The sequence below is a fragment of the Paraburkholderia sp. LEh10 genome (assembly GCF_017814945.1).
Lineage (GTDB): Bacteria > Pseudomonadota > Gammaproteobacteria > Burkholderiales > Burkholderiaceae > Paraburkholderia.
Genome location: NZ_JAGIPX010000008.1, coordinates 114,163 through 215,903, shown reverse-complemented (window position 1 = coordinate 215,903; position 101,741 = coordinate 114,163). Strand labels below are relative to the sequence as shown.

At 64.2% G+C, this 101,741-nt stretch carries 85 protein-coding genes, 3 pseudogenes and 1 riboswitch (1 of these 89 running past the window's edge); of the genes and pseudogenes, 57 read left to right on the top strand and 31 right to left on the bottom strand.

All coding sequences use genetic code 11. The features are described from left to right. Positions 1–82 precede the first annotated feature (82 nt). The 4 genes from J8I87_RS09640 to J8I87_RS09625 form a co-directional block, all read right to left on the bottom strand. The gene (locus J8I87_RS09640; protein ID WP_209931217.1) at positions 83–3,391 is read right to left on the bottom strand and encodes an efflux RND transporter permease subunit; all 3,309 of its coding nucleotides are present in this window, start codon (positions 3,389–3,391) and stop codon (positions 83–85) included. Between the two features lie 17 nt (positions 3,392–3,408). Continuing rightward, positions 3,409–6,534, bottom strand: a complete 3,126-nt coding sequence (locus tag J8I87_RS09635; protein ID WP_209931216.1) for an MdtB/MuxB family multidrug efflux RND transporter permease subunit — start codon at positions 6,532–6,534, stop codon at positions 3,409–3,411. Between the two features lie 15 nt (positions 6,535–6,549). Next, complete coding sequence (locus tag J8I87_RS09630; RefSeq protein WP_209931215.1) at positions 6,550–7,998, bottom strand: MdtA/MuxA family multidrug efflux RND transporter periplasmic adaptor subunit; 1,449 nt, start codon at positions 7,996–7,998, stop codon at positions 6,550–6,552. 589 nt (positions 7,999–8,587) lie between these two features. Then, the gene (locus J8I87_RS09625) at positions 8,588–9,424 is read right to left on the bottom strand and encodes an IclR family transcriptional regulator (RefSeq protein ID WP_209931214.1); all 837 of its coding nucleotides are present in this window, start codon (positions 9,422–9,424) and stop codon (positions 8,588–8,590) included. Between the two features lie 1,230 nt (positions 9,425–10,654). Here J8I87_RS09625 and J8I87_RS09620 point away from each other — a divergent pair. The 6 genes and pseudogenes from J8I87_RS09620 (at position 10,655) to J8I87_RS09590 (ending at position 17,866) form a co-directional block, all read left to right on the top strand. Next, on the top strand, positions 10,655–12,775 hold the full coding sequence (locus J8I87_RS09620) for a 4-hydroxyphenylacetate 3-hydroxylase N-terminal domain-containing protein (RefSeq protein ID WP_245253814.1): 2,121 nt from the start codon (positions 10,655–10,657) through the stop codon (positions 12,773–12,775). Between the two features lie 97 nt (positions 12,776–12,872). Then, positions 12,873–13,805 (top strand): VOC family protein, encoded by a 933-nt coding sequence (locus J8I87_RS09610; RefSeq protein WP_209931213.1) that lies wholly within the window; start codon positions 12,873–12,875, stop codon positions 13,803–13,805. 179 nt (positions 13,806–13,984) lie between these two features. Next, positions 13,985–14,593, top strand: a pseudogene (locus J8I87_RS09605) (porin); the annotation flags it as partial. Positions 14,594–14,706: 113 nt separating this feature from the next. Further along, on the top strand, positions 14,707–15,150 hold the full coding sequence (locus J8I87_RS09600; RefSeq protein ID WP_209931211.1) for a bacteriohemerythrin: 444 nt from the start codon (positions 14,707–14,709) through the stop codon (positions 15,148–15,150). Positions 15,151–15,802: 652 nt separating this feature from the next. Continuing rightward, positions 15,803–16,753 (top strand): LysR substrate-binding domain-containing protein, encoded by a 951-nt coding sequence (locus tag J8I87_RS09595; protein ID WP_209931210.1) that lies wholly within the window; start codon positions 15,803–15,805, stop codon positions 16,751–16,753. A gap of 486 nt (positions 16,754–17,239) precedes the next feature. After that, on the top strand, positions 17,240–17,866 hold the full coding sequence (locus J8I87_RS09590; RefSeq protein WP_313064372.1) for a cysteine hydrolase family protein: 627 nt from the start codon (positions 17,240–17,242) through the stop codon (positions 17,864–17,866). 211 nt (positions 17,867–18,077) lie between these two features. Here the strand turns inward: J8I87_RS09590 and J8I87_RS09585 are convergent, their stop codons facing one another. Then, positions 18,078–18,545, bottom strand: a complete 468-nt coding sequence (locus J8I87_RS09585; protein WP_209931209.1) for a PRC-barrel domain-containing protein — start codon at positions 18,543–18,545, stop codon at positions 18,078–18,080. A gap of 217 nt (positions 18,546–18,762) precedes the next feature. Between J8I87_RS09585 and J8I87_RS09580 the strand changes: the two genes are divergently transcribed. The 3 genes from J8I87_RS09580 (at position 18,763) to J8I87_RS09570 (ending at position 21,172) form a co-directional block, all read left to right on the top strand. After that, on the top strand, positions 18,763–19,560 hold the full coding sequence (locus J8I87_RS09580; protein ID WP_245253813.1) for a hypothetical protein: 798 nt from the start codon (positions 18,763–18,765) through the stop codon (positions 19,558–19,560). A 111-nt stretch (positions 19,561–19,671) separates the two neighbouring features. Further along, entirely contained in the window at positions 19,672–20,529 is an 858-nt protein-coding gene (locus tag J8I87_RS09575; protein ID WP_209931207.1) for a CHAD domain-containing protein, read from the top strand. 100 nt (positions 20,530–20,629) lie between these two features. Beyond that, entirely contained in the window at positions 20,630–21,172 is a 543-nt protein-coding gene (locus J8I87_RS09570) for a hypothetical protein (RefSeq protein WP_209931206.1), read from the top strand. 92 nt (positions 21,173–21,264) lie between these two features. On the opposite strand, the gene J8I87_RS09565 is transcribed toward J8I87_RS09570, so the two are convergent. The 4 genes from J8I87_RS09565 to J8I87_RS09545 all read right to left on the bottom strand — a co-directional run bounded on the left by J8I87_RS09565 (position 21,265) and on the right by J8I87_RS09545 (position 24,034). Next, complete coding sequence (locus J8I87_RS09565) at positions 21,265–21,438, bottom strand: hypothetical protein (RefSeq protein ID WP_245253812.1); 174 nt, start codon at positions 21,436–21,438, stop codon at positions 21,265–21,267. A 106-nt stretch (positions 21,439–21,544) separates the two neighbouring features. Continuing rightward, complete coding sequence (locus tag J8I87_RS09560) at positions 21,545–21,796, bottom strand: hypothetical protein (protein ID WP_209931205.1); 252 nt, start codon at positions 21,794–21,796, stop codon at positions 21,545–21,547. A 312-nt stretch (positions 21,797–22,108) separates the two neighbouring features. Further along, positions 22,109–22,489 (bottom strand): fluoride efflux transporter CrcB, encoded by a 381-nt coding sequence (gene crcB / locus J8I87_RS09555; RefSeq protein WP_209931204.1) that lies wholly within the window; start codon positions 22,487–22,489, stop codon positions 22,109–22,111. Positions 22,490–22,565: 76 nt separating this feature from the next. Beyond that, positions 22,566–22,626, bottom strand: a riboswitch (Fluoride riboswitch). A gap of 205 nt (positions 22,627–22,831) precedes the next feature. After that, complete coding sequence (locus J8I87_RS09545; RefSeq protein WP_209931202.1) at positions 22,832–24,034, bottom strand: ammonium transporter; 1,203 nt, start codon at positions 24,032–24,034, stop codon at positions 22,832–22,834. A gap of 440 nt (positions 24,035–24,474) precedes the next feature. On the opposite strand from J8I87_RS09545, the gene J8I87_RS09540 reads away from it, so the two are divergent. Continuing rightward, complete coding sequence (locus tag J8I87_RS09540) at positions 24,475–26,130, top strand: sensor histidine kinase (protein WP_209931201.1); 1,656 nt, start codon at positions 24,475–24,477, stop codon at positions 26,128–26,130. Between the two features lie 33 nt (positions 26,131–26,163). Here J8I87_RS09540 and J8I87_RS09535 read toward each other — a convergent pair whose 3' ends face one another. Beyond that, entirely contained in the window at positions 26,164–26,487 is a 324-nt protein-coding gene (locus J8I87_RS09535) for a hypothetical protein (protein ID WP_209931200.1), read from the bottom strand. Between the two features lie 144 nt (positions 26,488–26,631). After that, complete coding sequence (locus tag J8I87_RS09530; protein WP_209931199.1) at positions 26,632–27,213, bottom strand: DJ-1/PfpI family protein; 582 nt, start codon at positions 27,211–27,213, stop codon at positions 26,632–26,634. Between the two features lie 86 nt (positions 27,214–27,299). Here J8I87_RS09530 and J8I87_RS09525 point away from each other — a divergent pair, with 86 nt between their 5' ends. The 5 genes from J8I87_RS09525 (at position 27,300) to J8I87_RS09505 (ending at position 32,401) form a co-directional block, all read left to right on the top strand. Then, positions 27,300–27,803, top strand: coding sequence for a GNAT family N-acetyltransferase (locus J8I87_RS09525; RefSeq protein WP_209931198.1), 504 nt, complete (start codon positions 27,300–27,302; stop codon positions 27,801–27,803). Beyond that, positions 27,800–28,261 carry a hypothetical protein gene (locus J8I87_RS09520; RefSeq protein WP_245253811.1) on the top strand — a complete coding sequence of 154 codons (462 nt, stop codon included), beginning with the start codon at positions 27,800–27,802 and terminating at the stop codon, positions 28,259–28,261. Before J8I87_RS09525 ends, J8I87_RS09520 begins: the two co-directional genes overlap by 4 nt. A 107-nt stretch (positions 28,262–28,368) precedes the next feature. Next, positions 28,369–28,827: an Rrf2 family transcriptional regulator gene (locus tag J8I87_RS09515; RefSeq protein WP_209931197.1), complete on the top strand. Its 459-nt coding sequence runs from the start codon at positions 28,369–28,371 to the stop codon at positions 28,825–28,827. A 94-nt stretch (positions 28,828–28,921) separates the two neighbouring features. Beyond that, positions 28,922–29,569, top strand: coding sequence for an NAD(P)-dependent oxidoreductase (locus J8I87_RS09510; protein ID WP_209931196.1), 648 nt, complete (start codon positions 28,922–28,924; stop codon positions 29,567–29,569). 210 nt (positions 29,570–29,779) lie between these two features. Continuing rightward, the gene (locus tag J8I87_RS09505) at positions 29,780–32,401 is read left to right on the top strand and encodes a mechanosensitive ion channel family protein (RefSeq protein WP_209931195.1); all 2,622 of its coding nucleotides are present in this window, start codon (positions 29,780–29,782) and stop codon (positions 32,399–32,401) included. A gap of 98 nt (positions 32,402–32,499) precedes the next feature. Here the strand turns inward: J8I87_RS09505 and J8I87_RS09500 are convergent, their stop codons facing one another. Next, positions 32,500–33,132 (bottom strand): cysteine dioxygenase family protein, encoded by a 633-nt coding sequence (locus J8I87_RS09500; protein WP_209931194.1) that lies wholly within the window; start codon positions 33,130–33,132, stop codon positions 32,500–32,502. A gap of 130 nt (positions 33,133–33,262) precedes the next feature. Between J8I87_RS09500 and J8I87_RS09490 the strand changes: the two genes are divergently transcribed. Continuing rightward, the gene (locus J8I87_RS09490; protein ID WP_209931193.1) at positions 33,263–33,745 is read left to right on the top strand and encodes an Lrp/AsnC family transcriptional regulator; all 483 of its coding nucleotides are present in this window, start codon (positions 33,263–33,265) and stop codon (positions 33,743–33,745) included. Between the two features lie 150 nt (positions 33,746–33,895). After that, on the top strand, positions 33,896–34,096 hold the full coding sequence (locus J8I87_RS09485; protein ID WP_209931192.1) for a hypothetical protein: 201 nt from the start codon (positions 33,896–33,898) through the stop codon (positions 34,094–34,096). 61 nt (positions 34,097–34,157) lie between these two features. On the opposite strand, the gene J8I87_RS09480 is transcribed toward J8I87_RS09485, so the two are convergent. Then, positions 34,158–36,725 (bottom strand): FUSC family protein, encoded by a 2,568-nt coding sequence (locus J8I87_RS09480; protein WP_209931191.1) that lies wholly within the window; start codon positions 36,723–36,725, stop codon positions 34,158–34,160. Positions 36,726–36,937: 212 nt separating this feature from the next. Between J8I87_RS09480 and recC the strand changes: the two genes are divergently transcribed. From recC to recD, 3 genes are read left to right on the top strand one after another with little or no spacing between them, the layout of a single operon-like run. Beyond that, entirely contained in the window at positions 36,938–40,321 is a 3,384-nt protein-coding gene (recC, locus tag J8I87_RS09475; RefSeq protein WP_209931190.1) for an exodeoxyribonuclease V subunit gamma, read from the top strand. Continuing rightward, positions 40,318–44,034 (top strand): exodeoxyribonuclease V subunit beta, encoded by a 3,717-nt coding sequence (recB, locus tag J8I87_RS09470; RefSeq protein ID WP_209931189.1) that lies wholly within the window; start codon positions 40,318–40,320, stop codon positions 44,032–44,034. Before recC ends, recB begins: the two co-directional genes overlap by 4 nt. Beyond that, on the top strand, positions 44,031–46,058 hold the full coding sequence (gene recD / locus J8I87_RS09465; protein ID WP_209931188.1) for an exodeoxyribonuclease V subunit alpha: 2,028 nt from the start codon (positions 44,031–44,033) through the stop codon (positions 46,056–46,058). The genes recB and recD overlap by 4 nt, the downstream gene beginning before the upstream one ends. 7 nt (positions 46,059–46,065) lie before the next feature. Here the strand turns inward: recD and J8I87_RS09460 are convergent, their stop codons facing one another. Next, positions 46,066–46,728, bottom strand: coding sequence for a VC0807 family protein (locus tag J8I87_RS09460; RefSeq protein WP_209931187.1), 663 nt, complete (start codon positions 46,726–46,728; stop codon positions 46,066–46,068). A 173-nt stretch (positions 46,729–46,901) separates the two neighbouring features. Between J8I87_RS09460 and arfB the strand changes: the two genes are divergently transcribed. Beyond that, positions 46,902–47,309 carry an alternative ribosome rescue aminoacyl-tRNA hydrolase ArfB gene (arfB, locus tag J8I87_RS09455; protein ID WP_209931186.1) on the top strand — a complete coding sequence of 136 codons (408 nt, stop codon included), beginning with the start codon at positions 46,902–46,904 and terminating at the stop codon, positions 47,307–47,309. A gap of 129 nt (positions 47,310–47,438) precedes the next feature. Here the strand turns inward: arfB and J8I87_RS09450 are convergent, their stop codons facing one another. Next, on the bottom strand, positions 47,439–48,713 hold the full coding sequence (locus J8I87_RS09450) for an EAL domain-containing protein (protein ID WP_209931185.1): 1,275 nt from the start codon (positions 48,711–48,713) through the stop codon (positions 47,439–47,441). 315 nt (positions 48,714–49,028) lie between these two features. Here J8I87_RS09450 and J8I87_RS09445 point away from each other — a divergent pair, with 315 nt between their 5' ends. Continuing rightward, entirely contained in the window at positions 49,029–49,319 is a 291-nt protein-coding gene (locus J8I87_RS09445; RefSeq protein WP_209931184.1) for a putative quinol monooxygenase, read from the top strand. 232 nt (positions 49,320–49,551) lie between these two features. Here the strand turns inward: J8I87_RS09445 and J8I87_RS09440 are convergent, their stop codons facing one another. The 3 genes from J8I87_RS09440 to J8I87_RS09430 all read right to left on the bottom strand — a co-directional run bounded on the left by J8I87_RS09440 (position 49,552) and on the right by J8I87_RS09430 (position 51,381). Then, positions 49,552–49,809 (bottom strand): DNA-binding protein, encoded by a 258-nt coding sequence (locus J8I87_RS09440; RefSeq protein WP_209931183.1) that lies wholly within the window; start codon positions 49,807–49,809, stop codon positions 49,552–49,554. Between the two features lie 286 nt (positions 49,810–50,095). Next, the gene (locus J8I87_RS09435) at positions 50,096–50,332 is read right to left on the bottom strand and encodes a hypothetical protein (protein ID WP_209931182.1); all 237 of its coding nucleotides are present in this window, start codon (positions 50,330–50,332) and stop codon (positions 50,096–50,098) included. A 317-nt stretch (positions 50,333–50,649) separates the two neighbouring features. Then, positions 50,650–51,381, bottom strand: coding sequence for a YdcF family protein (locus J8I87_RS09430; RefSeq protein ID WP_409518736.1), 732 nt, complete (start codon positions 51,379–51,381; stop codon positions 50,650–50,652). Between the two features lie 251 nt (positions 51,382–51,632). Here J8I87_RS09430 and J8I87_RS09425 point away from each other — a divergent pair, with 251 nt between their 5' ends. After that, positions 51,633–51,947: a hypothetical protein gene (locus J8I87_RS09425; RefSeq protein ID WP_209931180.1), complete on the top strand. Its 315-nt coding sequence runs from the start codon at positions 51,633–51,635 to the stop codon at positions 51,945–51,947. Between the two features lie 376 nt (positions 51,948–52,323). On the opposite strand, the gene J8I87_RS09420 is transcribed toward J8I87_RS09425, so the two are convergent. Continuing rightward, entirely contained in the window at positions 52,324–52,593 is a 270-nt protein-coding gene (locus tag J8I87_RS09420; protein ID WP_209931179.1) for a hypothetical protein, read from the bottom strand. A gap of 475 nt (positions 52,594–53,068) precedes the next feature. Beyond that, positions 53,069–53,464: pseudogene (locus tag J8I87_RS09415) on the bottom strand (transposase); the annotation flags it as partial. Between the two features lie 418 nt (positions 53,465–53,882). On the opposite strand from J8I87_RS09415, the gene J8I87_RS09410 reads away from it, so the two are divergent. The 9 genes from J8I87_RS09410 (at position 53,883) to truB (ending at position 66,259) form a co-directional block, all read left to right on the top strand. Continuing rightward, a complete protein-coding gene (locus J8I87_RS09410; RefSeq protein ID WP_209931177.1) occupies positions 53,883–54,785 on the top strand; it encodes a LysR family transcriptional regulator in 903 nt (300 codons plus the stop codon). Positions 54,786–54,926: 141 nt separating this feature from the next. Next, positions 54,927–56,177 carry a pyridoxal phosphate-dependent aminotransferase gene (locus J8I87_RS09405; RefSeq protein WP_409518738.1) on the top strand — a complete coding sequence of 417 codons (1,251 nt, stop codon included), beginning with the start codon at positions 54,927–54,929 and terminating at the stop codon, positions 56,175–56,177. Positions 56,178–56,497: 320 nt separating this feature from the next. Next, complete coding sequence (gene scpB / locus J8I87_RS09400; protein ID WP_209931175.1) at positions 56,498–57,577, top strand: SMC-Scp complex subunit ScpB; 1,080 nt, start codon at positions 56,498–56,500, stop codon at positions 57,575–57,577. Between the two features lie 60 nt (positions 57,578–57,637). After that, positions 57,638–59,401, top strand: a complete 1,764-nt coding sequence (rluB, locus tag J8I87_RS09395) for a 23S rRNA pseudouridine(2605) synthase RluB (protein WP_209931174.1) — start codon at positions 57,638–57,640, stop codon at positions 59,399–59,401. Between the two features lie 446 nt (positions 59,402–59,847). Next, a complete protein-coding gene (rimP, locus tag J8I87_RS09390) occupies positions 59,848–60,306 on the top strand; it encodes a ribosome maturation factor RimP (protein ID WP_054926524.1) in 459 nt (152 codons plus the stop codon). Next, positions 60,303–61,778: a transcription termination factor NusA gene (gene nusA, locus J8I87_RS09385; protein ID WP_209931173.1), complete on the top strand. Its 1,476-nt coding sequence runs from the start codon at positions 60,303–60,305 to the stop codon at positions 61,776–61,778. The genes rimP and nusA overlap by 4 nt, the downstream gene beginning before the upstream one ends. 96 nt (positions 61,779–61,874) lie before the next feature. Further along, the gene (gene infB / locus J8I87_RS09380) at positions 61,875–64,769 is read left to right on the top strand and encodes a translation initiation factor IF-2 (RefSeq protein ID WP_209931172.1); all 2,895 of its coding nucleotides are present in this window, start codon (positions 61,875–61,877) and stop codon (positions 64,767–64,769) included. Positions 64,770–64,933: 164 nt separating this feature from the next. Then, on the top strand, positions 64,934–65,299 hold the full coding sequence (gene rbfA, locus J8I87_RS09375; protein WP_209931171.1) for a 30S ribosome-binding factor RbfA: 366 nt from the start codon (positions 64,934–64,936) through the stop codon (positions 65,297–65,299). A 24-nt stretch (positions 65,300–65,323) separates the two neighbouring features. Next, positions 65,324–66,259, top strand: coding sequence for a tRNA pseudouridine(55) synthase TruB (truB, locus tag J8I87_RS09370; protein WP_209931170.1), 936 nt, complete (start codon positions 65,324–65,326; stop codon positions 66,257–66,259). Between the two features lie 179 nt (positions 66,260–66,438). Here truB and smpB read toward each other — a convergent pair whose 3' ends face one another. Then, positions 66,439–66,885: an SsrA-binding protein SmpB gene (gene smpB, locus J8I87_RS09365; protein ID WP_209931169.1), complete on the bottom strand. Its 447-nt coding sequence runs from the start codon at positions 66,883–66,885 to the stop codon at positions 66,439–66,441. Between the two features lie 131 nt (positions 66,886–67,016). Here smpB and J8I87_RS09360 point away from each other — a divergent pair, with 131 nt between their 5' ends. Beyond that, complete coding sequence (locus J8I87_RS09360; protein WP_209931168.1) at positions 67,017–67,454, top strand: type II toxin-antitoxin system RatA family toxin; 438 nt, start codon at positions 67,017–67,019, stop codon at positions 67,452–67,454. Continuing rightward, positions 67,451–67,783: an RnfH family protein gene (locus J8I87_RS09355; RefSeq protein ID WP_209931167.1), complete on the top strand. Its 333-nt coding sequence runs from the start codon at positions 67,451–67,453 to the stop codon at positions 67,781–67,783. Before J8I87_RS09360 ends, J8I87_RS09355 begins: the two co-directional genes overlap by 4 nt. Positions 67,784–68,051: 268 nt before the next feature. On the opposite strand, the gene J8I87_RS09350 is transcribed toward J8I87_RS09355, so the two are convergent. Next, positions 68,052–69,026, bottom strand: coding sequence for a DMT family transporter (locus J8I87_RS09350; RefSeq protein ID WP_209931225.1), 975 nt, complete (start codon positions 69,024–69,026; stop codon positions 68,052–68,054). A gap of 285 nt (positions 69,027–69,311) precedes the next feature. On the opposite strand from J8I87_RS09350, the gene guaB reads away from it, so the two are divergent. The 6 genes from guaB to J8I87_RS09320 all read left to right on the top strand — a co-directional run bounded on the left by guaB (position 69,312) and on the right by J8I87_RS09320 (position 75,287). Next, positions 69,312–70,772, top strand: coding sequence for an IMP dehydrogenase (guaB, locus tag J8I87_RS09345; RefSeq protein WP_209931166.1), 1,461 nt, complete (start codon positions 69,312–69,314; stop codon positions 70,770–70,772). Between the two features lie 6 nt (positions 70,773–70,778). Further along, positions 70,779–71,579 carry a hypothetical protein gene (locus J8I87_RS09340; RefSeq protein ID WP_209931165.1) on the top strand — a complete coding sequence of 267 codons (801 nt, stop codon included), beginning with the start codon at positions 70,779–70,781 and terminating at the stop codon, positions 71,577–71,579. Beyond that, positions 71,572–71,805 (top strand): hypothetical protein, encoded by a 234-nt coding sequence (locus tag J8I87_RS09335; protein ID WP_209931164.1) that lies wholly within the window; start codon positions 71,572–71,574, stop codon positions 71,803–71,805. The genes J8I87_RS09340 and J8I87_RS09335 overlap by 8 nt, the downstream gene beginning before the upstream one ends. Further along, complete coding sequence (guaA, locus tag J8I87_RS09330) at positions 71,798–73,381, top strand: glutamine-hydrolyzing GMP synthase (protein WP_209931163.1); 1,584 nt, start codon at positions 71,798–71,800, stop codon at positions 73,379–73,381. The genes J8I87_RS09335 and guaA overlap by 8 nt, the downstream gene beginning before the upstream one ends. 509 nt (positions 73,382–73,890) lie before the next feature. After that, the gene (locus J8I87_RS09325; protein WP_209931162.1) at positions 73,891–74,493 is read left to right on the top strand and encodes a DUF1326 domain-containing protein; all 603 of its coding nucleotides are present in this window, start codon (positions 73,891–73,893) and stop codon (positions 74,491–74,493) included. 2 nt (positions 74,494–74,495) lie between these two features. After that, complete coding sequence (locus J8I87_RS09320; protein WP_209931161.1) at positions 74,496–75,287, top strand: DUF2182 domain-containing protein; 792 nt, start codon at positions 74,496–74,498, stop codon at positions 75,285–75,287. Positions 75,288–75,625: 338 nt separating this feature from the next. Here the strand turns inward: J8I87_RS09320 and J8I87_RS09315 are convergent, their stop codons facing one another. The 3 genes and pseudogenes from J8I87_RS09315 to J8I87_RS46280 form a co-directional block, all read right to left on the bottom strand. Next, a complete protein-coding gene (locus tag J8I87_RS09315; RefSeq protein WP_209931160.1) occupies positions 75,626–76,024 on the bottom strand; it encodes a GFA family protein in 399 nt (132 codons plus the stop codon). A 584-nt stretch (positions 76,025–76,608) separates the two neighbouring features. Next, complete coding sequence (locus tag J8I87_RS09310; protein WP_209931159.1) at positions 76,609–76,872, bottom strand: hypothetical protein; 264 nt, start codon at positions 76,870–76,872, stop codon at positions 76,609–76,611. A 257-nt stretch (positions 76,873–77,129) separates the two neighbouring features. Then, positions 77,130–77,330: pseudogene (locus tag J8I87_RS46280) on the bottom strand (transglutaminase domain-containing protein); the annotation flags it as partial. A 270-nt stretch (positions 77,331–77,600) separates the two neighbouring features. Between J8I87_RS46280 and J8I87_RS09300 the strand changes: the two are divergent. Next, complete coding sequence (locus J8I87_RS09300; protein WP_209931157.1) at positions 77,601–77,906, top strand: hypothetical protein; 306 nt, start codon at positions 77,601–77,603, stop codon at positions 77,904–77,906. A gap of 294 nt (positions 77,907–78,200) precedes the next feature. Here the strand turns inward: J8I87_RS09300 and J8I87_RS09295 are convergent, their stop codons facing one another. After that, entirely contained in the window at positions 78,201–78,812 is a 612-nt protein-coding gene (locus tag J8I87_RS09295; protein ID WP_209931156.1) for an HPP family protein, read from the bottom strand. Between the two features lie 157 nt (positions 78,813–78,969). On the opposite strand from J8I87_RS09295, the gene J8I87_RS09290 reads away from it, so the two are divergent. From J8I87_RS09290 to J8I87_RS09270, 5 genes are all read left to right on the top strand, one after another. Next, positions 78,970–79,140 carry a hypothetical protein gene (locus J8I87_RS09290; protein ID WP_209931155.1) on the top strand — a complete coding sequence of 57 codons (171 nt, stop codon included), beginning with the start codon at positions 78,970–78,972 and terminating at the stop codon, positions 79,138–79,140. A 391-nt stretch (positions 79,141–79,531) separates the two neighbouring features. After that, the gene (locus J8I87_RS09285; RefSeq protein WP_209931154.1) at positions 79,532–81,676 is read left to right on the top strand and encodes a hydantoinase/oxoprolinase family protein; all 2,145 of its coding nucleotides are present in this window, start codon (positions 79,532–79,534) and stop codon (positions 81,674–81,676) included. Between the two features lie 19 nt (positions 81,677–81,695). Continuing rightward, entirely contained in the window at positions 81,696–84,020 is a 2,325-nt protein-coding gene (locus J8I87_RS09280) for a hydantoinase B/oxoprolinase family protein (protein ID WP_209931153.1), read from the top strand. A 38-nt stretch (positions 84,021–84,058) separates the two neighbouring features. Continuing rightward, positions 84,059–84,565, top strand: a complete 507-nt coding sequence (locus tag J8I87_RS09275; RefSeq protein ID WP_209931152.1) for an acetone carboxylase subunit gamma — start codon at positions 84,059–84,061, stop codon at positions 84,563–84,565. 345 nt (positions 84,566–84,910) lie between these two features. After that, on the top strand, positions 84,911–86,962 hold the full coding sequence (locus J8I87_RS09270; RefSeq protein WP_245253809.1) for a sigma-54-dependent Fis family transcriptional regulator: 2,052 nt from the start codon (positions 84,911–84,913) through the stop codon (positions 86,960–86,962). Here the strand turns inward: J8I87_RS09270 and J8I87_RS09265 are convergent. Beyond that, positions 86,951–87,112: a hypothetical protein gene (locus J8I87_RS09265; protein ID WP_209931151.1), complete on the bottom strand. Its 162-nt coding sequence runs from the start codon at positions 87,110–87,112 to the stop codon at positions 86,951–86,953. The genes J8I87_RS09270 and J8I87_RS09265 overlap by 12 nt on opposite strands. Before the next feature lie 625 nt (positions 87,113–87,737). On the opposite strand from J8I87_RS09265, the gene J8I87_RS09260 reads away from it, so the two are divergent. Next, complete coding sequence (locus J8I87_RS09260; protein WP_209931150.1) at positions 87,738–89,285, top strand: tetratricopeptide repeat protein; 1,548 nt, start codon at positions 87,738–87,740, stop codon at positions 89,283–89,285. Positions 89,286–89,383: 98 nt separating this feature from the next. Here the strand turns inward: J8I87_RS09260 and J8I87_RS09255 are convergent, their stop codons facing one another. Continuing rightward, entirely contained in the window at positions 89,384–90,724 is a 1,341-nt protein-coding gene (locus J8I87_RS09255; protein WP_209931149.1) for an APC family permease, read from the bottom strand. A gap of 148 nt (positions 90,725–90,872) precedes the next feature. Further along, positions 90,873–91,718 (bottom strand): carbon-nitrogen hydrolase family protein, encoded by an 846-nt coding sequence (locus tag J8I87_RS09250; RefSeq protein WP_209931148.1) that lies wholly within the window; start codon positions 91,716–91,718, stop codon positions 90,873–90,875. A gap of 183 nt (positions 91,719–91,901) precedes the next feature. On the opposite strand from J8I87_RS09250, the gene J8I87_RS09245 reads away from it, so the two are divergent. Continuing rightward, positions 91,902–92,720, top strand: coding sequence for a response regulator transcription factor (locus J8I87_RS09245; protein WP_209931147.1), 819 nt, complete (start codon positions 91,902–91,904; stop codon positions 92,718–92,720). 125 nt (positions 92,721–92,845) lie between these two features. On the opposite strand, the gene J8I87_RS09240 is transcribed toward J8I87_RS09245, so the two are convergent. Both J8I87_RS09240 and J8I87_RS09235 read right to left on the bottom strand, forming a co-directional pair. Continuing rightward, complete coding sequence (locus J8I87_RS09240) at positions 92,846–93,517, bottom strand: glycine zipper 2TM domain-containing protein (RefSeq protein ID WP_209931146.1); 672 nt, start codon at positions 93,515–93,517, stop codon at positions 92,846–92,848. A gap of 152 nt (positions 93,518–93,669) precedes the next feature. Further along, positions 93,670–93,912, bottom strand: a complete 243-nt coding sequence (locus J8I87_RS09235; protein ID WP_209931145.1) for a hypothetical protein — start codon at positions 93,910–93,912, stop codon at positions 93,670–93,672. 185 nt (positions 93,913–94,097) lie between these two features. On the opposite strand from J8I87_RS09235, the gene J8I87_RS09230 reads away from it, so the two are divergent. The 9 genes from J8I87_RS09230 to alc all read left to right on the top strand — a co-directional run. Beyond that, complete coding sequence (locus tag J8I87_RS09230; RefSeq protein ID WP_209931223.1) at positions 94,098–94,499, top strand: DnaJ family domain-containing protein; 402 nt, start codon at positions 94,098–94,100, stop codon at positions 94,497–94,499. Continuing rightward, positions 94,496–95,203: a tRNA adenosine(34) deaminase TadA gene (tadA, locus tag J8I87_RS09225; protein WP_209931144.1), complete on the top strand. Its 708-nt coding sequence runs from the start codon at positions 94,496–94,498 to the stop codon at positions 95,201–95,203. The genes J8I87_RS09230 and tadA overlap by 4 nt, the downstream gene beginning before the upstream one ends. A gap of 35 nt (positions 95,204–95,238) precedes the next feature. Next, positions 95,239–96,165, top strand: a complete 927-nt coding sequence (gene ldcA / locus J8I87_RS09220) for a muramoyltetrapeptide carboxypeptidase (protein ID WP_209931143.1) — start codon at positions 95,239–95,241, stop codon at positions 96,163–96,165. A 338-nt stretch (positions 96,166–96,503) separates the two neighbouring features. Then, complete coding sequence (locus J8I87_RS09215; RefSeq protein ID WP_209931142.1) at positions 96,504–97,220, top strand: GntR family transcriptional regulator; 717 nt, start codon at positions 96,504–96,506, stop codon at positions 97,218–97,220. A 395-nt stretch (positions 97,221–97,615) separates the two neighbouring features. Continuing rightward, positions 97,616–99,112 (top strand): NCS1 family nucleobase:cation symporter-1, encoded by a 1,497-nt coding sequence (locus tag J8I87_RS09210; RefSeq protein ID WP_209931141.1) that lies wholly within the window; start codon positions 97,616–97,618, stop codon positions 99,110–99,112. A 31-nt stretch (positions 99,113–99,143) separates the two neighbouring features. Continuing rightward, on the top strand, positions 99,144–99,995 hold the full coding sequence (locus tag J8I87_RS09205) for an aspartate/glutamate racemase family protein (protein WP_209931140.1): 852 nt from the start codon (positions 99,144–99,146) through the stop codon (positions 99,993–99,995). Positions 99,996–100,151: 156 nt separating this feature from the next. Then, positions 100,152–101,105 (top strand): allantoinase PuuE, encoded by a 954-nt coding sequence (gene puuE, locus J8I87_RS09200; RefSeq protein ID WP_209931139.1) that lies wholly within the window; start codon positions 100,152–100,154, stop codon positions 101,103–101,105. Continuing rightward, the gene (gene uraD, locus J8I87_RS09195) at positions 101,102–101,623 is read left to right on the top strand and encodes a 2-oxo-4-hydroxy-4-carboxy-5-ureidoimidazoline decarboxylase (protein ID WP_209931138.1); all 522 of its coding nucleotides are present in this window, start codon (positions 101,102–101,104) and stop codon (positions 101,621–101,623) included. The genes puuE and uraD overlap by 4 nt, the downstream gene beginning before the upstream one ends. A gap of 81 nt (positions 101,624–101,704) precedes the next feature. Next, on the top strand, positions 101,705–101,741 hold the start of the coding sequence (gene alc / locus J8I87_RS09190; protein WP_209931137.1) for an allantoicase. The gene runs 977 nt beyond the window's last position; only the first 37 of its 1,014 coding nucleotides appear in the window; its start codon is at positions 101,705–101,707; the stop codon falls past the right edge of the window.

Here is a 101,741-nt window from a genome sequence, read left to right as displayed (position 1 = left end):
TAAGTGCCGCCCCGCACAGGGGCGACGCCCGCGCCGCGAGGCGCATCGCGGATGCCAGCGATAGCGGCAAAACAAAAAAACCTCAAGAAGCCGCCCGCCGCACGCCCTTGTTCCGCCGCGCCTCCCACCTCACGCGAATCCGATCCATATACAGATACACGACAGGTGTCGTATACAACGTGAGCATCTGACTCACAATCAACCCACCCACGATCGCGAGTCCCAAAGGCGCGCGCAGCTCCGCGCCTTCACCTCGCCCAAACGCCAAAGGCAAGGCCCCCAGCAATGCCGCGCAGGTCGTCATCATGATCGGGCGGAACCGCAACAGACACGCCTGCTCGATCGCATCATGCGACGACAACCCCTGCCGCGACGCATCGATTGCAAAGTCCACCATCATGATCGCGTTCTTCTTCACGATGCCGATCAGCAAAATCACCGCGATCAGCGCAATGATGCTGAACTCCGTATTGAACAGCAGCAGCGCGAGCAGCGCGCCAACACCCGCTGACGGCAGCGTCGACAGAATGGTCAGCGGGTGGATATAGCTCTCGTACAAAATGCCGAGCACGATATACACGGCTGCAAGCGCCGCGAGAATCAATATCGGCTGATCGGACATCGACTGCTGGAACGCCTGCGCCGTGCCCTGGAAGCTTCCGTGGATGGTCGCGGGCATGCCGATCTCGGCCATCGTCTGGTAGATGATCCCGGTCGCCTCCGACAGCGACTTGCCCGGCGGCAGGTTGAACGAGATCGTCGACGCGACGAACTGGCTCTGGTGGTTCACGGCAAGGGGCGTATTGCCCGGACCGAAGCTCGCGATCGCGGAAAGCGGAATCATCGTTTCCTTCGACGTCGACACGGCCGCGCCCGTCGATGCACTCGACTTGCCGCTCGCCGCAATCGAATTGTTCGCGAGGTTGCGCGCGGAGTCCGCCGCGATGGCGGCCGCGCTCGATGCCGTCGTGCCCGCCGTGCCGCCCGACGACGAACCTGTCGCCGTCGCGGCGGCCGAGGTGACCGTGCCCGCTGTCGCGTTGGTGGACTGCGAGCCGCTCGCGCTGCCGCCCGATGTGCTGATCCACACCTGCTTGAGCATGTCGGGGCTCTGCCAGTATTTCGGCGCGACTTCCATGACGACGTGATACTGGTTCAACGGGTTGTAGATCGTCGAGACCTGGCGCTGGCCGAACGCGTCATACAGCGTGTTGTCGATCTGCGCGGGCTTGATGTTCAGTCGCGCCGCCGTCGCGCGGTCGATCGTCACCATCGCTTCGAGACCGGCCTGTTGCTGGTCCGAATTGACGTCGGCGAGTTCGGGGCGCTTTTGCAGCGCTTCCGTCAGGCGCGGCGCCCATTTGTAGAGATCGGCCGTGGTGTCGGAGAGCAATGTGAACTGGTACTGCGCATTCGACTGCCGGCCGCCGACACGAATATCCTGCACCGCCTGCAAGAACGTACGCGCGCCGGCGACGCCCGACAGCGGGCCGCGCAACTGCTGGATCACCTGATCGGCGGATATCTTGCGCTCGGTCTTCGGCTTGAGCGACACGAACATGAAACCCGAGTTGGATTGCCGTCCGCCCGTGAAGCCGACCACGCTGTCGACGGCCGGGTTCGCCTGGACGATGCGCATCATCTCGGAGAACTTCACCTTCATCGCCTGAAACGACGTCGCCTGGTCGGCCTGGATGCCGCCGACGAGCCGCCCCGTGTCCTGCTGCGGGAAAAAGCCCTTTGGCACGATGATGTACAGCCAGACGTTCAGCCCGATCGTCGCGAGCAGCACGAGGAGGATCAGGCGCGGATGGCGCAGCGACCAGCCGAGCGTGCGCGCGTAGCCGCGCTGCATCCCGTTGAAGCCGCGTTCGAGCCAGCGCGCGAAGCGGCCTTCGTCCTTCTTTTCGTGCGGCTCGAACAGCAGCCGCGAGCACATCATCGGCGTCAGCGTGAGCGACACCATCAGCGATACGCCGATCGCGAGCGACAGCGTCAGCGCGAACTCGCGGAACAGCCGGCCGACGATGCCGCCCATCAGCAGAATCGGCAGGAACACCGCGACGAGCGAGATGCTGATCGACATCACCGTGAAGCCGACCTCGCGCGCGCCGACGAAGGCCGCCTTCATGCGCGGCATGCCGTTCTCGACATGCCGCGCGATGTTCTCCAGCACGACGATCGCATCGTCGACGACGAAGCCCGTTGCGATGGTCAGCGCCATCAGCGACAGGTTGTCGATCGAAAACCCGAGCAGGTACATCGCCGCGAACGTGCCGATGATCGAGATCGGCACGGCGACGCTCGGAATCAGCGTCGCGCGCCAGTTGCGCAGAAACAGGAACACGACCATCACGACGAGCGCGACGGCGATCATCAGCGTGTGCTCCGTGTCCATCAGCGATGCGCGGATGGTGGTCGAACGGTCGGCTGTCGGCGTGACTTCGACGGCGGCGGGCAGCGACGCCTTCAGCTGCGGAATCATCGCTTTCACGCGATCGATCGTCTCGATGATGTTCGCGCCCGGCTGCCGGTACAGAATGACGAGCACCGAGCGCTCGTTGTTCATCAGGCCGAGGTTGCGCAGGTCTTCGACGGAATCGACCACCTCCGCGACGTCCGACAGATGCACGGCCGCGCCGTCGCGATAGGCGATCACAAGGTCCTTGTACTGCGACGCCTGCTTGGCCTGGTCGTTGGTGTAGAGCTGCACGCGGTTCGGGCCGAATTCGATCGAGCCTTTCGGGCTGTTCGCATTCGCCGACGCGAGCGCCGCGCGCACGTCTTCGAGACCGATGCCGTAGTGAAAGAGCGCCTGCGGCTCCAGTTCGACGCGCACGGCCGGGTTCGCCGAGCCGCTCACATCGACTTCGCCGACGCCGTCCACCTGTGACAGCGACTGTTGCAGCACGGTCGCGGCGGAGTCGTACAACTGGCCCGCCGTCATCGTCTTCGACGTCAGCGCGAGAATCAGAATGGGCGCGTCGGCGGGATTGACCTTGTGATAGGTCGGGTTCTGCCGCAGGCTCGCGGGCAGATCCGCGCGCGCCGCGTTGATGGCCGCCTGCACGTCGCGCGCGGCGCCGTCGATGTTGCGGTTCAGGCCGAACTGCATCGTGATGCGCGCCGAGCCGACAGCGCTCGTCGACGTCATTTCGGTGACGTCGGCGATCGACCCGAGATGCCGTTCGAGGGGACTCGCCACGCTGGTCGCGACGGTTTCCGGGCTTGCGCCCGGCAGGCTCGCCTGAATCGAAATGGTCGGGAAATCGACCTGCGGCAACGGAGCGACGGGCAGCTTCGCGAACGCGAAGAGGCCCGATAGCGCAATGCCGACCGCGAGCAGCGTGGTGGCGACAGGGCGCTGAATGAAAGGACGCGACAGGTTCATCGTTTGTGCCTCTTCATTCAGACGTCGCTGCCCGTGACGGGCGGCGTCGGGTGCCCGTCGCGATGAAAGCGCTCGCGCAGGCGCCGCGCAATCGAATCGAAGCCGAGATAAATGACAGGCGTCGTAAACAGCGTCAGCAACTGGCTGACGATCAGGCCGCCCGCGATCGCGATACCGAGGGGACGGCGCAGCTCGGAGCCCGCGCCCGTGCCGAGCATCAGCGGCAGCGCGCCGAGCAGCGCCGCCATCGTCGTCATCAGGATCGGGCGGAAGCGCAGCAGACACGCCTGGTAGATCGCCTCGCGCGGCGGCTTGCCATGCTCGCGCTCGGCTTCGAGCGCGAAATCGATCATCATGATCGCGTTCTTCTTCACGATACCGATCAGCAGCACGATGCCGATGATGCCGATGATGTCGAGATCATGGCCCGTGAGCAGCAGCGCGAGCAGCGCGCCGACGCCCGCCGACGGCAGCGTCGACAGGATCGTGATGGGGTGCACGAAGCTCTCGTACAGCACGCCGAGCACGATATACATCGTGACGATGGCCGCGAGGATCAGGAACAGCTCGTTCGCAAGCGACGCCTGGAACGCGAGCGCCGCGCCCTGGAAGCGCGTCTGGAACGACGCGGGCAAGCCGATGTCCTTTTCAGCCTGCTGGATCGCCTTCACCGCCGCGCCGAGCGACGCGCCCGGCGCGAGGTTGAACGACACGGTCGTGGCGGGGAACTGGCTCAGGTGCGTGACGAGTAGCGGCGCGGGCCGCTCATGGAAGCTCGCGATCGACGTGAGGGGCACCTGGCCGCCCGCCGATGTCGACGACGGCAGGTAGATCGAATTGAGCGAGTCCGTGTAGTGCTGCATCCGCGGCTGCGCTTCGAGAATCACGCGGTACTGGTTCGACTGCGTGAAGATCGTCGAGATGATGCGCTGGCCGAACGCGTCGTACAGCGCGTTGTCGACGGTTGCGGGCGTGATGCCGTAGCGCGCTGCCGAAGCGCGGTCGATTTCCACATAGACCGACTGCCCGTTGTTCTGCAGATCGGTGGCGACGTCGACGAGTTCGGGCGACTGCTGCAGGCGCTCCATCAGCTTCGGCACCCAGGTCGCGAATTCGCCGATGTTCGGATCGGTCAGCATGAACTGATACTGCGTCGGACTCACCGTCGAATCGATGGTCAGATCCTGCACCGGCTGCATGTAGAGCGTCGCGCCTGGAATGTGCGACGTGTCGCGCTGCAACTGGCGGATCACGTCGCTCGCGCTCGCGTTGCGGTCGTCGCGCGGCTTCAGGTTGATCAGCATGCGGCCGCTGTTCAGCGTGATGTTGCTGCCGTCCACGCCGATGAACGACGTGAGGCTATCGACATTCGGGTTTTTCAGGATCTCGGCGGCGAGCGCCTGCTGGCGCTGCGCCATCGATGCGTACGACACCGACTGCGGCGCCTGGGTGATCGCCTGGATCACACCCGTGTCCTGCACGGGGAAGAAGCCCTTTGGGATGAACACGTACAGCACGCCCGTCAGCACGAGCGTGAGCACGGCGACGAACAGCGTTGCGCGCTGGCGGTCGAGCACCCATTCGAGCGCGACGGCATAGCGCGCGATGATCCAGTCGATGGCGGCGTGCGCGCGCGCTTCGAAGCGATGGCTGTCCTTCGGCGGCGTGTGGCGCAGGAGCTTCGCGCACATCATCGGGACGAGCGTGAGCGAGACCACGGCCGAAATCACGATGGTCACGGCAAGCGTGATCGCGAATTCATGGAACAGCCGCCCGACCACGTCGCCCATGAAGAGCAGCGGGATCAGCACGGCGATCAGCGAGACCGTCAGCGAAATGATCGTGAAGCCGATCTGCTTCGAGCCTTTCAGCGCGGCTTCCAGCGGCGTGTCGCCTTCCTCGACGTAGCGCGCAATGTTCTCGATCATCACGATCGCGTCGTCGACCACGAAGCCCGTCGCGATCGTCAACGCCATCAGCGACAGGTTGTCGAGCGAAAAGCCGCACAGGTACATCACGGCGAGCGTGCCGATCAGCGAGAGCGGCACGGAAAGGCTCGGAATGATCGTCGCGTAGACGTTCGCGAGGAACAGATACATCACCAGCACGACCAGCACGACCGACATCAGCAACTCGAACTGCACGTCGCGCACCGACGCGCGGATCGTCGTCGTGCGGTCGGTGACGATCTGCACTTCGAGCGCGGCGGGCAGCGACTGCTGAAGCGTGGGCAGCAGCTTCTTGATGCTGTCGACCACCTGGATCACGTTCGCGCCAGGCTGGCGCTGCACGTTCAGGATGATCGCGGGCGTGTCGTTGACCCACGCGCCGAGCTTCGTGTTCTCCGCGCCGGAGACGATGGTCGCGACATCCGTCAGCATCACCGGGCGGCCGTTCCTGTACGCGACGACGGCGCTCTTGTATGCGTCGGCATCCGTCAGCTGGTCGTTCGCGTTGATCGTGTATGAGCGTGATGGGCCGTCGAAGCTGCCTTTTGGCGTGTTGACGTTGAGGTTCGAGATGGTCGTGCGCAAGTCGTCGAGATTCAGCCCATACGACGCGAGCGCGCGCGGGTTGGCCTGGATGCGCACGGCGGGGCGCTGGCCGCCCGACAGGCTCACGAGGCCGACGCCCGCCACCTGCGAGATCTTCTGCGCGAGACGCGTGTCGGCGATGTCCTGCACGTCGGTGAGCGGCATCGACTTCGACGTGATCGCCAGCGTGAGGATGGGCGCGTCGGCCGGGTTGACCTTCGCGTAGATGGGGGGCGCGGGCAGGTCGGACGGCAGCAGGTTGCCTGCTGCATTGATCGCGGCCTGGACTTCCTGCTCGGCGACGTCGAGCGGCAGGTCGAGGCTGAACTGCAGCGTGATGATCGACGAGCCCGCCGAGCTTTGCGACGACATCTGGTTCAGCGACGGCATCTGCCCGAACTGCCGCTCGAGCGGCGCCGTCACCGACGACGTCATCACGTCGGGGCTCGCGCCCGGATAGAACGTCTGCACCTGGATGGTCGGGTAATCGACCTCGGGCAGCGCGGAAAGGGGCAAAAATCGCAGGGCGACGAGCCCGACCAGCATGATCGCCGCCATCAGCAGGGCGGTGCCGACGGGGCGCAGGATAAAGGCGCGGGATGGATTCATGCGAAGCGCCGTACCTTATTCCGCCGACGTCTGCGACGCATGACGATGACGGTGCGCGCCCGCTGCGCCTGATGCAGCGCGCGTGCCCGAAGCACCCCACGCGCCCGATGCACCCGATGCACCCGAAGCACCCGAAGCACCCGAAGCACCCGAAGCACCCGAAGCACCCGATGCGCCACGCGGGCGGTCCTCTGGAATGGTGATTTTCGCGCCTTCCTTCAGGCGGTCCGAGCCGTCGATCACGACGCGCTCGCCGACCTGCAGCCCCGATGCGATGCTGGTGCGCTCGCCGTCGACGGGGCCGACCTTGACGGGGCGCACGCTCACCGTGTTGTCCGGCTTCACGACATACACGAACGCGCCCACCGAGCCGTTGAGCACCGCCGAAGTCGGCACGATGACGGCGTCCTTGATGACGTTCACGAGCAGCCGCGTGTTGACGAACTGGTTCGGGAACAGCAGGCCCTCGTTGTTCTGGAACGTCGCGCGCAGCTTCACGGTGCCCGTCGTGGTGTCGATCTGGTTATCGATGGTTTCCAGATAGCCGGTTTCGAGCGACGTCGTGTTGCTGCGGTCATACGCCGTCACCGACATCTTCGAGTTCGAACGCATGCCCTTCAGAATGGCGGGCAGGTTGTCCTCGGACGTCGTGAAGATCACGCTGATCGGCTGCAACTGCGTGATGACGACCACGCCGTTCGTGTCGCCGGGCGTCACGTAGTTGCCGGCGTCGACCTGGCGCAGACCGACCCGGCCCGACACGGGCGCCGTAATGCGCGCGTAGGTGAGATCGAGCTTGAAGGTGTCGATGTTCGCCTGGTCGGCCTTGACCTGGCCTTCGTACTGCTTGACGAGCGATGCCTGCGTATCAACCTGCTGGCTCGCGATCGAGTCTTGCGCGAGCAGCGTCTGATAGCGCTTCAGATCGAGGCGGGCAGTTTGCAGAAGCGCCTGATCTTTTGCGAGCGTGCCTTCAGCATTGGCAAGGCTGATCTGATACGGGCGCGGATCGACCTGCGCAAGCAGATCGCCTTTCTTGACCATCTGGCCTTCCTCGAACGCGACCGTCTGCAGCGTGCCCGACAGTTGCGTGCGCACTGTGACGTTCGCGAGCGGCGTGACGGTGCCGAGCGCGTTCAGCACGACGGGCATGTCGCCTTGCCTCGCGGCGGCGACGTGAACGGGCTGCGGCTGGTTCATCCCGGCCGGGCCGCCGCCGTGGCGGCCGGCGCGGCCTGCCTGCGCGCCGCTCGCGCCCGTTGCCGCGCTCGCGCCGTCGGCGCTCCTGTTCCATGGATGCCAGCGCACCAGCACGATGCCCGCGATGAGCGCGACGGCGACGATCAACGCGATCGTGCGGCCGCGATGCCGCTTGACGGCGCCCGGCCCCGGTCCGGCCGCGAGAGGCAGGCTGGCGGGAGCGGCGTTGCGTGAAGGTTCAGGCTGCTTTTTTTGTTCGTCCATCGGTTTCTGGCGTGAATTGAAGCAAACGTGCAATGCGCGGCCGGCGGTCGCCTGCCGGGCGCTGGTTGTTGTCGGCCGCGCGTGCCCCCGCGATGCTACGCGATGCGTGGCTCACCGAGACGACCGTGACGTGACGGCGGCCGCGAAGGCGGGCCGGACGCGTTGTCGGCATGATTGACGGCTCCTCCCAGATGGCCGTGTTTGCGCCCGCTGCGCATGCGGGCCTCCGTGCGGCCGTCGCGCTGCGTGCGCCTGACGAAGTGCGATCGCCCGCGGCTGGCTTGCGGGCGCAAGCCGCTGCGGCCGTGGCGGGCGATGGTTCCGTGCAAGCCCTCCGGCTGGTCATGCCCGGGACGGCCGCACGCTGCGTGGGCGCGCGGGAAAGCATGATGCTACGTCCCGGGCCGACTTACAGTCCAGCGGCGTATTTTTCGGCGGATTACGACGGTTACATGCCCGTCGCGCGATCGGAAGCGGTGCGTCGGCGATGCGTCGGCGATGCGTCGGCGGCGTGTCGGATGTCGCCCGTCCGCATGCGTCAAACGACAGCCGATGCGCACGGCGATAAGCGCGCGCAAGCATGCGCGCGTCAGTCGTCGAGTCTGCGTCCGGGCGCGCCGCCGATCTCATGGACGATCTTGTCGATCGTTTCGAGCAGCGCGGGGGCTGCGCGCGACACCAGCCAGTCGCGCGGGCACTGATGAGCGGAGCCGCCGCAGTTGACGGCGTAGCGTTCGCCCGAAGGGCCGATGAAGCCGGCCGCGATGGCATTGAGCCCTTCGTGCCACTCGCCCGTCGCAATCGCGAAGCCTTGCGCCGTCGTCTCGCGCAGTGCGGCGTCGAGGCGGTTGCTGATGTGGCCCCAGTCGTCGCCCGTCGCGGCCTGCAAGCCTGTCAACAGGTTTTGACGGTCCGTCGCGGACAGCGCGGCCAGATACGCGCGGCCCACGGCCGTGCGCGGCAGGTCCATCCGCGAGCCGACGTCCAGACGCGACACCAGCACGGCCGAGCGCGGCTTGATGGCATCGATGACGACCATATCGAGCCGGTCGCGCACGGCCAGATGCACCGACAGCGACGTGCGCTCGGCCAGCTCGATCAGGAACGGCCGCGAGCGCGCGCGAATGTCGAAGTTGCGCAGAAAGCTGTTGCTCAGCTCCAGCACCGACGAGGTCAGCACGAAGCGCTCGCTGTCCGGCAAGCGGAACAGAAAGCCCGCGCTGACCAGGGTCGCGGTGATCCGCGACACGGTCGGTTTTGGAATGCCCGTCAGCTCCGTCAGTTCGCGGTTTGACAGGGGCGCGTCGGCGGCGGCGACTCGCCGCAGCACCGTCAGGCCGCGCGCGAGCGCGGTGACCTCGTCGCCGGTGCCGTCCTTTTCCTTCGGGGAATCGATGGCGGGCGGGCGCGTCGATGAGTGGTTCATGTGGTTTTTATGAAACGTTATTTCAAGATAGTGGGACGCGCTCGGGGGAGGGGAATCCTCTGAAGCGCGCTTAGGCATTCTCTCAGCAACGCCTAAGTTCTTTTTCCTGCGGCGATTCATTGTATCGGAAGGTAATTTTCGGGCCAGCCGGCGCGATTAAATTTTGCTTGACTTAGTCAGCATTACCGTAAAAAATGGAACTAGATTTCGAAAGTGTAGGGCCATTGCACGCAAAATCGGTAACAAGCTGGCGACAAGTGCCGGCGCCGTGGCGGTTATGGCAGCACTTCGAGCGCAGGATTTCAGCACCGTCTCTCAGGTTCTAGCACGGCCCTCGGAATGGCTAGAACTTTTTGAAGGCGCCATGGTCACATGGCGCCTTTTTTTTCGCCCTTTTTTCGCCCCATTCCTGCCGCATGGCAGGCGCGAATCGGGCGTGAGCAGTGTATGCGGTTCACGCCACTGTTTTGGCGATTCGGGCAACTCCGCTGCAGCCCGACCTCAGCGCCGCCACACTCGCTGCTTCTGCGCACCGACGGGGAGCTTTAGAGAGGGCTACCAAGCTCGCACCAGTAGACGCCCGCGTCGACGCCCACGAACGCTCGCCTGCCAGTGACGAACTTATTGTCGTAACACATGGTTGCGGCACGACTGCTCCGGCGCACCTAAGCAACGGTGTTCGCGTCAACACGCGTCAAACCTGGAAAACTAGTTATCCTAATCATTCACCTTCGCGGGCCGCGACGGGACATTGAAGCCAAGCCATTTAGCGAGGCGTTCGTCGAGAATGGCGCGATGAGATGCCGCATTCATTCGGTGTCGGGGAAACGCGCAGTACGGCCGGATCGGACCAACGATCTGCCGCGGCACCGGACGTGAGCGCAGCATCCGCCGCAACAAAACGCATGGCCGCGGCCTTGTCGCGCGCGTTCACCAACACGCCGGGTTCGGCAAGATACCCGTCATGACAGTGCCTTTCTCGCAGTCAAGCGCGCCAGCGCGCGTACGGCCCACATGTCTGCTGTGTGTGGCGAGCACTCCATACGCACGTTCCCTCCGACATAACTTTCGCGTTATGGAGAAGCCAAACTTTTTCATTCGACTGCAGTGGATCCAGTGGCCAATATGACGCTCAGAGCGTTCCCGGACGACCGGCACCAACGACTCAGAATAAACCATTGGACGGACGGCCCGCGCGACGAGCAGGCTGAACTGAAGGAGACTCAAGTGATGTCCGAACCCTTAGCGAGCACCGACAACCGGGCGTATGTCCCGTTTACTGGTCAGGAATACCTGAAGAGCCTCGACGATGGCCGCGAGGTGTGGATCTATGGCGAGCGCGTAAAGAACGTGGCGGAACATCCCGCGTTCCGCAACTCGGCGCGCATGATCGCACGCATGTACGACGCGCTGCACGACCCCGATCGCCAGCCTGTCCTCACCATCCCGACAGAGTGGGGCGGATTCACGCAGCGCTTTTTCCGCGCGCCCCGCACCGTGCAGGAGCAAGTCGCGCAACGCGACGCGATCGCCGAGTGGCAGCGCTGCGCGTGGGGCTGGATGGGCCGTTCGCCTGACTATAAAGGTTCGTTCCTCGGCACACTGGGCGCAAACGCGGGTTTCTACAAAGGATATGAAGAGAACGCCCGCCGCTGGTATCGCAAGGCGCAGGAGCGCACCTGGTACGTCAACCACGCGATCATGAACCCGCCCGTCGATCGCGAGCTTCCCGCCAACGAAAGCTCCGACGTGTTTGTCCGGGTCGTCAAGGAGACGGATGCAGGCATCCATGTCAGCGGCGCAAAAGTGGTCGCCACCGGCTCGGCCCTGACGCACTACACGTTCATTGCGCACATCGGACAGGTGCCCATTCAGGACCAAAAGTTCTCGCCCGTATTCATCGTGCCGACGGGCGCGCCCGGCGTGAAGCTATTGTGCCGTGTTTCAAATGAATATCGCGCCGCCGTGCTGGGCAGCCCATTCGACTATCCGCTGTCGAGCCGGCTCGACGAGAACGACGCGATCCTCGTGCTCGATAACGTATTCATCCCTTGGGAAGACGTCTTCATGCATGGCGATGTCGCGCAGGCCAACAAGTTCAACGTCGGCTCTGGCTTCCTCGAGCGTGCGTCCATGCACGGGTGCACCCGCTTCGCGGTGAAGATGGATTTCATTGTCGGTCTGCTCACGCGTGCGCTGGAAATTACGGGCGCAAAAACGTTTCATGGCGTTCAGGCACAACTCGGCGAGGTCATCGCCTGGCGTAACGCGTTCTGGGCATTGTCCGATGCGATGGCCAAGAGCCAGGTGCAGTGGAACGACATGGTGCGCCCGGATCCGCACTTCGCGGGCGCCTATCGCGTGCTGAACCAGGAAGCGATGCCTCGCGTGAAAAACATCATCGAGCAGATCGTCGCGAGCGGCCTCATTTATCTGAACTCGCACACGAGCGATTTCAAGGTGCCGCAAATCAGGGACTATCTCGACAAATACGTGCGAGGCTCGGCAGGCACCGACGCCGTCGAACGCGTGAAGGTGATGAAGATGCTGTGGGACGCGATCGGCACCGAATTCGGCGCGCGGCACGAGTTATACGAGATCAACTACATCGGCAGTAACGACGTCACGCGGCTGACCAATCTGTACGCGGCGCAGGGCAGCGGCAACCTCGATCGCTTCAAGGCATTCGCCCAGTCGGCCATGGACGAGTACGACCTCGACGGCTGGACAGTGCCAGACCTCGTCAATCCCGATGACGTCAGCGTGCTGGCGCGCCCGTTGAGCACGTGCATCGTAGTGGAGAGTTCTGTCATGCCACCCATCACACCCGTGAGTCCGGCCGCCTGTGCTGCTGCGTTGCCTGCGGAAAAGGCACAGGCTGCTTTCAGTCCGCGTGAGTTTCGTAATGCCCTCGGGCAGTTCGCCAGCGGCGTCGTCATCATCAGTACCGCTCATTGCGGCGACGCGCACGCGATGACGGCGAATGCCTTCATGTCCGGCTCGCTCGAGCCGCCGCTCATCCTCGTTTGCGTGGCTCGCTCCGCGCGGATGCACGAGAAGATCGAGCGCGCAGGTTCGTTCGGCATCAGCGTGCTGAACCAGGCGCAGATCGACGCGAGCGACCATTTTGCGGGCCGGTCCCCACCGGACTTCGTCCCGAGCTTCACGCACATAGGCGATCTGCCCGTGGTGGCGGGCGCCAACATTCAGCTTGCCGCCGAACTGCGCCATGTGTATCCGTGCGGCGATCACACGTTGTTCGTCGGCGAGGTGAGCGCACTGCTCGTACGGGATGCCGTCGAACCGCCGCTGCTGTTCTATGGCGGCCGTTACACCCAGATCGCGTCGTGATCCGGCGTCGCGTGGAATGCGCCCGTGCACTGACGGCGCATCGGTGCGCGCGGCTTTATCCGTTACTGCCAATACCGCTATTCAACGAGTTCCTGCCATGACCCGAGCCATCGACATCGCGCAAGTCAGCTACGAGGCGCCTGACCTCGCGCTGATGGAGCGCTTTTTGACCGACTTCGGATTGTCCCGCATCGCACACGAGAAAGACGCGCTCTATATGCGCGGCGCGGGTCGACAGCATCACCTGCACGTTACGCGCCGCGCCGCTCAGGCGCGCTTCGTCGGCGCGAGCTTCGAAATGTCGGACGAGGCGGACCTGGACGCGCTGGCAGCGCTGCCGGGGTCGTCACCCGTCATGGAGAGCGATGAGCCGGGCGGCGGCCTTGTCGTGCGCATGACCATGCCTGACGGCTTCGAGATTCGCGCCGTCTACGGTCGCGCGGGCGCCGAGCCGATGCCCGTGAAGGCGCCCAATCATTTCAACGACGGCGTGTTCAAGCGTCGCATCGGCAGCACGGTGCGCACGCAACGCGCGCCGTGCCAGGCGCTGCGCCTCGGGCACGTCGTGCTGCACGTGAGCGATCACGACGCCTCGGTGCGCTGGTTGCAGCAGCGCTTCGACCTGCTGCCATCGGACCATTTCCTGCCGCCCGGGCAGGACGGCCCGGTGATCGGCACGTTCCTGCGCTTCAATCGCGGCGCCGATTGCGTCGATCATCACTGCATGCTGGTGCTGCAGTCGAACAAAGTCGGCGTGCATCACTGTTCGTTCGAAGTCCAGGACGTCGATGCCGTGATGGGCGCTCACGACTTCCTCACGGCGCAAGGCTATCAACTCGACTGCGGCGTGGGGCGGCATCTGCTAGGCAGCCAGATCTTCGACTACTGGAAAGACCCATTCGGCTTTCGGGTCGAGCACTACACCGATGGCGACGTCGTCGACGCGAGCCACCGGCCCGGCACCTTCAATGGCACGGCTTGCGAGACGACCCAGTGGGGTATGGAGCCGCCGCCCGAGTTTTTCGAGTGAGCGCCGACAGGCAAAGTTGTCGCCCGTCATCCGAGCCCGCTGAACGCCAAGGAGACGAAATCATGATTCCAAACCCATCGAAACAGGCGAACGCCGCATCTGCGGCGCCGTTGTCCGACGAAACCCGCGAGCGCCTGATGCGCGTGGGCACGGCGAACGTCGCCAACGTTCTCCTCAAGCTACTTGGCACGGGTGTTTTCAACGCCAATGCGATTTCGTACACGAGCCCGGTTATCGCGGGCCTGCAAGCCAGCGTGATGTATGCGTTTGGCGGGATTGCGGGCAATTTTCAAAAAGGGCGACAATATTCGGTGAGTCTGAAATACACAATCGACAACTTGACCATCGATGCTGCGTTTTACGACGGCAATGGAGGCGGCAATGTCCCTTCGCCGATTCCGACAACTGTCGAGTTCGTGGGGCGTTTATTGGGCGTCGTATATCAGTTCGGTTCGGTGACGGCGAAGGCATCAGTCGTCAACTATAAGGTGGCGGGATCGTTCAACAACTATATCTATGGCGGTGGACTGACCTGGCTTGTCATGCCGGAACTGGCTGTCAACGGCGGCGTCTGGGTGACGAGCGACCGCAACCAGACGTCCAATCATTCGGTGCTGGCAGCGTTAGGCACGGACTATTTCCTGTCGAAATCGACGACACTCTATGCGCAGGTGGGTCTCGTAGACAACCACGGTGCAATGAATACAGGCTTGTCGCTAAGCGGAGCGCTGTTCGGCGTAAAAGGGACGACGGTAGGGGCCGTGGTCGGAATCCGGCACTCCTTTTGATTGCCTTGACCGATCGACCGCGCAGAATGCGCGCTATCGAGAAGTGCAATGCAGAATATCAACAAGCCATCTTTTTCAGAGATCAGACCTCGGAAATATGAGGAATAGCGAACATGACTGACAGCGCTTCAACTCTACGGTGGTCTGATTCGTTTGTTTTAGGTCACGCGCCGATGGACGACCTCCATGAGGAGTTTGTCGATCTTATTGGTCATATGCAATCGGCTGAGCCTGAGCAACTGGATGAACTTCTCGAACTACTGGCTACGCATCTGCACCGTCATTTTGACATCGAGAACACCTGGATGATCGAGACCGATTTCCCTCCCAGGGACTGCCACATAGACGAACATGCGGCCGTGCTGAAGTCTGTCGACCAGGTACGAGAACAGCTTCGCGGCGGGAACGTAGAAATTTGCCGACGCCTCGTCGACGAGCTTGCAAACTGGTTCCCTTCCCACGCGGACCATCTCGATTCGGCCTTGGCGCATTGGATGTCCAAGATTCGATTTGGAGGAAAGCCGGTGGTTCTCCGACGAAGCCTGACACTCGACTGACACGACAATCTTGTAACGACTCTCCCGGTTTCCTCTAGCTTTCGCGGCTTCGCGATAGCGCTTTTATACGCGTCCATAAGTCACCACCGTATTGGTTGCCTGACCAATACGGTAGGACATCTGCACATCGACGGTAGCTATAGAACTTGATGTCCGTCTATTTGCGACAGTCTTCGCCGGTTCTAATCTACACCAGCAATGGGCGAGTATCCATTGATCAGGAGGTGTCGAATGGACGGAAGTTCTTTGTCTCTGCGTTCGCTGGTTGACAAATGGTTTCACCCCGCGTCACTCGTGAGTATCAAGCGGACCACAATTCATTCAGGACGTGCGCTACGCTGCGTGCGCGTCGAATCCCGCACGGCGAGAATCATCTTTTTCTTTAAGCACGGCGACGGCGTATGGCGAGTCTATCCCCCTGAGCATAGAGATTTGCCTGAATGGACCCACTATCACACTTCGATGTAGTCGAGACGTCTACGCATTCAAAGACACTAACGAGCATTGTTGTGGCAAATCTGGCTCCGCTAGATGTGATCCTGTTGTGTGTGCGGTCGTACGAAGCGTATTCGCTGCGTTGCTCACTCGCTGATCAAGCTCGTGCCGTTGTTTGGATCTCGCACTTGAAGGAAAGCTTAGCCCGTTTGAAACGATGAAGATTCATCAGCTCCGCGCTCTCGTCGCGATTGCGGACGCAGGCAGTATTCGCGGCGCCGCACGCCTGCTCAATTCGTCACCTGCGGCGATTACGCAAAGTCTCCAGCAGATCGAAGGAGACCTCAAGCTTCATCTCGTTACGCGCACGCCGTCGGGTGTCACGCTGACGCCTCACGGGCGCGCGCTTCTCGAGCATGCACGCCTGATCGTCGGCCAGCTCGCGCGCGCGCATCAGGCCGTCGATGAAATCCGCGGCGAAACGGGTGGACGGCTCTCGATCGCGGTCACCGCATGGGTTGCGATGACGTTCCTGCCTGAAGCCGTCATCCGGTTTCGCCAGCGCATGACGAATGTTCAACTGGAGGTCTTCGAAGGATTGCTCGCCATTGCCAATCCCCGTCTGCGCGATGGCAGTCTCGACATTTACATTGGACGTCAAACGCCCGGCAATAGCACGTCAGAGTTCACATACAGGCCGCTCTTTTCGTCGACGCGCGCGGTCGTGGCGCGTCAGGGCCATCCTCGTGCGGAAAGCCGGACACTTGCGGAACTGCTCGATCTCGACTGGCTCGTCGCGCTCGATCCCGAGACAGAGGGGCTCGCGTCATACAAAATGTTCGCACAGCACCATTTGCCCGTGCCGCGCAGCATTCACTATCTGCATTCGTTGACGGTCGCTGTCGCGCTTCTGCAAAGAACGGATATGGTCAGCATCTTTCCGTGGCCACTCGTCGAACTCTGCGCGTCGCATGAGTCGCTTTGCGCGATACCCGTACGTGAGCAGCTCGATGAGTCATTGGTCGGTATCATGACGCGCGCCGGCGAGCCTTTGAGGGAGGCGGCCAGTTGCTTCATCGAATGCCTCGTCGAGACCATCCGTGATGAAACGGCGGCGGGTGGGTCGGATAGGCGCCGTGTGATGAATTCGGTCGAGATACTGGTCTAAGAGAAGAGCCGTTGGCAACAGGAATACTTCATTCTTTGCAGCCACTGCCGTCCCAGCGTGAATCCGCCGCGAAGGTGCTGATGTTTCTCACCTCACGCGAGGCCGATGCGCTCAACGCCGCATGACGATTCATGCGATGTAGCGCCGGCATCTAAAAGGTCACGTCGGAACGCGCATGCACGGGCCGCACGGTGCATGGACAGTGCCGGCGCGATCACTTTCATCAAAGGAGCGACTGCGACGACCTCACAACATCGTTTTCTCGCCGAGGCAATGACCTCGGGCAACGCCAATGTACGCCAATGTCGATAGGGGCGGCCGACCCTTCGGCGCAGTCGTCGCCGGCCAGGATAAGGACGACGCAGAGTATTCGCGCTAGAGCATCGGGGTCGCGCAGCACCGCGATTCCCACGATCGCGGCGCGTTCGCGTGAGCCGCCGACAGAACGCTTGCCGACTATATGATCGTCGTGATGTAAAGTCTGCAATGGCGAATCTGCGAACCCGCAATCGAACGCCCGATGATTTGGAATTCAACCTGTCTCAGCCTATGCACGCGTTACTTCCTTCTGCAGGTGCCGTACTCTTGCTTGTCGACTTTCAGCGAGCGATTGACCATCCGAGTTGGGGACTGCGAAACAACCCTCATGCCGAGCAGCATGTTGGCCGATTGCTTGTCCATTGGCGCCGCCGGGGATGGCCGGTATGGCATATTCGGCATGACTCCACCGACCCGGAGTCTCACTATCGGCGAGGCCAGCCTGGGCATGAATTCAAGCCGGAGGTCGCGCCCGTGGCGGGCGAGCCCGTCATTCCGAAACAGACGAATAGCGCGTTCATCGGCACCGGCCTGGAAGACCGGCTTCGCGTTGGGGGCCACGACACGCTGGTCGTTGCCGGCGTCATTACGAACAATTCGGTCGAGGCAACGGTCCGCATGGCCGGTAACCTTGGTTTTCACACCTATCTCGTGGCCGACGGCTGCTTTACGTTCGCGCGGACCGATTGGAACGGGACGCCGCGAAGCCCGAAGATGTTCACGCGATGTCGGTTGCCAATCTGGACTCGGAGTACTGCATCGTCACTACAGCGGATGCGCTATTGGGCGCTTTGAGTTAGAGACGCCGCCTGACGGCGGCGCTAACTCCGGAAGGCATCGTTCGAAAAGGCTATGGGGGCTATGGGCTCGCGCCCATCCAGACTTCCCCGTCGAAGGCTCGTGCGAAATCCGGCGGCAGCCAACAGGCTGCCGCCGGCAACGCGTCCCGACCCGAAAGCCGAAGACGCCGTTCAGCGATTTCGCCGCGTACTCCTCAGACTACGCTTCAAAGCCCCCGATCGCGCACCGCGACAGGATCGACCGATGTCGTCATCCAATACGGCTCGCGGTTGTAGTACTGGTGCATCTGCGTGCTCCAGGTCTCATCGGCCATCGATGGCCAATGGTCCTTGTCGAACCCAGGGTCGTCCTTGATGCGCTGCGCAGCGATATCGACGCGGAACACCTTCTCGTCCGTATCGAGCGTCAGCGCGCTCCATGGGATTGCGTGCAGATTGGTCCCCATCCCGAGGAAACCGCCTTCCGACAACACCGCATATGCGATGCGTCCACTGCGCACGTCGAGCATGATGTCCGAGATCTTGCCGACATGTTCGCCATCCGCCGAGATGACCTTGTTGCCATCCAGCGTTGCCGCGGCCATCACTTCGGGCCCCGGACCTTCGCCAACGCCACCGCCGACGATGTCCGCGCCGGAACGTGCCGGGTTCATTTTCGGGTCAAGTGTGGTCATGATTTCCTCCTTTGGATGTCCACGCGCTCTATTGCGCATCCGTCGTGCCTGCCGGTGTCGCGCGCGAGGTCGAACCCCGACGGGAGCGAGCACGGGCGTTCGTGTCCGCGCTGATGCGCCGCCGCGCGTCGTCGCGTGATGCGCCCCTGGCGTGGTTCTCGCTGGATGGCTGGAAAAGTTCCGGCAAACCACTGGCGCTACGTGCGCGGGAGTGAACATGGACACGCTGAATATCGGACCGCGGGCGATCGCGACGCAGCCGACGCGCAAGACTGTCGAGTACCTTTACGCGACGACGGCGCTCGGCCTTCGCATCGCGCACGCCGATGCCGCCACGGACGATCCGTCGTTGCGCTGGTTTCTGCTCGAATATCGGATCGATGAAGAGGACATCGGCCGCGAGCTTTCGCGCTACGTGTCGGTGAGCGCGCCGAAGGCGATCGTCGAGGCGCGGCGCGTGCTCGCGGATACGAAGGCCGTGCATCTGGAGGCCATCGAGGGACTCGAAATCGATCTCGACGATGCGCAAGCGCGCTGGACGAACGCGTGCAGGCAAAAACTTCAAGCACTACGCGTCAAGCTGACAGATATGCGCGCGCGCACGGCTCCCGACGCGCACGAGCTGAATGTCGCCACGGACGGGTCCCCAGGCGCGACCGAGGCGCTCGCGCCGCACTTCTTCATCTACCTCGCGCCGGACGATCTCGCGGCGCGCGGCGGCGCGCCCGCATTCACTGCGAGCGCTTCCCAGTCGCAGTTGCGCGCGCGTAATTACGTCGGCAGCTGGCTGCTCGAAGAGAACGTGGACGTCGATGTGTCGGGCGTCGCCCGCTGCGGCTGGCCGCTGCCCGCATTTCAGCGCTGGATTCACGGGCTCGCCACGCTGCGCCGCAAGCCGTCGCGCGACGAAGACGCCCCCGTGCCGGGCGATTGCGTGTTCGCCGCCGGCAACGGCCACTGTCTCGTGATGGACCTTCCGACGTTCTCGAAACGCTATCCGCCGCAGGGCAAGTAGCCGCGGAACGTCGGCGCCATGTGTCGCGCCGGATGTCGGGAGCGTAAGATGTCGTCTGCATCGGTCGATGCACCACAAGGCATCTTGTTGTCGCTCCCGATACGAGGTCCCATGAAACACGACGATCGCACCCATGACATTGCCGCCCTGGGCGACGAGCCGCACGCCGAATCGACGTTCGCCGCGCTCGCGGCGCCCCTTGTCGATGAAGCGCTCGAACGCACCGCTTCCATTCACGCGGATGCTTCTCCCGAATCCTTGCATCAGCTGCGCGTCGCGCTGCGGCGCTTGCGCTCGTTGTGGTGGGCGTACCGGCCGCTGCTCGACAAGCAAGAAAACACCCGGCAGCGCGCGCTATATCGCTTTCTCGCCGACGCGGCGGGCAAGACACGCGACTGGGACATTCTGCTCGAACTGCTTGCTGGCGAAGAAGGCGACACCCGTGAAGTGCCCGCATGCTTGCGCGACGCGCGCGAAAGGGCGCTCGCCGCGAGCCGCGAAACGCTACTCAATGCGGATATCCGCGACGTACTGCACAGCGCGCTTGCCAGCACATCGAAGGAACTGAACACGGGCGCCGAACGCCACGCGCTGCCGAAATTTGCCGCGCGGCGCGTGCGCGCCGCCGAGAAATCGCTGCATCGGCGCATGCGCGTCGCTTCGCGCGCGAAGCGCTCCGACTATGAGTCGCTGCATGACGTGCGCAAGGCGGGAAAGAAGGTGCGCTATCTGATCGAGTTTTTCGGGCCTGTGCTCGACGGCGACGAACACGAGCGCACCCTGGGGCGCCTGAAGAAACTGCAACAGTGCTTCGGCGAACTCAACGACGTGATCGCCAGCGTCGCGCTGCTGCGCGAAAACATGAGCCTGTTCGCCGACGAGCGCGAAGCGAATGAAGCGCTCGCCTATCTGAAGCAGCGGCGCAAGCAACGGCAGCGCGAAGCGGCGCGCCTGTTGCGCAAACCGTAGCGCCGCTGTCGCCGCGCGTGGCGCACGTGGCGCACGATTGAGCGGGAATGCCGCCATCGAAACCGTATATACTGTTTATACCGTTAACGAGGGAGTCGACATGAATACGCCTCGAATCAAGGAACCCACCAAGAAAGCCTTCCATTTCCCGAAGAGCGCGAAGGAGCCGTCTGCCGAAGCGAAGAAGCCGTCCGCGAAGTCGTCGCGGGCATCGGACGCGAAGAAGGCGGCGCCCGCCGCCGAGCCTGCGGCGAGCCCCCCGGAAGCCGCAAATGCCGCGCCGAAGACCACCAAGGCAAAGGCTGTGAAGACCACGAAGGCAGCCAGGCCAGCGCAGGCCGCAAAAGGGCCGAAGGAAGCAAAGGCCACCAAGGTGAAGGCCGCGCCCGCCGCTGAAGAAAAAAAGCCGCGCGCAAAGAAAGAGAAGGAAAAAGTGGTGCGCGACAGCTTCACGATGCCGAAGTCCGACTACGCGAAGATCGCCGAACTCAAGCAGCGTTGTCTCGATGCCGGGGTTTCCGTCAAGAAGAGCGAACTGCTGCGCGCAGGGCTGAACCTGCTTGCCGTGTCGCCGGCGAAGCGGCTGGTGGCCGCCGTGCAGGAACTCGAAGCTGTGAAGACGGGGCGTCCCGCAAAGTCCTGATCTGTCGCGATGCGACGCGCGGCCGACCGCTTCGGCTCGCCGCAGCCGCAAGCGCACGCGTCATCCGCGACGCGCGCCGACGTTGCGGGCACTCATCCACCGTGGCGCGGGTAGCGCTCGGCGAATGCCGCGTGCATGCGCGCGAGCAGCGCAATATACGGACGCGCTTGCGCCGTCATCATCCATGACGCCGCGAGCGTGTTCGTTTCATCCCACAGGCGCTCGAATTTGTCGTGCTCGATCTCGGGCGGTATGCCCGACATCATCAGATCCAGGAAGTTTTTTCGATCTCTTCGGCGCAGCGGGGCGGCCGCGCGGGGGCGTTCGTCTGCATGTCGGCGGATTGATCGATGGACACGGCCGTTTGGTCCGCTAGTTCATCGATCTCAGGAATCGCCAGCGCTGGTCCATGCTGTGCAGCAGCGCAATATAGGAGAAGGCGGCGTCGCTATCGGCGCACGATTGCGCGGCATCGTTCACTTCGTTCCACAACGTTTCGAAGCGCGCCGCCGCTTCGGGCCGGCTGAGCGGCTGCGTGAGCAGCACCGAGAACGCGAACGACAATTCCTCCGCGCTGCGCCGCAGCGGATGGCACGATCGACGCGATAAGTATCTGTACTTCAAGCGGTCCCCGGCTGGCTTGCATGGCGTGCGCACGGAGCGGGCGCCGCTGACGCGCCGCCGGGCACATGCCGTCCTTCAAGGTGATCCTGCGCTCGCCGCGCATTCGAAAACAGTGCGCGGGCAATGAATGGCACAATGCCCGCCTCATGTGACGTCGATGATACAGCCGCGGCGCGTGTGCGCGGCAAAGTGCGCGCGTGATGTTTTAGTGAAACGTTTGGGTGAAACGCGGGTGTCCGTCATCGCAACTCGCGCGGCATGCCGGGCAGCCTCGGCACACGCCACGTTCGTGCAGCATCGCGCGGCGCGCTTTTAGCGCGCGGCTAGCGCGACCGTCGCGATCCCGAGCACCGTCGCGACCACCGATGCCGTCACATGAATGGCGATCTCGCCCGCGGCCCAGTTCAGCCGCCCTTGCTGCAAGTGCTGGACGACTTCGGCGGAGAACGTTGAGAACGTCGACAACCCGCCCATCAGGCCCGTGATGATGAACAGGCGCCATTCGGGCGCGATCTGCGGATTGCGTCCGAAGTACGCGACGGCCACGCCGATGATATAGCCCGCGATCACGTTCGACGCGAGCGTGCCGAGCGGCAGCGCCGGGAACAGCGCGTTCAGCCGCAGACCGAGAAACCAGCGAAACAGCGAACCGAGTGCGCCGCCGATACCGACGGCAAGAATGGAAAGATACATGAGCAAGCCTGGAAAGCCGAACGTCGACGAACCGGGCTGCGGCGCGGCGACGAGCTGCAACGTCCGCAGGCATCCGGGCGAAGCAGGCATCATCAGCCACGAGGGCGGTTCAGGAGAATGCCATCTCCGGCGCGCGCAAGTCTAACACCAGCACATGCGGTCGTATGAGGATAAGCGGCTTGCTCGCGGCGGGCCGCCATCCGGAACCGCGAGGTTACACGAGCAGCGGAGGGTTCGTCAGTGGCGGCGCGGGAGCGCCAGCCGTGACCCGATCGGTGTTGCGCACGGGCTCGCGGATGCTTCGTCGGGCGGGCCCGTTTGGCCGGGGCGGCGGGTTCGGGCTTAGCCGACCGTCTCGCGTTCCGGCGTCGACGTGATCTTGTGGATCGACAGGTCGGCGCCGTTGAACTCGTTCTCCTGGTCGATGCGCAAGCCGACCGTCATCCGGATCGCGCCGTAGACGATCGCGCCGCCGAGCGTCGCGAACACGATGCCGGCGAGCGTGCCGATCACCTGCGCCACGAGCGACACGCCGCCGAGCCCGCCCAACGCATGCTGGCCGAAGATGCCCGCCGCCATGCCGCCCCACGCGCCGCACAGGCCATGCAGCGGCCACACGCCGAGCACGTCGTCGATACGCCAGCGGTTCTGGACAATCGTGAACATATAGACGAACAGCACGCCCGCGACGGCGCCCGTCGCCAGCGCGCCGAGGGGATGCATCACGTCCGAGCCGGCGCACACGGCGACCAGCCCCGCGAGCGGTCCGTTGTACGTGAAGCCGGGATCGTTGCGGCCCGCGAGCCACGCGGTCAGCGTGCCGCCGACCATCGCCATCAGCGAGTTGACGGCGACGAGACCGCTGATCTTGTCGATGGTCTGTGCGCTCATCACATTGAAGCCGAACCAGCCGACGGCCAGCACCCACGCGCCGAGCGCGAGAAAGGGAATGTTCGACGGCGGGTGCGCGGCGATGCGCCCGTCGCGCGTGTAGCGGCCGTGACGCGCGCCGAGCAGCATCACGGCGGGCAGCGCGACCCAGCCGCCGAACGCGTGCACCACCACCGAGCCCGCGAAGTCATGGAACGGCGCGCCCAGCGCGTGCGTGAGCCACGTCTGGAGGCCGAAGCGGTCGTTCCAGACGATGCCCTCGAAGAACGGGTAGATGAACCCGACGAGCACGAAGGTCGCGAACAGCTGCGGATTGAATTTCGAGCGCTCGGCGATGCCGCCCGAGACGATCGCGGGAATTGCGGCCGCGAACGTCAGCAGAAAGAAGAAGCGCACGAGGGCATAGCCGTTGTGCGCGGCGAGCGTGTCGGCGCTGCCGTAGAACTGGACGCCGTATGCAATCGTGTAGCCGATGAAGAAGTAGGCGATCGTCGAGACCGAAAAGTCGACCAGTATCTTCACCAGCGCGTTGACCTGATTCTTCTTGCGGACCGTGCCCAGTTCGAGGAACGCGAATCCCGCGTGCATCGCGAGCACCATGGCCGCGCCGAGCAGCAGAAAGAGGGTATCGGTGCCGGTTTTGAGACTGTCCATCCGTTGAATCCTGCGATGCGCAAAAGGAGGGCATCCAATGCAAGAAACGGGCCAAAGCGACGCGGGCTCGCATGATGACGGTGCGCGGGCGCACTGGAATGGGCTCGCGGTGCCCGCGACGCCGTTTCGACCGATAGAGCGTGACGGCCGGTCCCGTGTCGCCAGGCACCGTGAATGTGCATCGGACCGAAATTGGGGCATTCCGTCACCCAGGATTGTGCGCATTCCGATGACTCCTGACGCCTTCCTGCGAATTGATAGCACCCGGGCGCGCGTTGGAAGTCGGTCAGCGAGCGCCTCGTTGAAGCCGCGCTGGGACGCATGCGTACTCGCACCGCATTGGGGCGGCCGTCGGCCCGGCTTTGTCATCGGCGTCGATCGCCGACATAATGTGCCGTCCCCGGCGCGACCCGCCGGCTTCCGACTTTCCCGGCGCGCGCATGAGACTGACGACCAAAGGGCTGCTGCTGATCGCGATTCCCGCCGTATTCGAACTCGCGCTGCTGTCGGGACTGGTCAGGGCGCAAGCCGATGCCGAACGGGCGGAGCGCTGGCGGATGCACGGCGACGAGGTGCTGCGCCAGACAGCCGACATTCTCACGCCCGTGCTGCTCGAATCGGTGCGGCTGCGCGGTGCCGTCGTGAGCGGCGCGCGTGTTGTCTCCACGCCCGTGATGTTCTGGCGCGATGTCGACGGGCGCATCGACCGGCTCGCCGAACTCGTCGCCGACAATCCCGCCCAAGTCGAGCGCGCTGCGCAGATCCGCCAGAGCGCGCAGGCCTACCGGCAATGGTCGGACCGCGTGCAGGACCTGATCCGCTCGGGACGCCGGCGCGACGTGGAGCAGCGTTTTCGCGACCTGGCGGGCGGCGACGTGCTCGACGGCTTTCGTGCGCAAGTCGCCGCGTTCCAAGGGGAGGAGCGACGCCTCGACTCGCTGCGCTCGGCGGCGGCTGCAGCGGCGCGGGAGCGGCAGCAAGGGCTGTTCGTCGCGGCCGTGGGCGGCTCGCTCGTGTCCGTGGCGATCGCGTTCTGGGTGTTCGCGCGCGGCGTGCGCGGCCGACTCGCACGGCTGTCGGACAACGCGAGCCGGCTGGCGAGCAACGAGCCGCTCGCGCCGCTCACGCACGGCAACGACGAGATCGCGCGGCTCGATTTGCTGCTGCACGAGACCAGCCGCCGGCTGCTCGAAGCCGAGCGCCAGCAGGCGCGCTTCCGGTCCGACCTGCGCCACCATGCCGACGAGCTTGCGCAGACCAACGAGACGCTGCGCCAGCAGACGCAGGAGAACGAAACCTTCATCTACAGCGTTTCACACGACCTGCGCGCGCCGCTCGTGAATCTGCAGGGCTTCTCGAAAGAGCTGAACCACGCGTGCAACGATCTGCGCACGGCCATCGGGCAATCATCGCTCCCCGTGCAGCAGCGGCAGCGCGTCGAACGGCTCATCGACGGGGACATCGGCGAAGCGCTCCATTTCCTGCAGACGGCCGTGCTGCGCGCATCGCACATCATCGATGCACTGTTGAGGCTGTCGCGCGTCGGTCGCGTCGAGTACCGAAGGCAGCGCGTCGAAGTGCGCGACATCGTGCAGCGCGTGATCGACGCGATGCAGGCGACGATTCGCGACCGCCGCGCGCGCATCATCGTGCAGACGCTGCCGCCCGTGTGGGGCGATCCGACCGCGCTCGAGCAGATCTTCGCCAACCTGGTCGGCAACGCGCTCAATTATCTGAGCCCGGCACGCACGGGAGTCGTCGAGATCGGTACGGCGCCCGCGCCGCCCGGCGTGCAGACGCTGCGTATTTTCTATGTGAAGGACAACGGATTGGGCATCCCGGCGGTCGCGATGCCGCGCCTCTTCAACGCGTTCCAGCGCCTGCACGGCGATGCCGCGGCGGGCGAGGGAATCGGGCTTGCGCTCGTGCGGCGCATGGTCGAGCGGCACGGCGGGCGGGTGTGGGCGGAATCGACGGAGGATGTCGGGACGACGTTCTATCTGTCGTTGCCGGATGCCGCCGCGTCGTCACGCGATGCACAGCCGGACCTTCCGGCGTCAGGTGATACGGGGGCGCTGCGCGCAGATGCGCGCTAGCGCGCACGATGCCGGAACAGCCGTCATGACGGGTCAGGTTGCCGAGAACAGGCGGCGCGGCTTGAGAAGCCGGCGGCCCCGGATCGACCAGTAGCAGCTGGCGGCGATCAGCAGCAGCGCGCCCGCCAGAATCGCAGCGGGCGAAGCATCGAAGGTCCGCGCACCCAAAGCGAACAGCCCGCGCACGACGACGAACAGCGCCCCCCAGAATGCCAGCACCGCCTGCGCGAGCAGGCGCGTGGCGGCGAAGCGCCGCGCACGGTTTTCCATTGACCATTTCGCCGGCGCGCGCGCGCAGAAGAAGGCCAGCGAGATCAGCGAGATGGCGAGAATGATTACCCAGTTAGTGAGATCCATGGCAGGGCCCCCAAAGTCAACCGGCGACTTTAGGGGGCTTTGCGCGTCACGGAAATCAGAGGAGTCTCAATCTGAGCAGCGAACGAGAGGCGGCTGAACGGGCTCAGCCGCCGGGCCGCGCAAGTATCCGGCCTTGGTGGCGCGTCAAGGTTCGATGCGTGTGCCGAGCACGGCAAGGAACTGCCGCAGCCATGCCGGATGCGCTGGCCACGCGGGCGCGGTGACGAAGTTGGCGTCGGTGACGGCGGCATCGACGGGAATGTCCGCGTAGTCGCCGCCCGCGAGCTTCACTTCGGGCGCGCATGCGGGATAGGCCGCAATGCGTTTGCCGCGGATCACGTCCGCGGCCGCGAGCAGCTGCGCGGCATGGCAGATCGCGGCGATCGGCTTGTTGCTTTGGGCGAAGTGACGCACGAGCTCGATCACCTTGGGATTGAGTCGCAGATATTCCGGCGCGCGGCCGCCGGCGATCGCGAGCGCGTCGTATTGCGACACGACGATCTCGTCGAAAGTGGCATTCAGCGTGAACTGGTGGCCGGGCTTCTCGGTGTACGTCTGGTCGCCTTCGAAGTCGTGAATCGCCGTTTTCACGCGCTCGCCCGCGCGCTTGCCTGGGCAGACGGCGTCGACGGTATGGCCGACCGCCAGTAGCGCCTGGAACGGCACCATCGTTTCGTAATCCTCGGCGAAGTCGCCCGTCAGGAACAGAATCTTTTTTGCTGCCATCGCATGACTCCAATGGGTGAGGGAACACGTCGAATGTCGGCCAGTCTACTCCAGTGCATTTGACAATGTCGCGAACGGGGGCCCGCATGAATCACTCGAATCATTCCGGACGTGTCGTGTGGCGCGCTTTTCAGCCCAACGACGCCGCGCCGCTCGCCGCGCTCTTTCGCGATGCAGTGCGCATCGGCGCGTCCGCTGACTATGACGAAGCGGCCCGTGCGGCATGGGCATCGGCGGCCGACGACGCCGCCGCGTTCGGCGCGCGGCTCGCACGCGGCGTGACGCTCGTCGCGATGCGTGGGGACGCGTGTGCCGCTTTTGGGCAGCTTTATCCCGACGATCACATCGAGATGCTGTACACGGCGCCCGCCTTCGCGCGTGAGGGGCTGGCGGCGGCGTTGCTCGCGAAGCTCGAAGCGCACGCGCGCCTCGCGCTCGCGCTGACCGCCGATGTCAGCGCAACGGCGAGGCGCGCATTCGAGCGTGCGGGCTTCGCTGCGATTGCCGGGGAGCGGGTGACGCGCGACGGCGTATCATTGAGGCGTTTTCGCATGATGAAGCCGCTCGCGGCGGCTCAACGACCAGTATGAAACCCACTTCACATCATCCGCTCGTTCGCTCCACGGTCTTCGCCGCCGTGCTGCTGGCGGGACTTGCCGCATGTCAGAAAAACGATGCGTCCGCTGGCCAGACGCCCTCGAAGCTAGACGACATCGCGCAGCAGGCGAGCCAGAAGCTCGATCAGGCGGCGAGCTACGTCAACCGGCAGGTCGACACGGCGAAAGCGGCCGCGCAACAGAATCTGGATGCGGCGGCGTCCGGCACGTCGATCAAGATCGATCCCAACGATCTGGCATCGCACGCGCAAGCCAATCTGCAAGGCGCGGCCAGCGCGACCAACGCCGCCGTCAACAAGGCGATAAGTTCGACGGGCGCCGGGCTCGAAACAGCGGGGCGCAAACTGCAGCAATGGTCGAGCGAGGCATCGTCGAACGCGCAGTCCACATCCGCCGGGTCCAGCGACGCGCAAAAGCAGATGGACAAATAAGCCCGCGCTTGACCCGCACGATTAGTGTAACTATGATAATTACACTTCGACGTTTAGTCGGACCGCGAAGTGTCGCGCAATTTGTGCGCATCGGATGATCTAGCGCTGTGAATACGAGTAGCCGGTTCGCGTTTGCGGTTCATGTGCTCGCCTTGCTGTCGTTGCAGGAGGGCTCGCCGTTGTCGTCGGAAATGATCGCGGGGAGCGTGAACACGAATCCCGTGCTGATCCGGCGCCTGCTCGCGATGCTCGCGCAATCGGGCCTCACGACGTCGCAACTCGGCGCGGGAGGCGGCGCGCTGCTCGCGCGCGAACCGCAGGACATCACGTTGCTCGACGTCTACCGCGCGGTCGACGACGCGCAACTGTTCGCGATGCATCGCGAGACGCCGAATCCGGCGTGCATGGTCGGCCGTAATATCCAGACGGTGCTGACGGGCATCATCGGCGATGCACAGCAGGCGCTCGAAGCATCGCTCGCGTCGCGCACGCTGGCGGACGCGACAGCCGACGTGGTGCGCGCCGAGCGTTCGCGCGAACGCAAGCGCAAAGCAGCGCGCGGCTGAGCGACAACTCAAGATTAGCAGCCGGGGCCATGCCCCGATTTTTTTAACGAAATATGTAATCAATAAAGTTACATTTAAGGCAAGGAGCATTGATATGGCCAAGGCACTCGAGATCGCGCTGTTCGGCGCAACGGGCATGATCGGTTCGCGGATCGCGGCGGAAGCGGCGCGTCGCGGGCATCAGGTGACGGCGTTTTCGCGCAATCCGGAGCGCGTGCCCACAGGTATCGCCAATCTGAAATCGGCGCAGGCCGACGTGACGGACGCGGCGAGCGTCGCGTCCGCGGCGCGCGGGCACGATGTCGTCGCGAGCGCGTATGCGCCGCCAATGGACAACGTCGCGCTAATCGGCAAAGCGACCCGCGCGCTGGTCGAGGGCACGCGCGCGGCGGGCGTCAAGCGTCTCGTCGTGGTAGGCGGCGCGGGCTCACTGGAGGTTGCGCCCGGCACGCAGCTCGTCGATACGGAAGGCTTTCCCGAAGCCTACAAGGCGATCGCGCTCGCGCATCGCGACGTGCTGCCGATTCTGCGCGCGGCCGCCGATCTCGACTGGACGTTCTTCGCCCCCGCCGCGCTGATCGCACCGGGCGAGCGCAAGGGCACGTTCCGCACGGGCGCGGGCGCGCTGATCGTCGACGCGCAGGGCAACAGCAGCATTTCGGCGGAAGACTACGCGATCGCGTTCGTCGATGAACTGGAGCAGGGCCGTTTCGTCCATCAGCTCGCGACGGCCGCGTACTGAGGGGTTCGAATCATCGTCCGGCGCGCGCGCAAGCTCCGCACGGCGCGCCGGAGCGCCTGATGCGCCGCCGCGCAAGCGCACTAACATTCGGTTACGCATCGGGGAGCCTTCCCTCGGCGACACCCGCTAAACTTGGCGTCTCCTGTGCCGACGGGTTGGCAGTTCAACGCCTACACCCGTCCCATGCACGCTGCTCAGTCACGGTTTGCCATGAAGTCATGCCTCGCGCGGCGTGAATCGCGGGCTACGCCGTTATTCGGCGGGCTTCCAGCGTTCGACGCCGTCGTTTGCGTTTTTTTCCGTTTTTTTTCGCACGCCACATCATTGGGCGCGGCGCGTTTCAGCTCGCGTATGCGATACGCGCTGTGCGTCTGGCTGGCGCTCGCGGCAGGCTCCATGGCGATGCCGGGCGTCGCGCGGGCCGCCGGGGCCGCGAGCGGTACGCCCGTCATTCCGGCGCTGCAGAGCCTCATCAACAGCGCGACGGTGTCCGCGGCAGCGCCCGCATCGGGCGCGTCGGCTGCCGATGCGGCGTCGGCGCCGTCGCCCGCCAGTCAGGCGGAACTCGCGAAATCGCTCGACAGCGTGATCACGACGCTCGACAACGACCGCCAGCGCACCGCGCTCGTCAGCCAGCTGAAAAAGCTGCGCGAGGCGACGAAGACCGTCGGCCCGCCCGCGCCCGCACAGCCGAGTCCGGGTCTGCTCGGCGCGATCGCGGCGGGCATCGCGTCGTTCGAATCGGATGTGCATCAGGGCCGCACGCCGTTCGACTACTGGTCCGGCCGCTTCAATGCGGCGGGCAACGAGATCTACACGATCGTCATGAGCCAGGGGCGCGAGCATTTCGGCCGCGTGCTCCTGAACATGATCGCGGTGCTCGCGGGTTGGGGCGCGTGCGCGGGGGCCATCATCTACGTGCAGCGCAAGCTCTATGCGCGGTTCGGCATCGTCGTGCGGCTCGATCCCAATCCGACCACGCGCGAATTGCTGATCTTCGCACTGCGCCGTGTCGGTCCGTGGATCGTCGCGTTTCTCGCCGCGCTGATGTTCGTGCGCGGGATGCCCGACTCGCTGGGCCGCACGATCGCGATGGTGATCGCGTATGCGATCGTCGCGGGCGCGGTGTTTTCGGCGATCTGCCTGATCATGTTTTCGCTGTTCGGCTCCGGGCACCGGCGCGCGGCCGTGCGCGTGCTGATCGAGCACGGGCGGCGCTTGCTGTTCGTGATCGGCATCTGCAGCGCGCTCGGCGACGCCGCCGTCAACTACGACGTGGCGCATGAACTCGGCACGAACCTCGCGGCGCTGGTGTCGACGGTGTCGAACATGACGGCGGCCGCGCTGACCGCATACTTCGCGCTCGCGTTTCGCCGTCCCGTCGCGCATCTGATCCGCAATCGCGCGTACGAACAGCGGCACGATCACAAGGCCGCCACCGATGCGTTCGACGTACTCGCGTCGCTCTGGCACGTGCCGATGCTGGTGCTCGCGACAGCCTCGGTGATCGCGACGATCGGCGGTATCGGCAGCGGCGAGAACGTGCTGCAGATTTCCGTCGTGACGGCGCTGCTGCTGGTGCTGGCGTTTTTCCTGTCGGCCATCGTGCTGCGCGTGACGCGGCCGCGCAACGCGCGCCGGCGGCGCCGCTCGCCGTATCTGACGCGCCTTTTGCGCTTCATCGGGACGCTGCTCACGCTCTTCATCTGGCTCGCGTACTTCGAGTTCGCGGCGCGCCTGTGGGACGTGTCGCTCGCGCAGATCATCGAGGAGAGCGTGACGGCGCGCGGCATCGCGCACGCATTGATGGCGATCCTGATCACCGTATTCGTGTCGTGGCTCGTCTGGATCCTGATCGACACGGCGATCCAGGAAGCCGTCAATCCGAGCGGTCCGCGCAACAAGTCGAAGAATCCGAGCATGCGCGCGCGCACGATGCTGCCGCTCGTGCGCAACGTGCTGTTCGTGACGATCCTGACGATCGCGGGCATCGTGACGGCGGCCAATCTCGGCATCAACGTGACGCCGTTGCTCGCGGGCGCAGGCGTGATCGGTCTCGCGATCGGCTTCGGCGCGCAGTCGCTGGTCAGCGATCTGATCACGGGCCTGTTCATCATCATCGAAGACACGATCTCGGTCGGCGACTGGATCGACATCGACGGCGGCCACGCGGGCACCGTCGAGTATCTGTCGATCCGCACCGTGCGCCTGCGCGACGGCCAGGGCGCGATTCATGCGATCCCGTTTTCGCAGATCAAGATCGTGAAGAACCTGTCGCGCGATTTCGCGTACGCGGTGTTCGAAGTGCGCGTGCCGTTCTCCGCCGACGTCGACGAGGTGACGCAACTGATACGCGCCGTCGGCGCGGACCTGATGGCCGATTTCCGTTACCGGCGCGAAATACTCGGCCCCGTCGAGGTGTGGGGACTCGACCGGTTCGATCCGAACTGGATGGTCGTCAAAGGACAGATCAAGACGCGGCCATTGCAGCAATGGAGCGTCGCGCGCGCGTTCAATCTGCGCCTGAAACGGCAGATGGACGAAGCGGGCATCGAGATTCCGGTCCCGCAGATGCGCGTGCATACGTCGCGCGGCGACGAATTGGGCGAAGTGTTGATGGAAGAAGACGTCGTGCAGCACGAGCACGAGCGCGAGTTCGCCACGGGCACGACGGCGCCGTTCAGGCCGGCGCCGGCTGCGCACAGGCCAGCCGGCCCAATGGCGCCGGCGCGCGACGTATCGCATGAGCCGCGCCCCGCGCCGCCGTCGACGGGGCAGACGGCGTCCGTGCCGCCGCAGATTCCGACGGCAGGCGACGTCGGCAAGACCTGAAAGGGGTAAAGGCTTTTGACAGAAAGGCGTCACGCAATCATGCATGACGCCTTTCGTTTGATGTGGATCGCGTGCCTCAACAAACAGCGGCCCGATGTTCAGCCGATAACGGCGGGCGCGCTTCTCGCGACGCGCACGATGTCGTTGACGTGCGTGGTGATCTGTTCGCCGGGCACGCCGTAGATGTGAAGCGAGATGGCGGACGTATCGCTGACGTTGCCGAGACGATGGATGCCCGCGCGGCCTGCGCGCGTGAACGACACGGCGCCCGGCTCGCGCGACTGCTCGCGCACGGGCGTTGCCGCGTCGGCCGCTGCGTTCCAGTCATAGACGGTTTCCGTCAACGTGCCGTCGATCATCGCATAGCCGCACCATGTATGGTGCGCGTGAATCGGGCTCGCCTGGCCGGGCATCCACACGAGCGCGGCGATCGCGTAGCGGCCGAGCGGATCGGCGGCAAGCAGGTGCCGCCGGTAGCACGTGGCGGCGCCTTCGCGCTGACCGCCGGTGAGGAGCAACGGGTCGGCGGCGGCTTCCGCCAGCGCCGCGCGCACATCTTTCGCGAAGCTTGCTCGATGCGACGGATCGGGCGCACCGGCGCAGCCGTCGAACGAGGCATCGAGCGCGTGACACAGCCGCGCGACGGCGCAGCCGGGCGATACTGCGGCAATGTTGAAAGCGGATTGGGCCAACGGGTGTTCGAGCAGGTTCGGGCTGGCTGGATGGTTCATGAAAGGCTCCGCGTCGTTATTTTTAAGGCCGGTAGGTTCGTCATTTATACCCACTTGCGCGGAGAAAGAGTTTTCATATAATTCCCTCGTCTTGACGAGAAATAGAATAATTTTCTATCCGGGTGGAACAATGGGAATGGACATCATTGATCGGCGGCTTCTCGAACTGCTGCAGGAAGATGCCACGATGCCGATTGCGGAACTGGCGGCTCGCGTGAACCTGTCGCAGACGCCATGCTGGAAGCGGGTGCAGCGGCTCAAGGAAGCCGGCGTTATTCGCGCGCAGGTCGCGCTATGCGATCCGCGCAAACTCGGGGTCGGCACAACGGTATTCGTCGCGGTGCGCACGAACCAGCACACCGAGGCTTGGGCGCAGACCTTCACGCGCGCGGTGCAGGACATTCCCGAAGTCGTCGAGGTCTACCGGATGAGTGGCGAGACGGACTATCTGCTGCGCGTCGTCGTCTCGGATATCGACGACTACGACCGGATCTACAAGCAGCTGATTCGCGCCGTGCCCTTGTATGACGTGAGCTCCAGTTTTGCAATGGAGCAGATCAAGTACTCAACGGCGTTGCCCGTCCGGGCGTCCGTGGTCGCGGAAGGGCGTTGATCGGCTGTGGCTGGACGGATGGCTATCGCGGTGCGGCCGTATCGCGATCGCGCATCGCGCAAGACACATTGCAAGCCGCGCGCAAGGTGCTTCGGCGTAGAATGCCCGCTCCGCTGAACCGCTGAACCCATCGCAGGCAGAGCCCGACTCATGAACGATCCGCGCAAGAAGAAAAACCCGACGTTCGGCGTCGCTGTGTTCATCGTCGTCGTCGTGTTGCTGGTGATCGCGACGATCCTCTACAACGCAATCACCGAAAAGCGCGAGTACGAGCGCGAGAATCCCGTGGATTCGACGGCGTCCGCCGCTTCTGGGGCAGCCGTGAATGCCCCCAGGGGCGCATCGCAGTGAGCGGACAACCGGAAGGCTGCGCGTAAGTGACGTGTGCTGGACGCCAGCGCACGCATGTGCATCAGTTTTCCGGCAACCGGATCACGCTCGCGTCCTTGCGAATCAAAGAAGACGCCGTCAACATCTGCTTGCATTGATGAACGAGGATTTTGAGTTCATGTACGGCGTCCGGCGCGCAATCCGGCGAGCGCTCCGCGTCGACAACCATCGTATCGAGTTCGCGCGACAACAGTCTTGAAGCCTCGGCCTGATCGGCGGCGGGTGGATTGCCTTCCTCGGCCTGCGCGAGGTTGTCGCGGATGACCGTCAGCGCGCGTTGCAACGGCTGATGCGACGGCCCGCCCATGTGCTGGGACGACGTGCGCAGCAGCGGCGCGGCCGCCGTGATCTGTGACGCGAGCACATGCGATCTCACGAGCAGATCGTTCAGCTCCGGCACGAACTTCTGCGCGGACTTGGGCTCCAGCATCATCCGTTGAAACGCCTGGCCGAGATTGGCGAACGCCACGTGCACGTTTTTGCGCGCAAGCCTGTAGCGATAGTCGCGATCGAGGGCGCTTGTGGCCGCCGCGGCGGCAGCTGTGGGCGCGGGCTTTGCGGCAGCCGTGGGCGATGTCACGCCGGCAGGGTTCGCGGCACCCGAAGCGGCGGGCTGCCGTACCGCACCTGTCGCCGCTGCGTTTGCCACTCGTCCATTGCCCGCACCCGACGCGTTCGAAGAACCCGGCGTGGCGCCCGCGGCCGCGAGCGCCGCAGCTTCGTCAACCCCGGCGGCGACCCCGGTGGCAACCCCAGCGGCGACCCCGGCGACGGCGCCGCTCGCGGCGACTTCCGCCATCGCGACCGCGGGCGAAAGAGCAGCCGCTTCCGTCAGCGCGGCGGGCGCTGAGACGGCGGGGGCGGCGGCAGCCGGCTTGCCGCTCCACCACCAGCTCGCTTCCAGATAGCTGCGCATGGCCGCGATCATGTCGTTGACGAGCTTGCCCATCAGCCGGTATTCCCAGTACGGGAACAGGTGGCTCGCCGCGATTGCGATCGCGCAGCCGACGACGGTATCGATGGCCCGCTCGCCGATGATATGCAGACTGCCCGGTGCAAGCAGATGGAACATCAGCAGCACATACGACGACGTGAAAACGACGCTCGCCGTGTAGTTGAAGAGCAGCAGGCTGTAGCTCATCACCATTGACGCGAACATCACGATGATGAGGATATGCGGCTCCTTCACGCTCATGATGAGCGCGATGCTCGCGGCACAGCCGATCAGCGTGCCGACGATACGCTGCCCGTTGCGTTGCTTGGTCAGCGAATAGCCCGGTTTCAGAATGATGACGGTTGTCATCACGATCCAATAGGCGTTTGTGAGCGGCAACAGGCGCCCGAGCCAGAAGCCGATCGCGACCGCGATCGTCATACGCAGCGCATGTCTGAAGCTCGGCGAAGCCATCGTGAGATTCGAGAAGATCGAGCCGAACGGCACGCGGCGGCTCGACACGAAACGCGTGAGCGCCTGGTCGATGCGCAGGTCGGTTTCCTTCGTGCTCTCTTCGTTTGCGAGATTCTTGCGCATCTTGTCGATCAGGCGCGTCGCGCTCCAGACGCGCCTGAACGATGCGGAGATAGCCGAATAGGCTTCTGGGTTCTTCTTCGGCAGATCCTGCTTGCGCATTAGCTCGATTTCGAACTCGATTGCGCGCAGCTCGGCCTTGACGTTGATGCGCGCGCGCGGCGGCTCGTTCTGCAGCACGGCGAGGCCGATATCTTCGAGGTCGGCGGCTGCCTTGCGGATCAGGTCGCGATAAAAGATGAGCAGGTCCGAGCCGCCGAACGTGTTGCGCACGAGCGGGTAGTCGGTATGCGCGCCGACGAACTGCTCGTGCAGGTCGACGGTATGGATGAACAGATTGAAGAGCGTCGCGCGGCGCGGCTCGAGCCGGCCGCTCTTGAGCTTGGGCAGGTTGCGCAGCACGATGTCGCGCGCGGCATCCTGCATCGCCACGGCCGCGATTTGCCGCGCGACGAGGTTGCGGTAGCACTCGTCGAGATCGTTGTCGAGATCGAAGAAGTCCGCGCGCGCGAGCAGATAGTCGGCGAGCGCGAACACGCTTTCGGCGAGCGCCTGCTGCTCGATGCGATACATCATCCAGCGGCTGACCAGCGTCGACCAGTACGTGAACCACAGGCCGCCCACCAGTATCCAGGCCGCGTTGACGAGCGCCTGCATCGGCGTGAAGTGCTCTTCGAGCGTCACGACCATCATGAAGAGCGTCGCGAAGCTGATCTGCGGCCAGCGGTTGCCGTACACGACGATCAGCGACAGCACGAACGTGAGCGGTACGACGGTGCACCACAGCGCGATTGGATTGACCGTCGCGAGCCCCGTGGCCAGCGCGGCCAGGAATCCGATCACGCTGCACGCGAGCATTTCGTTGTGCTTGTACTTGAGCGGCCCCGGCATATCGACGGCGCACGCGCCGAGCGCACCCGTCGCGATCGTGAAACCCAGTTCGCGGTTGTGAAAGACGATCAGGCAAAGAATGGCGGGCAGCGAGACGCCCACCGCGATGCGCAGCCCGCCATAGAAGTACTGGCTATACAGAAACTTTTTGATTTCGACTGAATAGCGCATCGCGACTGGCTGATGTTTCTCGTCTGTACGTGGATGAAGCAGTCTGGGTCGTTCCCAGCCCAAACTGCCGTCGAGTCTAACTGATTTGTCCATGCCCGCAACATTGGCCGAATGGCCAGGTTTCGTGATGCCGAATGCGTTTGATATGCTGTCGCATCCTTTCTTGACCAGGTCTTGCGCGCAAGCGCCGGGCCGCACGTTCGCGCTGCTCCATGCTCCAGCTTTTCTATTCGAACCGGTACGATGTGCTCGTCGGCGCGCTGCTCGACGGGCTCAGCGAGCAGCCCTCCAGTCCGTGGACGGCGCAACCGGTGATCGTGCCGAGCGCAGCCGTGCGGCGCCGGCTGGAACTCGATATCGCCGCGCGCCAGGGCGTGTGCGCGAACATCCACTTCGGCTATCTCGCGCAATGGCTGTGGTCGCAGATCGGTGGCGTGATCGACGTGCCGCCGCGGTCGCCTTTTGCGCCGGACCGGCTCGTGTGGCGCTGCTACCGTCTGCTTGGCGACGCGGACGAAGCACGGCCCTGGAATGCGTCACCACGCTTGCGCAGCTATCTCGATGCCGCCGACGCACCAATGCGCTATGAACTCGCGCGCCGCGTCGCGACGGTGCTCGATCACTATCTGACCTATCGTGCCGAATGGCTGCTGCAATGGCAGAAGGGCGGTTCGATTTTCGCGGGCGGCGCGGCGGGCGATGCCGCCCATACGCCCGACACGGGCCCGCGTCTGATGGGCGCGAGCGCCGCGGCGCGCGAGGACGAGCGCTGGCAGGGCGCGCTATGGCGCACGCTGCTCGGCGAGGTGGCAGGCGACGCGCACGCGGCGGACGCCGCCACGCCGCCCGCCTATCGCTTTCTCGACGAAGTCCGCACGCTCGATCTCGATGCGATCGCGAAGGCCGAGTGGCCCGAGGCGGTGAGCGTGTTCGCGCTGCCGACCATGCCGCCCTTGCACGTCGCGCTGTTGCGCGAACTGTCGCGCTGGATCGACGTGCGTCTGTACGTGATGAACCCGTGCCGCGAGTTCTGGTTCGACATCGTCAGCGTGGGCCGGGCGGAAGCGCTCGATGCGGCGGGCCAGCTCGACTATCAGGAAGTCGGTCATCCGTTGCTCGCGGAATGGGGCCGGCAGACGCAGGCGCAATTGCACATGTTGCATGAGCTGACGGAGAGCGCGGCGTCGGGTGAGGCCTCAGGTTTCGTGGAGAACGCCGCGCCCACGTGGCTCGCCGCCGTGCAGAACGCGATGCTCGATCTGCAGAGCGAACGCGCGCTCGCCGCAAAGCCCGAAGCGCGCGGCATCGAAGTGCACGTGTGCCACAGCCTCGCGCGTCAGCTCGAAGTGCTGCACGACCGGCTGCTGGGCTGGTTCGACGAGTTCGACGATTTGCAGCCTTCGGACGTGCTCGTCGCGTTTCCCGACCTCGGCGCAGCGGGGCCGTTGATCGATGCCGTATTCGGCACCGCGCCCGTTGGCGACACGCGCCGCATTCCCTACCGCATCACGGGCTTGCCGCCTTCGCAGGCGAACTCCGTTGCGCGCGTGCTGCTCGACTGGCTCGCGTTGCCCGAACGCAATGTCGGTGCGCCGGAGCTGATCGAATGGCTGCGCGTGGATGCTGTCGCCGCGCGCTACGGCATCGACGCGGCAGCCCTCGAAGACATTCAGGAATGGCTCGCGGCGGCGGGCGCGCGGCGCGGTCTGGCGCCCGAGCCGCGCGCCGACAGCGCGATTCCCGTCGCGCGCCACACGTTCGCCGACGCGCTCACACGCCTCTTTCTCGGCTACGCGATGCCCGAAGGCGGCGCGCCCGTCGACGCGTGGCTGCCCATCGAAGGTGCCGACGGCTCGGACGCCGAGCTGCTCGGGCGGCTCGCGAGTTTCGTCGACGACGTGGATGCATTCGCTCGCCGTTGCGCCGACGACATGACGCCCGTCGAATGGACGCAGTTGCTGCTCGAAGTGCTGGGCCGCTGCTTCGACGGCGGTGTCGATCATGCCGATACGGTGTCCACTGTGCGCGACGCGATCGACGCGATCAGCGACGCGATGAGCGTGGGCGCGGGGGACATTGCATTGCCCGCGGCCGTGGTGCGCACGGCGTTGTCCGAAGCACTCGACGACCCGGCGCGCGGCGGCGTGCCATGGGGCAGCGTCACGTTTTCGTCGCTGACCAGTCTGCGCGGCTTGCCGTTTCGAGTGGTTTGCCTGCTCGGCATGGATGACGGCGTGCTGCCGAGTCTCGCGCGCGCCGACGAGTTCGATCTGATGGCGGAATTCGGCAAGGCAGGCGACCGTCAGCGCCGCGACGACGAACGCAATCTGTTTCTCGATCTTCTGCTGGCGGCGCAGGACCGGTTGCTGATCGCCTACACAGGGCGAAGCATCCGCGACAATGCGCCGTTGCCGCCCGCCGCGCTCGTCGATGAACTGCTCGATCACCTCGCGCGCGTGTCGTCCGAAGAGGATGCGTCACCCGCGGAACTCGATGCGGCGCGCCGGGCGTTCATTGTCGAGCATCCGTTGCAGCCATTCGCTTCAGAGTATTTCAACGCGAAGAGCGGCCTCTTCACCTACGACGCCGACCGCGCGGAACTGGCCGCATTGCTGGCCGATCCGCCGCGCGATGCCGTCGCGCCATTCTTCGATGCGCCGCTGCCCGCCGAGCCGCGCGAAAGTGTCGCGTTCGACGACTTCCAGCGCTTCTGGCGGCATCCCGCGCGCGCGTTGCTGCGCGACCGCCTCGGCATCGTGCTTTCCGATGTGCAAGGCGAACTGCTCGACATGGAACCGTTCGAGCTCGACTACGCAGGCCGCGATGCGCTCGCGGAGCGCCTGTTGCCCGCGTTGCTCGACGGCGGCCTGGAAGACGAAGCGTTCGAGCGCGTGCGCCGGGTCGCGGAAGCGAGTCCCGAACTGCCGGGCGGCGCGACGGGCGCCGTGTGGCGCTCGCGCGAGCTGTCGGCCTTGCGCGGGCTCGCGCAACGCGTGCGGCGCGAAGTGGCGTCGGGCGTGACGCGCTTGCCCTTTACGCTCGACATCGACGCGCGCTGGCCCGACACCGAAGGCGTGGCGCTGTTCGGCGCCTACGACGCGCGGTTGCGCGACATTGCACAAGGTCCGCTGCAATTGCAGGGCACGCTCAATCTGCTGACACAGACGGGGCAAGTCGTGTTTCGTTACGCAAGGCCTGGCGCGCGTGACTATCTCGGCGCGTGGCTTTCGCACCTCGTCTACTGCGCGGCGTTGCCCGATGGTCCGCGGCGCACCGTCTGGCATGCAAGCGGCGAGTCGTTCGAGTTCGCGCCCGTCGCGAGCCCGCTCGATCAGCTTGCGCCGCTTGCCGCTCTGTTCAGGGCGGGGCGCGCGTTTCCGTTGCGCTTCTTCCCGAAGAGCGCGTGGGCGAAGATCAGCGATAGCGATTCCGCTGCGCAAGGCGCATGGATCAGCGACCGCGTGCGCGGCGAATCCGACGACGCCGCGTTGCGCATCGCGTTTCGCGGCAGGCAGCTTACGCTCGACGAGCCGTTCGGCACGTTGGCGTCGCTGGTCTTCAAGCCGCTCGTCGCGCATTTGAGGAGCGCGTCATGACGGGCGCTGTGTGGACGCATGCGCTCGCCGCGCAAGAGCTCGACGTGTTCGCGTGCGATCTCGACGGCGTCAATCAGATCGAGGCATCGGCGGGAACGGGCAAGACGTGGAACATCTGCGCGCTCTATGTGCGGCTCTTGCTGGAGAAGAATCTGAGCGCGGATCAGATTCTCGTCGTGACCTTTACGAAAGCGGCGACGGCCGAGTTGCACGAGCGCATTCGCGGCCGGCTTGCGGAAGTCCAGCGCGCGATCGAAACGGGCGACGACGGCGGTGATCCGTTCATCATCAGGCTGTTTGAAACGACGCTGTCCGAAGCACGCGGCGCTGATCTGGAAGCGGCCGCGAAAGTCGTGCGCCGCGCGCTGCGCACGTTCGATCAGGCCGCGATTCACACGATCCACGCATTCTGCCAGCGCGCATTGCAGGAAGCGCCGTTTGCCGCCGCGATGCCGTTCGCATTCGAGATGGAAGCCGACGACGCTGCGCTGCGCTTCGAACTCGCGGCCGATTTCTGGCGCGAGCAGGTCGAGCCCGTCGCGGCTGCGCATCCTTCGTTCGCGGCATGGCTCGTCGAAAAGCGTGCAGGCCCGGCGTCGCTCGACGAACAGCTTGCGCGGCGCCTGAAGAAACCGTTGGCGCAATTGCGCTGGGGCGATCTCGATGAACCACAAGCGGATGCGCCGCAAGCAGTACGTGAGCGCTTTAGTGTCGTGTGCGAGATGTGGCTCGCCGGACGCGACACCATCGTGCGCCTGCTCGAAGACGCGCAAGAGCGTCTGAAGCAGAACTCGCACAAGCCCGAAGCCATCGGCGCCGCGATAGCCGCGTGGAGCGACTATTTCGCGCAGGACGATTGTCACGCGGCGCCGCCGAAGGCCGCGTTGAAACTCACGGCAAGCGCGCTCGCGAAGGGCACGAAGGTGAAGTTCGAGCCGCCCGCGCATCCGTTCTTCGTCGCCGCCGAAGAACTGGCGGCCGCGGCTTTGGCGGCGGAAGCCGCGCAGCGCGCGCGCTGGCTGGGCCTCGTGCAGAAGTGGCTCGACTATGCGCCCAGCGAATTGACGGCGCGAAAGCGCACGCGGCGCGTCGTGTCGTTCGACGATCTGCTGTCGAATCTGCATCGGGCGCTGTCCACGCATGTATGGCTCGCCGATGCGTTGCGCGCGCGCTATCCCGCCGCGCTGATCGACGAGTTCCAGGATACCGATCCGCTACAGTTCGCGATCTTCAACCGCATCTTTGCGCCCGCCGGGCCGCTGTTTCTGGTCGGCGATCCGAAGCAGGCGATCTACAGTTTCCGCGCCGCGGATCTGCACACCTATCTCGCTGCGCGCGCAAGGGCGTCGGCGCGCTATACGCTCGCCGTCAACCAGCGTTCGACGGCGCCCATCGTCGAAGCCTGCAACCGCTTCTTCGAAGCAAACCCTCGGGCGTTCGTGCTCGAAGGGCTCGACTACCAGCCGGTGCGCGCAGGCGAGCGCCCGCGGCCGCCGTTCGCGGATCGCGCCGGGCCAGCCGGCGACTTCCGCATCTGGACGCTGCCGCAAGGGGATGCGGCATTGACGAGGCGCGACGCGCAGCGCGAGGCAGGCGAGGCGTGCGCGGCGGAGATCGTGCGGCTGTTGCGCGGCGCGCGCGAGGGCAACGTCACGATCGGCGACAAGCCGCTTGCGCCCGGCGATATCGCCGTGCTCGTGCAGACACACAAGCAGGGCAGTCTGATCAAGCGCGTGCTGTCTGCGTGGGGCGTCGGCAGCGTCGAACTCGCGCAGGCGTCGGTGTTCGAGTCGCTCGACGCGGAGCAGATCGAGCGCGTGCTATGCGCCGTCGATACGCCGGGCGACTTGCGCCGCCTGCGCGCCGCGCTCGCAACGGACTGGTTCGGTCTCGACGCCGCTTCGTTGTGGCGGCTCGAGCAGATCGACGACGCCACGTCCACGCCGTCCGGTGCGGCGCAGTCCGTCGACGCGATGAGCTGGGTCGAGCGCTTTTCGCGTTACCGCTCGCTATGGCACGAACGCGGCTTCGCGGTGATGTGGCGCACGCTGATGCGCGATTTGCGCGTGGCGCAGCGCCTCGTCGCGGGCGCGGACGGCGAGCGCCGCCTGACCAATGTCAACCATCTCGCCGAGCTTGTGCAGGCGCGCGCCGCAACGCAGCCGGGCATCGCGCCGACGCTGCGCTGGCTCGCCGCGCAGCGCGCGGGTGGCGGCCGCGGCGGCGAGGAGGCGCAACTGCGGCTCGAATCGGATCGTAATCTCGTGCAGATCGTGACCGTGCACAAGTCGAAGGGGCTCGAATATGCCGTCGTGTTCTGTCCGTTTCTCAACGACGGCAGCATGCGCGAGCCGCCGTCGTCGGGCTTGCCCGATGCGCGCGAATATCATGACGCCGATGGCGCGGCCGTCCTTCACTACGGCTGTGACGACGAGCAGGCGGGGCACGCGAGCCGCCAGGCCGCGCGCGAGCAGGCGGCCGAGCGGGCGCGGCTCATTTATGTCGCGCTGACGCGGGCCGTGTATCGCTGCTACCAGGTGGCGGGGACCTATCTGTCGTCGCGCTCGACGAAGGAATCCGCACGCAGCGTGCTGAACTGGCTCGTCGCGGGCAGCGGGCGCGAATTCGACGAATGGCTTGCGACGCCAGCCGATGAAGCCGTCATCTATCAGCATTGGCAAGCGCTCGAGGGCGGGCCGGTGGCCGTCGGCCCGTTGCCGTCCGTCGCGCGCCGCGTGCCGCTCGAAACCATCGCCGAAAGCGGCGCCCTCATGCGTGCGCGCACGAATGGGCGCACGTTGCGCGACGCGTGGCGGCTGGCAAGTTTCAGTTCGCTGATCGCCGCAGGTTCGCGCGCGGACGATCCCTCCGCTGCAAGCGATGAAGCGCGTCCCGATCACGACGAACTCGCCGATCTGCCGGCTGCGCCGAACGCGCCATCGTTCGATGCAACGTCGGTGCCCGTCGAGCTCGCGCCCGACGATATCCTCGCGTTTCCGCGCGGCGCGGCGGCGGGCGAGTGCCTGCACCGGATGTTCGAACTCGCCGATTTCTCCGATCGCAGCACATGGGCGCATGCGATCGAGCGCGCGCTTCACGAGCGGCCCGCGCCTGCCGCGCCCGAACTCGCGCAGCGCTTGCCTGCGATGATGCATCGTCTGCTGGGTGATGTGGTGAATACCGAACTCGTGCCCGGCATGACACTCGCCGCGCTCGATCCGAAGCGCCGGCTCAACGAGCTGGAGTTCCTGTTTTCGGCGGCGTCGCTGGAATTTCCGGCCCTGCGCGTGTTGCTCGCCGCGCACGGCTGTCCCGATGTCGTGCTCGAATCGGGCGCGCTGCGGGGCTTCGTCAAGGGATTCATCGACCTGATCGTCGAGCACGAGGGGCGCTTCTGGGTGATCGACTGGAAATCCAACCATCTCGGCGACACGCGCGAAGACTATGCCGCCGCGCCGCTCGATGAAGCGATGGCGAGCCACGCGTATCACTTGCAGGCGCTGCTTTATACGGTCGCGCTGCATCGCTACCTGCGCGTACGCGTTGCTGGTTATGACTATGAGAGACACGTTGGCGGTTATCTGTATCTGTTCGTGCGCGGCGTGCGGCCCCGGTGGCGCGAGGGGGATCATGCGGCGGGCGTTCACGCGCGGCGGCCCGACTACGCGCTTGTCGCCGCGCTTGATGCGCTGATGGACGGAGGCACGCAATGAGCACGTTCGATCACACGTTGCCCGATGTCGAAGTCAACGTGCCCGCGCCCGCGGATTTCAGCACTGCGCTCGCGGAAGGCTTTGCGCGGCGCATGAGCGCGCTCGCACAGCGCGGCGGCGCATCGGCGGACGGCGTGCGTTGGGCCGCGCGTGCCGCGTTCGCCGTGAGCCGCGCGACGTCGGAGGGACACGTCTGCGTGCCGCTCGAGGAACTCGCGCAGCGTTACGAGGCGGGCGTCGAGCACGTGCGCGACGCATTGCTCGCGAGCCACGTCGCAAGCGACGGCGCGCAGCCGGCGCATGCGTTGCGTCCGCTCGTCGTCGACCGCGAGGGGCGGCTATATCTCGCGCGTTACTACGATTACGAGCGGCGGCTCGCGCAGTCGCTCGTCGCGCATGCGCAAGCCATGCGCGGCGACCAGGTTTCGGACGGCGGGTCGCCCCACGGCATGAGCGAACGACTGCTGCGCTATTTCGGCCCGCCGCAGGATGATCAGATCGACTGGCAGCGCGTGGCCGCCGTGATGGCGCTGTCCGGGCGGCTCACGATCGTCAGTGGAGGGCCGGGCACGGGCAAGACGACGACGGTCGTCGGCGTGCTCGCCTGTCTGCTCGACGCGCGCGCCGACTTGCGCATTGCGCTCGCCGCGCCGACGGGCAAAGCGGCGCAACGGATGCAGGAGGCGCTGCTCGCGCGGGCCGGTTCGCTGCCGCCCGAACTGGCGGCGCGCTTGCCGCAGACGTCGTTCACCTTGCATCGATTGCTGGGCACGGGGCCGGACGGGCGTTTCCGGCATCATCGGGACAATCCGTTGCCGTATGACGTGATCGTGATCGACGAGGCGTCGATGATCGACGTCGCGATGGCCGCGCATCTGTTCGATGCGCTCGCGCGGGACACGCATCTCGTGATGCTCGGCGACAAGGATCAACTCGCGGCCGTCGAGGCGGGCGCCGTGTTCGCCGAGTTGAGCGCGCAGCCCGCGTTCACGGGCGAGCGGGTCGGCGTGATCGCGGCGGCGCTGAAGCTCGACGAGCACCGGCTGCGCGCCGCGTTGCCCACGGCTGCCGCCGCCTCGACGGCAGATCAAGAGCGGGCGCCTTTCTCCGGAGACCTGTTCAGCATGCCGCCCGACGAGACGCCGCAGGCGCAATCGCAGCCCGCGCCGCTTGCCGATTGCGTCGTATGGCTCGAGCGCAACTATCGCTTCGGACTGGACTCCGCGATCGGCCGGCTGTCGCTCGCGATCCGGCGCGGCGCGGCGCAGCAAGCGCTGGAGGTGCTGGTCATCGATCCTTGCGCGCCATGCGCGGCGGCGTTCCACGAAGACAGCGAAGCGGTGCCTTCGGAGCGCACGATCCAGCGGCTGGCCGCCGGTTTCGCGCCGTATGCGCAAGCATTGTCCAAAGCGCTTGCCGACGCACCCGCAGAGGCCGCCCCGGGCGCGGCGGCCCACGCGCTCGGGCTTTTCGACGCGCTCAACCGCTTTCGCATCCTGTGCGCGACGCGCCTCGGGCCGCGCGGCGTCGATCAGATGAATTCGGCGATGGCAGCGCATGTGCGCCGCGCCGCGCGCGTGCCGCTGGCGATGGGCGCGCAGTGGTTCGCGGGGCGGCCCGTCATGGTCACGCGCAACGACTATGCACTGGGGCTTTTCAATGGAGATATCGGCATCGCGCTGCCGGGCGCCGACGGCGCGCTGCGCGTGTACTTCCGCAGCGCGGATGGCGGCTTGCGCGCGGTGTCGCCCGCCGCGTTGCCGCCGCACGATACAGCGTTCGCGCTGACGGTCCACAAGTCGCAAGGCTCGGAGTTCGAGCATGCGGTGCTGATGCTGCCGTCGACATTCAGCCGCGTGTTGTCGCGCGAACTCGTCTATACGGCGATCACGAGGGCGCGCGAGCGGGTCGAGGTGGTGGGGGCGCGGGCGGTGCTGTTGCGCGCGATCGCGACGCCGACGCAGCGCGATTCAGGGCTCGCCGCGCGGATCGCCGAGGCGATGCGTGGCGGCCGTATGGTTTAGCGGCGTGCTAGTTCGCGGCCGTCCCTTGCGGCGGCTGCGTTTCGGATTTCGGCTCGTGTCCGGACAGGTCGCGCAGCGTGCGCCGGTACCACAGCGTCCAGATCATCAGCCCGCCGAAGACGCCATAGCCGACGAACGGCGACACGACCAGCACGCGCTCGACGGGCCAATGCCACGCCATCCAGCCGCGCAGCGCGGTTTCGCTGGTCAGGCCGATGCCCCAGGTGGCTGTCAGTACACGCATCGCATAGGCGAAGGCGGGGCGCTCGCGCCAGAGCATGTCGATATGGGCGGCGCCATTCGTCATTTCGCGGTCCATGAAGGCGCGCGTCAGGTAGAAGATCGCGGGGCGGTGCAGCAGCAGCGACAGCAGGAACCCCAGGCCGATCGCCCCCGACGCCAGCGATTCGCGAAACAGCAGCATGCGCGGGTCACCGCCGAGCGCCATCGCGCCGATCGACAGCACGATGCCGAGCAGCACCGTCAGGCTGACGGCATCGACGCGCCGAAAGCGCACGAGCTCGACGATGCTCCACACGAGGGGCGGCACGGCCGACGCGAGCAGTCCGCCCGTCTCACCCCAGTAAGGCTGAGCAAGGCGGTACGTCACCCACGGCAGCACCAGGTTGACAACCAGTTCGAGGACCAGCGCAGGGCGCACTTTCGTCACGATGATTTGCCCATCAGCTAAAGATGTCAGTATCGGCGAGATCCGCGGGGAACGGCAAATGCAGAATGCACGAAGCGCACGAAGCGCACCGCATCAAACGCGGCAGCCCGCGTATTGCCCGTGAGATACAGCATAGGCGGTTACACTTTCCGTTCATCGCCAGACACTTTGACATGACTTCACGCCATCCGATCCCGCCGAAAGAAATCGAATTGACGGCCGTGCGCGCGCAGGGCGCAGGCGGGCAGAACGTCAACAAGGTGTCGAGCGCAATCCATCTGCGCTTCGACGTGCGCGCGTCGTCGCTGCCCGAGGTGCTGAAAATGCGGCTGCTCGCGATGAACGATCATCGGCTGACGCGCGAGGGCGTCGTCATTATCAAGGCGCAGGAGTATCGCACCCAGGAAATGAACCGCGCGGCGGCGCTTGCGCGGCTCGATGCGCTGATCGACAGCGTCAGCGTGACCCGCAAGGCGCGTGTGGCGACCCGGCCGACGCGCGCATCGAAAGAGCGCCGGCTCGAAAGCAAGGCGAAGCGCAGCGACGTGAAGTCCGGGCGGCGGCGCATCGCGCACGACTAGCGGATCGATCGGGCGCGGACGTGAAACGACCTGAATACGGGTGGAAAGGTTGCAGGCAGGCGGCAGGCGCCGCTTCCATCAGCGCCGCACGGCTTCGGGCGGAACAATATCCCGCGGCCCGCCGCCTCGTCAGTCCGGGCTCGCGTTGCGCAACTCAGGCAGAAAGTCCACGCAGAACACGTGCGTTGTGCCGTCGCGCTCGACGGTCACGGCAGCCGTGTAGCAATCCTGGCCATCGATCAACGAGCAATGCGGTCCCATCATCGCGACGCGTCCGGGCGCGGCGAGTGCATGCTTGAAATAGGCGCGGCGCGACCAGTTGCTGCGCGTGTCGGGAAAGAGCGGCGCGAGCCGCGCGGGCGGAGGCGGCGTGCCCGCCGGCGTGATCGACGGCTGCAGCTGCTCGCCGCGATCGCTCAGCACGAACACGCGGCGCGCGTCGGGCAGCAGGAACACGGGCTTCGCGGCCTGTTCCAGACCGCCCGTCTCCATATAGAGGCTCGCGCCCGCCAGCACCGCCTCCGTAAAGCCCTCGAAGCCCGGCCGCTGATAGCGCGAATGTGTGCGCTCGTAATTGGCGAAGCGCTCCCACATCTGCTCGATCAGTTCGGGCACGCGCGCGCTAGCGGCCTGCATCGACGCTTTCGGCTGTCCAAACCAGTAGCCCTGGACGAAGTCGACGTCGGCCTGCATCAGCGTCATCAGTTCGTCTTGCGTTTCGACGCCTTCGGCCAGCACCAGGGTGCCCGACTGATGCAGCATGTTGATCAGATGGCCGATCAGCGAATTGTCGTTGTCCTGGCGGCCCGCGCGCGCGACGAGCGAGCGGTCGAGCTTGACGATGTCAGGCCTGAAGCGCCACACGCGATCGAAGTTCGAGAAGCCGGTGCCGAAGTCGTCGATTGCGATCAGAAACTCGCGTGGCTGCGATGCGGCGAGCATGCTGGCGACGGCGGATTCGTCGTCGGCCGGTTGCTCCAGTACTTCGATCACGATGCGTTCCTGCGGTAGTCCGAAATGCTCTGACAGTTCATCGATGAACGGGCGCTGCGGCCATCCCGTTTCGAATACCTGCGGACGTGTGTTCAGGAACAGCCATCCCGTATCGATGCCTTGCGACATGAAGTTCGCCACATGCAGGCAGCGCGCGAGCCGGTCGAGCGCACGCGCATCGGCCGTCGAGCGGGTACCCGAAAAGAGCACGGCGGGCGAGATCGGATGGCCCACGGGATCGAAGGCGCGCAACAGCGCTTCATAGCCGACCACACGCTGATGCGTCACCGAGACGACCGGCTGGAAGACGCTGCGCAATGTAATGGTTCGCCACGGCGCGGCCCATCCGGCCTCTTCCTGCACCATATGCTGCAGAAGGCCAGCGAGCGTCGTATCGTCGACGTTTGGCATGACGGCAGATTGTCCTATGCAGCGTGAGGCGCTCGCCCGGAAGCAGCGACATGCCGGCGGCAGGCATGCGCAACATCGGCGCATTGGAGGCGGGGCCCGAAGGCGATCAGATTGATGCCGTTCGCGCGCGACTCCGCTCAGTTGTGCAGCTCAGTTCGTCCAGATCAGTCTAGCAGTTCATATGCACCGTGAATGTTCGGGTAATCACAAACGGGTACATCACTCTGCGCACCGATGACTTGATATTGGCGTCGATTGCCGGTTTGTTTGTGCCTGTGGCGCTATGCTGTTGTTTTCGCAAAAGTGGAGTGAAGCATGTCGGAAATCGCGGTGGTGGCGATCTCGGTGGCAAAGCCGGGGCATGAGGAGCAATTACGCGCGGCGCTCGAAGGCATTGTCGGGCCGACGCGCAAGGAGCGCGGTGCGTTGCAATACGATCTGCATCGGGACTTGCGCGAGCCGCGGCGCTTTGTGTTCTTCGAGCGTTGGGAAAGCGAAGAGGCGCTGGCCGCGCACGCGAAGTCCGCGCATATCGAGGCGTACAAGAAGGCGTCCGCGGATTGGATCGAGTATGCGGAGCTTCGCATCGTGTCGAAGATCGCGTGAAGCTTCGAGGACTTCGATGGCCTTGAAGCGGCGCGGCAAACGGAAAGGTAAAAGCCCGGCGGCGCGACGGCCGGAACCGGGCGCAGCGGGTCCTTCGTAATGTTTTCGCGCTTCAGGTTGTCTGCTTGCGCCGTGTGCGGGCGGGTGCCTGGGCGGCTTGCGCCGTGTGCGGGCGGGTGCCTGGGCGGCTTGCGCCAAGCTGGTTTGCTGAAGGCGGTTGAATATCACGCGGTCAATGCGTCGAGTGCGGCACGTCGAGGATCAGGATGATGGTCCAGTCGGCGTCGCCATCGTGGTGGTACTGGCGCTCGGCGACGATGAACGGCTCCTGCTTGCCGGCCGGTCCGAGAAACAGCACGTCGCCTTCCATCGGCAGACATTCCACGGGCGGCAGCGCGAGGAACGCGTCCTGATTGCCGCGCGGCATCAGTTTTTCGATCTTTCGGGATGCTGCCTCGGTCCATTCGATGTCCAGTTGGATGTTGCTCATTCTGTCCTCCGCACCTGAGTGCGCACGGGTTGGGTGGATTCGTCGGTGCGCGACTTTAGCATACCGTCGGCGCGTAGCCGGCGACGCACGCGCGTAGCGGCAAGCTCCATGCGTGCCCGCCAGCGCAATAAAAAAGCCGAAGCCGTGCTGAACGGTTCGGCTTTTCGTTTGCCCGGCTTCGCGCGGCCGGAGGGGCTATCGTTGACTTGACCACAAGGGCACGCGAGAGCGCGCCGTTGCAGCGCGTAGCCGGCGCGCCGCGCGGCGGACCTGTTTTCGATGCGGCTTACTGCGTCGGCTCAGCGGGCTTCTTGTGATGCATCGAACCCTTGTGATGCTTCATCGGCGCAGGCGGCGCGCTTTCCATCGCCTGTTGCTTCGCCTGTAAATCTTGCGCGCGCTGTTCGACGTCGGCGGCCTTTGCCGGGTCAGTGCTCATCGTGATGCCTTGATCCTGCTGCGCGTAAGCCGCGCCCGTCAGCGCCGAGAGGGAAACCAGGATTGCCAGGGACACTTTCTTCATCGCTACCTCCGTAGAGAGTGGTTGTGGACCCGAGTATGGCCTGTCCAGTGGAACGACAGTGCATTCTAGCCAGCAATGTTTGGTCCAACGCGCGTTCTGTAACAGAATTCACATATGGTTACGTTTGGTTACATCACGCGCGGCCGCGACGATTCCGGCCCGGGTGAAGCCATTGCGCATCCAATGTATTGTGCTTCGCTTCAGCGGGTGTGTCGCGACAAGTCATATTTTCCCGCTGACAGCGCCGCACGCGCTTGCGATCCCGTTTGCCCATTCCATCGGGACAACTAAGCAACTCTCACGTCAGCGCCCGGGCATCAGAACCAGCCGATCTGCCGGTAGACATGGAACTGCGCAATGCCGATCAGTTCGTGCAGCGCGATTTCTGCATCGAACAGATTCTCGGCGCGCGGCAGCAGGCCGCGTCTCGCGTGGCGCGTGTTCGACACGACGGGCAGCGGCTTCATCCCGAACCGGTGGAAGTTGAGCAGCGCCCGCGGCATCTGATACGCGGAAGTGATGAGGATCAACGAACCGTAATATGCGTCCGGCACAATGGCAGCAACGTTGCGTGCGTTCTCGTAGGTGCTCAGGCTGCGGTTTTCGAGGATGACGTCGTTGCGTGGCACCTGTTCGCGCAGCAGATAGGGCAGGTAGAGGTCGGCTTCTGTCGACTCGTGCTCCTGCGGATTGCCGCCGCTGATGATCACGTGACACACCGGGCTGACCTGCTTGCAGCGCGCGTAGACCTCGGCGCTCTTGGCGATGCGGGCGAGCGCGTCGCGCGGCGGAACGAGCTGCCCTGCGCGGTTGTGGTTGGTGCCCGAACCGAGCATCACGATCGCCGTACGTGAGGCGAACGTTGCCGGAGCAACCGTCGTGCCGCTGGCCGGCGCGCCGCGCTGGGCGAGATCGAGCAGCGGCTGGGCCAGCCAGCCGGCGGCGAGCGCCCAGAAGAGCGCAATTGCCGTTACGCCGATAAGCGTTCGGGCGCTGCGCAGCAGCACGAAAGCTGCAAAAAAAAGCAGCAATAAAGTGAAGAGAATCAATTTTATTGGGGTAACGTATGGTATTCGGACATTCCAGCTGGCGGATCATCGCACCGTCACGGTCGCATCGCCGCCGGTTGGAGCAGAACGCTAGCACAGCGTTCACACGGGGGCCGAAATAAACGGCGGCCAATGCCAGTCATCGCGGACAAACGGGGGAAATCTCCGGCCACCCGCGGTGCGCGTGTCAACCGACACGCCATTGTGTCGCGAACAAAGAAGTCATGGCTGCACTTTAAGAAAGAAGTGAGATGACAACTTATTCCAACGAAGCAGTACTTGAGGCGCTGCGACGGGCGCAATACCGTCAGGTGCCGTGGGCCAAGCGCCCAGGCGTTTTTGAATATCTGCGTTCGCTTGGCATGATGGACACCGTTCGTCAACGGACGGTCGCTCCCGCGCCCGGTTTCCACGCTCCTGTGGACATCGCGGTGCTGACCGAACGTGGCCGCTCCGAATTTGCGCGGCTTGCGCGCGACGAGCGTTCGCTCGATTGGGATGCTCGGCGCATGCGCAACTACGTTTTTGCCGGCGCGGTCGCCGGAGAGAGGGCAGCGGCCGTCTAGACGACGGTCCGTCGGCGGGACGCGCGCTCACCAGAACAGTGCTGCGCGCGGGAAACGCGTCATGCGAGGCGCGTCGAGGCCGTGTCGCCGCGTTTTCTGGGTTTTTACAACTTCTTTATTCCGCGCAAGATCACGCGGCTTCTCTCATCGGCCGGGCATCCGGGCAAATTGCGGACGAAAAAAAGCCCGTATCGCGAGGATACGGGCATACCGGAATTACTTCTGCCACGCTGTGCTAATGGCACTGATGAGACTGCGATACGGCGGTGTGGTTCCCCACATCGCGTATGTTCATTGCCCGCCGCCACGCCGCGTGCAGCGCCACGCTTGATGTACGTGCAATTCGCGTCGCATCTGCGGCGCGGTCATCCGCCTGTCACTGAGCGCCCGGCGCGCGCCGCTGCGCGGCGTCTTCCCGCGGACTTTCTGGGCGTGCGCGGACGTTGCTGGCGATATCGCCGCGCAGATCGCCGCGCGGGGTCGGCGGCGTGAAGTTCTGATTACGCGCTTCGGCCTGCTGCCAGGCCTGTATGGTGGCCGGCTGCTCGGGCCGCCAGTTCCAGCCCTGCGGACGTTGCTGTGCGTATACCGTCGCGGCAAGCAGCGAAACGACCATGCCGCAGATACGCAGAGACATTGGCCTCATGATCGACTCCCGACATGCCGGTCGGGGCGGGCTTGTTGGCATATCTGTACGGTATGCCGCGCTGCGAAAGGGTGCTGTAAATAAAAGTAAATGGATGTTTCGCGCCGTCACGGGAGGCGGGTGGCCAAACGGGCGCGGACTGCTTGATGGGGAGGGCGGGGCATGTCTGTACGCCGGCATAGGCAGGCCGGTCCAGCGATGCCGCGATCCGGCGAAAAGGCACGAAAACGCGACACGCGAATTCGCCCAGGTTTTTCGGCCTGTTACAGCGTAGGGAGCGGCAACAACGCCCGCCGCGACCGATGAACGGATCGCAGAAACGAACCCGTCGCACCCCGCACGGGACGAGGGACGACGCGAAATCGGACGCAAGGGAGCAAACGAAAGCGGCCGCGCTCAGGCGCAATCCGGCAGGCAGGCTCGAAAACGCACCGGGCGCCGCGAGGCGCCCGGTGGCATGGACTGCGTAGCGTCAAGCCATCTTGACTGGCGCGCGCCAGGATTCCGGATTGGTCCAGAACGCGCCGCGCAGACGGTCGCGGCTCGGCGGTGCCGGCGGTTTGGCGGCCGTCGCGCCGATGCGTCCGCGCAACGAGATTTCACGGCCGCTCGTCGCGAGCCGCTTGACTATTTCAGCGAGCGTGCCGTCGGCCTGCCATTCGTCGAAACGACGACGGCACGTCGGTGGCGACGGATAACGGCCCGGCAACTTGGACCAGCCCTCGCCCGTCGACAAAACCCACAACACGGCGTTGACTACCGCGCGAGCTTCGACGCGTGGCCGACCACGGCGTTCGCTCCGTGCCGGCTCCGCACAGAACAACGCCTCGACCAGCGCCCACTCGTTATCTCTCAAATCGTCGAACACCATCATGTTTCACCTCAGCGAAGCTAACTCCGGTGCGCTGCCCCGCGCTGCGCACTCTTCATGCGCCCGTATCCACGTCGGGCGCCGGCGGAGAGCCGGCTATGCCTTAGCGAACCTTTTTTCGCAGGTCCGAATCGGCGCCGACTCTTGTGCAAGGGGAGACGCACGAAGCGTGCCACCTTTGATTCAGGCGCCTCGAAGCCCCGCCGCATCAAGCCGTTACGGGCGTTAGCCTGGCCCGTATGAGAATCCAAAAAACCTATCAGGCAAATCGGGACAATCACCAATCTTGTGCAATCAGGCCCGTCCCGCGTGCGTTTGCGCCTTTCGACCGCACTTCAGCGAGACCGCGGGAACGATGCGCAAATAGGTCTCAGGCCATAAAATCGGAATCAAAGGGCGATATTCATGAGGCAAATGGATGAATGTGACGTTGCGCCAATTGCGCGTGTTCATCGAAGTCGCGCGGCTGCAGAGTTTCAGCCGCGCGGGCAGCGAGATCGGCCTCACACAGTCCGCCGTGAGCCGGTGCGTGCGCGAGCTCGAGGCGGAAATCGGCCTGAAGCTGATCGACCGGACGACGCGCGAAGTGCAGCTCACCGACGTCGGCGGCAACCTCGTCGCGAGCGTGTCGCGGTTGCTCGCCGATCTGGACGACGCGCTGCGCGAAATCCGCGAAATCGGCGAGCAGCGGCGCGGGCGCGTGGTGGTGGCCGCAAGCCCGACGATCGCGTGCCGCCTGATGCCGCAGATCATCGCGGCGTGCGGCAAGCAGTTTCCGTACATCACGCTCGGCCTGCGTGATGACGTGCAGAGCGACGTGGTGCGCAAGGTCAAGTCGGGCGAGGTCGATTTCGGCGTGGTCATCGGCCCGATGTCCGCTGACGACCTGCTGACCGAGCCGCTGATGACGGACTCGTTCTGCGTCGTCTGTCGCGACGATCATCCCCTCGCCGCAAGGCGCGAGGTCGCGTGGCGCGAGCTGGACGGCGAGCGGCTCGTGATGCTCGACTATGCGTCGGGCAGCCGCCCGATCATCGACGCCGCACTCGAAACTCAAGGCGTAAGCCCCACTGTCGTGCAGGAGCTCGGCCATCCGTCGACGGTGTTCGGACTCGTGCAGGCGGGCGTCGGCGTGAGCGTGCTGCCGTGGCTCGCATTGCCGCTGCCGGCGGGGTCGTCGCTGGTCGCGCGTTCGCTCGTGCCGCGCGCCGAGCGCACCGTCGAGCTCGTGCGGCGGCGCGACCGCTCGCTGTCGCCAGCCGCCGATGCCGTATGGAATCTGATCCATCAGGTGCCGGGCAGGACCGAGGATCTGCGCTGACGATCGGCCGCGTCCCGAGGCAGCGCGGCTTGCACCGTAGTCCGATTCGCGCCGCGCGCGTTTCGCGACACGTTACACTCGCATCTTTCGACAGACCCACCGGGACCCTCGATGCGCGAAACGGACCTGCCCCCGTCTCCGATGCCTGATGTGCTCTCTGCTGCGTTGACGCCCGCAGCGCCGGCGCCCGCCACGGTGCCCAACGCGCGTGATGCCGTGCGCCTGCTGCGTCCGTCGCAGATCCGCGAAGTGGCGAACGCCGGTTTCGGCGTGCCGGACGTGCTGCCGTTCTGGTTCGGCGAATCCGACCGCGTGACGCCGCCGTTCATCCGCGATGCGGCGAGCGCGGCGCTCGCTTCGGGCGCGACGTTCTATACGCACAACCTTGGGATCGCGCCGTTGCGCGAGACGCTCGCCCGCTATGTGAGCGCGCTCCATGGACCGACCTCCGTCGACCATGTGGCCGTGACGAGCGCAGGCGTCAATGCGCTGATGCTCGCGGCGCAGCTCGTCGTTGGCGCGGGCGACCGCGTGGTCGCCGTCACGCCGCTGTGGCCGAATCTCGTCGAGATTCCGAAGATTCTCGGCGCGCACGTCGAAACGATGTCGCTGGCCTACGGCGCAAACGGCTGGCAGCTCGATCTGCAACGGCTGCTCGGCGCGCTCACGCCCGACACGAAGCTGCTGATGCTGAACTCGCCGAACAATCCGACCGGCTGGGTAATGAGCCGCGACGAGCAACGCGCCGTGCTTGAGCATTGCCGCCGCCACGGCATCTGGATCGTCGCCGACGAAGTCTACGAGCGCCTCTACTACCCAAACGAAGCGGGACAAGGCGGCATGCATGGCGGCATGCAAGGCGCGCCGTCGTTCCTCGATCTCGCCGCGCGCGACGAACACGTGATCTGCGTGAACTCGTTTTCGAAGGCGTGGCTGATGACGGGCTGGCGGCTCGGCTGGATGATCGCGCCGGCATCGCTGATGGACGACCTCGGCAAGCTCGTCGAATACAACACCTCATGCTCGCCGGCATTCGTGCAGCAGGCGGGCATCGCGGCGATCGAGCACGGCGCGCAGTTCACGCGAGACCTCGTCGCCGACCTGCGGGCGTCGCGCGATCATCTTGTGCAGGCGCTGGCGGCGCTGCCCGGCGTCGACGTGAAAGCGCCGCCCGGTGCGATGTACGTGTTCTTCTCGGTGCCGGGCGCGTTGCGCAGTCTCGACCTGTGCAAGGCGCTCGTGCGCGAGGCGGGGCTCGGCCTTGCGCCCGGCAGCGCGTTCGGGCCGGAGGGTGAGGGCTTCGTGCGCTGGTGCTATGCGTGCGACACGGCGCGACTCGATGCGGGCGTCGAGCGGCTCACGGACTATCTCGCCCGCCATCACACGCGCTAGGCCCGGCGAACGGCACGGCGCCGCATTGCCATGGCGCGCCGAAACCGAAACGTTACGCAAAGGACGAATCCCGTTTAAGGTGCAGTTCGGATTTCGTCTTTACGCACCGATTGTTTTTGCGTAAGATGGCAGCCAGTCACGCGGTTCCCTCGCGGAATTTCGCTGCTCCGTCGTCCGGCTGGGTATGGCTCGATGCCTTTTTCGCCTCCCCCCGGTGCGTGCTCCCATCAATATGACCGATCAGAATCGGGCGAGCGCGTCTTCAGTTCCACATCGTCTGTTTGATCCGGTTCTTTGACCACAGGGTCTGACCTAGCTGCATGAATACCCAAGAGGCGAAGATCGTCCTCGAGACTGCCTTGATCTGCGCGCAGGAGCCGTTAAAGATCGGTGATTTGCGTAAGCTGTTTGCTGACGGCGTGTCGGCGGATACGGTTCGCACGTTGCTCGAAGACCTGAAGCAGGATTGGTCCGGGCGTGGCGTCGAACTCGTCGGCCTGGCATCCGGCTGGCGCTTTCAGAGCAAGCCGGCAATGCGGACGTACCTCGACCGCCTGCATCCTGAGAAGCCGCCGAAGTACTCGCGCGCGGTGCTCGAGACGCTCGCGATCATCGCGTATCGGCAACCCGTCACGCGCGGCGACATCGAAGAGATTCGCGGCGTGACCGTGAACACGCAGGTCGTCAAGCAGCTCGAAGACCGCGGCTGGATCGAAGTGATCGGCCATCGCGACGTGCCGGGCCGTCCCGCGCTGTATGCGACGACGCGCTCGTTCCTCGACGACCTCGGCCTGAAGTCGCTCGAAGAACTGCCGCCGCTCGACGATCCATCGGCGCAGGCGAATATGGATCTGCTCGCGCAGCATGCGATCGAATTCGCGGACGGCGAGACGGCGGGAACGGGCGACGATGCACTGCACGCGGACGATGGCATGGCTCATGCTGTATCGGAAGCCGTGGAGCGGGTGGATATCGAGCCGGCTGGCGCACAAGCGCGCGAGACTGGCGGCGAAACGGACGCCCACGTAGAGCGCGGTGGCGAGCATGATGAACGGGCGCCTGTTGCCGAAGCGCCAACGACGCAAGGCGAAGTGCACACGTTTGCGCAAGATCCTGAAAGCGTCGAGCATGTGAATATCGCAGGGCAGACGGAATCGCACGCTGTCGCGGCGTTAGCGCTCGAAGCGGGTGCGGCTCACGAAGCCGGGTCCGCCGCGCAGCCGGAAGGCGAACACGAAGACAGGCGCGAAGCGCATGACGAGACCGGGCACGCGAAGCACGCCAACCCGGCCGGACCCGACGAGAGCCAGGCGGTGCATGACGATCGGCACGATCGCCGCGGCACCGCCCAGGACGCAGGCGAATTCACCGACGACGAAGCCGAGTCGCGCAGCGCCTGACGTAACCGTACTTTTTGACGCGCCCGCAACGGGCGCGCGACCTGACATTTTGAGGTTGTTTTGACAGACATCCACGACACCGATTCGTCCGAATCCGAGCGCGCCGTTGCCGCTGCGCGCCCCGACGAACCGCGCACCGCGCAAGCGTCGGCGGGCGGCAACGAGCGGCCTGCGCAAGCGCCGGACGCCGAAGGCGAAGAGCGTCCGCGCCGCGGTTTGCGCCGCGGCCCGCGCAGCCTGATCGCGCGCCGCCGGGCCGGGACGAAGGCGAAGACGGCTGACGCAGCCGCTCAGCCAGCCCCCGTCGTGACGGAAGCGCCACCCGACGGCGAAGTCGTCGCGCAGGTGCGTATGCCGCGCAAGGAGCCGGGAGCGAAGGGCCAAGGCGGCCAGGGTGGGCGTCGCGCTGCGGGCAAGCAGGGTGGCCAGCAAGGCGGTCAACGCAAGAGCCGTGGCGGCGCGGGCGGTGGTGGCGGCGACGCGGCATCTCCAGCGGCAGCCGAAGGCGACAAGCAGGACGACCTGTTCGCCTACGTGACGTCGCCCGCCTTCGACGCCGACAATTCCGCGACGGGCGGCGTGCGCGCACCGATGCTACGCCGCGGCCGCGCAGCGGCGCCCAAGCGCGTGCTCTCTCCTGACGAAGACGCGCCGAAGCTGCACAAGGTTCTCGCCGAGGCCGGCATGGGCTCGCGCCGCGAGATGGAAGAACTGATCGTCGCTGGCCGCGTGTCGGTGAACGGCGAGCCTGCGCACATCGGCCAGCGCATCATGCCGACCGACCTCGTGCGCATCAACGGCAAACCCGTCAAGCGCAAGCTGCAGAACAAGCCGCCGCGTGTGCTGCTGTATCACAAGCCGACGGGCGAGATCGTCAGCCACGCCGATCCGGAAGGCCGTCCGTCAGTCTTCGACAAGCTGCCGCCGATGAAAACGGCGAAGTGGCTCGCGGTCGGGCGTCTCGACTTCAATACGGAAGGTCTGCTGATGCTGACCACGTCGGGCGATCTGGCCAACCGTTTCATGCATCCGCGCTATAGCGTCGAGCGTGAATATGCGGTGCGCGTGGTCGGCGAGTTGACGGAAGGCAACCGGCAAAAGCTGTTGCACGGCGTCGAGCTGGACGACGGTCCGGCGAATTTCCTGCGCATTCGCGATGGCGGCGGCGAAGGCACGAACCACTGGTATCACGTCGCGCTCGCCGAAGGGCGCAACCGCGAAGTGCGCCGGATGTTCGAGGCGGTCGGCCTGATGGTGAGCCGCCTGATCCGCACGCGTCACGGCCCGATCATGTTGCCGCGCGGTTTGAAGCGCGGCCGCTGGGAAGAACTCGAGGACAATCAGGTGCGCAGCCTGATGGCGTCCGTCGGTCTGAAGGCGCCAACCGAAGAGAAGGGCGGCCGCCGCAACGAGCCGGAGCGCCGCCAGCCGGATCCGATGCAGACATCGATGGGCTTCATCAACCGTGAGCCGGTGCTGATGTCGCATGGCCGCTTCGACCAGCAGTCGCGCGGCGGCGGCGGTCAGGGCCGGCGCGGCAAGCCGGCGGGCGCGTTCGGCGGGCTCACCTCCCACCTCGGCGGCGGTCTGGGCAATACGGGCGGTAACCGTGAAGGCCGCGGCCGGAGCCGCGACGTCGACGGCAATCGCGCGCCGTCGGGCAACCGCGCGGCGGCGGGCGGGAATGCGAAGCGCGGCGGCAGCAATCGCGCGCCGAATGGCAACCGTTCCGGCAACGGCAACCGCGCAGGCGGGAATCCGAACGCAGGCGGCAATCGGGGCAGTGGCGGCGGCGCGCAACGCAACCGCTCGCGTGGCCGCTGACGGCTTGCCGCACAAACAGTCGAAGGCCGTTTGTCGCGACGCGCAGTGAGCGTGCTGCGACGGCAATCGCGCCTGATCGGCGGGCACCGTTCGCCGCCGATTGCATCTGGCGCGGCGCGCGCGCAAAGCTGCGCCACCTACAAGAAAATGCCTATTTTCAAGGCCCGATTGCGGTGAAATCGGCCGCAAACCCACGTAGAGCGGTGGTCGGCCGTTTGCGTTTGGCGTGAAAAAAGGCTACAATCACGAAGTCACTGGGCGTGCGGTTTCATGTGCGGCTCAGGTGCGACCACCGGCAATAAGATGATGGGCGTTTCGCCCATTTTTTTTTGCCGCTCAGTTCTCAGGTGGATCGGCATCTCGGGTAGCACGAACGTGCGCCGGCTTGGCGCGCAGCCCGCGGGTGTATCGCATTGGCTTGCAGCGCGAACATCTTAGAGGGCATTGTGCAACTGACGGAACTGATTGAAACCACGGTCGTGGGCCTCGGCTACGAGCTCGTCGATCTCGAGCGCACCGGGCGCGGCATGCTGTGCGTGTATATCGACCAGCCCGCCGGCATCGCGATTGAAGACTGCGAAAAGGTGACTCGTCAGCTCCAGCACGTCCTGACGGTGGAAAACATCGATTACGAGCGGCTGGAAGTATCGTCGCCGGGTCTCGACCGTCCGCTGAAAAAACTGGCGGACTTCGAACGTTTCGCGGGCAGCGAGGCGGTGATCACATTGAAAAAGCCATTGGACGGACGGAAATCGTACCGGGGCATCCTGCATGCGCCCGAAGGCGAAACGATCGGTTTGGAATTTGAAGGGAAGGAAGGCGCCGCGATGCTGGATTTCACGCTTGCGGATATCGACAAGGCACGCCTCGTTCCGAAAGTTGACTTTAGGAGCCGCAAACAATGAGTCGCGAAGTGTTGATGCTGGTGGATGCGCTGGCACGCGAGAAGAATGTCGACAAGGACGTGGTTTTTGCCGCGCTCGAGGCAGCGCTCGCCTCTGCATCCAAGAAACTCTTCGACGAAGACGCGGACATCCGCGTTCATATCGACCGTGAAAGCGGCGAGCACGAAACCTTCCGCCGCTGGAAAGTCGTGCCCGACGAAGCGGGCCTGCAGGAGCCGGATCAGGAAATCCTGCTGTTCGAAGCGCGCGAGCAGAAGCCCGACGCGCAAATCGACGACTACCTGGAAGAGCCCGTTCCGTCGATCGAGTTCGGCCGTATCGGCGCGCAGGCCGCCAAGCAGGTGATCCTGCAGAAGGTGCGCGACGCGGAGCGCGAGCAGATCCTGAGCGACTTCCTGGAGCGTGGCGAAAGCATCATGACGGGTACCGTCAAGCGTCTCGACAAGGGCAACTTCATCGTCGAATCGGGCCGTGTGGAAGCGCTGCTGCGCCGCGACCAGCTGATTCCGAAAGAAAACCTGCGCGTCGGCGACCGTGTGCGCGCGTACATCGCGAAGGTCGACCGCACCGCGCGCGGTCCGCAGATCGAGTTGTCGCGCACGGCGCCCGAGTTCCTGATGAAGCTCTTCGAAATGGAAGTGCCGGAAATCGAGCAAGGCCTGCTGGAAATCAAGGCGGCGGCGCGGGACCCCGGCGTGCGCGCGAAGATCGGCGTCGTCGCTTACGACAAGCGCATCGACCCCATCGGCACCTGCGTCGGCATTCGCGGCTCGCGTGTGCAGGCCGTGCGCAACGAGCTCGGTGGCGAAAACGTCGACATCGTGCTATGGTCGGAAGATCCCGCCCAGTTTGTGATCGGCGCGCTCGCGCCGGCAGCTGTCCAGTCGATCGTCGTCGATGAAGAAAAGCATTCGATGGACGTCGTCGTCGACGAAAGCGAACTGGCCGTCGCTATCGGCCGCAGCGGCCAGAACGTGCGTCTTGCCAGCGAACTGACCGGCTGGCAGATCAACATCATGACGCCGGACGAGTCTGCACAAAAGCAGAATCAGGAGCGCGGCGTTCTGCGTGACCTGTTCATGGCGCGTCTCGATGTCGACGAGGAAGTTGCCGACATCCTGATCGACGAAGGTTTTACGAGTCTCGAAGAGATCGCGTACGTGCCGCTCAACGAGATGCTCGAAATCGAAGCATTCGACGAAGACACGGTTCACGAACTGCGCAATCGCGCTCGTGACGCACTGCTGACGATGGCGATTGCGAACGAGGAGAAGGTCGAAGGCGTTGCGCTCGATCTGAAGAGCCTCGACGGTATGGACGCCGATCTGCTCGCGAAGCTGGCTGAACATCAGATCCAGACGCGCGACGAGCTGGCGGAGCTGGCTGTCGACGAGCTGGTCGAAATGACCGGCGTGAATGAGGACGCCGCGAAGGCGTTGATTATGAAGGCCCGTGAACACTGGTTTCAATGAGATCCACGACCATGAACCACTGACCTGATGGCGGCCGCAAGGCTGCATGACCCGATGCTAACCGCAAGGAATTGGTCCTTGCACTAAGAGGAATGAATGGCGAGTAACAACGTAGCCCAATTTGCCGCGGAACTGAAAATGCCTGCAGGCGTGCTGCTCGAGCAGCTGCAGGCGGCGGGCGTCCAGAAAGCGAGTGAAGACGATGCCTTGTCCGAGACGGACAAGGCGCGCCTGCTCGACCACTTGCGCAGGTCGCACGGCTCGAACGATGCTGACAAGCGCAAGATCACGCTCACGCGACGGCATACGTCGGAAATCAAACAGTCCGACGCGACGGGTAAAGCTCGCACCATTCAGGTCGAAGTGCGCAAGAAGCGCACGTTCGTCCGCCGCGATGAAGCAGCGGAGCAGCCAGCGGAAGTATCGGGCAATGGTCAGGAAGCGGAAGATCTGGAACTGCAGCGTCGCGAGGAAGAAGCGCGTCACGAGGCAGAACTGCTCGAGAAGCAGGCTCTGGAACTGAAGGAGCGCCAGGAGCGTCTCGCGCGCGAAGAGGCCGACCGTCAGGCACGCGAACAGGCGGCCGAGGCGGAGCGTCGCCGTGCCGAGGAAGAAGCGGCGAAGAAGCGCGCAGCGGCGATGGCGGAAGCGGCAGCTCGCGAGCAGGCCGAGCAGGAGCGCGCGTCGCAGGACGAAGACCGCGCGGCGGCGGAACGTGCGGCGCAGCGCGAAGCGGCGAAGAAGGCCGAAGACGCAGCGCGCGAGCAGGCCGAGAAGACACGCCTCGAACAGGAAGAAATTGCGAAGCGCCGTGCAGCGGCTGAAGCCGAAGCACGCGCGATCCGCGAAATGATGAACACACCGCGCAAGGCACAGGTGAAGGCGCCGGAGCCGGCGCCGAAGCCCGTCGAGCCGGCCAAGCCCGCCGAAGCAAAGGGCACGCTGCACAAGCCGGCGCGCCCCGCTGGCGAGACGGCGGCGCGTCCCGCTGCAGCAAAGAAGCCAGCGCCCGCAGCAGCGGCGCAGCCGGCAGCGGCAGCGCAGCCGGCAGGTCCTGGCGGGGACAAGAAGAAGGCGGGCGGCAAGGGCGGCAACTGGCAGGACGACGCTGCGAAGCGCCGTGGCATCAAGACGCGCGGCGACACGAGCGGCGGTATCGATCGCGGCTGGCGCGGCGGTCCGAAGAGCCGCGGCAAGCATCAGGAAGCCACGTCGTTCCAGGCGCCCACTGAGCCGATCGTGCGTGAAGTGCACGTTCCGGAAACGATCACGGTTGCCGATCTCGCACACAAGATGTCGGTGAAGGCTTCGGAAGTCATCAAGGTGATGATGAAGCTCGGCCAGATGGTCACGATCAACCAGATGCTGGACCAGGAAACGGCGATGATCGTCGTCGAGGAACTGGGCCACCATGCCGTCGCGGCGAAGCTGGACGATCCGGAAGCGATGCTGGTCGAAGGCGAGGTCACGGATGCGGAACAACTGCCGCGTCCGCCCGTCGTTACCGTCATGGGTCACGTCGACCACGGCAAGACCTCGCTGCTGGACTACATCCGTCGCGCAAAGGTTGCGGCGGGCGAAGCGGGCGGCATTACGCAGCACATCGGCGCATATCACGTCGAAACGCCGCGCGGCGTCATCACGTTCCTCGATACGCCGGGTCACGAAGCGTTCACGGCAATGCGTGCGCGCGGTGCGAAGGCAACCGACATCGTGATTCTGGTGGTCGCAGCGGATGACGGCGTGATGCCGCAGACGAAGGAAGCGATCTCGCACGCGAAGGCGGGCGGCGTGCCGCTCGTCGTCGCGATCAACAAGATCGACAAGCCGGAAGCGAATCCGGAACGCGTGAAGCAGGAACTCGTCGCGGAAGGCGTGGTGCCGGAAGAGTACGGCGGCGATTCGCCGTTCGTCCCCGTGTCGGCGAAGACGGGCGCGGGCATCGACGATCTGCTCGAAAACGTGCTGTTGCAGGCCGAAGTGCTGGAGCTGAAGGCGCCTGTCGAGGCGCCGGCGAAGGGCCTCGTGATCGAAGCGAAGCTCGACAAGGGTAAGGGTCCTGTTGCGACGATTCTCGTCCAGTCTGGTACGCTCAATCGCGGCGACGTCGTGCTGGCAGGCAGCGCCTATGGCCGCGTGCGTGCAATGCTCGACGAAACAAGCAAGCCGACCAAGTCGGCGGGTCCGTCGATCCCGGTCGAAATCCAGGGTCTGTCGGAAGTGCCGGCGGCGGGCGAAGAAGTCATCGTCATGCCGGACGACCGCAAGGCTCGCGAAATCGCCCTGTTCCGTCAGGGCAAGTTCCGCGACGTGAAGCTCGCGAAGCAGCAGGCCGCGAAGCTCGAAAACATGCTCGAGCAGATGGGCGAAGGCGAAGTGCAGCACCTGCCGCTCATCGTCAAGGCCGACGTGCAGGGTTCGCAGGAAGCGCTGGTGCAGGCGTTGCTCAAGCTGTCGACGGACGAAGTGCGCGTGCAGATCGTGCACAGCGCTGTCGGCGGCATCAGCGAGTCGGACGTCAACCTGGCGACGGCGTCGAAGGCGGTCATCATCGGCTTCAACACCCGTGCGGACGCGCAGGCGCGCAAGCTGGCGGAAGCCAACGGCATCGACATCCGTTACTACAACATCATCTATGACGCAGTGGATGAGGTGAAGGCGGCGATGTCGGGCATGCTGGCACCGGAGAAGCGCGAAGTCATCACCGGCATGGTCGAAGTCCGTCAGGTCTTCAAGGTGCCGAAGGTCGGCACGGTGGCGGGCTGTATGGTCACGGACGGTGTGGTCAAGCGTACGTCGTCGGTGCGCGTGCTGCGCAACAACGTCGTCATCCACACGGGCGAGCTCGATTCGCTCAAGCGCTTCAAGGACGATGTCAAGGAAGTGCGTCAGGGTTTCGAGTGCGGTATGTCGGTGAAGAATTTCAACGACATCCAGGAAGGCGACCAGTTCGAAGTCTTCGAAGTCACGGAAGTCGCGCGTACGCTGTAATTCAGGCGTCGTGCGCATGAGGGGCGGGGCGGGCGCTGAAGCCCATTCCCGCCCCTTTGTTTTTGTATCGACTGTTTTGTCGTGTTTGCGTGGGACTGCGTGGCTCGCTGCCGCCGAACGCGCGAACACTTTGCTCGTCCGGCAGCCCGGAACACGGATTCACCATGCCTAAAAAACGTACGTCTCCCAATCGGAATGTGCAGATCGCTGATCAGATTCAGCGCGACCTGTCCGAACTGCTGCGCGAGGTCAAAGACCCGCGCATCGGCATCGTCACGATTCAAAGCGTCGAATTGACGCCTGATTACGCGCACGCGAAAGTCTACTTCACGACGCTGACAGGCGATCCGCATCAGACGCAGGACGCGCTCAATCACGCGGCGGGCCATCTGCACAATCAGCTCTTCAAGCGTCTGCATATCCATACGGTGCCGACGCTGCATTTCCATTACGACAAGACGATCGAGCGCGCGGTTGAAATGTCGCGCCTGATCGACGAGGCGAATGCGACGCGCGCGAAAGACGACTGAACGCAGGTCGAGGCACGCGCACATATGACTCAGAATCAACGTCCCAAGGTGCCGCGCCGCGCGCTAGATGGCGTGTTGCTGCTGGACAAGCCCGTCGGCCTGTCGAGCAACGACGCGCTGATTCGCGCGAAGCGCCTGTATCTCGCGAAGAAGGCGGGACACACAGGCACGCTCGACCCGCTCGCGTCGGGCCTGCTGCCCCTGTGTTTCGGCGAGGCGACGAAGTTTTCGCAAGATCTTCTGGACGCGGACAAAACGTACGAAGCGACGATGCGTCTCGGCGTTCGCACCACGACGGGCGACGCGGAGGGCGAAGCAATCGGGACGCGCGAGCTCACGTGCGATCAGGCCGCCGTCGAACAGGCGCTTGCGACGTTCCGCGGCGACATCGTCCAGGTTCCGCCGATGTACTCGGCGCTCAAGCGCGACGGCAAGCCCTTATACGAGTACGCGCGCGCGGGGCAGACCGTCGAGCGCGAAGGGCGCCAGGTGACGATTCACACGCTGGAACTCATCGCGTGTGCGTTGCCCGACGTGACGTTTCGCGTGACGTGCAGCAAGGGCACGTATGTCCGCACGCTGGCCGAGGATATCGGCGAAGCGCTTGGCTGCGGCGCGCATCTGGTGATGCTGCGGCGCACGGGCGTCGGCACGTTGACGCTGGCGCATTCGGTGACGCTCGACGCATTGTCCGACGCCACGGAAAGCGAGCGCGATGCATGGCTTCAGCCCGTCGACGCGCTGCTGTCGACGTTTCCTCGCGTGCAGCTCGACGTCGAAGCGACGCGCCGTTTTCTGCACGGCCAGCGTTTGCGGCTCGCCGATCTCGCTGTCGACAATGAATTGCGGCAGGCGGAGCGCGCGCGGGTTTATTCGTGCGAGGACAAATTGCTGGGCGTCGCAAGAGTGACGGAGGGAGTGCTCGCGCCGGAGCGTCTTATCGTGGCGGCGGTGAAATAGTTATCGGTTTTGCCCGTCGCGGGCATCCGCGAAAGCGGCACCGCAAGCGGGGTAACGCTTGCGCCGCCACGCACGCCGCTGGATGCCTGCGCGACGGCAAAACGACCGGGTAGCGACGCGAGGACATATGCACGAAGCGCCGCCATAAAACCAACCCGTTGCGCGGCGCGGCGGCAGGATCAGACGGGCGTGCGCATCAGCCGCGCCTTCTCCCGTTCCCAGTCGCGCTTCTTCTCGGTCTCGCGTTTGTCGTGCAGCTTCTTGCCCTTCGCAAGGCCGATTTCGCATTTCACGCGGCCGTTCTTGTAATGAAAGTTCAGCGGCACGAGCGTGTAGCCACGCTGCTCGACCTTGCCGATCAGCTTGCTGATCTCTTCCGCGTGCAGCAGCAGCTTGCGCGTGCGGACGGGGTCCGGCTTGATGTGCGTCGATGCTTCGGGCAGCGGGCTGATATGCGTGCCGATCAGAAACAGCTCGGCGTTCCTGATGACGACGTAGCCTTCCTTGATCTGCCCGCGCCCGGCGCGCAGCGCCTTGACTTCCCAGCCCTCCAGCACGAGCCCCGCCTCGTAACGCTCTTCGATCGAATAATCGAAGAACGCTTTTCTGTTGTCGATGATGCTCATGAATGGAAACTGGCCAACTCGTTTAAAATCACGATTTTAGCAAAGCGGGGCGTCGAAAACCCGCCGCGGTGTCATTCAGTCGTCACGCGCCAGCTATTTTCTACTCACCGTTGCCACGCGCTGTTCAATTTATGGCAGATGTCCAGAAAACCGTGTTGATACGCCACTCGGCGGAACAGATGTTCGACCTCGTCACCGATGTCGCCGACTACCCCAATTTCCTTCCGTGGTGTGGCGGCGTCGAGATCCGCCGCCAGGAAGAAAACCTGATGGAGGCGAAGATCGACATCAACTTCAAGGGCATCAAGCAGCACTTCGCGACGCACAACACCCAGGAGCGGCCGACGCGAATCGACATGGAATTCGCCGACGGTCCGTTTCGCAAGTTCACGGGCTACTGGCGCTTCACGCCGCTGCGCGCGGATGCGTGCAAGATCGAATTCGCGCTGCACTACGAATTTGCGAGCATCCTGCTGGAGAAAATCATCGGGCCGGTGTTCAACCACATCGCGAATACTTTCGTCGAATCGTTCGTAAAGCGCGCTGATCAGCGCTATGGCAAGGCATGAGCGCAATACTGACCATCGAAGTCTGCTATGCGCTGCCGCACGCGCAGACGCTGATCGAACTCCAGTTGCCACAAGGCTCGACGGTTCAGCAGGCCATCGACGCGAGCGGGATTCTCACGCGTCATCCGGAAATCGATCTGGGCAAGCAAAGGGTCGGCGTGTTCGGCAAGATCAGGCCGCTCGACGCCGCGCTCGCGGATCGCGACCGTGTCGAGATCTACCGGCCGCTGATCGTCGATCCGAAAGTGGCGCGGCAACGGCGCGTCGAGAAGTCGCGCCAGGAAGGATCCGTGGAGGGGCGCAAGTGGCTGCCTAAAGATTCCCGCTGAGATCCCGACGAGATTCCCGCAGACGATTCCCACTGAGATTCCCGACGAGATTCCCGGAGGCGATTCCCGGAGGCGATTCCCGCAGGCGATTCCCGGAGGCAATTCCCGCAGATTCCCAGCGGATTCTCCGCTGAATTCCGCGATTTCCGCCTGGCCGATTCCAGCCGTCGCGCAGCCCTCAACGCTGCCATCCAGATGCAAACGGCGCACTGTGTCGAACGGCGCGCCGTTTTTGTTTGCATCTGACGCGGGGCAGGCCGCGCGGCGCTCAGTGCACGGCCGCCTGAGCCTTTTCTTCGAGCGTGGAGCGGTCGGAGTCGTCGCCGGCGTGCTGGCGCACCGACCAGCTGACGCCCGCGACGAGCAGCACGATCGCGGACAGTTCAAGCGGACGAGGCATCCGGTGGTCGTAGATGAATGCGTAGAGGAGCGCGAACAGCGTCTCGAAGACGATCAGCTGGCCCGACAACGTGAGCGGCAGACGCTTGGACGCCGCGTTCCACAAGCCGTTGCCGAGCCACGACGCGCCGATCGCGAGTACCAGGTTCAGCAGCCAGAACAGATGCCAGCGGGCAGCGACGTGCGACGTATCGACCGCGCCCGACGGCAGCACCGCCACGACGAGCCACAGGAGCGCGCCGAGCAGCCCTGTCACGACGCCCCACAGCACCGACCATTCGTTGCCGCTGAAATGCGTGTGGCGCTGCAGATAGCGGGCATTTTCGACGGCGAACCACGTCCAGCACGCGAGCGCGCCGACGGCGCAGGCGAGGCCGACGAGCTTCGTCGCGATCGTGCCAGGCGTGGCGCCCGCGGAACTGAACACGTCGACGTTGATGCACGCAATGCCGGCGACGACGAGCGCGAGCGGCCACACGAGCCGCGCGAGCGGGACCGCGCCGTGATCGCGCCGTCCAAGCAGCGTCACCGTGACGGGCAGCACGCCGACGATCAGCGAAGATGGCGCGATGCCGATGAGGTGAATGGCGCCCGTCAGCAGCAGGTAATAGAGCAGATTGCCCGCGAGCGCGAGCCTGACGAGCGCGTTCAGGTCTTCGCGGGTGAGCCGGCGCAGCAGCGAGCGCGCCGACGGCAGCGCGGCGACGAGCGAGACCACGCCGTACATCACATAGCGGCCCGCGCTCAGCAGCACGGGCGAAAAATCGGGCAACAGGCGCGGCACCAGAAACACCATGCCCCATAACGCTCCCGCCAACATCCCATACACCACGCCGCGCTGCATTGCCTGCCCCAAATCGAAAACCTGAAAGTGCGCGAAGCATAGCCGGTCGGACGCGTCCACGTCTTGTTCGATTCTGCACTTTCCATGGATTCGCCTATGCTGACGAAAGCGGGTGCGCTCGAACGAGCAAACGAAACGCGTTCGAACGAGAGCCGAACGCAGAAGCGAAATCTGACGTTCGTTCGACTCGAAAAAACTGTGAACAAATTCGCTAACTGACTGTTCGCGCAGTGAAAACCGGGGAGGTATCGCGTATAATTCGCTTTTGCGCCTATAGGATTTGCCATGCGTCTGATCCAAAAAGCACTCACGTTCGATGACGTGCTCCTCGTCCCGGCCTTCTCCGACGTTCTGCCGCGCGACACCAGCCTCAAAACCCGGCTGACCCGCAACATTTCCCTCAATATGCCGCTCGTGTCCGCCGCGATGGACACCGTTACGGAAGCCCGCCTCGCGATTGCGATGGCGCAGATGGGCGGCGTCGGCATCATCCACAAGAATCTGTCGCCGGCCGAACAGGCTCGCGAAGTCGCGAAGGTCAAGCGTTTCGAATCGGGCGTCGTGCGTGATCCGATCACCGTCCCGCCGCAAATGAAAGTGTGCGACGTGATCGCGCTGTCGCGCCAGCATGGCATTTCGGGTTTCCCCGTCGTCGAAGGCTCGCAGCTGATCGGCATCGTGACGAACCGCGACCTGCGCTTCGAAACCCGTCTGGAAGAGCCCGTGCGCACGATCATGACGCCGCGCGAGCGCCTCGTGACGGTCAAGGAAGGCACGCCGCTCGCCGAAGCGAAGGCGCTGATGCACAGCCACCGTCTGGAGCGCGTGCTGGTCGTCAACGACGCGTTCGAACTGCGCGGCCTGATGACCGTAAAGGACATCACGAAGCAGACGGAGCACCCGGACGCCTGTAAGGACGAGCACGGCAAGCTGCGCGCAGGCGCCGCTGTCGGCGTCGGCCCGGACAACGAAGAGCGCGTGTCGCTGCTGGTGCAGGCGGGCGTGGACGTGGTCGTCGTCGATACCGCGCACGGCCATAGCAAGGGCGTGCTGGAACGTGTCCAGTGGGTCAAGAAGAACTTCCCGCACGTCGAGGTGATCGGCGGCAACATCGCGACGGCTGACGCGGCCAAGGCGCTCGTCGAGTACGGCGCGGACGGCGTGAAGGTCGGCATCGGCCCGGGCTCGATCTGCACGACGCGTATCGTCGCGGGTGTCGGCGTGCCGCAGATCTCGGCGATCGCGAACGTGTCGGCGGCGCTCAAGGGCTCGGGTGTCCCTGTGATCGCGGACGGCGGCGTGCGCTTCTCCGGAGACGTCAGCAAGGCGCTGGCGGCGGGCGCGAATGCCGTGATGATGGGCAGCATGTTCGCCGGCACGGAAGAGTCGCCGGGCGACGTGTTCCTGTATCAGGGCCGCCAGTACAAGTCGTATCGCGGCATGGGCTCCGTTGGCGCGATGAAGGACGGCGCGGCCGACCGCTACTTCCAGGACAACTCCGCGAACATCGACAAGCTGGTGCCGGAAGGCATCGAAGGCCGCGTTGCCTACAAGGGCTCCGTCGGCGCGATCCTGTTCCAGCTGATCGGCGGCGTGCGCGCGTCGATGGGCTATTGCGGCTGCCGCACGATCGACGAACTGCACGAGAAGGCCGAGTTCGTCGAGATCACGGCGGCGGGGATGCGCGAATCGCACGTGCATGACGTGCAGATCACGAAGGAAGCGCCCAACTACCACGTGGACTGATCGCCGATGAAGCCGCTGCTGCGTGCCGTACTGATCATCGATGCGTTGTTGCTGCTGGCGTTCGGGCTGCTGTTCTTGCTCACGCCATGGAAATCGTTGTACGACGCGCTGCAGCTGGTGCAGACGGACCCTGTGCTGGTCGGGCAGGGCGCGGGGGTTGCGCTAATCGGGCTCGCATGGCTCGCGTTGCATGCGTCGATCGACGGCGCGATGACGGCAACGGTGGCGAAGGTCGTCGGCCATGTGAACTGGCTGACGGGCGCGCTGATGCTGGTCTGGCTGGTCGGGCTGCATACGCCGCCAATGACGGGTTTGGGCCAGCTGGCGGCGGCGCTGACGGGCGTCGTGCTGTTCGTGATCGGCCTCGGCGGCGTGAGGCTGGCCAGCGCCGTGCGCCGGCGCGATCGGCTGGCGGCTGCCGCCCTCGCGCAGCGCGCCGGCCGTGCGGCGTCCCGCGACGCCGAAAACGACGCGCGCAAGGCCGGGCGCGAGCGCGAGGCGGCCCGCCCGGGTGTCGTATATCCCGCGAGCGGAGCGCATGTCGAGCCGGCGCCAGGCGCAGCGCGTTCCGTGAATGCGGCGACCACGGTGCGCCCCGTCGAGCCGGGTCTGACAGCGGCTGCGCCGCGCTCCATGATGCCGGAGGCGGCGGCTGCCGCGAGCGAAGACGCGCTGGCCCATGAACGCGCGGCGCAAGCGCACGACGATGCCGCTGCGCGCGAGCGCGCGGCAGCCGCCCGCGACGAAGCCGATGCGCGTGCCGCGCAAGCGAAGTCCGGCACGCCCCGGCCGCCGTTTCATGGCTGACACGCGTCACGTCAAGCTCACTGCCGAAACAACTGGAATCCGTCTGCGCGCAGTTCTTTTATCGGCTTTTCCGACGACGGCTCGCTGCGATGCGCAACCCATGTGGTCGATGGCGTTCAGGCCGTTCGAGCCGGTCCGTTTTGAATACAACGCCGCCTTGTCGCAGTGCGACTCGCGCGGCTTTCCCTATCCGTTCTTTTTAGATTCCGTCCGCTGCCATGCATGACAAGATCCTGATTCTCGACTTCGGTTCGCAAGTCACCCAACTGATCGCACGCCGCATCCGTGAAGCGCACGTGCTGTCGGAAATTCATCCGCACGACGTCAGCGACGAGTTCATCCGCGAATTCAAACCGAAGGGCATCATTCTGTCCGGCGGCCCGAATTCGGTGACGGAGAGCGACACGCCGCGCGCGCCGCAAGCGGTGTTCGAAGCGGGCGTGCCTGTGCTCGGCATCTGCTACGGCATGCAGACGATGGCCGAGCAGCTCGGCGGCAAGGTCGATACCGGCCATCTGCGCGAATTCGGCTACGCGGAAGTGCGCGCGCGCAATCACACGAGCTTCCTCGACGGCATTCAGGACTTCGCGACGCCCGAAGGCCACGGCATGCTGAAGGTGTGGATGAGCCACGGCGACAAGGTGCTGGAGATGCCCGCGGGCTTCCAGCTGATGGCATCGACGGAATCGTGTCCGATCGCCGCGATGGCCGATGAAGCGCGCCATTTCTATGGCCTGCAATGGCACCCGGAAGTCACGCATACGGTGCAGGGCCGCGCGATGCTCGAACGCTTCGTGCTGAAGATCTGCGGCGCGAAGCCCGATTGGGAAATGGGCAACTACATCGACGAAGCCGTCGAGAACATCCGTAAGCAGGTCGGCGACGAGCACGTGATTCTGGGCCTGTCGGGCGGCGTGGATTCGTCGGTGGCGGCGGCGCTGTTGCATCGCGCGATCGGCGATCAGCTGACCTGTGTGTTCGTCGATCACGGCCTGCTGCGCCTGAACGAGGCCGAGCAGGTGATGTCGATGTTCGCGGACAACCTCGGCGTGAAGGTGATCCATGTCGACGCAAGCGAAGCGTTCATGTCGAAGCTCAAAGGCGTGACCGATCCGGAAGCGAAGCGCAAGATCATCGGCGCGGAGTTCGTCGAAGTGTTCCAGGCGGAAGCCGGCAAGCTGACGGACGCGAAATGGCTCGCGCAGGGCACGATCTATCCGGACGTGATCGAGTCGGCGGGTAAGGGCAAAAAGGCTGCGCACACGATCAAGAGCCACCACAACGTCGGCGGGCTGCCGGAAACGCTGAACCTGAAGCTGCTCGAGCCGCTGCGCGAACTCTTCAAGGATGAAGTGCGCGAACTGGGCGTGAAGCTGGGCCTGCCGCCTTCGATGGTGTATCGCCATCCGTTCCCCGGCCCCGGCCTCGGCGTGCGGATTCTCGGCGAAGTGAAGCGCGAGTACGCGGACCTGCTGCGTCGCGCGGACGCGATCTTCATCGAGACGCTGCGCACGTTCATCGACAAGGATACGGACAAGTCGTGGTACGACCTCACGAGTCAGGCGTTCGCGGTGTTCCTGCCGGTGAAGAGCGTGGGCGTGATGGGCGATGGCCGCACGTATGAGTACGTGGTCGCGCTGCGCGCGGTGCAGACGCTCGACTTCATGACCGCGCATTGGGCGCACCTGCCGCACGATCTGCTGGGGCATGTGTCGAACCGGATCATCAACGAAGTGCGCGGTATCAATCGTGTGGTGTACGACATCTCGGGCAAGCCGCCTGCGACGATTGAGTGGGAGTAAGGCGGCAAAAATTATCGCTGTAAATCGAAGGCATACGATATACATCGAATGATTCGCGCGAGTTCGGAGCGGGTGCGTGTTGGCCCGTAAGCCCGGGCAAGTGTACGAAAGCGGCAGGGGTTCGTCGGCGGCGGGGTAAGCCGGAGCGCGGGAAGGGGCGGACATACGCTCGTTACTGCCCCTGTGTACGAACTCCCCGCTTGGCACTTGCAGTGGGCAAACCCAAGCCGCGCATCCGGCCCGCAGCGACCGGCCCGGACCGATTGCCTTGAAATGGTCTTCCAGACCTCGCTTTCCTCTGGTGGTGCGCAAAATAAAGACGCGAGAGCACGCAGCGAATCGCCGTGCTTGCTTGTCCTTCGCAACCCTGACGAAGACGCTGCCTGTTGTATAAGCTGCTTCAATCATCTGCAGCGCCCGTACCTTTGATTCTCGCCCGCTTAACGTCTACAACAAAGGATGGTCGGCGATGTTTTTTCGGCTGGATTCCACCCGCAGACGAGGCGCAAATGAGCTATCAACTGATGGGCAGCATCCTCGAGGTCTGCGAATGCAAGGTGCTGTGTCCGTGCTGGATTGGCGAAGATCCCGATAACGGCATTTGCCGCAGCGCGATCGCTTACCACTATGAGCAAGGCACGATCGACGGCGTCGATGTGTCGGGGGTGACGGTCGCATTCGCGGCATTCATTCCCGGCAACGTGCTGAAAGGCGGGTGGCGCGTCGCGATGTTCGTCGACGCGCGCGCGAGCGATGCGCAATTCGACGCGCTGGTGAGCGTGCACCGCGGCGAACGCGGCGGACCGCTCGCGGATATCGTCAAGTTGATTGGCGAACTGATCTCGATAGAACGCGCGTCGATCGAATACACGGTTGTCGACGGCAAGGGCAGGATGAAGGTCGGGGAAACCATCGAGGCCGAATTGGAGCCATATCGCGGTCCAACCGGCGAGCCGACGAAACTCGTTGAAAGCATCTTCTCGACAATACCCGGATCGCCCGCCTTCGTCGGCCGGGCGAATTCGTTTCGCCTGCGGCACGAAGCGCTCGATCTCGATCTCAACTTGACGGGGCACAACGCCATTCAGGGATCGTTTAGCTTCACGTCGTGAAGATGCGCGTTCGCTCACGGCTTTTTACGTCGCTCTTTGTCGCGTTGACGGCGAGCGCGTGGATCGCGCTTTGGTCGTGGGACGCGGGGCCGTATGCGCGCTATCTGCATCACGTGAGCTGGACCGAGCTGCCGGGCGTCGCCGCGATGTGCCGCGCGGTGCCAGGCGCGGGCATCACGCTCGCGGCGTCACTGCACAGCGTAGCATGGCTGCTGATGATCGCGGCGATGATGCTGCCGACCGCCTTCCCGCTCTTCGATACCTTCAGGCGTATGACGCTTTCGCGCGCAAGCCGGCGCGCCCTGATCGCGTTGCTGATTGCCGGTTACGCGACAGCGTGGTCAGCGTTCGGCCTCGTTGCGCACGCTTTCGATGCAGCGCTCCATCGCCTCGCGGAGCAATCGCCGACGCTGGTCGCGGATGGCTGGTTGATCGGCGCTGCGACCGTCGCGCTGGCGGGCCTCTATCAGTTCAGCAGCCTCAAGCACCGGTGTCTCGACAAATGTCGCTCGCCGCTCATGTTCGTCACTGAGCATTGGCACGGCCGAAGCCCGCGCCGCGAGAGCTTCCTGCTCGGCGTGCGTCACGGCGTCTTCTGCGTCGGCTGCTGCTGGGCGCTGATGTTGCTGATGTTCGCGATCGGCTCAGGAAGCGTCGGCTGGATGCTGGCGCTCGGTGCGATCATGGCGGCCGAAAAGAACATGCGCTGGGGGAGGGCGATCGGCAAGCCGCTCGGCGTCGCGTTGATTGCGTGGTCCGCGTGGATCGTCGTGCAGAACGCCCGCGTTGCCTGACGCGGGTTCCGGGCATCATGTCGCCGGGCGCGGCCTTGCGCCGCGGAAGGCCGATCAAACGACATGCACGGGACCTGTGGCACGCTTTGGCATTCTTTCCATAGTCCGGCCCGGCTGGCCGCTCAAGCCCGCGAGATGCTCTCGGCGTGTATCAAGCGCAGCGTCACCCGCAGGCGTCTTCATGAAACGAAACGTATGACGCAAGCCGGATGGGCAGTACCGCCACGGTTCGATGCGGGCAAGGGATGCCACGAACCGCGTCTTCTTGTGAGCCTCACGTGTTTGATCCATGAGCCAATTGCGGGGCGGCATCAAAGGCAGGATGTATGAATTCGAATTCAGGGTTTGGAATAGCTGCCCGCGTGCTTTGGCAGCGCGTCGGACACATGAATCCACGGCAATTTCTGTGACATCCAGGTATGGTGTTCAGGAGGAACCTGCTCAGGCACGTCGAGACTGCACGTCGATATATCGATCTCGCCGGGGAAATCATCGTGTTGGTAGGTTAGAGGCGTGCCGCAGTCCGGGCAGAACGCTCGCAAGACTGCTTTGCTGCTTGCGAAGCTTCTTGGTTCGCCATCGACGAATCGAAACCCGGATTGCCTGACGCTGAACCAGGCGACGAACGGCGAAGCCGATGCGCGGCGACAGTCCGTGCAGTGGCAGATGGTGGAGTCGAAGGGCGTACCCGAGATCTCATAACGGACCTTTCCGCAAAAGCAGCCGCCTTTGAGCATTGCGCCCTCCGTAGCGAATCAGTCGCCCGCCGCGCAACGATCGTATGCGCCCGGTCATTATAGAGTTCAGCACTAAAGATGCAGTGGTCGATGGCGATGTCGACTGTCAGCGATAAAAAATGACGGCCTCGGCCGACCAGCGTCGCTTTTCGCGTTCGGTAACAAAACTGGCGATGGCGAATTGTGCACGCATATCGGGCGGAAATCGGCCAGGTATGGACGTTTGGGCGCACAGTCGGACAGACGTTTGAACGTCGTGTCCGCCGTCGTAACGGGAATTCGGCCGCGACTACTGTGTGTTCTTCCTGTAGGTGCCCGCTCCAGGTGACCGCATGGAACAGAGGCAGTTGACTCGTGCACGCCGTCATTCGTCCGCAGGCATGGACGGTTATGACCGCCGATCTGCGACGGAACGCACACCGATGCCTTTGAGTCATGCCTTTGAGTCGCAGAACAAAGCCGAAAACGTCGACATTAAATGTCACCATTGCGCTTTTGCATGGATCGTTCTCGCCTCTGTGTCCTCTTCGCCCATGAGTTGGTGATCTACACGGAGCCGCGTAAGAGCGGCGCCAATCAAGCGGTCAAGGGCCAACCCGGTCGTCTATTACACGCTGTGCGGCGCTGAACCCTGTCGTCAAGGCGTCGTCCTCCGTGTCGAAGACGCGGTTTCCATCCGTGACGAGCCGAATCGGTACGCCTATCGGTCTTCTCGGGTCCGCCGTGCAGATGCTCACCACTGCAACGTACCCGACCGGGGGCCCATATGTGAATTCGCTCGACACCGCCCGCACAGACTCAAGCCTTACGGTGACCTCAAAGCCTTTGTACGAGTACGTTTTTTCCATTGATTCACTCCCTGCCTGGCAGACCGCGAGCCGGTCTCTTTCTACGGCACCGTAAACCAAACGCCAGCAACAAAGTTAAAGATGCTGGTCGGAAAAATCAATAGGTTCGGTGCGAAACGGTCGCGCGGATATGCATTGTCCGCAGGCTCTCGCGAGCGCTCGGCATGGTCCCGTTATAGATCACGATTCACAAGGGAGAGTGCGATGACGCAGGAACGGGTTTCGATCGCCTTGTATGGAAACACGGTCGTCAAAAGTTAAGACCGGGCGGCCGTGGGGTTCTCCAAAGGATCGCGGCTTTCGACCTGTCGCGCGCCCTGCTGCAGTCCCGTATTGCGCACGGCCTGCAGGGCCGGCGTGTCGAGCGCGTGGTCGTACAAATATCCCGGCACAAAGCGTGCGGCCGATCCCAGTTCGCGCACCACCTCCATCATCAGCAGCGCGAAATCGCGGCAGGTGCTGCCGCGCCCGCATCATCAACGGATGAAGAGCCGGCCGGAACCGGTGCGCGCCCGCCGTGCTTAGGGGATTTTTGCAGTAGTTGATATATCATCTACATGTGCAAATCGACCCCTGAAATTTGACGCGGTCACGCATTCTAATGCGCGCCTTGACGTCGTAATTTTGCGCTTGAAACAGCAATTAAACCGTCACTGGCGACCTCCTGTCGCATACTAACTTCTTACATTTACAATATAGTTGATATGTCAAGTGTATGAGGAGCAGAATTGAAATCGGCGTTGGCAACACTGGCTGCCGCTGCGGCATGCGTGGCCGGACTGGCTGGCTGCGTGACACCGCAGACATACGACGACGTGCATGTGAGCGACTGGACACGCGAGCGTATCGAGCAGCAGTTTCCTGAAGGGACAACGAAGAAGCACGTTTTCGCGGAGCTGGGTGGCCCCTTCGAAGACCACTCTGGGAATGGCGTCACGCGCTGGGACTACGTCGGTGGCGTATCCAGCCAGCGTCACGTCTGGTTCTTGTTCCGTGACGGAAAGCTGGTCGAGAAGCAATTTGTCAATTTCTGAACGACAACCGCTGCATGAAGGACCTTGCAAGGCAGGGTAAAGATATCTCGATGCCAAGACATTGCCTCACACGTTCCGGTGCGGGATAGGTAGGAACCGCCAGCCGCGAACGGAATCGGGCGTGCGCCGAGCAAGCCATTTATACGATATAAGGCGTCGCTACCGGAAGCAGGTTCAGTCGCATCGACATGCGCAACTTCAAAAGAGAAGACGGCGTCGCCGGTCGGGCATTCGTAAGACGTAACGCATTCCGGCTCAGGCCGACGCGCGTTGACGAGCACTGGCGGCTGGCAACTACCCATGCGTCGATGGCGGTGAAACACGACAACTGACTGGTACGGGAGGGCGAGCGACCTCAAGGATGTCGGATTCCGCCAACGTTCCAACGACGTGACTGCGCCAGTCGAGAACCGTCAGGCAGGCGCTTCGCTCATTCAACAGCAGTAAAAAGGCGGTGCCGAGCGTATCGGTGTCCAGGACAGCACTGACGTCGGTGACCATGATCTCGCTGACACACTGCAGGTCCGTACGCGACGTTGCCAGATACTGCTCCCAGGCAGCAGTCAGTTGTTCGCGCGTCACCATTCCAACGAGATATTGATCGCTGTCCACCACGGGAAACGCGTGCATGCTGTTGAACTCCAGCAGTTCCAACGCGGCTGGCACCAGTGTTTCAGGCGTCACAACGAATGGCGAATGCATGACTTTTTCGCAAGTCAGACGGCTCCAGTCGTCATGGTTGGCCTGCTCGTGCCACGATTTCGTCAATTCGCCCAGCCGCGAATGGTCTGTCCGGTTTTGCGACGCGACCGCGTCCGGTCGTTGAAGACGGGCGCGCGGCGCGTTTCTTCTGAAAGCGGCACGCAACCACCGGTGAATCTTTCCCAAATCTAACATGACGCCCATTCCACAATCCGGCTGGGGCCGACCCTCACTATCTAGCAACTGACGTACCGCCCGTCTTGAGAGACGGAGGGCGACGAAATCCACATGTCGCCGAAATTTTCGCGAATCAAGGTGACGGATATGACGTGTCGATCATCTGCATCCCGAGACCATAACGATGGCTCAGGTGATGCGTGAGTGCCTGGCCAATGCCTTCGGGTTCGACGGGTCTGCCGGGCAGAATCTGAATGCTCTACGCGACGATCTCGAAGCGATCCTTAAAGTGGTCGATGCAAAGTCCCCGCGGACAAAGACGTCAAGGATACCGGCTACGGGCGACGACTTCTGAGCATCGCATTTGATGCACTCGTCATGGTGCGTCCTGGCGCTCGTGTACCTCACTCCCGCGACTCGTTTGAATGGCGGTTTTGCTCCCGCTGAGAGGACGATCTCGCAGCGCTGACCGATACCGCATGACGTGTCCCATGTCACCGACCGACATCCGAACGCCCGACCGATCGAAACCCGGTCATTAACGTTACCAGGCACTCCAGACCGACACATGTCTGTCCCGGCTTGTTCCCGTCCCAGGCCTTGCCACAAGGACGCGTGCTCACGCAGCGGGCGCCGATGGCATGGCAGTTGCGAAAGTCGCCGCGAGCTGTCACCTGAGACGCGGCTAGTGCAGTCTTGCCGCCTCGTGCCGGCTCCTGACAATTCCGACTACTGGAGACAACGATATGGAAGGGCATTCGCAGGTCCAGGTATTGGGCATCGATGCGGGCGGTACGATGACCGACACCTTCTTTGTGCGCGCCGATGGACGATTCGTCGTCGGCAAGGCACAGAGCAACCCCGAGGATGAGTCACTCGCGATCCTCAACTCGTCGCAGGATGCGTTGGCTCACTGGAAGCGCGACGTCGACCAGGTCTATCCGGAGCTCGTCACGTGCGTGTACTCCGGCACTGCGATGCTCAATCGTGTCGTGCAGCGCAAAGGACTCGACGTCGGCCTTCTGGTGAACAAGGGCTTCGAGCATGTTCATTCGATGGGCCGCGCGATCCAGAGTTACCTCGGCTATGCGCTGGAGGAGCGGATCCATCTGAACACCCACCGCTACGACGAGCCGCTCGTGCCGTTGTCGCGAACCCGCGGCGTCACCGAGCGTACCGATGTACAGGGCGATATCGTCATTCCGCTGCGGGAGGGCGAGGTGCGGCAGGCAGCGCGGGAACTCGTCGCGTCCGGGTCGAAGGCCATCGTCATCTGCCTGCTCCAATCCCACAAGAATGGAACCAGCGAGCAGCAGGCACGCGATGTGGTGCGCGACGAACTGAAGGCATTGGGCGTCGATATTCCGGTGTTCGCATCGGTGGATTACTACCCCCAGCGCAAGGAAAGCCACCGGATGAACACGACCGTGCTCGAAGCCTATGCGGCCGAGCCGTCGCGGCAAACGTTGAAGAAGGTCAGCGACCGCTTCCGCAAGCACGGTGCGAAGTTCGATCTGCGCGTGATGGCCACGCACGGCGGCACGATCAGCTGGAAAGCGAAGGAACTCGCGCGCACCATCGTGTCGGGTCCGATCGGCGGCGTGATCGGCTCGAAGCTGCTCGGCGAGGCGCTCGGCTACGACAACATCGCGTGCTCGGATATCGGCGGCACGTCGTTCGACATGGCGCTGATCACGAAAGGCAACTTCGCGATCGCGTCGGACCCCGACATGGCGCGCCTCGTGCTGTCGCTGCCGCTCGTCACGATGGATTCGGTCGGTGCCGGCGCGGGCAGTTTCGTGCGGCTCGATCCGTACAGCGGTGCAATCAAGCTCGGACCGGATAGCGCGGGCTACCGCGTCGGCACCTGCTGGCCGGACAGCGGCCTCACGACCGTCTCGGTCTCCGACTGCCACGTCGTGCTCGGCTATCTGAACCCGGACAACTTCCTTGGCGGGCAGATCAAGCTCGATGTGAAGCGGGCCCGGGAGCATATCAAGGCGCAAATCGCCGACCCGCTCGGACTGTCGGTCGAAGATGCGGCAGCGGGTGTCATCGAACTCCTCGATTTGCAGCTGCGCGAGTATCTGCGCTCGAATGTCAGCGCGAAGGGCTACAACCCGACCGAGTTTGTGTGCTTCTCATACGGCGGCGCGGGTCCCGTTCATACGTATGGATACACGGAAGGCCTGGGCTTCAAGGACGTCATGGTGCCCGCATGGGCGGCCGGCTTTTCGGCATTCGGCTGCGCGTGCGCGGACTTCGAATACCGCTATGACAAGAGTGTCGACCTGGCGCTGCCGCAGTCCGCGCCCGACGACGAAAAGGCCGGCGCTGCGCAAACGATCCAGAAGGCGTGGTCGGAACTCGCCGCCAAGGTCATCGAGGAATTCCGCATCAACGGCTTCAGCGAAAAGGACGTGATTCTGCGTCCGGGCTTCCGGATGCAGTACATGGGCCAGCTCAACGACCTCGAGATCGAATCGCCGGTTGCGGGCGCATCTGGCCCGCAGGACTGGGATCGCATCGTCGAAGCGTTCGAGGATACGTATGGGCGCGTCTACGCGAGTGCGGCGCGTTCTCCGGAGTTGGGCTTCTCCGTCACAGGCGCAATCATGCGCGGCATGGTGGTCACGCAAAAGCCCGTGCTGCCGGAAGACCCTGAGGGCGGTCCGACGCCGCCGAAGGAAGCGCGCGTCGGCACCCGCAAGCTATACCGGCATAAGCAATGGCACGACGCGGCCCTGTGGAAGATGGAGGCGCTCAAGTCCGGCAACGAAATCACCGGGCCCGCGATCATTGAGTCCGATGCGACGACGTTCGTGGTGCCGAAGGGATTCGCGACCACGCTCGACAAGCACCGCCTCTTCCATCTCAGAGAAGTCAAGTAAGCACGCAAGGAGACAAGCGATGAACATGATGTCCAGCCAGGAAGTCGGCTTTGCCGATCTGCTGAAGAACGGTCAGACGCTGAAGCAGTTTCGCGACGCAATTATTGCCCGTACGGCAGGGACGGGTCACTACAACGGTCTCGACCGGCTCGAATTACGCGAGAGCGATCCTATCCGCTACGAGAAAATGTTCTCGAAGTTGCGCGGGGGACTCGTGCATGCACGCGAAACGGCGAAGAAAATCGCCGCAAGTCCCATCGTCGAACAGGAAGGTGAGTTGTGCTTCACGCTGTACAACGCGGCGGGCGACTGCGTGCTCACGTCGACGGGCATTATCATCCACGTGGGCACGATGGGTGCGGCCATCAAGTACATGATCGAAAACAACTGGGAAGCCAACCCCGGCATCCATCCCGGTGACATGTTTACCAATAACGACTGCTCAATCGGCAACGTGCACCCGTGCGACATCGCGACGATCGTGCCGATCTTCTCGGGCGGCAAGCTGGTCGGCTGGGTGGGCGGCGTGACGCACGTCATCGACACGGGCGCGGTGACACCGGGGTCGATGTCGACAGGGCAGGTGCAGCGTTTCGGCGACGGCTACATGATCACTTGCCGCAAGACGGGTGTGAACGACACGCCGCTGCGCGACTGGCTGCACGAAAGCCAGCGCTCGGTGCGCACGCCGAAGTACTGGATTCTCGACGAGCGCACACGCATCGCCGGCTGTCACATGATCCGTGATCTGATCGAGGAAGTGATTGAAGACGAAGGGCTCGACGCTTACGAGAAGTTCAGCTACGAGGGCATCGAGGAAGGGCGCCGCGGGCTGCAGACCCGCATCAAGGCGATGACGCTGCCCGGCAAGTATCGCAAGGTCGCGTTCGTCGATGTGCCGTACAACCATCCTGATGTGCAGACGTCGTCTGCGTTCGCGAAGCTCGACTCGATCATGCATTCCCCCGTGGAAATGGAGATCCGCAAGGACGGCTCGTGGCGTCTGGACTTCGACGGCGCGAGCCGCTGGGGCTGGCACTCGTACAACGCGCACCAGGTTGCGTTCACGAGCGGAATCTGGGTGATGATGACGCAGACGCTCGTGCCCACGCAACGCATCAACGACGGCGCGTACTACGGCACGGAGTTCCATCTGCCCAAGGGCGCGTGGATGAACCCGGACGACCGCCGTACGGGGCACGCATATGCATGGCACTTCCTGGTCTCGGGCTGGAGCGCGATGTGGCGCGGCCTGTCGCAGGCGTACTTCAGCCGCGGCTATCTTGAGGAGGTGAACGCGGGAAACGCCAATACGTCGAACTGGCTTCAGGGCGGCGGCATCAACCAGGACGGCGACATTCACGCTGTCAACAGCTTCGAGGCGTCGTCGTGCGGCACAGGTGCCTGCGCGATCAAGGACGGCCTCAATCATGCCGCCGCGATCTGGAATCCGGAAGGGGACATGGGCGACATCGAAATCTGGGAAATGGCCGAACCCCTGCTGTACCTGGGCCGCAACGTGAAGGCGAATTCGGGCGGCTATGGCAAATACCGCGGCGGCTGCGGATTCGAAACGCTGCGGATGGTCTGGAAGGCGCAGGACTGGACCATGTTCTTCATGGGCAACGGCTATATGAACAGCGACTGGGGCCTGATGGGCGGCTATCCGCCCGCCACGGGCTACCGTTTCGAGGCGCACCGCACGGGACTGAAGGAACGCATCGCGTTGAGCGAGAGCCTGCCGCTCGGCGGAGACACGAATCCCGATTTCCCCGACTACGAGAATCATCTCAACGCGGGTTCGGTCGTCAAACGCGACCAGCAGTGCATGACCACGGAGGATTGCTATAGCAACTACGACCTCTACCTGAACTATCTGCGAGGCGGGCCCGGCTTTGGCGACCCGCTAGACCGCGAGACGGACGCTATCGAGCGCGACCTCAACAATGCGCTGCTGTTGCCGGAATACGCGCAAAAGGTCTATGGCGCCGTTGCGACGAAGGACGCGCATGGCGTATGGAAAGTGGATGCGAAAGAGACGGCGCTACTGCGCGTCGAGATCCGCAACCAACGCCTCGCTCGCTCGCAGCCGACGCGTGAGTGGATGAAGGGCGAACGCGAACGCATCCTCGTCAAGCACGCGTCGACGCAGGTGCGGCACATGTTCGCAACGAGCTTCGGCCTGTCGAAGAAGTTCGAGCAGCAGTTCCGCGCGTTCTGGGAACTGCCTGATTCGTGGACGCTCATCGAAGACGAACTGGACGTGCCGACTTACGGCTCGAGGTTCCGCATGGACCTGTCGAAGATGCCGGATGTCAAGACCGTCGTGCTGGTCGAAGAGTAACGTCGCACGATCCATCGAAATCAACAGAGAGGCTGGAGATGTCAACTTACACGAAGGAACAGGTCAGGAACATGGTCGACGGCAAGCTCGACTGGGACACGACGTTGCGCATGCTGTCGATGCCCAAGGACAGCGAGCGCTTTCAGATGTACATCGACGCATTACAGCAGAAGACGGGCTGGAAAGATCGCATCGTGCTGCCGCTCGCACCGCATCTCTATATCGTGCAACAGTCGGCGACGAAGAAGTGGGTCACGCAGTGCGATTGCGGCCATGTTTTCTGCGACTATCGCGAGAACTGGAAGCTTCACGCAAACATCTTCGTGCGCGAGTCCGAAGAAGCCATGGATGAAGTCTACCCGCGGCTGATGGCGCCTGACACACAATGGCAGGTGTACCGCGAGTACTACTGTCCGACCTGCGGCACGATGCACGATGTCGAAGCTCCGACGCCGTGGTATCCCGTGATCCACGACTTCGAGCCGGATATCGACGCCTTCTACACGGAGTGGGTCAAGCTGCCCGTTCCCGAGCGCGTCGATTGACCTGAGATGTGACGCCGGCACGCCGCCTGCCGTTGGCGGCTTTGCCGGCGCTTTTCGAAGCACGGCGTTCGATTTCCGGCCGTTCGATTTTCGGACGGCCGGATCGTTTTCAGACACTAACGACCAGACGTTGCGGCAGCGAGGAGGCCGTCGGCTTGCCGGGGCGGCTGGCGCAGGCATTGCTTTCAGGAACTGCCGCGACGCCCGAAGGCGGTGCGTATCGGAGTACGATGCACAGGTGGGAGCCCCGCGAACGGCCCTGGCCGGGCATCCTTAAAAAGCTAATGAAAAGGCCGGTTGCACGGCGTCACGGTCCGCATCGACGTGAGCCGTCGGGAGACACACATGCAACAGACAGGCACGCCGATGGACTGGTTTTCCAGTCCGCAGCATGACGCCAGCATCATGGCAGCATGGGAGCATCTGGTAGGCGGAGGCGAATGGCATTCCTCCGACGTGCGCAGTGTCGTTGACGATTCCTGGCAACGCTGCCTCGTTGGCCATGTCAACCCGGGTGTCGACAGGGCGCCGCCTGCCGTCGCCGAAGTCCAGCTGATGCAGTGGCGGGACGCAAGTGCACGGCTTGTCAGTGCGAGCCTCCCCCTGATGCAGCAAACGCGCGAATTGCTGTCGCAGACGGGTACGGTGATGCTGCTCGCCGACCCGGACGGACTGATCCTTCAGCATGAAGGCGACATGCGGATCCTGGAGCCGGCGAGCGAAGTCGGACTGGTACCCGGCTGCAACTGGACTGAACTGAACTGCGGGACCAACGCAATAGGGACTGCGCTCGCGCTCAAGCAGGCCGTGCAGATTCACGGTGCCGAACATTTCTGCGCCGGTATCAAAGGCTGGACCTGTTCTGCCACGGTGATCCGCGATCCGATGGATGGCCATGTACTCGGCGTAATCGACGTGTCCGGTCTCGCGGACACATACAGCCGGTACAGTCTTGCGTTGACGGTATCGCTGGCGGGACGGATCGAAAGCCGTCTGGCGAAGGATGCGATGGAGCGGCGTCTGCGTCTGCTGGATCGCTGTGCTTCCGGGTTTGGGTCACATGTGTCTGACGCAATCCTTGTCGTCGATGACAAGGGGCGGCTCGTCAAGGCGAACCCCCAGGTCGTGCCGGCGCTGCGTCGCCTTGGTTTTGACGTGCATCTCGATGCGGGCTTCGTGTTGCCCGGACTGGACGCGACAGCCGATCATCCTCTGACTGCGAATGCGCCGCCGTGGTTGCACTACGCGCATGTCGAATCGCTGCGTGAAGGCGCGACGGTGTTGGGGTTCGTGGTCGTGATACGAGGGACGGGCAACGTGCGCGGCGCGATGTCGTCGGCAGGCGGGCGCGACAAGTTGCGCAGCGCGTACAGCGGGTCCGGCGCATTCGAGCGGATCATCGGCGACAGCCGCACCTTGCGCGCTGCCGTCGACAAGGCGCGCCAGCTTGCGCCGTCGAAAGTCCCCGTTCTTCTTCTCGGCGATACGGGCGTCGGCAAGGAACTCTTCGCGCAAGGCATCCATCAGGCGAGCGAGCGCGCTGAGGGGCCGTTTGTCGCGCTCAACTGCGGCGGATTGTCGAGAGACATGCTGGCGAGCGAACTGTTCGGATACGCGGAGGGAGCCTTTACGGGCGCGCGCAAGTCGGGGGCGGCCGGCAAGATCGAGGCGGCCGACGGCGGCACGCTTTTCCTCGACGAGATCGGCGAAATGCCGCTTGATATCCAGCCCCATCTGCTGCGTGTTCTCCAGGAAAACGAGATTTACAGGCTTGGGGAAAATACGCCGCGCAAGGTGAATTTCCGGCTCGTCGCCGCCACTCACCGCGACCTGAAAGATGCGATTGCCAAAGGGACGTTCCGAATGGATCTGTTCTACCGGATCGCGGTGACGACGGTGTCGATACCGAGTCTGCGAGAGCGCAGCGACGATCTGCCGACGCTCATCGCGTACTGGCTCGGGCATCTTTGCGATTGTTATGGGTTGCCGCCCAAGTCATTCGACACGCAAGCGTACGCGTGCCTGTTGAATTACGCGTGGCCCGGCAATGTGCGCGAGCTGCGTAATGCGATCGAGGGTGCGCTGCTGCTCGCGGAAGGTAGCACCATAACAGTGGAGAAGTTGCCTGCCGAGGTGGGCGCCGCCGTTCCCACGGCGGTCCAACTTGTGCAACGGGAGTTGGCCGAACCGGTCATGGCGACGGGCGATTCGCTCAAGAACGCGGAAGCCGAACATATTCGTCGCGCGCTTGCTCGCTGCGAAGGCAATCTGACGCGAGCTGCTGCTCAACTGGGCATCGCCAAAAGCACGCTTTACGAAAAGCTCCGCCGATACGACCTCGTTGCCGCCGTGAGCGATGTGCGCAGGCGTGGAACGCCAAGGTGTTCAAATCTGTGACGACGGATGCAGGACATTCAGGATCGCCTCGCTGTCCGGGGTGGGCGACCTGTCCGCGTCAGGGTGGAAACTGCCGTCGTCGCGGTTCAGGCAGCGCGCGCAAGCGTATTGAATGTCGGTCGTGCGATGGGCGGCGGGTACACGCGCCATGATTTGTCGCCGTGTCGGAAAAAGACGATTTCTAAAGCCCTGGAAGGCTGCGATACGCGCACGCACCTGTAGCCAGATACGGGACCGATTGTTCCGGGCACGCGGGAAACGTGAATCGAGATTGCCTGTGCGGAGCCAAACCACTTCTCGACCTGTCTGCGCAGTGAAAATGTATCGTCTTTCATGACCGTCTCCTTGTCGCCTCGCCCCGGTCGGATAGCCTTGCGGCTTCCGTTGCAGTGTTGAAGGGCAGTGCCCCTGCTCATTTAAAAGCAACTGATATGCCCAGCCGATTCGCTGGCGCGATGTGTCGAGGCGGCGCTTTGCGCGGTGGACTGAAGTGAGGACTGCGCGGGCAGATGGACGGCCCAACCGTACGGTTTTCGGTCGTTCGCACGAACATCGGTACGATCTGCGGACACTTGTCGGCTTTCGGCAAGTGAGGCGTCAGTTGTTCGTACGTTTGATGGGACGTCGGACGTCGCCCCCGTTGCGCGCATGTGCGAGCGCACTTTGACATAAGTTCACAGCGCCTTGCCGCCGCAGTGCGATCATCCGGCACATCAACTCGCCGTCGTCGACGGCTCATCAACGACGGTTTCGTCGCGGCGAAGGACATGATCGAATGACGCCATCACAAGACATCGACGGGCTGTACGCCGCGGCCGAGCAGGCTTTTTTTTCCGGCAATCATGACACTGCGCGAACGCATGCCGATGCCGTTCTGCACGCGCAGCCCGAGCATGCCGCGGCGCTGCATCTGCGCGGCCTGATTGCGCTCGAAGCGAAAGAGCCGGGCGGCGCGGCCCACTGGATCGAGCACGCGCTACGCGTGCGGCCCGATCCCATCTTCTGCAACAGCCTCGCCGTCGTGCAGATCCGCTCGGGCGCGCTGGCCGACGGTGCGGCGAGCGCGCAGCGCGGCCTCGAACTGGCGAGCCGTCTCCCCGCCGTGTCGATCGACACATCGGTTCTCGCCTTCAATCTCGGTGTCGCGCTGCAATTGAACGACGACATGGAAGCGGCCGAACAGGCGTACGGCAGCGTGCTCGCCTCGAACCCTGCGCACTCCGGCGCACATAACAATCTCGGACTCGTGCTGAACGCGCTCGGCGATGTCGAGGCGGCGATTGTCCATCATCGGCGCGCATACGAACTCGATCCGTCCAACCTTGAAGCGCGCAGCAACATGGGCCACATGATGCTCGCGGCGGGCCGATATGAAGAGGCGTGGCCGCACTTCGAGTACCGCTGGGCCGCGTTAGGCAACAATCGCGGCGAGCGCGGCGCGCGGCCGTCGGAATTGCCCGTGCCGCAGTGGCTCGGCGGCACGGCGGCCAAGCAGGACGGACGGCTTTTCATCGTGTACGAACAAGGTCTCGGCGACGCGTTGCAGTTCTGCCGCTTCTTTCCACTTGCCCTCAGCCATTTCCCGACGGTCGGCTTCAACTGCCCGCAGCCGTTGCGGCGGCTGTTCGAGGATTCGTTCGGCGCACGCTATCCACAGTTGAAGCTGTTCGACGATATCCCGTCCGACTGGCGCGATTGGGACTGGCATTCGCCGATGCTCTCGCTGCCGATGGCGCTCGGCATTGGTCTGCAGCATCTCGCGTCGGCGCCTTGCCGTTATCTGCGCGCCGACCCGCAGCGCGCCGGCTATTGGCGCGAGCGTCTCGCGCAGGTTGCGCCGCGGGGCGTGCCGAGGGTCGGCATCGTGTGGGCGGGCGGGAAGATCAATGCGCATATGGACGGGATGCGCAGCATCCCGCCGGCGCAGATCGAGCGTCTGCTCGCCTCGCCTCGCGCGCATTGGATCAGCTTGCAGAAAGCGGATGATGCCGCGAAAGAACTCGCGCCCGCGCATCGTCCGAACGTGACCGACTGGATGAGCGAGATCACGGATTTCGCCGATACGGCAGCGCTCGTCGAATCGCTCGATCTGGTGATCGCCGCCGATACATCGGTTGCGCATCTCGCGGCGGCGATGGGCAAGCGCGTGTGGCTGCTGAACCGTTACGCGGGATGCTGGCGTTGGCTGCGCGGGCGCGCCGACAGTCCGTGGTATCCGGGCCTGCGGCTCTTCAATCAGGCCGAGCGCGGCAACTGGGCCGACGTGCTCGCAAAGGTGATCGATGCGCTGGAGGCGGAGTTCTCCGCGCGCGAGCCACACTAGCAACACCAGCGCGCGCCGAAAGCAACACGCGGCGCATACGATGCGCCGCGTTCCTGCGATGCGATCCGCGATGGCGGGCCGCAACGCCGATGCCGAAATCAGATCGCCACTTCGGGCGGTGCCTGGCGGAACAGGCGCGTGATCCAGCACAGATACACGACACCGAGCACGAACCACACGGCGCCGAGCACGAGCGCGGTCTTTTCGAGGCTCGCGAGCAGCCAGATATCGGCGACTGCGCCGATCAGCGGAAACACGAGTCCGCCGAGCACGCCGATCTTGCGCTCACCGTGATTGCCCGACAGATACAGGCGAATCACGCACAGATTGACAGCCGTGAAGGCGAGGAACGCGCCGAAGTTGATGAACGACGTCGAGGTGGCGACATCCAGCTTCAGCGCGATCAGTCCGACGATGCCCGCAATCGCGATGTTGATCGCGGGCGTCTTGAAGCGCGGGTGGATGAAGCCGAAGATGCGCCTGGGCAGGATTTCGTCGCGGCCCATCGCATAGAGCAGACGGCCGACGCTCGCCTGCGCCGAGATGCCCGACGCGAACTGCGCGAGGATGAGACCCGCGAGAAACACCGTCACGAAGATATCGCCGCCGATCATCTTCGCGACTTCGAACGCAGCCGAGTCCGTGTCCTTGAACTCGACGCCGGGGTGGGCGAGCTGCATCGTGTAGGCCGCGATCACGAAGATCGCGCCGCCGATCAGCGCGATCAGCAGGATCGCGCGCGGCATGTTCTTTTTCGGATCGATGGTTTCTTCCGTCAGCGTCGAGACGGCGTCGAAGCCGAGGTACGAATACGCGGCGATCGCGGCGCCCGCCATCGTCGCACCGAACGACACGTGCGGCTTGAAGAACGGCTCCGCCATCGCGATGCCGCCCGGGCCCGCCGCCGCCGATGCATAGTGCCAGCACAGCGCGACGAACATGGCGACGATCGCCAGTTGCACGACCATCAGCACGATGTTGAAGCGCGCCGCGAGTTCGATGCCGACGATGTTCAGGCCGCTCGTCAGTACGATGAACGCGACGATCCAGATCCACGAGGGCACATGCGGAAACGCGGCGTTCAGATACGCGGCGCCGATCAGCCAGATCACCATCGGCAGGAAGAAGTAGTCGAGCAGTGTCGCCCAGCCGATCATGAAGCCCAGATGCGCGTTGAACGTCTTGCGGGTGTACGTGTACGCCGAGCCGGCAACGGGATAGAGCCGCGCGAGCTTGCCGTAGCTGAGCGCCGTGAACGCGATGGCGATCAGCGCGAGCAGATAGGCGAGGGCTGCCGTGTCGTCGCTGGCCTTGGCGAGCACGCCATAGGTGCCGTAGACGATCAGTGGCGCCATATAGGCGAGGCCGAACAGCAGCACGGACGGCAAACCGAGCGTGCGCTTCAGATGGGACGATTCATGGGATGGCGACGATTGCATGATTCCTCCAGGGCCAGTGGCAGGCCGATACGGATGTCTTATTGGATCTTGTGGGATGCCTTATGACGGGCATTTCGACGAACGTGAGTCCGCGCGCGCAGAGCGTCAGGCCCCGCGCGACGTGTCTCGGATGGATGGCGAAAAGCGTTTAGCCGGTACGGCGGCGGCGCGCTTCGATCATCAGCGCACGGTGGCCGTCCGACTGTTCGACGGGCACGAGCCCGAGCGGCACGCGTGCGTCATGCAGATAGTTGTAGTGCTCGCGGCTCGCTTCGAGCCGCGCCAGATCGATATGCGACTTCGTGACCGTTTCGCCGCCGCCCAGCTCGATGACGGTCTCACCGAACGGATCGACGAGCGCGGACAAGCCAGGGAAGGTGAGATCGTCGTCGCCTGAGCCGCAGCGGTTCACCATCAGCGCGAACATCTGGTTCTCCATCGCGCGTGCCGTGATCGCGCGCCGATGCACGGGGCCGAACGGGTCCATGTTGCCGTTCGTGACGATCAGCAGGTCGCCGTCGAGCGCGGCGACGGCGCGCGCCGTTTCAGGAAACTCGATGTCGTAGCAGATCAGGAGGCCGACCGTGAGGCCGTTCCACGTGCAGGTCTCGAAGCGCTCGCCCGGCGTGAACACGCCGACGTCCGACGCCCACAGATGCGTCTTGCGATAGCGCAGCGCGATATCGCCGCGTTCATCGATGAGCACCGTCGTGTTGTAGAACCGGCCGCCGTCGCGTTCGGCGAGACCTACGGCGACCGCGACGCCTGCTTGCCGGGCCGCGTCGCGCACGGACGTCAACGCCGGGCCGTCAATGGTCTGCGCGACGTCGGCGACATTCTCGCGGGTCGGAAAGCCCGACAGCGTGGTTTCGGGAAACACGATCAGCTTCGTGCCGCCCGCTGCGTCGGCGCGCCCGATTGTCTCGACGACCTTGCGCGTGTTGTGCGCGACGTCGCTATCGATCAGCGCGAGTTGCGCCAGTTCTACCTGCATGATGCTGCCTCCTTCCAGATGCCTTTCAGCGGCGCGGCGCGCGCTTGCTGTTCGCGTGCTGCGTGCGCCCGTGTACCCGTTCGCGCGACACGTTCGCTGCCGCTTTTCGTAGTGGAGTCGATTATCGGGGTATTATTTTTGTCCGAAAATTACCCACCCGGGTTACCCTCAGCGGAGGACACGATGGACTTCGAATGGCGAGATCTCGCTTTTCATCGGGAGATCGGCTCGGCCATCGATGCCCTCGATGGTCCGCATTTCTGGGCGCGCCTCACGCGCGTGCTCGAACGGCACATCGGTTTCGACAGTTGGGTGGCGCTGCGTTTTGCGCGCGACGCCGCACCGCTCGTGCTCGCCGAGCAGGCGATGCCCGACGGCAAGCTCGACCTGATGTTCCAGGATTATCTGATCGCGCTTTACCAGCTCGATCCGTTCTATCTCGCCGCATTCGAAACGCAGGCGTCGGGCTTTTATACGCTCGCCGACGTCGCGCCCGACAACTTCCGGATGACCGAGTATTACCAGCGGTACTTCAGGAAGAACATCGTCGGCGATGAGGTGCATTTCAACGTCGTGATCGATCGCGATTACACGATGGGCTTCTCGCTCGGCAAGACGAGCAAATACGATGAGCGCGAAATCGCGCTGCTTACGTTGTACTCGCCGTGGGTGCTGGCCCTGATGCAACAGCGCTTGCGCTTCGAAAAGTTCGCAGTGGAAGAGACGCCGCACGCGACGGAAAGCGAAGCGCCCGATCTGCATGCGCGCTTCGGCATGCTCACGGGCAAGAGCGGGCGCGGCGCGTTGACGGCCCGCGAAATCGAAGTGGCGATGCTATCGTTGAGCGGGTTCTCGTCGCGCGCAATTGCGGGGAAGCTGTCGATCTCGTTCGAGACCGTGCGCGCGCACAAGAAGCACATCTATGCGAAGCTAGGCGTCGGCTCGCAGTCCGAACTGTTTGCGATGTTCTACGAGCCGGGGCGGGCCGTCGAGCCGGAGTGATGCGTCGCCATTGCGATGTCAGCGAGGCTCGCCTTGCGCGCAGGCGGCGCACGCGTGAAGCTCGTTGAGCAGCGGCCGGGTCCCGTCGACATTCGGGCCAGCCGCATTCAACACGCTCCGCCTGATCAATAGCGGTCGAGCCGGTTGCCCGCGATGCGCACGCGATCGCCCGGATGCAGATTGCCCGGTGTGCCGACATCGAAGGCCCGCATCGAGCCGTCGTTCAACTGGACGGCGATCCGGTAGCCGCCCGGCGACGATGCGCCCGCCTGCTGTCCCAGCTGGTTGCCCGCGACGGCGCCGCCGAGCACGCCGATCGCCGTCGCGGCATCGCGGCCGTGGCCGCGCCCGAACTGGTTGCCGATCACGCCGCCCACCACGGCGCCGATCACCGTGCCCGCAACGCCGCCCGCCGTCACGGCGCCGGGATTCGCAAGCGGCTGGATCGACGAAACGACGCCGTATTGCTCGCCGTAACCATAGCCCGGTTGCGCCTGCTGATAGCCCTGGCCGTTCTGCCAGTCGGACTGATCGTACGAAGGCTGCTGCTGATATTGCGGCTGTTGCGCATACGGCTGCTGATACTGCGGCGGCTGCGCATAGCCGGACTGCGCATAGGCCGGTTGCGCCGGTTGGGCATAGGCCGGCTGCGCCGCATACGTCGAGCCGTACTGGGAACCATACGATGCGCCATAGGGCGAACTGCCGGGAACGACGCAGCCGGCCAGCGGCAGCGTCACGCACAGCGCGATCAAGGTCGTGCGGACGAGAGGACGGGCAAAACGGGTGTGGGTCATGTTACTTGTTTGTCGTTGCGCCACCAGCTGTGGACGGCGACGAGTATAGGGAACCGCGCGTCGATATTGACGCGGGCCCTGCGTAACAGTGTGTAAATTGCGCGTCGGATAAAAACGATTGCCGAAACGACGGCCGCGCGAGAAAGATGGAATCAGAAACGAAAGCCGGTGCCGACGCCACAACTGCCGCCGACGCCGCCACTTCCGCCGCCGATATTGCAGAAGACGCCGCAACCGGACAACGCCAGCGACAGCGCGATCACCGTCACCAGTGCCCGGGCGAACGGTACGAACCGTACGAACGATGTGAGCGGGAAGAGGGTATAGCGGTGTTGTTCATCCGCGTTCAGAGCGCATCGCTTGCGCAGGGCGCCGCGATTCGAATGGATCGACACGATGGCAGAAAGGTTTCGGGCAGACATGGAAGAGCAGACACGCGGTTAAACGGACAACCATATATCGCTGCCATAGTCCATCCCATACGACAATTCCTAATCCTGGGTGTGTCCTCTAGGCGTCTGACAAATCCATTTTGCGGGTCCCTGATAGAATGCACGAGCCGCAACGTAGTGGATTGCAAATGAAATTGCTTGATGCACTTGTCGAACAACGTATAGCCGCCGCGGCCGCGCGCGGTGAGTTCGACGATTTGCCGGGAGCCGGCGCGCCGCAGGCGCTGGACGACGACGCACTGGTGCCCGATGAAGTTCGAATCGCGAACCGCATTCTGAAGAATGCGGGCTTCGTGCCGCCTGCTGTCGAACAATTGCGGGCGCTGCGCGACCTGCAACACGAGCTGGACGCGGTCAGCGACCGCAGCAGCCGGTGTCGCCTGCAGGCGAAGATGCTGGCGCTCGATATGGCGCTGGAATCGCTGCGCGGGGGGCCGCTGGTCATGCCGCGCGAGTACTGTCGCCGGATCGCCGAGCGGCTGTCGGAGCGCGTCGCCGATCGACCTGCCGCCGACGCGGAGCCCGCGTGAGCACCGACGTCACTCCGACCGTCTTGCAAACCGTCTCGTCCTGCGCTTCCCCCGTCGCGTCGCCAGCCGAGGCGGGAGCCGACGACGAAACCGGCGCGGGGCCAAAGCGCGCCGCGGATCTTCAGAACACCGGGAGCGCCGTTCCCGCAGAGCCCGTCGCCGTCTCCGAGCGCGACCGCAGATTCATGGCGCTCGCCCAGGCGGCCGCCGAGGAGGCGCGCGCCGCGGGCGAGGTCCCCGTCGGCGCGGTGCTCGTGCGCGGCGACGAAGTGATCGCGAAGGGCTTCAATCACCCGATTGGCGGACACGATCCGTCCGCTCACGCCGAGATGGCCGCGCTGCGCGCCGCCGCGGAAAAGCTCGAAAACTACCGGCTGCCGGGCTGCGAACTCTATGTGACGCTCGAACCTTGCCTGATGTGCGCCGGTGCGATCATGCACGCGCGCATCGCGCGGGTCGTGTTCGGCGCGCGCGACCCAAAGACGGGCGCATGCGGGAGCGTCGTCGATGCGTTCGCGAATCCGCAGTTGAACCACCATACGACCGTGATCGGCGGCGTGCTCGAAGACGAGTGCGGCGCCGCGTTGCGCTCGTTCTTTGCGGACCGCCGCCGCGCCGCGCGGCAAGCGCGAGCCGCCGCGGCTGCATCGAAGGGCGAGCCCGGCTGCGCCGGGCCGCTCGAGGACAGCAACCCGCCCAACTGATGCGCCCAACTGATGCGCCCAACTGATCCGCCCGTATGGCCACCCATCGCACCATCGAACTGATCGCGCCTTCGGGCTATCCGCACGATCCGAACGCGATCCATCTCGCGCTGAAGCGGTTGCGCGCACAAGGGCACCACGTCGACAACGTCAGCGCGACGCAGCGGCGTTACCAGCGTTTTGCGGGCACGGACGGCGAGCGCGCGGCGGAGTTGAACCGGTTGGCAGACCCATCGCGTGAACTGCCCGACATCGTGCTCGCCGTGCGCGGCGGCTACGGCGCGGTGCGTATCCTGCATGGGCTTGACTACCGCGGCCTGCAGCGCCGCCTGCGCGGCCAGCCGATCGCGCTCGTCGGCCATAGCGACTTCACGGCGCTCCAACTCGCGCTGCTGTCGCAGGCGGGCGTGACGACTTTCGGCGGACCCATGCTGGCCGTCGACTTCGGCGCGGAAACGGTCAGCGACTTCACGATGAAGCACTTCTGGAACGCGCTGACATCGCCGACTTTTACGGTTTCCGGCACCGCTGCGCAGCCGCAGGGCATCGACGTCAAAGGCACGCTATGGGGCGGCAATCTGGCTGTGCTGGCCTCGCTGGTCGGCTCGCCGTACATGCCTCCCGTGGAAGGCGGCATCCTGTTCGTCGAAGACGTCAACGAACAGCCGTTTCGCATCGAGCGCCTGATCTATCAACTGCATCTGGCGGGCATTCTCGAGCGGCAGCAGGCGCTCGTGCTCGGCGACTTTTCGGGCGGAAAGCCATTCGACTATGACAACGGCTACGACCTTCGCGCGATGGTCGAGCAGGTGAGGTCGGTGGTCGGCATTCCCATCGTGACGGGCCTGCAGTTCGGCCATATCTCCGACATGGTGACGCTGCCCGTCGGCGCCGAGGCGCATCTCGTCGCGGGCGCGCATGGCTTCAAGCTGACGGTGTCGGGGCATCCCGTGTTGGACTGAGCGGGCGGCGCGCGCAGCGGTACTGCAAGGCACTGACGAAGGCGAGGCGACTCGCCTTTAATTTTTGGTCTTTAATGCAACTAACGGTCAACAAATTCCCCGCCATCAAATTTGCGCACGGCTTTTCGAAAACCGGTTTTGTTGACAAAAAAGCTCTTCAGAAAGTGGCTTATCGACCACGATGACTGACGCGGAAAGCCAATCAGCATCACCATTGACCGCGATTTTGTTGGTTCCGGTCGCCTCAGTGCTAACTAAAATTGTCGAAAATCAGTGGCTAAAATTGTTGACAATGTTTATGTCCGTCCTAAGATGGATCCCATAACAGCACGCTCATCATGTCCGAGACACCCAACGCCACCGCGAGCAGCACGAAACCTGAAGTGATCGCCGAGCGTATTCGCGCAGCGATCCTCGAGCACCGGCTTGCGCCTGGCGCGAAATTGACGGAAGCCCAGTTGTGCGAGGTGTTCGGCGTCAAGCGCGGACCGATCCGGCAGGCGTTGGCCCTGTTAGCCACCGACCGCCTCGTCGATCTGGAGCCGAACCGCGGCGCATTTGTCGCAAGTCCGTCGTTGCAGGAAGTGCATGAAGTATTCGAGATGCGCCGGATCATCGAACTGGCCGTCGTCGACAAGATTTGCGCGAGCCAGGGCTCGCGGCGGTTGAGGAACATCGGCGGGATGATCGCGCGCGAGCGCAAGGCGTTCGAGTCGCGCGATTTCCCGGCGTGGATCAGGCTGTCGGGCGAGTTTCACACGGAGCTTGCATCGCTCACGGGCAACACGGTGTTATGCGATTGCCTGAACGGACTGGTCGCGCGCTCGACGCTGATTTCGGCGCTGTACGAATCGCTGGGCAGAAGCCCTTGTTCGTTCGAAGACCACGAAGCGATTCTCGCGGCGCTCGACGCAGGCGACGCAGCGTCGGCAGGCGCACTGATGTCGCGGCATCTGCAGAGCGTCGAGTTGAAGATGCTGGATCGGCCGGCTAGCGATGGGGCCGATCTGCACGAAGTATTCGGCACGCGTGGGCCCAAGTCCGCGGCCGGCTGAACAAAAGTGCATGCACCGAGGTGCATGAATCAAAGTGCAAGCCTGACGCCGCCCGCGCTCGCAGGCGGTGCGTGCTGCACTGAAGTGAACTGTTTTCGACCGGTAAGTCGACCGGATATAGACGGATACGAGCCGCACCCGGCTCGTGTCGGGACCGAAAGACCGTAAGGCGACGGCCGCTCATAAAGTGGCCGCGCTCACACGGCAAACCCTTGCAGGCAATCGCGGAACGCCTGCCGGGGTCATCAAAACAAGTACGTAAGTACGGAGACACCCGCGGCAATCTGTAAGCGATGCGCATCGGCGTCAGCCCCTCATTGGGCTGGCCGCGCGCCTGGCATACACGATGCAGTGCTCGTCGATTCCCGTCGACGTTCCCATCTTAGGAGGAATCCATGGCTCAGTTCAGTGCAGCACCGGATAGTTCGGCAATCCCCGCTTACGACAGCGGCGCGGACAGTGCGCATACGCTGCCCGCAGGCTACAGCGAACGCCTGTACAACGAAGACCTCGCGCCGTTGAAGCATCAGACGTGGGGCGCCTATAACATTTTTGCGTTCTGGATGTCGGACGTGCATAGCGTCGGCGGCTACGTGTTCGCGGGCAGCCTGTTCGCGCTCGGTCTCACGAGCTGGCAGGTGCTGATCGCGCTGCTCGTCGGCATTACGCTCGTGAACGTGCTGTGCAACATGATCGCGAAGCCAAGCCAGCAGAACGGCGTGCCGTACCCCGTCGCATGCCGCGCGACATTCGGCGTGCTGGGCGCCAACATTCCCGCCGTGATCCGCGGCCTGATTGCCGTCGCGTGGTACGGCATCCAGACGTACCTCGCATCGAGCGCGCTCGTCATCGTCGTGCTCAAGTTCTTCCCACAACTGATTCCTTATGCGGACGTGCATCATCACGGCTTCATGGGGCTGTCGACGATCGGCTGGGCCGGGTTCATGCTGCTGTGGGTGCTGCAGGCATTCGTGTTCTGGAACGGCATGGAGACGATCAAGAAGTTCATCGACTTCGCTGGTCCTGCCGTGTATGTCGTGATGTTCATTCTCGCGGGCTACATGGTGTGGCGAGCGGGCTGGCGCAATATCGGCATCAATCTTGGCGGCGTCAAGTATCACGGCATGGAAGTGATCCCCGTGATGATCACGGCGATCTCGCTGGTGGTGTCGTACTTCTCGGGCCCGATGCTGAACTTCGGCGACTTCTCGCGCTATGGCAAGAGCTTCGGCAGCATCAAGCGCGGCAACTTCTGGGGGCTGCCCGTCAACTTCCTCGCGTTCTCGCTGGTGACGGTCATCACGACGGCCGCGACGCTGCCCGTGTTCGGCGAACTGATCACCGATCCCGTTGAAACGGTGGGCCGCATCGATTACCCGACGGCTGTGATTCTCGGCGCGCTGACGTTCACGATCGCGACCATCGGCATCAACATCGTCGCCAACTTCGTGTCGCCTGCATTCGACTTCTCGAACGTCGCACCGAAGCTCATCAGCTGGCGCGCAGGCGGCATGCTCGCAGCCGTCGCATCGATCTTCATTACGCCGTGGAACCTGTTCAACAACCCCGCCGTGATCCACTACACGCTCGACGTGCTCGGCAGCTTCATCGGACCCTTGTACGGCATCCTGATCGTCGACTTTTTCCTCGTGAAGCGCCAGAAGGTCGTGCTCGACGACCTGTACACGGTGTCGGAGAAGGGCAGCTACTGGTATCACCACGGCGTGAACTATCGTGCAGTGGCCGCGCTGCTGCCGGCTGCAGTGATCGCGGTGATCTGCGTGATGGTGCCGGCACTGAATGGTCTCGCGAACTTCTCGTGGTTCATCGGCGCGGGCCTCGGCGCAATCATCTACGGCGTGCTCGCCCGTAAGCTGCAACGCGGTGCATGACAGGTCACTAAAGGATGCAACAGGAGTCGACATGCGTATCAAACTGATCAACCCGAACACGACGCAACGGATGACGGAGGCCATGGGCCGTTGTGCGCGCAACGTCGTGGCGCCGGGGACGGACCTGGTGGCGGTGAGCCCGACGATGGGGCCGCCGTCGATCGAAGGCTATTACGACGAAGCGCTCGCCACGCCGGGGCTGCTGGCGGAAATCGAAGCAGGTGAGCGCGAAGGCTTCGACGGTTACGTGATTGCATGTTTCGGCGATCCTGGCCTGTATGCCGCGCGCGAACTGGCGCGCGGCCCGGTGATCGGCATCGCGGAGGCGGCGATGCATGCGGCGAGCGTGCTCGCGCCCGGTTTCTCGGTCGTCACGACGCTTGCTCGCACCTGCGGCATGGCCTGGCATCTGGCCGAGCGCTACGGCATGAAACGTTTCTGCCGCAACGTTCGCGCGACAGAGGTCGCCGTGCTCGACCTCGATGAGCCTGGCTCGGCGGCGCGGCGCATCATTCTGGACGAATGCCGCCGCGCGCTCGACGAGGACGGCTCGGACGCAATCGTGCTCGGCTGCGCGGGGATGGCCGAGTTGTGTCGGGAAATCGAGGACGCGCTGGGGGCGCCTGTCGTCGAAGGCGTGACGGCCGCGGTCAAGTGGGTGGAAGCGCTCGTCGCGCTGCGCCTCGCGACAGCCAAGCGCGGCGACTATGCGAGGCCGCTTGCAAAGCGCTACGACGGGGAGTTGGCCCGCTTCAGCCCGACGGGCGAACCGCCGGCGGCCACGGCGCACGCCGCGAACGGCGCGCTGCTGCGTGTCAACGCGGGCGCGCTGCGCGCCGATCCTGTGAACGCCGATATTGCGCCGCACATACATTCCGTCTGACACGCACTATCTGCCCGGGTGTATGGGCGCACCCGGGGGTTTTCGCTACACTGGTTCAACCCTGCCGGCCCTGCCGTAGCGCGTTTTCCCGCATTCACGACGTCCGCCGGCGCGTACATATCAACCGCTCACGTCAACCGCTGCGTCACTCATATCATGTCACTCGATTCGAACTATCCACGCGATCTGATTGGCTACGGCCGTCATCCCGTGCAGGCTGACTGGCCAGGACGCGCTCGCGTCGCGGTTCAGTTCGTTCTCAACTACGAAGAGGGCGGCGAGAACTGCGTGCTGCACGGCGATCCGGGCTCGGAGCAGTTTCTCTCGGAGATCGTGGGCGCCGCGTCCTATCCGGCCCGTCACATGAGCATGGAGTCGATCTACGAGTACGGCTCGCGTGCGGGCGTGTGGCGCATCCTGCGCGAATTCGAAAAGCGCGGCCTGCCGCTGACGGTGTTCGGCGTCGGCATGGCAATCGAGCGGCATCCGGAAGTCGCGCGCGCCTTCGTCGAGCTGGGGCACGAGATCGCGTGTCACGGCTATCGCTGGATCCACTATCAGGACATGTCGCCCGAGCGCGAAGCCGAGCATATGCGCCTCGGCATGGAAGCGATCGAGCGCGTGACGGGCGAGCGGCCGCTTGGCTGGTACACAGGCCGGGACAGTCCCAACACGCGCAGGCTGGTCGCCGAATACGGCGGCTTCCTGTACGACTCCGATTACTACGGCGACGACCTGCCGTTCTGGGCGAACGTCGAAGTGACGGGCGGCGCGAAGGTGCCGCAACTGATCGTGCCGTACACGCTCGACACCAACGACATGCGCTTCGCGACGCCGCAAGGTTTCAACACGGCGGATCATTTCTTCACGTACCTGCGCGACGCATTCGACGTGCTCTACGAAGAGGGCGACGAAGCGCCGAAGATGCTGTCGATCGGCATGCACTGCCGTCTGCTCGGCCGTCCCGGCCGTTTTCGCGCGCTGCAGCGTTTTCTCGATCACATCGAAAAGCACGAGCGCGTATGGGTCACGCGCCGTGTGGATATCGCGCGGCACTGGCGTGAGCATCATCCCTACCAACCACAGGACAACCGCGGGGCTGCGGCATGAAGGCGATGCAATACACACTTGACCAACTGAACAGCATTTCGACCGACGCGTTCGTCGCAGCGCTGTCGGGCATCTTCGAGCATTCGCCGTGGGTCGCCGAGGCGGCGGCCGTGCAGCGTCCGTATGCGAGCATCGACGCGTTGCACAGGACGATGTCGAATGCCGTCGAAGCAGCGGGCGAAGCAAGGCAGCTCGCGCTGATCAACGCCCACCCGGAGCTCGCGGGCAAGGCGGCCGTGCGCGGCGAACTGACAGCCGAGTCGACGCGCGAGCAAAGCGGCGCGGGCCTCGATCAGTGCACGCAGGAAGAGTTCGACAAGCTGCTGCGTCTGAACACCGCGTATCGCGAGAAATTCGGCTTTCCGTTCATTCTCGCCGTGCGCGGTTATGACCGTCAGGGCATCATCGCGAACTTCGAATCGCGCTTGAACAACAGCCGGGCGGACGAACTGCGCGCGAGCCTCGACCAGATCTATCGTATTGCGCGCTTTCGTCTCGACGATCTGATGGGCGCATGAGCGTTGCGCTCGCAAGACCGTCGCGGCAGACAGCGCACCAGGCACTCACAAAGCAACAACCAGACAGCAAGGAAGACAAAGATGGCACTCCCGATTCTCGATCCCAATGCACCCGAAT

What these genes read in the sequence shown, in the direction of transcription:
- J8I87_RS09420 (WP_209931179.1), bottom strand. Translation starts at nt 52,593, where the DNA reads ATGAGGCCAATGTCTCTGCGTATCTGCGGCATGGTCGTTTCGCTGCTT.
- J8I87_RS09260 (WP_209931150.1), top strand. Translation starts at nt 87,738, where the DNA reads ATGACGCCATCACAAGACATCGACGGGCTGTACGCCGCGGCCGAGCAG.
- J8I87_RS09275 (WP_209931152.1), top strand. Translation starts at nt 84,059, where the DNA reads ATGTCAACTTACACGAAGGAACAGGTCAGGAACATGGTCGACGGCAAG.
- J8I87_RS09480 (WP_209931191.1), bottom strand. Translation starts at nt 36,725, where the DNA reads ATGCGCTATTCAGTCGAAATCAAAAAGTTTCTGTATAGCCAGTACTTC.
- J8I87_RS09440 (WP_209931183.1), bottom strand. Translation starts at nt 49,809, where the DNA reads ATGAGCAACATCCAACTGGACATCGAATGGACCGAGGCAGCATCCCGA.
- J8I87_RS09285 (WP_209931154.1), top strand. Translation starts at nt 79,532, where the DNA reads ATGGAAGGGCATTCGCAGGTCCAGGTATTGGGCATCGATGCGGGCGGT.
- J8I87_RS09490 (WP_209931193.1), top strand. Translation starts at nt 33,263, where the DNA reads ATGGGAATGGACATCATTGATCGGCGGCTTCTCGAACTGCTGCAGGAA.
- J8I87_RS09410 (WP_209931177.1), top strand. Translation starts at nt 53,883, where the DNA reads ATGAATGTGACGTTGCGCCAATTGCGCGTGTTCATCGAAGTCGCGCGG.
- J8I87_RS09360 (WP_209931168.1), top strand. Translation starts at nt 67,017, where the DNA reads ATGGCAGATGTCCAGAAAACCGTGTTGATACGCCACTCGGCGGAACAG.
- J8I87_RS09580 (WP_245253813.1), top strand. Translation starts at nt 18,763, where the DNA reads ATGGACACGCTGAATATCGGACCGCGGGCGATCGCGACGCAGCCGACG.
- J8I87_RS09600 (WP_209931211.1), top strand. Translation starts at nt 14,707, where the DNA reads ATGACTGACAGCGCTTCAACTCTACGGTGGTCTGATTCGTTTGTTTTA.
- J8I87_RS09210 (WP_209931141.1), top strand. Translation starts at nt 97,616, where the DNA reads ATGGCTCAGTTCAGTGCAGCACCGGATAGTTCGGCAATCCCCGCTTAC.
- J8I87_RS09325 (WP_209931162.1), top strand. Translation starts at nt 73,891, where the DNA reads ATGAGCTATCAACTGATGGGCAGCATCCTCGAGGTCTGCGAATGCAAG.
- J8I87_RS09405 (WP_409518738.1), top strand. Translation starts at nt 54,927, where the DNA reads ATGCCTGATGTGCTCTCTGCTGCGTTGACGCCCGCAGCGCCGGCGCCC.
- J8I87_RS09520 (WP_245253811.1), top strand. Translation starts at nt 27,800, where the DNA reads ATGAAACCCACTTCACATCATCCGCTCGTTCGCTCCACGGTCTTCGCC.
- J8I87_RS09425 (WP_209931180.1), top strand. Translation starts at nt 51,633, where the DNA reads ATGACAACTTATTCCAACGAAGCAGTACTTGAGGCGCTGCGACGGGCG.
- J8I87_RS09310 (WP_209931159.1), bottom strand. Translation starts at nt 76,872, where the DNA reads ATGGAAAAAACGTACTCGTACAAAGGCTTTGAGGTCACCGTAAGGCTT.
- J8I87_RS09565 (WP_245253812.1), bottom strand. Translation starts at nt 21,438, where the DNA reads ATGATGTCGGGCATACCGCCCGAGATCGAGCACGACAAATTCGAGCGC.
- J8I87_RS09535 (WP_209931200.1), bottom strand. Translation starts at nt 26,487, where the DNA reads ATGGATCTCACTAACTGGGTAATCATTCTCGCCATCTCGCTGATCTCG.
- nusA (WP_209931173.1), top strand. Translation starts at nt 60,303, where the DNA reads ATGAGTCGCGAAGTGTTGATGCTGGTGGATGCGCTGGCACGCGAGAAG.
- scpB (WP_209931175.1), top strand. Translation starts at nt 56,498, where the DNA reads ATGAATACCCAAGAGGCGAAGATCGTCCTCGAGACTGCCTTGATCTGC.
- J8I87_RS09485 (WP_209931192.1), top strand. Translation starts at nt 33,896, where the DNA reads ATGAACGATCCGCGCAAGAAGAAAAACCCGACGTTCGGCGTCGCTGTG.
- recD (WP_209931188.1), top strand. Translation starts at nt 44,031, where the DNA reads ATGAGCACGTTCGATCACACGTTGCCCGATGTCGAAGTCAACGTGCCC.
- J8I87_RS09445 (WP_209931184.1), top strand. Translation starts at nt 49,029, where the DNA reads ATGTCGGAAATCGCGGTGGTGGCGATCTCGGTGGCAAAGCCGGGGCAT.
- J8I87_RS09530 (WP_209931199.1), bottom strand. Translation starts at nt 27,213, where the DNA reads ATGGCAGCAAAAAAGATTCTGTTCCTGACGGGCGACTTCGCCGAGGAT.
- J8I87_RS09590 (WP_313064372.1), top strand. Translation starts at nt 17,240, where the DNA reads ATGGCGAATCTGCGAACCCGCAATCGAACGCCCGATGATTTGGAATTC.
- J8I87_RS09240 (WP_209931146.1), bottom strand. Translation starts at nt 93,517, where the DNA reads ATGACCCACACCCGTTTTGCCCGTCCTCTCGTCCGCACGACCTTGATC.
- rbfA (WP_209931171.1), top strand. Translation starts at nt 64,934, where the DNA reads ATGCCTAAAAAACGTACGTCTCCCAATCGGAATGTGCAGATCGCTGAT.
- J8I87_RS09320 (WP_209931161.1), top strand. Translation starts at nt 74,496, where the DNA reads ATGCGCGTTCGCTCACGGCTTTTTACGTCGCTCTTTGTCGCGTTGACG.
- J8I87_RS09500 (WP_209931194.1), bottom strand. Translation starts at nt 33,132, where the DNA reads ATGAACCATCCAGCCAGCCCGAACCTGCTCGAACACCCGTTGGCCCAA.
- J8I87_RS09335 (WP_209931164.1), top strand. Translation starts at nt 71,572, where the DNA reads ATGGCTGACACGCGTCACGTCAAGCTCACTGCCGAAACAACTGGAATC.
- recC (WP_209931190.1), top strand. Translation starts at nt 36,938, where the DNA reads ATGCTCCAGCTTTTCTATTCGAACCGGTACGATGTGCTCGTCGGCGCG.
- J8I87_RS09630 (WP_209931215.1), bottom strand. Translation starts at nt 7,998, where the DNA reads ATGGACGAACAAAAAAAGCAGCCTGAACCTTCACGCAACGCCGCTCCC.
- J8I87_RS09295 (WP_209931156.1), bottom strand. Translation starts at nt 78,812, where the DNA reads ATGGGCGTCATGTTAGATTTGGGAAAGATTCACCGGTGGTTGCGTGCC.
- J8I87_RS09270 (WP_245253809.1), top strand. Translation starts at nt 84,911, where the DNA reads ATGCAACAGACAGGCACGCCGATGGACTGGTTTTCCAGTCCGCAGCAT.
- puuE (WP_209931139.1), top strand. Translation starts at nt 100,152, where the DNA reads ATGTCACTCGATTCGAACTATCCACGCGATCTGATTGGCTACGGCCGT.
- J8I87_RS09625 (WP_209931214.1), bottom strand. Translation starts at nt 9,424, where the DNA reads ATGAACCACTCATCGACGCGCCCGCCCGCCATCGATTCCCCGAAGGAA.
- smpB (WP_209931169.1), bottom strand. Translation starts at nt 66,885, where the DNA reads ATGAGCATCATCGACAACAGAAAAGCGTTCTTCGATTATTCGATCGAA.
- J8I87_RS09435 (WP_209931182.1), bottom strand. Translation starts at nt 50,332, where the DNA reads ATGAAGAAAGTGTCCCTGGCAATCCTGGTTTCCCTCTCGGCGCTGACG.
- J8I87_RS09610 (WP_209931213.1), top strand. Translation starts at nt 12,873, where the DNA reads ATGACCCGAGCCATCGACATCGCGCAAGTCAGCTACGAGGCGCCTGAC.
- crcB (WP_209931204.1), bottom strand. Translation starts at nt 22,489, where the DNA reads ATGTATCTTTCCATTCTTGCCGTCGGTATCGGCGGCGCACTCGGTTCG.
- J8I87_RS09585 (WP_209931209.1), bottom strand. Translation starts at nt 18,545, where the DNA reads ATGACCACACTTGACCCGAAAATGAACCCGGCACGTTCCGGCGCGGAC.
- J8I87_RS09510 (WP_209931196.1), top strand. Translation starts at nt 28,922, where the DNA reads ATGGCCAAGGCACTCGAGATCGCGCTGTTCGGCGCAACGGGCATGATC.
- J8I87_RS09570 (WP_209931206.1), top strand. Translation starts at nt 20,630, where the DNA reads ATGAATACGCCTCGAATCAAGGAACCCACCAAGAAAGCCTTCCATTTC.
- J8I87_RS09450 (WP_209931185.1), bottom strand. Translation starts at nt 48,713, where the DNA reads ATGCCAAACGTCGACGATACGACGCTCGCTGGCCTTCTGCAGCATATG.
- J8I87_RS09350 (WP_209931225.1), bottom strand. Translation starts at nt 69,026, where the DNA reads ATGCAGCGCGGCGTGGTGTATGGGATGTTGGCGGGAGCGTTATGGGGC.
- J8I87_RS09280 (WP_209931153.1), top strand. Translation starts at nt 81,696, where the DNA reads ATGAACATGATGTCCAGCCAGGAAGTCGGCTTTGCCGATCTGCTGAAG.
- J8I87_RS09215 (WP_209931142.1), top strand. Translation starts at nt 96,504, where the DNA reads ATGTCCGAGACACCCAACGCCACCGCGAGCAGCACGAAACCTGAAGTG.
- J8I87_RS09545 (WP_209931202.1), bottom strand. Translation starts at nt 24,034, where the DNA reads ATGGACAGTCTCAAAACCGGCACCGATACCCTCTTTCTGCTGCTCGGC.
- J8I87_RS09640 (WP_209931217.1), bottom strand. Translation starts at nt 3,391, where the DNA reads ATGAACCTGTCGCGTCCTTTCATTCAGCGCCCTGTCGCCACCACGCTG.
- guaB (WP_209931166.1), top strand. Translation starts at nt 69,312, where the DNA reads ATGCGTCTGATCCAAAAAGCACTCACGTTCGATGACGTGCTCCTCGTC.
- J8I87_RS09245 (WP_209931147.1), top strand. Translation starts at nt 91,902, where the DNA reads ATGGACTTCGAATGGCGAGATCTCGCTTTTCATCGGGAGATCGGCTCG.
- J8I87_RS09340 (WP_209931165.1), top strand. Translation starts at nt 70,779, where the DNA reads ATGAAGCCGCTGCTGCGTGCCGTACTGATCATCGATGCGTTGTTGCTG.
- ldcA (WP_209931143.1), top strand. Translation starts at nt 95,239, where the DNA reads ATGGCCACCCATCGCACCATCGAACTGATCGCGCCTTCGGGCTATCCG.
- J8I87_RS09505 (WP_209931195.1), top strand. Translation starts at nt 29,780, where the DNA reads ATGAAGTCATGCCTCGCGCGGCGTGAATCGCGGGCTACGCCGTTATTC.
- J8I87_RS09205 (WP_209931140.1), top strand. Translation starts at nt 99,144, where the DNA reads ATGCGTATCAAACTGATCAACCCGAACACGACGCAACGGATGACGGAG.
- recB (WP_209931189.1), top strand. Translation starts at nt 40,318, where the DNA reads ATGACGGGCGCTGTGTGGACGCATGCGCTCGCCGCGCAAGAGCTCGAC.
- J8I87_RS09265 (WP_209931151.1), bottom strand. Translation starts at nt 87,112, where the DNA reads ATGGCGCGTGTACCCGCCGCCCATCGCACGACCGACATTCAATACGCT.
- guaA (WP_209931163.1), top strand. Translation starts at nt 71,798, where the DNA reads ATGCATGACAAGATCCTGATTCTCGACTTCGGTTCGCAAGTCACCCAA.
- arfB (WP_209931186.1), top strand. Translation starts at nt 46,902, where the DNA reads ATGACTTCACGCCATCCGATCCCGCCGAAAGAAATCGAATTGACGGCC.
- J8I87_RS09635 (WP_209931216.1), bottom strand. Translation starts at nt 6,534, where the DNA reads ATGAATCCATCCCGCGCCTTTATCCTGCGCCCCGTCGGCACCGCCCTG.
- J8I87_RS09250 (WP_209931148.1), bottom strand. Translation starts at nt 91,718, where the DNA reads ATGCAGGTAGAACTGGCGCAACTCGCGCTGATCGATAGCGACGTCGCG.
- J8I87_RS09230 (WP_209931223.1), top strand. Translation starts at nt 94,098, where the DNA reads ATGAAATTGCTTGATGCACTTGTCGAACAACGTATAGCCGCCGCGGCC.
- J8I87_RS09525 (WP_209931198.1), top strand. Translation starts at nt 27,300, where the DNA reads ATGAATCACTCGAATCATTCCGGACGTGTCGTGTGGCGCGCTTTTCAG.
- J8I87_RS09595 (WP_209931210.1), top strand. Translation starts at nt 15,803, where the DNA reads ATGAAGATTCATCAGCTCCGCGCTCTCGTCGCGATTGCGGACGCAGGC.
- uraD (WP_209931138.1), top strand. Translation starts at nt 101,102, where the DNA reads ATGAAGGCGATGCAATACACACTTGACCAACTGAACAGCATTTCGACC.
- J8I87_RS09355 (WP_209931167.1), top strand. Translation starts at nt 67,451, where the DNA reads ATGAGCGCAATACTGACCATCGAAGTCTGCTATGCGCTGCCGCACGCG.
- J8I87_RS09290 (WP_209931155.1), top strand. Translation starts at nt 78,970, where the DNA reads ATGGCTCAGGTGATGCGTGAGTGCCTGGCCAATGCCTTCGGGTTCGAC.
- infB (WP_209931172.1), top strand. Translation starts at nt 61,875, where the DNA reads ATGGCGAGTAACAACGTAGCCCAATTTGCCGCGGAACTGAAAATGCCT.
- J8I87_RS09540 (WP_209931201.1), top strand. Translation starts at nt 24,475, where the DNA reads ATGAGACTGACGACCAAAGGGCTGCTGCTGATCGCGATTCCCGCCGTA.
- J8I87_RS09620 (WP_245253814.1), top strand. Translation starts at nt 10,655, where the DNA reads ATGTCCGAACCCTTAGCGAGCACCGACAACCGGGCGTATGTCCCGTTT.
- J8I87_RS09575 (WP_209931207.1), top strand. Translation starts at nt 19,672, where the DNA reads ATGAAACACGACGATCGCACCCATGACATTGCCGCCCTGGGCGACGAG.
- J8I87_RS09315 (WP_209931160.1), bottom strand. Translation starts at nt 76,024, where the DNA reads ATGCTCAAAGGCGGCTGCTTTTGCGGAAAGGTCCGTTATGAGATCTCG.
- truB (WP_209931170.1), top strand. Translation starts at nt 65,324, where the DNA reads ATGACTCAGAATCAACGTCCCAAGGTGCCGCGCCGCGCGCTAGATGGC.
- J8I87_RS09255 (WP_209931149.1), bottom strand. Translation starts at nt 90,724, where the DNA reads ATGCAATCGTCGCCATCCCATGAATCGTCCCATCTGAAGCGCACGCTC.